This is a genomic window from Fibrobacter sp. UWB12 (genome assembly GCF_900142485.1).
In the GTDB taxonomy this organism is placed as follows: domain Bacteria; phylum Fibrobacterota; class Fibrobacteria; order Fibrobacterales; family Fibrobacteraceae; genus Fibrobacter.
Genome location: NZ_FRAZ01000002.1, coordinates 461,374 through 576,716, shown reverse-complemented (window position 1 = coordinate 576,716; position 115,343 = coordinate 461,374). Strand labels below are relative to the sequence as shown.

Genomic DNA, 115,343 nt, shown 5'->3' with positions numbered 1-115,343 from the left:
ATTCTGGTTCCGCCCGAACGCAGATTTCTTTGACAAGAATGCAAGAACGCTTCTTGGCAACGATGGCGCCAGAATCCATTTCTTCTACAAGGGAGGGGAGCTATTCTTCCAGAAGAATCATCACAACCAGCATTACTATGTAAACGGTAAGGCTGCGTTGAAGGATGACTGGAACTTGATCGCTGGTCAGTGGGGAGACGGCTACATGAGCTTGTGGCTGAACGGCGAACTTGTCGGTTACTGGGAGCACGATAAGGGTTATGTGCCTGCCCAGCGCGCCATTCCGTTCGAAAACCTCGTGGTGATTGGTTACAAGTCCAGTTGCTGCATGGAAGGTCCGGGCCAGTACGAATCTATGACGACATCGGGTTCTTTCGACCAGTTCCGTATTTCGAATATCGCTCGTTACGCCTTGCCGGATTCTTTGATTGCTAAGGATACTACGGAGGAAAAGAAGGAGACTCCGGAAGTAGTACCAGAGAAGAAGGAAGAAGAAAGAACCTGCAAGGCGTCAGCTCTTAAGATGGACGACAATACCCTCTATTTGGACGAACTTGAATCCGATTATGAATCAGGAACGTTGGTAGATGGTGTTTGCGGCAAGGCGGTTTCCTTGAAAGATGGCGAAAACATCCAGACGGGTATCAACTTGATTGATGAAATGGCTGCTGGTACCGTAGAATTCTGGTTCCGCCCGAGTGACGAATTCGACCTGAATACTGCACGTACTCTTCTTGGTAACGATGGCGCCCGTCTCCATTTCTTTGTGAAGAACGGCGAACTCATTTTCCAGAAGAATCATCCGGACATCCATTACTATGTTAAGGGTGCTGTTACGCTCAAGAAGGATTGGAACCTGATTGCCGGCCAGTGGGGCGATGGCTACATGAGCCTCTGGGTCAACGGCGAAATGGTTGCAAGTAAGGTTCATGCTGAAGGTTATGCTCCGTCTACCCGTTCGTATGAATTCGAAAATCTCATTGTGATCGGTTATAAGTCTTGGTGCTGCATGGAAGGCCCGGGTCAACATTCTTCGATGACGACTTCCGGTGATTTCGACCAGCTCAGAATTTCTAACATCCCGCGTTACGAAGTGAAGGTTGAAGAACAAAAGCAAGAAGAAAAGGACTCGGTTAAGATTCTTGTCCCTATCGATGTTGATACTACTGTTGTGAAGACTGACTCTATTGCTGGTAATGATACTACCATAGTAGTGGTTGACTCTCCTGTGGTTGATACTACGGAATCTAAGTAGTCTTTAAATAAATCTTGCAAAGGTCCCGGCTTTCGAGCCGGGATTTTTCATTTTACTAAATTGCTAGCATGGCGTTCGTTCATTTACAGACTCATTCTGAATTTTCGATTTTGCAGGCTTCGGCCCGACTTGATGATATTTTGGCGGCTGCCGCAGCAGAAAATGCACCTGCCGTTGCGTTGACGGACCATGGTGCCATGTTTGGGATTTTGGAAATCCAGACACGCGGAAAAGATTTGAACAAAAAGCGCAAGGAACAAGGCCTCCCGCCGGTCAAGACCGTTTATGGTTGCCATATTTACGTGGATACGCCGAGTGCAAGCCAGAAAGACCCTACGACGTTTGAACGTTTGACGCTCCTTGTCGAAAACGAAAAGGGCTATTACAATCTGCTCCGTATCGTGAGTTACCGTTACGAAGATGGGGACCGCTGGGCAGAAATTCCGTCTGTGCCGCTGGATACGATTGAGCAGTTTAAGGAAGGCATTATCGCCATTGCTGGCGATTTCTTTAGCCGTTATGGTCAGAATGTGGCGGCAGGGCGCGATTCTCTGGCGCTTGAATACATGGACCGACTGAATCAGATTTTTGACCACGACCATCTGTACATTTCTGTTTGCGATAACGGGATTCCGCAGCAAAAGCGCGTCAATGAATTTAACGTGGAACTCGCAAAGAAGTATGGGCGAGAAGTGGTTGCGGTGGGCGATGTCCATTACATCAAGCCCGAAGATGCCACTGCGCACAAGATTTTGCGTTGCATTTCGCTCAAGGTCACGCTGAACGGCTTTGAAGACAAGCGTTTCCCGACGGAAAAGTTCTATTTCCGCACCGAAAAAGAAATGGTGGAACTGTTCGGGCATATCCCGGGCGCTATCGAAAATACGGTCAAGATTGCCGAACGCTGTAACTTTACCGTGAAAACCGGTATCGGTGACGAGTTCTGGCCGCGTTTCAAGATTCCCGATGAGTTCCTTTCTTCGGACGAATACCAGAATATCAAATCCATCATGAAGGCGGAATACGATGCGGAATATCCGGTCGTTTACGAGCGTGAAATCAAGGGTGTCATCAAGGACCGCAAAAAGAAGGTCAAGGCAAATTACTGTACCGAGAAGGGTATTGCCGAAGATGCGTTGAATGACGCAGACAATGCCGAAATCGACCGCTTGTCGCAGCCGGAATTCTTTGATGAAGACGACCAGAAAGCATTGAAGAAAAATGTGCACCGTTGGTGCAAACCGGGTGGCGATGCCGACATTTACATCACGCATCTTTGCAATGAACGCTTAAAGTGGCGATTCCCCGACGAAGATTTCAAGTTCCCGGCTCACGAAACGAACGTGGGCAAGCGCATGTACAAGGAACTCAACTGTATCCGCAACATGAACGTGGCGGGCTACTTGCTTATTGTGTGGGACTTCATCAACTGGTCTCGTGAACACGGCATTCCCGTGGGCCCGGGACGTGGTTCTGCTGCTGGTTCCTTGGTCACTTACATCATCGGTATTACCGACATCGACCCGCTTACTTTTGACCTCCTTTTTGAACGATTCCTGAACCCGGAACGTGTGTCCATGCCGGATATCGATACGGACTTTGCGGACCGTGACCGCGGTCGCGTGATCCAGTACGTGACGGACAAGTATGGCAAGGAGTGCGTGGGCCAGATTATTACCTACGGTATGCTCAAGTCGAAGGCGGTGATTACAGACGTTGCGCGCGTGCTCGGGATTCCGCCTGCCGAAGCGAAGGGCATTACAAAGCTCTTCCCGCAGCGTACGTTGAACTTTAGCTTAAAGCAGGCCTGGACGGGTAAGGACAAGAAAGGCAATAACCTCGAAGATGGTTACAGCCCGGAACCGTTGCAGGCGATGATTGGCAGCCGTGCAAGCTACCAGAACCTTTGGGACGTTGCCAAAAGACTTGAAGATTTGCCGCGCCAGACGGGCGTGCATGCTTGCGGTGTGGTGATTACGCCAACCCCGATTTATAACCTTGCTCCTTTGTACCGTGCCGCTCCGGAAGATACGCCGGTGGTGATGTACGATAAGCACTACGCCGAAGACATCGGGCTTTTGAAGATGGACTTCCTTGGGCTTATCAACTTGTCCATCATTCAGGACACGGTGAAGATGGTCGAACAGAACCGCAACATCAAGCTTGTGATGAACAAGATTCCGATTGATGACAAGGCTACGTTCGAACTCTTGGGCAAGGGCCTTACGACGACGGTGTTCCAGTTCGAATCTCCGGGTATGCAGAAGTACCTGCGCGAACTGAAGCCGACCCGAATCTTTGACCTTATCGCTATGAACGCCCTGTACCGACCGGGGCCGATTGACCAGATTCCGCACTTCATTGCCCGTAAGAACGGCAAGGAAGAGATTGACTGCTACCATCCGGACTTGGAACAGGTGCTTGGCGAAACGTACGGCGTTATCGTGTACCAGGAACAGGTGATGAAGCTTGCCCAGATTTTGGGTGGCTATTCGCTGGGTGGCGCTGACAACATTCGCCGTATCATGGCTAAGAAGATGCCGGAAAAGATGGCAAAGCTCGAGCCGGAATTCTTCCAGAAGTGCTTGGACAAGGGCTACGACAAGGCGATGATCCAGAAGGTCTGGGACGCCGTGCTCCCGTTCTGCGGATACGCATTTAACAAGAGCCATGCTGCTGCTTATGCTTACGTGGCTTACCAAACGGCGTACCTCAAGACGCATTACGGTCCGGAATACATGGCCGCATCCATGACTTCCAAGATGGGCAAGACCGAAGATACGGTGACCATCATTTTGGAATGTAAGCGCCTCGGCATCGAAGTCTTGTCGCCGAACATCAATACGTCTTTGGGAGTGTTCTCGGCGAACACGAAGGGCCAGATTCTTTACGGTCTTGCGGGTATCCGCAACGTGGGTATCGCTGTCGTCGAAGACGTTGTAGCGGAACGCGAACGCCGTGGTATCTACAAGGACATCTTTGATTTCTGCAAGCGTGTGACGGAATACCAGGCCGCGCAGCCGGAAAAACGTCCGCCGCTCAACAAGAAGGTCTTGGAATGTTTGATCATGGCGGGTGCATTGGATGACCTGCCGGGAAGCCGTGCCGTGCAATGCGCAACGGTGGACCGTGCTTTGGAAGTCGCCATGCGCAGCCAGGAAGACAAGGTGAAGGGGCAGGTATCGCTCTTTGACTTGGGCGGAGCTGCCGCCATGCCGAATACGGCCGAAGTCTTGGAAGAAGCCGAAGAATGGACGGCTATGGAAATGCTCAACAAGGAACGCAGCGTGCTTGGGCTATTCCTTTCGGGCCATCCGCTTGATGAGTTCCGTCCCGAACTGATGGGCTTTACGAGTTGCTCGCTTTCGGAAGACGAAATCGTGCGCCATGTGGGCGAAACGGTTGTTGCCGGTGGCGTGGTCATCCGCATGCGTTCCATCGAAACAAAGCGCGGCGATACGATTGGCTCGGGCGCTATCCAGGACTTCCATGGTGAAGTCGAAATGTTCTTCAAGAAGGATGTGTGGGAACGTTTGCGCGATACGGTCTCGATTGATGACCGTGTGCTTGTGAAGGGCGTGCTTGAACAACAGCGTGACCGCGATGGTTACCAAATTATCGTTGAAGAAGTTATCCAGCTTGACCGCGTCCGCTGCGATATGGTAAGCCATATTCACGTATCGCTTTACTCGGGAATGCTTACAGACGAGTTCTTGGACAAGCTTGAAGTCGAAATGAAGGCCAATTTGGCCGATGAATACACCCGAGGATGCGAATTTGTGTTCCATTTGGAGACAGAATCGGGTTACGAACATGTCGTTCTCTTAAAAAAATATAAAGTTGTATATACTCAGGAATTGTTGCAGTGGCTCAGGACCGATTTGGGCGCACTGAAGGTTTGGGTATCGAATCGTGCAAAACGTTAACGAAGATAATTCTCCTTATATCCTCTTCTGTGCAGGAGAGGATTCCGGCGACATGATTGGCGCCGAGATGGTCGCGACCGCGGTTGACCTTGGTTTTAAGGTTATTGGTGTCGGCGGACCGTTGATGCAGGAGAAAGGGCTTCTTCCCTTGTGGGATTACAACGATCTCCCGGTTTCGGGAATGGGCGATGTGGTTCCAAAGTATTTTTCGTTAAAGAATATTTTTGAAGTTTTGAGTGATGCCGCGGAATCGAAAAAGTGCTTGGGCATTATCGCTATCGATTATCCGGGTTTTAACATGCGACTTGCTTCCCTTGCTAAAAAGTGGGGGAAACCCATGCTTTATGTGGCGCCTCCGCAAGTGTGGGCATGGAAATCCAAGCGGGCTAGTGTGTTCAAACAGGCAAGCAATATTCGTTTGGCCGTGTTCTTTGACATCGAGGCTCTTGCCTATAAGCGGATGGGGTGTGAAACGATTCGACTCAAGCATCCGATAACGAGCTGGAAGTTCGATTGTGTGGAACCTAAATCCGACATGTTACTTTTGCCGGGAAGCCGCCGTGCGAGTGCTTTGCGCAATTTGCCCTCTTTTGTTACGGTTGCCGAAAAGTACCGTAACGTGTGGGCTGAAAATAACATGGGCCCGATTCCAGATGTTGTTGTTGTGGCTTCTAGAGAACATTTGGAAGTTCCGCTATTGGTGGCGCTCGAAAAACTTTATGACGGACGTTTGCCGAGTTGGTTAAAAGTTGTGGTGGCTCCGAAACGTTTAAGTGACCGATTGAATTTTTATTCGGCATATTCGGCCGCGCTCACTTCATTTGGAACGAGTACGCTTGAAATGGCGTGTGCCGGAATTCCGTTTGCTGCATGCGTTGTGCCGGACTTCTTGACATATGCGATGGGAAAAATCCTGGTCAAGTCCGAATTCCTGTCGCTTCCGAATGCTATTTTCGGCTGCGGCGTGACTCCGGAATTTATCATTCGCCATAAGATGAACGATCGAATGGCAGAATCTATTGTCGATGCGTTGTTCCAGCAAGATATCGGAACCGTAGACGAAATTGCAATCCGTCTCCGTAAAATTCTGGATGTCGGTAAGACCTCTAGCGAACTAGTGTCTGAATTTCTTGCTCAGTTCCTCAAGCGTTAAGCGCATCAGAGTGGGGCTTCCGAAGGGGGACTTGAGCGGGTCCTGCGTAATCATCAGCTGGCTTACGAGTGCCGTAATTTCTTCGGGCTTGAGCTTATCGCCTGCCTGGTATGCGTTTGTTTTTGCCCAAGATTTTGCAATTGCTTCCTGGAACTTGACCATATCATTCTTGGTATCGTTTTCGTCGACATCGTTCAAGAAATCGTGAACGGCTTTGGCGGCACGCGAAAGCGGAAGCGCACTTGGGATGGAACGAATCTGGAAGGTGTCACCGCCAAACGGCTCGACAAAGAAGCCGAGCTTGCGCAGTTGATCATCGACGTTTCGGAAGATTTCTTTTTCTTGTTTAGAAAGGTCGATGAGCTCGGGGAACAAGAGTTCCTGACTGTCTTGAGCGATGTTGTTCTGGAGAGATTCCATAGCCTGTTCGAAGAGCACGCGTGTATGGGCCGCGTGCTGGTCGATAATCAAGAGACCGTTGGAATCTTCGCCAGCGATATACGTGTTTGCAATCTGGAAGAACGAAGGCGGGGCCCACGGCGTTTCACGCGGTGGCGTGGGCTTGGTGTGATCGGGTTCCAGCGAAATAATCTTGCCGTATTCGGGGAGCGAAAACAGGTCTTGAACGTCATCGCTTACGTCGTATTTAGACTTCTTGTCCGAAAGCGTGTTCGCAGCACTTGCGGACTTTGCGTATGGCTTATTAGCAGATGTGTTTGCAGGGGTAATGCCTGCATAATTTGTTTTCGCGAATGGATTTTCCCACGGCAAGTCGTTTTGTGGCTGTGTCGGTGCGGCTGGTGATGCAAACGAAGGCTGCGCGGGCGTTTCAGCCGTTGTGGAGCGCATAGGCGTTGTTTGCGGGGCCGCTGCCGGGCCTCCCATAAGTTCATCGCTCAAGTCAATAAATGGCGAATTTGCTTCCAAATCCCGAGTGAACGTATCGCGGATGGCATGCGTCACGACGAGGAAAACCAAGTTGCCGTTCGCAAAACGGACTTCGCGTTTTGCCGGGTGCACGTTGATATCGAATTCCATGTCCGGCATGTCGAGGAAGAGCACCGTCACAGGCTTGCACTGCGCTCCGTATGGCTCGTATGCTTGAGAAACGGCCTTGCTTACCATCTTGTTTTCGATGGGACGGTTCCTCATGAAGAGAAATTGGTGGTTGCGCTTGCCGTTAGTCTCTGTCGTGGGCGAGATGTAGCCTGTCACATGGACGCCTGCTTCGGTGTAATCGACGGGGAGCAAACCCTTCGCGACCTTGGAACCGATGGCTTCGGCGATGCGGCTGCGGAGTTCTCCGGGAACGCCTGTAAAGACCGTTCTATCGCCCACTTTATAGTCAAAACGGATTTCCGGGTGCGAAATGGCTGTTTTTAAGACAATGTCTAAAATGCGGGAGCACTCGGAAGTTTCACTGCCGAGGAATGTGCGGCGTACGGGCGTGTTGTAGAACAGGTCTTCGACAAGGAATGTCGTGCCTCGGCTTGCCTGGATATCTTCTCTTTCGATAACTTCGCCACCCTTTACGACGATACGGCCACTTTCGCCATCTTGTGTGGCGCTTGTAATCGTTAATTTGGATACAGCGGCAATGGAGGCGACAGCTTCACCGCGAAAACCATTTGTCTGGAGGTGAAATAAGTCGTCTGCACTTGTTAGTTTGGATGTAGTGTGGCGCAAAAAACAGAGTTCCAGGTCGGCACTACCCATGCCTTTACCGTTGTCTGTAACTTGGATTTTTTTCTTTCCACCTTGTTCAATTTGGACTTGAATTCGGGTTGCTCCGGCGTCAATTGCATTCTCAATAAGTTCCTTAACAGCCGATGCTGGACGTTCTATGACCTCGCCAGCAGCAATTTTATTGATGATTTCGTCGGATAAAAGGTGAATTTCAGCCATTTTCGCTTTTATATGTAGCTAATTACGTATGCTATTTGTTATTTGATTGCTATATTATAAATATAGCTAATGAATTTTTATGAACAAGTGAGGTGAGTGAAATGGTTTCAAATCTATTCCTTCAGCTAGCACACATTGAATTACTGATGTCTTACCCGGTCAAGGACATATTGACCTTGGTCAAACGAGATTCGCGATTCAACGTGAAACTTCTAAATGATTTGTACTTCGAAGATTCATACGTAGATGAAAGCGCTTACCGATTCATAATGGACAACATCGTCGCGTGGTTGTACGAACGCGGTGAAAATCCAGATGAATTCATCGAACGCATTGTTAAGCGTTGCGCTGCATTTGAAGCCGTTCCCGCTCGTAGCGTGCTTCGCTCCTACTTGCCGTTCGTCTCTTCGTTCTACTCTGCTGAAGATGCTCGTGAACTTTGCCTTGAAATCATTCCGAAACGTTATCCGTTCCTGACGAAGTCTAATATCCTTCGCAACGAAGTTATCGATGGAAACCGCAGGGTGGACTTCACGTTCCAGTTCGAGACTCCGGGTGTCCTTGCTGCAAACCCGATGCGCTGGATCCGCAGCATGATCAACATTGGACCTCTCCTCTTGAACACGCCTGCATACGAACACATTAGCTACCTCGCTACACAAACCTCGTTTATCGAAGCTCTTGAAAACAGAGTCCCCGCCGAAATGAAGGAAGACGGCGGTGTGTACATCAAGGGTGAACTTGTTGGCCGTCATGCAACGTTTAACGATTGCATCAAGGAACACAACCTCGAATGGAAGAACGACGTCGAAAAGAGCATTGGCTGCGTCCGTTCTTTGGTCGATATCCGCGACCCGAAGACCGGTGCCGTTCTTATCGAAAAGGATTGCTACTACGGCGCTCCGGCTTACGTTCTTGAGTTCAACTTCAAGGCTAACGTAAATGCTTCCGAACCGTTCCTCAAGCTCATGAGCTCTGTGGTGAAGCAGGAATTTGCTGCTTGGGCTCCGATCCAGAAGGCTCACGAACAGTTGCTCGATGCGATGAACGATTCTGTCACGATCGTGTACTACAAGAGCGATGACTCAATCTCTGTGAACAGCAAGCACCTCATGCGTAACGTTCCGGCACGTATCCTCCGCAACCTCCTCCGTGAATACACTGTGACTGGTCGTGAAGAATACGAGAACCGCGAATTCAAACGTGACCCGGCTATTTGCATGGACCCGCTCCGCCCGAACTTCGAGAGCAGGTTGAACCGCGTTATTGCCCATATCAATGGCTCTGACGATCCGGAACATCCGAGCGAAGGCGTCAAGAAGTACTTCGAAATTGAACGTCATCGTCGCGGTGGCTTCCGTTTCGTTCCGAAGTGCAAGATTGTCTTCAGAGAAGAATAAGATTACTTTGTTCTAACTTTTGCAATGCTGATTTAAAGATTAAAAATTTAATATCAGGTGCAAAAGTTAAAAAGGTAAATTTTATTGAGTGAAGAAATAAGAAAAAGGAAAGAACCAGACCGCCTACGAATTGGTATATTTAGAGCGTTGAGAATGGTTAGAAAGGTAAATCCTGAAACGACTTTATCATTGCTCCCCTCCTGATAGGTTCAAGGTTCTGGAAACCGCTCAATATTTTCTCCTTCTTAGGAAAGGGCTCTTCTAGAGCCCTTTCTCTTTTTTTATGCATTGACATTCCGCATATTTTTCGCGTTGTCATCCCGCACTCTGATGCGGGATCGCCTTCTTGAGATTGCAAAAAAGCTCGCCGATGGGCGAGCTTTTGAAATGGAGATGCCCGCTCGGTGGCGGGCATGACAAGTGTCTATTAGCGGCGGCTTAGGGCCATTGACTAATGCTGGCGCATTAGCGACGGCGGGCGGCCATCTCTTTCTTCAAGATGTCCATGACAGCGCCGATTTCGGCAGGAGCCTTGAACACCGGGTTTGCGTACTTGCTTGCGATGTTTTCGAGCTTCTGTTCGTGGTAAGCAACCTTGAATTCCGTGAACTTGAGGCCGTGTGCCGTGCTGATGACGACGACGTTTTCGTCCTTCGCGATCTTGCCTGCGGCAACGAGCTTTTCGAGAGCGCCGAGAGCGACACCCGTGTGCGGGCAGCAGTAGAGACCGATGCGGTCGCCGCGGTGTGCTGCGTTGGCGAGTTCTTCTTCGCTGACGCTTACGACCATGCCGTTTGTCTTCTGGATGGCGCGAACTGCCTTCGGGTAGCTGACCGGGTTACCGATCTGGATGGCAGATGCGAGTGTCTTCTTGGCCTGAACCGGAACGAGCTTGTCGAAGCCACGTTCGTATGCCTGGTAGAACGGGTTTGCGTTTTCTGCCTGAGCAACGATGATACGAGGAATGCGGTCGATGAGACCCATGGCCTTGCAGTCTTCGAAACCCTTGGCAAGTGCGCTCACGTTACCGAGATTACCGCCCGGGATAATCACGGTGTCCGGAACGGTCCAACCGAGTTCCTGGCAGATTTCCGGAGAAATTGTCTTCTGGCCTTCGACGCGGAGGCTGTTCATGGAGTTGGCGAGGTAAATGCGGTTGTCCTTCGTGACTTCCTGAACAATCTTCATGCAACCGTCAAAGTCGGTGTCGAGAGCAAGCACGATGCTGCCGTTAGAAATCGGCTGGATGAGCTGTGCGGTGCTGGTCTTGCCGGCCGGGAGGAACACGATAGACGGAATGCCAGCCTTGGCGCAGTAGGCGCTGAGAGCTGCAGAAGTGTCGCCGGTAGAAGCGCAAGCGACGGCGTCGATCGGGTGAATGTTCTTTTTGATGATGTGGTTCACTTGGCTTACGAGAACCGTCATGCCGAGGTCTTTGAAGGAACCCGTGTGAGAGTTGCCGCAGAGCTTTACCTTGAGGCTTCCGATGCCGAGATCTTTTGCGAGCGGAGCTGCGTCAAAAAGCGGGCTCCAGCCTTCGCGCATGGTGACGATGTCTTCGACCGGAATATCCGGGAGCACCATTTCGCGCTTGCTCCAGATACCGCTCATGTCTTCGGGCTTAAAGCTCATGCGGCGTTCGGCAAAGAGCTTCTTCCATTCTTCCGGGCTGCGGCTTGCGAGCGCTGCGCGGTCGTGTTCGACTTCGAGCAGGCTACCGTCCACCTTGCTGCGGTAAATGACGTCGGTCAGCGGGTAGGTATCGTCGCCGTTGATGTTTCTAAAATGAGCGTTAAACTGAGACATAATTTCCTCTTTGTTTTTCGACCGCAAATATAGCATTTTGGATTGGAGTTCCAAGTTTTGAGTTCCTAGTTACTAGAGAATTTTAAATCGGGATTTTCTAATGACTATTAACTAGTATCTAGTAACTACGAACTAGCAACTTTAATTTCCCTACAGCGATTTTGCTATATTATGGGCGAAATTTATTACAAGTAAATACTCGGAGTTCTGAGTGAATAAGAAAAAATTTATCCTATTCCCGCTTTTGGCGTTCGTTTTGTCGTCCTGCTTGTTCGATTCGGATGACGATGGCTTGTCTAACTGGCTTTCTGACCAGGGAATGCCTAGCAGCTATAAAGTTCAGACTGTAACAGTTGGTGACTTGAATCCCTTGTCTGCCGAAGTTTATCGCGATACGCTCCCCAAGAGTGCTTGGAGACGTGGCGTGTTCGGTACCGCCAATGGCATTTCTTACGACGCTGTTTTTGATTTTGCATTGGACAGCGCATTCCTCGATACTCTGAATAGTGCTGATTCTGCGATTTCCTATTTGCATTTGAGACTTTGGGATTCGTATTACAATGACTATTATCTGCCCTCGAACTTTTTCCCCATCAAGGAAGACTTGAAGCTCAACGTGAGCTGGATTCTTTCGGAAAAGTTGAAAAAGAATGAGTTCGATAAAATCGGCGATGCTGCCGATGACTCCGTTTGGTCTAAAGAACTAGAAACGTGGAAGGCAAAAAATTCTGCCGATACGACGCTTTCTATCTCGATTGTCAAAAAGGATTCCCTCTTGACGCTTGATATGCCGAAGGCTCTTGTAGATGACCTCCACAAAAATAAGGGCTATCGTCGTTTGCAGTTGCGCTTGTCTGCTCCGGAAGCAAAGCATATTTACCGATTCTATGGCGCAGGTTCTGTAAATTACTATCCGCAATTGATTTTGGTGGCCAAGAGCAAGAAAGACTCTCCGAAAAGCTTTGGACCGAAGCGTGCCGTGAATATTTACTCTAATCTCGAAGATTGCTCGGATTGCCTTGTATTGCATGGCGGTGGTATCGATTCCCTGTTGGTCGAATTCCCGTCCAAGCCGATTTTGAAAGCCTTGGCTGATTTTTACGGTGATGAATTCCCTTATACCGTGGGCGACAGTAACGATGTGCGCCAGGCAGTCGTGATGGCTGTTGTGACGTTCTTTAGGGACGATTCCAAGGGTAGCCAAGAAATGAATTTGCCAATCTTGGTTCAGGCCGGTTCCTTCTTGGATAGCGCCGATACCTCTGTCATCAACTGGGAAGAATACAAGAAGAATAAGGCTAGAGTCGATTCTATTGGACACCCCAATGTGGTGTTCTATCCTGGCGATTCCTTGTCGTTGCAAGTGACTTATGGCATGCGTGATTTCATCAACAGGGCTAGCGATGGCCGTACGTTCAAGATGCTGATGCGCTTTAGTAATACGCTTATCTTTGATAAGGACACGTATTTCTACGACCATACTACGGATAACGCAGGCACGATTCGATTGGCCAATGGGGATACAATCAAGGTTGCAAGCGGAGATACTCTCCAGGTATTTACATCTGATAGAGATTACGCCCGTTACGATTTTAGCACTATCAAGAGCAAACCCGCTACGCTTAAGCTCTGGCTTGCTTCTAAGCGTGGGGAGGAATAATGAAAAAGTTTATTAGCGCATTGCTTTGTGTTTCTAGTTTTTCCTTTGCGTCGATGATTGGCCTTGAGGCTCTTGGCCAGGAACAGATTGCTGGCGGTTCTGCCGCTATGGCTGGTCGTGGCTTTGCGGGTAATGCAAAGACGGGTGATATCGAAGGTGTTTCTGTTGTGAACCCGGCTCGTCAGGCTTTTGATTCCAAGGTCACGTTTAACTTGAACTTCTTGCTCGATGTGACAACGGCGGATCGCTCTAATTCGCATTTCACAAAGACGAACCTCACGATGCCTTCGATGAACTTGACGTTCCCGATGAATGACTTTGGAACGCTTGGTTTCTCGTTGTGGCAACATTATTCTTCTACGATGCGCGAAGACATCGATAACGAAGAAGAAAACTGGAATGCACAAATCGAATACCAGAGCAGCGTTTATGAACTGGTGCCGACTTATGCCATTAGACTTCCGTTTTTCCGTGCGGTTTCGCTCGGTGCCTCGGCGCACTTTGTGATGGGTAGTTTTACTCGTGACCTTACGCTTGGACCGGACAATAGCGAAATTGACCGTGATGATGCTTGGGCAACAAGCAATTCCGAAGTGACGGACCATGTGAGTGGCGACTGGAAACTCAAGAATTCGGCTTACTTTACTGTTGCCGCCCAGTTCCGCGGTCGTATGGCTTCGTATTTCTTCTCGTTCACGACGCCCTATACGCTCAAGAATGAACTTGAATACAACTTAAGATTCAGCGAATTGGATACGCTTGCTCCAACACATTATACTCGCTCCATCAAGGTGCCTGCAATGCTTGCGACTGGCGTCAGTTATCGTTTGAACAAACGTCACAATGTGATGGCTGATGTTGCCTGGCGTGCATGGTCCCGCGATATAGACAATGTTGCAGGAAGTTGGAGCATGTCGCAGGTGACAAAAACGCAAAATGATTTTAATATATCCATTGGATATCAGCGCGATGGAAGTGATGTCTTTTATGATTCCTATTGGGATCGCATTGCTTATCGAGCTGGTCTCTGGTACAAAAGCTGGTATGTAGAAGATGTATCTGAAATAGGTGGATCTATTGGTGCTGGTTTCCCGCTTGGGAGAAAGGGCACAATGTTGGATCTCGCCATTCAAGGTGGGGTGCGCCTGACGGACGACGACCGCAACTGGAGTGAATCGTTTATTGGTATTCGCTTGGGCTTGGTGGGTGTCGGAAATTGGGGCAAGACCCGTGGTCAGTAAGATTCAACTAGAAGGAGATCGAGATGACTACTAAGAAAAAAGAAGAGATTGTAAAGGCTGCTGCTACGAAGGCAGCTCCTGCAAAGAAGGCTACGAAGACTACGGCAAAGACTGCCGCAAAGGCTGCTGAAACTTCAGCAAGTGATGCAACCGAAGTAAAGGCCGCAAAGAAGACTGCTGTAAAGGCCGAAAAGAAAACGGCTACAAAGGCCACCGAACAGAAGATTGTTGCAAAGGTCGCTAAGAAGCCTGCTACAGTTGAAAAGGTTGCCGCAAAGGCTGCTCCTGCAAAGAAAACCGTGAAGAAGGCCGACAAGGCTGCTGCGACAAGCACCGCAGCCAAGACTACTGCAAAGGCTACAAAGGTTTCTGAAAAGACCACAAAGTCCGTTACCGCAGCAAAGAAAGTTGTAAAGGCTGCAACAAAGGCAAAGAAGGTTGATGTAGAAGTTGTCGAAACTGCGGCTGCAAAGGCTGCTGCTCCAGAAGCTATTCCGCAAACATTCGATGCTGAATACTTGGTCCTCATGCAAAAGGACCCGAACTGGATGCAGGCCTTCTGGGAAGTTTCTGAAGAACGCATCAAGGCTGCTAAGAAAGGCAAGGGCAAGCTCGTTTTGCGCTTGTTCGATATTTCGAACGACCTCACGGTAAAGCGCAACAAGAAGCTCAAGTTCCACGATATCGAAGTTCCGGCAGATGCCCGTACTTGGTACGTGGAAAATAAGGCTACGCAGAACTGTGCTGCAGCTCTTGGCGTTGTTTCTGCTGGCAAGTTTGAACCGCTCGTAGAAGCTGGTCCGATGCAGACGTTTAAGTTTGAAGGCTCCGAAGTGAATACGGAAAATGTTTTTGTCCGTGCTTCGCTTGGTGGTGCTTCCATTGGCGGTTTTGGCAGCTCGGGACTTTCCTCGATGTCTGCAAAGAACTGGCTTGAATCGCTTTCGAGTTCTTCGGGCTCCATGTTCTCGGGCGCACTTTCCAGTGCCGCTCTCAAGAGCAATAAGCTTGAACTCCCGAAGGATTCCGTGAACTACGGCAAGGACTTCTTCTTGTGGGTAAAGACTCGCTTGATCGTTTACGGTGGCACGCGTCCGGATGCGCATTTGCAGGTGCGTGGCGAACCGTTCCCGCTCAACCCGGATGGCACCTTCAGCTTTGAAGAAGACCTCCCGGACGTGACGAAGATTATTCCGGTCTTTGCTACTGATAAGGACGGCGATTTCCCGACTACAATCGTTCCGATCGTTGTTAAGCGCACGGAATAATGCCGAAGCCCGGTAAAGTACACCTTTTGCTTCACGCGCATTTACCTTTTGTGCGTGAACCCTCTTATGACCGGTTCTTGGAAGAGAACTGGTTTTTTGAGGCTATGGCGGAGACGTACTTGCCGATTATCCAGATGTTAAATCGTCTGGAAGAAAAGGGCGTGCCGGGCACTTTGAATTTTAGTGTATCGTCAGCGCTTTTGGCGATGCTTACAGATCGTTCGCTTTTGGACAAATTCTCGCGCCATTTGCATAAACAACTTGAGTTGTTGGAGCGCGAAAAAGTCCGCTTGCAGAATGATTCCGAAAAAATGGAGGTAGTGAATTTTTACTACCGCCGTCAAATTGCTTTAATCAATACGTGGGAACACGATTGCGGTTGCGAAATTATCCCTTCTTTGAAACGCTTGGAGCAGATTGGTAAAATCAACTTGCTCACGTGTGTGGGAACGCATCCGTTTTTGCCTGCGTATCAAGGCGATGTCGATGCCATTCATCTTCAGTTAAAAATTACCGTTCGAGCATTCGAAGATGCTTTTGGTAAAAAGCCTCGTGGCTTGTGGCTCCCGGAATGTGGCTATTTTGAAGGCCTGGATGCAATCCTTGCTGAATACGGATTTAAGTATTTCTTCTTGGAAACGCATGGGGTGCTGCTTGCAAAACCGGCACCGAAGTATGGCGTGTTTGCACCGATTAAGACGCCTGCGGGGCTTTATTGCTTTGGACGCGAACAGAGCAGTTCCATGGAAGTATGGAGCCGCAAAACGGGGTATCCGGGGCATCCTGAATATCGCGAGTTTTTCAAGGATATTGCGCACGAACGCGAAGATGAATATTTAGGCGATTACTTCCTTGCTGCTGGAACGCACATCGAAACGGGCCTCAAGTATTATCGCATTACTGGTAGCGAAGACAAGAAAATTTATCGTCCGTGGAATGCGCTACGTCTCGTAGAAGACCATGCGCGTTTGTTTATCGCAAACCGCGAAGAGACTGTTTCGAATTTGCTCCCGAATATGGATGGCAATAAGATTTCGATTCTTTGCCCGTACGATGCGGAACTTTTTGGACATTGGTGGTTCGAAGGTCCGCTGTTTATCGAAAAGATGTTTGAACGTGCGGCTAGTTCGAATGTTGTCGAAATGGCATCGCTCGAAGATTCTGTACCGTCATTGAATGTCACGGGAACTGTAGCGGATGCCGAAGTCCATGCGCCGATTTTCTCGTCGTGGGGCGAAGGCGGCTTTGGCGAAGTATGGATGAATGATGCTGTGGCGTTCCAGTATCCGCTGTTCTTTAGAATGCGCGGAATGATGAATGATTTGAAAAAACGTGGATCAAAGACAACCAAGCGATTCCTGGCGCAGATGGCGCGAGAACTTGTACTGTTCCAGGCTTCGGACTGGGCGTTTATGATTCACAATAATTCGGCTGCGGATTATGCTCGCGCCCGTTTGAATGGTCATTACGAAAATGTCCGTGTGCTTTATGCAGAGGCTGTTAAAGCAAAGCCGAATTTGCAGTTGCTCAAAACGTTAGAACAAAAGAATAATTTGTTCCCATGGATCGGTGAGTGCCTGTGATTGACGCACTCGACTAATAAACAATTATAAAGCTTTTTGTTTTGCCTTTGTTGCCAACGCGGAATCGGTGGATTCCCGGAGCCATCATCGATTTAACTTGTTCTTCTTGCAGACAATAAGACGAACCTTCGTATTTTTCTTGTGAAATGAGGTCACCGCGCCTGTTGCGGATTTCGATGAATTTCTTGTCTTTGGGGAGTGGGGCAAAGCAGAGAGGCCCCTGTTTCCATGGAACCGGAAATGCGTGCGGCTCAGCGGTGCTGTTTGAAATCGGGATGCTTTCGGATTTTCCCAATCTGCTGAAAATCCATGCCGAAGAATCGCTTGTCGCTAGTATCGTTGTTAGACTGTCAAGCGTCTTGTTGCTTGAAACTTTGTAAATGGATGCTTTGCCGTTATTGTATACGATTACTGATGCTTTACCGATAAAGTCTGTGAAATCTGTAGTGTAGGGAGCCGAGTAAAATTGCGGGATGGTGTAGAATTCGAATGCAAGGCTTTCGATATTCGGCTTGATGGAATCTTGATTGAGGAATGGAGCATCAGGCCATTTGGGCTGATCTTCGATAATCCAATTTTTTTTGTTTATGTATTCGGTGTGGTTTCCTGAAAATGAAAGTTTAAGTGCATAGTCGTGGAAAATGCTATCAGCGTTAAGATTGCGTTTTTTTAGTGCGGATTCAAGTTGGTATTCGAAATCCTGTGTTGGATTTGCGTAGTAGTTTTCCCAAATAAGCCTGTCTAATTCTTTAGAAACGTTTAGATACAGATAAAGGAATAACGTTGATGCTCCGTAGTTGCTTGTGTCTTCTGAGAGCGAATGACCCATATTTGCAAATAGTTTGGGGATGTAACGGAGATAGTCATCAATTTCTGGGTTTGTGATTTCTTCAAATCCTGTGGCAGATGCTTCGAACCAGAATGAAAAATTTACGCTTGTGTTGAGATAAGTGAGCTGTATCGAGTGATAGAATTCGTGGAAGATGGTTACGCGGAGCCCTTTGACCCATTCGTCTGTATAACTGTAATTATAAGTGTTGTTACGTAATGGATTTTTTGTTTTGGGATAAGTGCAAGTATCTCCATGAACAAAGATTGTATCATTGTCGTTATAGCGGTTGCATGTAGAGTAAAAATCGTTCTCCATGAAAATTTCGGAATTACCGTTTAAGCCAAATGGGTAGGTGACTGCGAAGTTTGCTGTACAGCCATTGCCTTCGATAATGTTGTCCCTAACTTGATTAACGTCGATGATTTCAACCGGATACAAGCCATCTTTTATGGGTTTTCGGAAATGATGGCTGATGGTTGGGCTCTTGGGAGCGTGCATTTTATGTTGGTTGATGTAAAAGTCCCACGCCCTTTCTAAAATGGCGGCGGTGCTATCGGCAAACTGTTTTGTGGTTGCATGCGGCCCTGCCAAAACATACATCACTTGAAAGTGCTGCGTTTCAATGGTGTAGACGGAGTCGTAATAATCTTCGGCCTTGCATTTTTCTTCGGCTTTGACGTTGGGCTCGTGCTTGATACTTGTTTGGTTTTGCGATTGCTTGTGTCTTTTGATAATATTTTCCCAAACATGCATCGAGCCACATTCATCTTCGTAGGCGTGCGTGTAAGAAACGGCAACGAAAAAATACAAAGCAACAAGAGCGATTACTTTTAAAAGCGAAAAAGAATGAGAATGTTCGTAATACATTGTTAGACTCCGGCGTCTTTCAGAATTTGTTTGGCTCTTGCTGTAATTTCGGCAGAAATCTCCAATTGCTTTTGGTGTTGCGGCTTGATGCGGGCATCGACAATCAATGGAGCCTTGCATTTCCAATGCTTGTTTTCGACAACTTCATCGAGACCGTAAATGTCTTGTGCCGGGTCAGAGCGCGTAAATGTAAGCCACAGAAAATCGCTTAATATGTTGTTTGTGCTAGCGGTGTTGTTTGCATTAATGGCGCCTTCGTCGACAATAGAAATCCAAGGATAGTTCTCGCGGAATTCCCAGTGGGCGAGGGTTGCTTTGAGCTCTCGGAAATTCTCGGCTTTGTCGAGAGTCGCGGGCGTCTCGTTGAATACCGGGCCTTCGATTATGAGCACACCGGGCATCACGATGGTCGCGTTCTTGAATCCTTGCGGGAGTGCAAGCGTTTGTAAATCGCTTGGATTGTTGCGGAGTTCGCGGCACTTGGCGCCTGCAGCTGCAATGACGATTTTTGAACCGTGGTTAAGGCTAGTGCCGGTGTAGTCGAGCGTGTCTATCGTTGTTGCAGTTTGGAAATGCAAATCGCGGTCGAAGTGGACACGTTCGAGAACGTGTCCGAAGAACGCAGGTACGTTGTTTACATCGAGGCGAGTATCATCTTCTTTTGCGGCGATTAGCAAATATTTGGTGAGGCTCGCCTGATTGAATCCGAGTAACGCATTCGCCGTTTTTAAAAGTTCCATCGGCTCGCGTTCTTCGGGGCTGGCGTACGGCCGGAACGCTTCTGAACCGAGCGCTAGGCAAAGCGGGTGTACGCCAGCGTCATCGACCGCGTGAATGCCGTAAACGCCAGGGAGCGAAGCGGGAACCATTGGCTTCGTGATTTCATGAATAAACTTGCCAAAGAGCGTATCTTCTTGAGGCGGGCGCCCGACGACCGTGAACGGGAAAATAGCATTCTTTTTGCAGAGGACTTTCTTGACTCTCATACATGGGAAATCGTGCTTGCCGGAGTAGTAGCCGATGTGGTCTCCAAATGGGCCTTCGGGCTTTAAACCAGGTTCGAGTTCTCCCAAAATACAAAAATCAGCATCGCTAGAGACAAGGTAACCATCAAGTTCAAAGTAACGGAAACGGCGGTTGCCAAGCATGCCTGCAAAGAGCAATTCCGAAAGGTTTTCGGGCATGGGCATTACAGCTGCAAACGTGTGCGATGGGGGCCCGCCGATAAAAATGCTCACCTTGAGCGGTCGGCCTTCTTCAATTGCTTTCTGGTGGTGCCTTGCAATATCGCGTTTGATTTGGTAATGCAGTCCGCACTCTTCGTTCGGAATGTATTCATTCCCTGAAATCTGGATGCGGTACATGCCCACATTCGTCTGCATGATGCTTGCATTTTCGCTCGGGCGTGTGGCGACTTGCGGGAGCGTGATGAACGCTCCGCCGTCTAGCGGCCAGCTGACCAGCTGTGGCAAGTCGCTCAGACTACATTCTTCAAAATCCTTGATGCTCCCGGAGCGCTTGGGCAAAGAATTTATCCCTGCAAATCCCGCCTTGAAAAGCGATCCTGGATGCTTTAATGCGTTTTTGAAAAAATCTACAGGATTAGCCTTGAAGTTGACGGCGGCTTTTGTCTGCTCAAAGCCGTTACGGAACAAAAAATTGAACCTTTCGTCGCTTCCGAAAATGTTACATGCGACGCGGAACTTGCTCCCTTTGACATGTTCAAAAAGCAGTGCAGGGCCACCCTGCCTAAAATTCTCCCTCGCGATTTCGGCCATTTCTAAATGCGGATCGACCTCGGCGTGAATACGTTTGAGCATTCCCGCTTTTTCCAAATCCAGCAGGGCCTGTTCGAGGGTCTTGTACATGATTTTATCCGGCTGTTGCGGATTGATCCAAAGCTTCGAAAGCTTGCGTCTTCTTCTTTGCTTCTACAAATGCGATTTGTTCACGAGCCATTTCTCTTGCGGAAATAGCGTAAACCATGCTTGCGCTTGCCATGACTATCGAGAATGTGTCTTCGGCAAAGTCTTTGCAACCCTGGAATGAGAGGTCATCAAAGCAAGTGGTAATTCCCTTGACGGAATCGAACTTGTGCTTTGCTGTAAAACCGCGGAACGGGCCTTCTCCAAGGCGTGCTGCAATTTCAATGACGTTGTTGGTCTTGCCTGCGTTGACCGCTCCAATGATGCCGGTCCAACTTAATTTTCTAAAGCCGGCAACAATCGTGTAGCGGATAAATTCGCCCGGTTCAATGCTCTTTGGCAATGTGTAATAGAGAACGGCGTTTTTCCCAACGGACAAGGACATTGGCGCGTAGCGCATGATATCAAGCGTATCCGAGAGCGTACCGTATTGCCAAGAAGTTTGACTGAATTGAACCATGACGTATAATGTAGTAAATTTTTTTGTTTTTATTTGCATTTCTGTAAATTTTAGGGTTTAATCTATTTTACCATTTTTTTAAATTGCGTTGAGCATGAATGAGTTAGATGTTGACAAAAGTTTTTTGAAGAAAAGTACCCTCTTTAATATTTTGGGTACGGTCCTGAAAATATGTGGCCCTCTTTTGACCATTATGTTAGCCCGAATCTTTGGAACGGGCGAGTTTGGGATATTCGTTTCGACTCAGGGCTTGTTGCTTACGATTGCGCGTGCATCGACTCTTGGCCTAGATATCGGGCTTCGTTGGTATTTGCCGCAAAATAAACTCCACAAAAGACCCGTTTATAATGGCATCATGGAATCGTTCTGGATTTCTGTTGCCGTATCATTGTTTGTTACGGTTGTCATTATTCTTGGCTCGTTCACATCGCTTATTTCGGATGAACTCCCGTATTACGCGATTTCCTTGGTGTTCTATTCGGGCATGTATGTGCTGAGTAGTTCTTCGGAAGGGAACCGTAAGCCGTGGATCTCTATTTTTATCAATGATTTTGTGATTGCAGTGATGGCGCCGCTCGTGTCGATTGTGCTCCATTACTTTGATATTCCGCATGCGCTCCCGTTTGGTCTCTTGTTCGGACAGGTCATTGGCTTTACTTTACATGCAAAAGCGGTACGCAAGCAGTTTAAAAATATGCCGATTGTCCCGCCGGGACTTGCTTCAAAAGAGCTGGTGTTGTACTCTGCGCCGCTTGGATTAACAGTCCTTGTCGGAAACTTGCTCCAGCGTTCGACTTTGTGGATGGTGCTGTTTTTCTTGGGCGCCGAGGCGTCTGGCGTTTATGCCTTGATGATGACTCTTGCAAATGGCTTGCAAACGATTCGAAATGGTTTCAATCCGATTATCACGCCTGTTGTTTCGGGCATGGATGAATCCCGCTTAAAGACGGATTTGAAACCCGTTTATTCTTATTGCGTGTCGATGGCAACGATGATTCAGGTGATTATCGGCTTTTTCATCGTACTTTTCCCCGAAGAAATCATGTCTATTGCGGGCAAGAGTTATGTGGTGCAGCCAATGGCGCTTGGTATTTTGCTGTTTTTCCAACTTGTGGTGACGTTCTTTGGCATGGTGAATACGGTGATTGACGGCATCGGCAAGAGCGTTGTCAATTTGAAGGCGAGCATTATCCAGCTTGTGACTTCTGTGGTGGCAGGCTTCGTTTTGATTCCGCATTTGGGACTTTTGGGCGCAGCACTTTCGATGCTTCTTTACGGAATCGTCTCGTCTGTTTATTGCAATGTTTATTTGCTCAAGAGAAAACTCCAGCCGTATTCAAGCAAGCTGTGGGCCGAAATCGTTTGGATGGTTTTATTGCTCGCACTCTACGTCTTGATTAACGCGCAAGTTGTAACACTTACGATGGTCGGAAAGATTGTCGTTTATGTGTGCGTGCTGCTTGCACTTGGTGCGCAGTTCTTGTTCTACAAGAGAAAATTCTAATTACAGCGAAGCGGTGAACAAGTAACCGAGAACGGTTTTGAGTGTTCCGGTGAAGTTTCGCCCGTAAATCGTCTTGGATGTTCTCCACACGTGGCACAAGTTCTTGATGCGGTAAGAAATTCTCGAATTTGTATGGAATTCGATAGCCTTGTGCAGAATTTCCTTAATAGTAGGATCTTTGCGGAGAATATCGTTGTGCGCCCACATGTACGATGCAAACTGGGCAAGACGATTCTTGCGGACTTCTCTAGAATGTCTTTTGTGCGTGACCTGAGAAGAGTGCTTGCGCCATTTTGTCACGACGGTATCGGTGTAGACAAATCGGTTTTCGCCAATGGCGTTTGCGGCAAGTGACCAGTCGTGGGCATATTCGTCGTTTTCGATAGGGAAGAATCGCTCGACTGCTTCACGGCTGATGAGTTGCGATGCGCCCTGATAAAGATTGAAGGCGTAGCACTGGTAAATAAAACGGTCTTTTTGCGAAGTTAGTCCATTGGACTGGTACGGCGTCGGAGAAAATTCATTGAGTGTGGAACCGTCTTCGCGGCAACGTACTGTGCGGCCTCCGCAAACGAGGTTGTTGCCGATAGCTTTGTGCAAAGTTTCGAGATGGTTCGGAAGCCACAAATCGTCTTGATCGCTGAATGCGACAAAATCGCCCTTGCAAAGCGATACGGCCTTATTGAAGTTCTCGCGATAACCTAAGTTCTTCTCGTTCCTGTAAACGCGGATTCTAGAATCCTTGCGGGCGTACTCGTCAAGGATTTGGGGCGTAGAGTCGGTTGATGCGTCATCGCAAATTACGATTTCGAAATCTTGCTCGGTTTGAGCCAAGATGGAATCTAGCTGTTCACGGATAAAAGTCTTGCCGTTATATGTTGCCATTGCTATAGAAATCATGATATAAATATAGATATTTGGAGTGTCTGCTAAGTAGTATTTTTTCTACATTAATTGCATGATTCCTAAGAAGCTACACTATATATGGCTTTCCAATGATCCGCTGCCGCAATTGCCGCAGTTGTGTATCGGCAGCTGGAAGCGTCATTGCCCCGATTACGAAATTGTCCATTGGGATATGGCAAAATGCCAAAAGATTATAGACTCGGTCCCGTTTGTGCGCGAGGCTGTTTCGCTTTCTAAGTGGGCGTTCGCGAGCGATTACATTCGCCTTTATGCCGTCTATAGCGAGGGCGGAATCTATTTGGATAGCGATGTTTACATGTACCAGAGCTTTGATCCGTTCCTGGACAATCGCTATTTCACGAATATTGAGTTTACATCGCACTTCAAGAAAAACAAGTCTTGGCAATACTTGAACGAGGACGGAACCAAGAAGGACCCGAACCAGATTGCGCTCCCGGGGCTTGCTTTGCAGGCGGCTATTTTCGGTGGCGAGGCCGGGCACCCGTTCCTTAAAAAGTGCATGGAATACTACGAAAACCAGAAGTTCATTTTGCCGAACGGTGAAATGAATATCCAGAATATTTCTCCGTTTGTTTACGCGCATACGGCACAGCAATTTGGTTTTGTTTATAAAAATGAATTGCAAAGAATTTCTGAAGGAATGACGATTTATCCGGGCGACGTGTTCTTGCCGAGCTTGAACGAATCGAAGACGAAACCTTTTGCGATTCACGTGACGAACGGTAGCTGGCGCCCGCTTTGGCAACGCATCAAGAACTTCCTCCGAAACGCACCGCGTGGCACGATGGAAAGCCGCCTTGCCGCATACGAAAACAAGAAACCGATTGAGCTTTAAGGATGACTATGCCTTCTGTGAAATATCTTTTTGTGTTGACGAGTTCCCCGAAGGACTTTTTCTGCGAACAGACGCTTGTGGCGATTGCTTCGTTGCGTGTCCATAACCCGAATGCGTTCGTGACGCTTTTGACGGACGACAAGACAGCTGAAACTCTGACGGGTCCGCGTGCGGTCTTGAAGGATGCTGTCGATGAACTCAAGGTATTGACGCTTGATGAAAAGTTCACACCGATGCTTCGTTCTCGTTACCTCAAGACGGTGATGCGCAACGTGGTCGATGGCGATTTCTTGTACATGGATTCGGACATCGCGATTGTCGATGACCTCTCGATTCCGGACGAATGGCGCGGTGGCATTTATGCCGTGCTCGACTTCCACACGAATCTCTCGAAGGCGATTAATCGCAAGAAGGTTTTGAACAACGCGAAGATGATGGGCTTTTCGCCGATTTTGAACGACGAGATTTTCAATGGGGGCGTGATGTTTGCCGCCGATACGCCGGAAGCCCGCGAGTTCTTCAAGACTTGGCACGAACTTTGGCTTTATTGCGTTTCCAAGAACTTCCCGTATGACATGGCTTCGCTTGCTGAAACCAATTACAAGTTTGGATACGTGACGAAGAAGATGGATGGTGGCTGGAACTGCCAGCTGGCTTATGGCAACCGATTCTTGCCGACGGCGAAGGTGTTGCACTTCTTTGGTTCGCGTATTATCGATACGCGTGGCCGCAAGGTGCCGGAATCGATGAACATCTTTTTGCCGAAGATTTTGCGCAAGGACTTTTATACGAACTTGAAGAACCTCCCTGTGACGGTGAATGCGGACAAGTCCATTCACATCAACGAGTATTACGATGACGTGATTGCACATGCGAAGGATGCGTTCATGTACCAGACGAATAAGGTGGGTGCTGCGGGAGCTTACATCATCCGCTCTTATGCGTTTGCAAAATCGCTTGCTTGGCTGTACAAGAAAACGCCATTCCTCGTAAAGCCTTTGGAAATCCTGGGCAAGCTTTTCTAGGGGGCGTTTATGAATTTGCTTTTTAATCTCGTGGCGGTGCAGCCGATTCACAGTGCAAAGTTTCACGGTGGCGGCTCTTATGGCGAAGTGATTTTCTGGGCGCTTGTGAAACGTAGCGCAAAGTTCAGTTGCGTTTACGATAGCCGCAAATACTTGTCGCCGGATATTCTTGAAGCTTGCGAAAAGTGCGATATTCCGCTTTTTGACATTGCCGAAAAAACGCCGCAACAGATTATCGACGAAAATGCGATTGACGCGTTCTACACGCCGCTTTATTCGCTCGAAGGCAAATGGCAAATTCAGGTAAAGCGTTTTGTATTCACGTGGCATGGCGTACGCGCTCTCGAAATGCAGTACAGCTGGCAAGGCGTTGGCTTTGCGAAAAAGTTTGCGCAAAAGATGGAAGCGCTTGTGCGTTACCGCGACAGTTGGAAAAAGTATTTCTATGCGCCTAAGTACCGCGATTTGGCGGCCCGCATTGCTGACGGTCGTGCCGAATGCATTACGGTGAGCGAACATAGCCGCGCTTCTATCAAGTCGTTCTTTCCGGAACTTCTGGACAAGGAAATCCCGGTTTTCTATAGCCCGATGCTGGATTACGAACCCGAAGGATTCTTGCCGCCGGGCGTAAAGTCAAAAAAATTCTTTTTGCTCACGAGCGGTGCTCGCTGGGAAAAAAACAACCTACGTGCGGTCAAGGCGTTCGATGAACTTGTAACAATGATGCGTTCGACAAATCACTTGTTCGACATGAAACTTGTGATTACAGGGGCAACGAACGTGAAGGTTTACCGCAAGCATATCCGCAACAAGGATGCGTTTGTGTTCCTCGGCTATGTAGAATCTAAGGAACTTGAATTCTTGCACAAGAACGCGTATGCGTTTATTTTCCCGAGCTTGAACGAAGGCTTTGGCTATCCGCCGGTGCAGTCGATGCGCTATGGCGTTCCTGTTGCGGCAAGCGGTACGACGTCTGTGCCCGAAGTCTGCGAAAATGCTGCACTTTATTTTGACCCTTATTCCGTGAGCGAAATCAAGAACCGCATGATTCAATTGCTGGACTCGGAAATTTATACGATGTACGCGGCTCGCGGTGTTGTACGTTACGGCGAAGTGCATAAACGCCAACAAGAAGACCTCGAAAAAGCCGTCGCGTTTGTCCTTGGTGAATAATTTTCGAGGATTGTCCCGCTTACATGTCATCCCGGATTAAGGTTGGTGAGCCTGTCGAACCATTCTGGGATTTCCATATACGTTTTGTCATCCTGGAGGGGTGAAACCCCGATAGGATCCATGCTTGCCCCATTCATACATTTTGTATGAGCATTTTTTGTAATTTATTCATATGATAAAGAAAATTTGTTTCTTGGTTGTTGTGTTTGCGTGTGCCGCTTGCGCTATATTTGTGACTGTTCCGAAACGAGCTTATCTTGAAGGCGGAACGGACCATTTCTATTTCAATGGCGAACAATGCCGAGTTTTAGCACATCCGCTTAACGAATATATCGCCAAACATTACGTGGAATGGCCTTTTAGACCGTGGATTCAAGAATGGTATTTCGCTCCGATGTATATGTATTATAGTCCTGAAAAAGGCGGTGGCTATTCTGCGTATTGGAGTATTCACGATTCTTCGCTTTATTTGGATAGTGTGCTCATAAAGTCGTATTCGCGTTCAATAGAACTTCCAAGAAAATTTTTCGAAGGAAAGGGAACGGACACTAGAATTGTTTCGGTAAGTATTCCTCCGCAAGAAATTGTTTTGAATACATCTGCCGAAAAACGGATTTTTAAACAGAAGAGCGAACCATTATTTGCAGATTTTGTCAGTGACACAATAGGTTTTGCGTGTGGTCCTAAAAAATTGTATGAAATTGTTGTCGATAAAGGGCGTGTTTCGTTGATTCGAGATACTTTGTTTTGGAAACGTTATTATGGCAATAATCTTCTTTATGGAGCCTTTGATCTTCAAGATTATGATGGAAAAACTCGATATGAAAAATTGCCCAAGATTTATCGAGAAAATGCAACTCCGTTTGCCGCTTATTACAAAGTTTTAGATAGCCTTCGTCAAGAGCTAGACGATAAAGGAAGTGAAAAAATTTTAAAAACATTCCGTGAAGATTCAAGATTTAAACGCTTTGAGGATTTCTTTGATATCAAAGCTGTAGTCGGTCGAACTCATTCTGAAGATGATGTTGAATATTCCGTTTATGTATCGCTGAAAGGAGAAACGCCTTTTAATGAACTTGTTTTGCGGCTCATCAAGTATGAAAATTTCTATGAAGATCCGATTGAATCAGTCAAGCTTTTCTTAAGAACTTTGATTGCGATTCGTAAAAATCCGACTTTTGAAAAATGGTTGCGATATAAAAATTCTTTGATGAATTACACAGAGCTTACTTTGGTTAATCATGATTCTTTGGGCTTCTTCCATCCTATTCCAAGAGATTCTGCTTGGAAAGATGTGGGGATGAGGGGTGAATATGTGAGTTCGCTGCAATATGGAGACCGCTATTATGAATTTGCTTTGAGCGATAGTGGTGATGTCCTTGTGACTAATGCTTGGGTGTCGGAAGGTGAAAATTTTTTCAATATAGAAGATGATAGGCCTTTTGTTAGAGGCTACAAACGTCAGGCGGAAATGTCTCAACGGAAAAATCATTTCTTCAATTACATTATCATCCGCAACGATGGGGCTGTAGAAATCGGGCCGGGATCGGAATGGTGGTAATATTTGGCGAGGGTGTTTTTGATGATAAAGAAAATTTGTTTTGTCGTTTGCTTATTACTTTTTTTGGATGTTTATGCTTGTAAAGCCCCTCAGCGTGGTAGTTCTTGTGCGGGTGTGAGGGTTAAGACTTGTTTAGGCATTCATGATAATATAGCTTGTGCTCGGCTTGATCCGAAATTTAAGGATTTTGAAAATTTTTTTGATATTGAAAAAGTAAGAACAGATAGACGGTTAGATGGTCATTGTGAAGATATTGGGAAAAGTTTTACTTTTGATGTAACGCCTAAAGCTAAAATACCGCTTGAAAGTATAATTTTTAGATTCTATATGGCATTTGCGGATAGCTCGTTTAGGGAATCTCCAATAGATGTAGTAGAATCTTTTAAGAAAATGGTGGCTACGATCCATAAAAATCCATCTTTCGAAAAATGGTTGGAAAGAAATGCTAGGGAGCGTGCTGAGAAAAAAGAGCCTGGTCAATCATTAGTTTATGAAAATATTGCAGTGATAAACAATCAAAAAGATATATATGTTCAGGATTATGGTTGGGAACCTATCGAAAATATTTGGAATAAAATAGGAATGTCTAGTAAATATATTGGTGCGTTAGCATTTTGTAAAACTCCAGATTTTTGTTCTAGAGTTGTACGTTGTGGATTTCCTAAATTTTTGTTGGGGGATAATGGGGACGTTTTCTTTCCCAAAAAATGGAATTTAAAAAAAGAAAATATATTAGATGTTTCTCAAAATGAAATTGCCAGTTACGCTAGCTTGAAACAATACGAGGATCCAAAAACTTCTAAAGGAATTTTATCATATATTGAAGATTTTCTGTGCAATCATTCTCTAGTCTCAGAAGACCGTTGTAAAGAATGGCGCTCAAAATATTATAAGTATTGTAACTACCTCATCATCCGCCACGACGGTTCAATTGAATACGGCCCGAAATCGAGGGATTTGTAAAACCCACATTTTCGTAAGCAAAAAATATGGCTGTTTGCGGGCTTGCCTGGCGGCTGAAATAAAAAATTTTCAGGTTTAGTCTTTGCAGATGGCGCAAGATTTCTATTTTTGTATGTGGAAAATCCTTTTCTATCCAGGAGTCTTATATGGGCGGCTTTTGTGGTGTTATTTCCAAAGAAGATTGCGTTTGCGATCTCTTTTACGGAACCGACTACCATTCTCACCTTGGCACTCACCGCGGCGGTATGGCTGTTTTGAAATCGGATGGTGTTTTCCATCGCTCGATTCACAACATCCAGAACACTCCGTTCCGCAGTAAGTTTGAACACGATTTAACACATTTTTCCGGCAAGATTGGCTTAGGCGTCATCTCTGACACAGACCCGCAGCCGCTCGTCATGACCTCCAAGCTGGGAACGTTCGCGATTGTGACTGTTGGCCTCATCACGAACATCGAAGATATTAAGAACGAACTTTTCCGCAACAACTGCATGCAGCTCCAGTTCTCAACGACGAGTGGCATGGTCGGTCCGACCGAAGTTGTCTCAGCGCTTATTGCTACGCAGGATTCAATTATTGACGGTCTCAAGTACGTTCAGGATAAGGTAAAGGGAAGTTGCTCCGTGCTGATTATGGATAGCGCGGGGCGTTTTTATGCGTGCCGCGACAAGTGGGGCCGTACAGCAATCATCCTTGGTAAGAAGGATGGCGCTATGATTGCCTTGCAAGAAAGCTGTGCACTCCCGAACCTTGGTTACGAATACGTCCGTGATCTTGGTCCGGGCGAAGTGGTTGAGCTCACGCCGGATGGCGAAACTGTGCTTGTCCCGCCGCGCAAGAAGATGGCAATTTGTTCGTTCCTCTGGGTGTATTACGGTTACCCGGCATCGAGCTACGAAGGACGTAATGTTGAAATGACTCGCTATCGTTGCGGTTCCGCTCTTGCGAAGCGCACCCCGACTGAAGCCGATGCCGCTTGCGGTATTCCGGATTCCGGCACGTCTCACGCTTTGGGCTATGCTCATGAAGCAGGCATCAAGTTTGCACGCCCGTTCGTGAAGTACACTCCGACTTGGGCACGTTCCTTTATGCCGCAGGACCAGCGCCAGCGTGAACATGTCGCCTCGATGAAGCTCATCCCGATTCCGGGTCTCATCAAGGACCGTCGCCTCGTTTTCTGCGATGACTCCATCGTTCGCGGAACGCAGCTCGGTAAGCAAGCCCAGAAACTTTATTCGATGGGTTGCAAGGAAACGCACATGCGTATCGCTTGCCCGCCGCTCGTTTATCCTTGCAAGTTCATCAACTTCTCTCGATCCAAGAATGAATACGACCTCATCACGCGCCGTTACATTCGCGACCAGGAAGGTGAAAACGCCGATCTCGACAAGTACACCGATCCGAATGGCCAGCCGTACAAGGACATGGTCGAATACATCCGCAAGAAGCTGAACCTCACGTCGCTTGCGTTCCAGCGCATTGACGACTTGATCCAGGCTATCGGCCTCCCGGAAGAAGACCTTTGCACCTACTGCTGGACTGGCAAGGACTACGCCGAAACGGGTGACTGCTATCATTGCCCGTGCCATTGCCACGACAAGGAAAAGGATAAGGAATAATCCTTCGTTTCGTCATGGGGCTTGCCCCATCCAGTAACATTATTACATTAACTGGATTCTTCAAGGCTTCGCCTTTCAGAATGACTGTAGAAAATTGAAAATCCGACCTCATGCGAGGCCGGATTTCTTTTTCTACATAAGGAGCTATCTATGAATTTTGTTACGGAAGAACATTAGCGTTTGGTGCGCATGTTCCGCCATTGAACGGACCGACGGCTTGAATGTTGAAGTCGTATTCACCCGGATGAGCCTGAATCTTGAATTTGATATTTGCAAGATGCTTGGCGGCTTGTTCACCGGTCAGTTGCAAATCACCCTTGTACCAAGACGGCTGCTTGAAGTTTGACCACGGAATAAACTTCGTAACGCCCACTGTGCTCTTGGGGAGAGCTACTGCAGGTTGTGCGTAACCAATTGCTGCGTCCAAAGCTTCGCCAAGGCCCATTTCGAGAGTCGGGGCTGCGGTGGACGTGTAGGAGATGCAGATGCCGCCAATAGAAGATGCGTCGACGATATCGGCTTCGCCGTTTTTGGTTTCACCGGCCAAGTTAAAGCCTACACCTACATACGGATTGTAAGTCAGGACGCCCTTGTCGAGAACAGCTGTTCCGCAAAGACCATTGCAATGTTCAATGATGGGATCCAGTGCGTCATCGCTGTATTCGTTACCTTGGGGAACTGGCCAAACGATGCGGGATTGTCCGCCATCAACGTCATCGCCATAGCTAAACCAATAACCCGAAGTCAATGAGCCATTGTCGTATCCGGTGTTTATTTGTGCGTAACCTTGATATCCGAACCATGTTTCAAAGTTGTTTTCCGGAGCAGGTCCCGGCGGAATTGTATCAGGCGGGTCGATGACAATTGGATCTACAGGGCCAATAATATCGAGATTGGCCGGAACGCCTGTGCAAGCTCCATTCTTGCCAATTTCCGTAATGTTGAATCGGTAATCGCCCATAGAAGCTTGAAGCTTGAAGCGGAGTGCAACGAGTCTCTTTGCGCCTTCTGTGCCAGAAATCTTATAGTCGCCTTTGTACCAGCTGGGCTGCTTGAAGTTTGACCAAGAGAAGGTCTTTGTCGTACCTGCAAGACTCTTCGGTATTGTTACGGCCGGATTTGCATAGCCGATTCGGCTGTTTGTTGCATCATCGAAAATCATTTCGATTGACATGATGGCTTCTGATGCGTACGATATGCAGACGCCGTCCATGTCAGAAACATCTGCAGCGACGATATTGCCTCTTGAGTCTTCACCTGCTAAGTTGAAGGCTACACCGGCAAACGGATTGTATGTCATTGTTCCTTTGTTCAACGATGCTGTACCGCAAAGACCCTTACAGTAATCGACAATGGGCTGCAATGAACCGGAATCGTATTCATCTCCTTCAGGAACCGGCCAAACGACTCTGGACATTCCGCCATCGACATCGTCAGCGAATGAATACCAGTAACCGGCAGTTTCTGTGTCGGTGCTATGGCCTGTTTCGATTCTTTGATAACCATCTGGTCCGCGCCAGGTTTGGAATGCGGATGGCTGGTTGAAAGAAGATGTCGGCAAAATGGCGCTGGATGATGCCGGTACAAAATGACTGGATGAACTTATCTGTACGTGCGGATCGCCTGGATTGGGGTCTGCCGGAATGAGGTCGTGGATGAGATCGCATGCCGTGAACAGCGTTGAAACTGCGGCTACGCCCAAAATCGAAGCTTTAGGGAATTTCTTGGCTCTTTTCATCAGATTATCCTCCTGTTTGATCGTCTGATGCAAAGAATATATATAACCTAGAACATGAGTGTTATAGGCTGTTAGTTTGTATGATTATTTTGTATGAAATTTGCGCTTCTTTATTATACTACACTTTGTTTCATATAATACAAAATTTTGATAAAAGTGCTTTATAATACACATATGGGGTGTATAAAATACGATTATTATATTTTTGTGTTAAAAATATTACGACACTAATGACGTGAGGTCTGTTTTTTGTACTTTTCGTAATCCGAAACGTTATCGTCGTTGGTGTAATTGCTTGGCTGTTGGCTGCTTGAACTAAATGTTTTCTTGCTGCTTGAGCTAGAGGCAAATGGCGAGATATCCCATCGTGCGGCGTTCTTTTTGCGTTGGATTCTCTTATCTCGTGCGCTAAGGTATTCGTTGATAGGCACAATTACATCGGCTTCTAGGAAGGATTCTGGACATTTCTTGTATTTTTCGTCGTTGTCTTTGTCAAGAACCGAAAGAATGAATGGAACTTCTCTATAGCCATATTCTTTTGAACCATAAATTACAGAATCTCGCCTTGCAGAGATGACCATCAAATTGCATCTGTGGTCCAGATTATGCTTGAATGTGCATTTATCCGTGAAAGAACATACAATGCCTTCGTTTACGTAAAAATCGTATTTTTCGCCATCGGATGCTTCAATCGTTATAGTTTGCTCGTGATCGGTAAGCATGATTGCAAGCATTGTTACGCAACCTGTTAAGGGTGCGGTCAACGCAATTACGAATAAAAGGCATAGTATTCTTTTGATGGAACTCATATCATCCGCAATATACTAAATCACTATTATGAAAAAATAAAACCGACCCAGTTTGCTGACGGGATCGGCTTTTTTTCTGATGAATGGTTGTATATTACGGATAGCAATAGCCTCTGTTGTACGGGCCGATAGACATGATGTTGAATTTGCCTGCAGAACCACTTTTACCGTGCGCTAGGAAATGAACTGCGGCTAGTGATTTTGCGGCTTCTGCTCCTGTAATCTTTTTGTCTCCATCATACCATGAGGGCTGCTGGAATTGCGACCATTTCACGTACACCGTGTTGACTTCTTTGCTTGCGGGAATCGAAACGATTGGCAATGCGTAATTCAGTTCTTCGTCTTTTTTATCGCCGAGTCCCATTTGTATATACATGTCATTGTCGGATGTGTACGAAACGCAAACCCCGCCCATGTTTGTTGCATCTACTGTTGTCAGGTAAGCTTTGTTGTTTGCGGGGTCGGTTGCTTCTCCCGCTATAATGATGCCTATTCCTGCAAATGGGTCTTTTTCATCGGGGAATTGGAATTTATCAAGATTGTATTCCGCGCAAATTCCCTTACATTCTTCTATAAGCTCCATTCTCCAACTGTCAAAGGAGTCCTCGCTGAAGTTGTCATAAGGTGGGTCTATCGGCCAGGTTATTGATGAAGCGCCATTTTGCTGGTCATCGAAAATGCTGAACCATATACCCGATGTTTTACTCCCGTTGTCGTAACCGGTTTTGATTTCGAAATCTCTAGAACCATGCCAAGTTTGGAATGGACTTTTAGAGAGCTGTGCAACGGAATCTACGTTGGCGACTGTTCTGCATGTTCCGTAACGACCTATGGACATGATGTTGAAGTGATTGGATGCATCTTGACTGCCCTTTAATGTGAACATGAGCGAGACTAGACTCTTTGCGGCGTCTTCACCGGATATCCTCATGTTGCCCGTTCCGTCTTGCTTGAAATCCTTCCAAGTGAAATCTTTCATGACGGGGGTGGATGCTTGGGGAAGCGTGGCGCGAGGAAAATCGGGGGCGAGATATTTATTCGAAACATCGTCTATGTGCATTTCGAGATAAACCTCTGTGTCGGAGGTGTATACAACGCAGAGTCCTTCTAGTTCAGAAATGTCGGTGACGATACGTTTATTTTGTTCGTCAACACCGGCAACGTTAAATCCGATACCCGCGTATAGATTGTTTACTTGGTCTCGCTTTACGAGCGTTTGTGTTACGCAAATGCCGCCGCATTGCTCAATCATATCTGCAAAGCAATCGTCAGCGAAGGTGCAATCTCTGTTGTCGAAGCCTTCCCAAGTGATCTTGGAGCATTCCGTTTGATATTCCGTGTCGGATTCATCAAACCAATAACCGGATGTCTCGAAACCTGCATCGAAACCGGTGTTGACTCGTGATTCTCTGTCTCTGCGTGCGCACCACATGTCTCCGCAAATGGCCTCTTTGGACTGTGTGATGGGCGATTGCTCGCTAGAGCTCGATTGCGTAGAGCTTGATCGCGGAATTTGCGAACTAGAGAGAGCATCGCTGCTTGACGAAACCGTAATGTTGCTAGAAGAACCTGTTGTAGCATCGGAACTGGAAGATGCTAAAATGTCGCTGCTGGACGAACTTGATTCAAATGAGGGCGGTGGGGCAACCGTATCGGAGTCACCGCAAGCGACAAAAGTTGCGGATGCAGCGATGACTGCTAATACATACAGTTTGAGAATTTTTTTCGTGTAATGCATAACTATCCTCCAATAACATTTAGATAATATATGTAATTTGGGGCGGAAAAGTGAAGTGTTTTTGCTTCAGGAAAATTATTTTGTCTATATAATACGTTCGGAGCTTTTATAATACGGAATGCATGGGCGAGGGGGGGGGCAAAAAAACAGGCGCTCCATGCGGAGTGCCTGTTTTGAAATGGATTGCCGCGGTTCCTTGCGGAACCTCGCAACGACGTGAACTACTTCAGCTCTTTAAGTGCTGCTTCGTTTTTGGCGATGATGGGCACTTTCGCTTCGCTCAAGTGCCAAATGCTGGCCTCGGTCATGTGCAAATGAATTTGCACGCGACTCTCGGCCTACGCATTTGTCTTGCTGAGAAATTATCGCAGATCCTTCAGGGCTGCTTCGTCCTTGGCGATAATTTCTCTTTGAGTAGCGAGCTTGGTGCGTTCGGCGTTCACGACAGCTTCCGGAGCTCCGTTGACGAACTTCTCATTAGAGAGCTTCTTTTCGATGCTGGCAGCGAATGCCTTTGCCTTTTCGATTTCCTTTTCGAGGCGTGCGATTTCTGCGGCCGGGTCAAGGATACCTTCGAGCGGGATGTAGAGTTCGCCTCCCGGCACCACGGAGCTTGCGCTGAACTTCGGCTTTGCGGCCTTCACGGCTACAGAGAACGATTCAAGTCCACCGAGTTCGGTGATGATGGCCTGGCAGTCCTTCACGCTTGCTTCGGTTTCTGCGGTATCGACGCTCACGACAGCCTTGAGCTTGGTAGCCGGGCTTACGTTGTAGCGACCGCGCACGCCACGCACGCTTTCCACGACGGCGAATGCCTGGTTGAAAGCGGCTTCGATCTTGGCGTCGATGAGGCTTGTGTCAGCCTTCGGCCATGCGCTGTTGATCACGCGTTCAGAACCAGGGAAGAGCGTTGCGTTCAGTTCTTCCGTGATGAACGGCATCACCGGATGCAACAGGTCAATCACGCCACGGAGCACGTGGCTGAGGATTGCCATAGCGTTCTTCTTTTCGGCGGTGAGCGTTTCGCTGTTGATCACGGCCTTCTTGATTTCCAAGTAGCTAGAGCAGACATCGTCCCAGACAAAGCGGTAGAGGAAGCCGGCGAGTTCAGCAAAGTGGAACTCTTCGAGCATCTTCGTTGCGTCCTGGATGGTGGAGTTCAAGCGAGAGAGAATCCAGCGGTCTTCGAGAGCGAAGATCGAAGAATCCATCGGGAGCATGTCCTTGGAAAGAGCGCCAGCCTGTTCCAAGTGCGGGAACAAGAAGCGGCAAGCGTTCCAGAGCTTGTTCGAGAAATTACGACCAATTTCGAACTTTTCGCTCGTGTTGATGACAGAACCATCTTCCTGCTTTTCCTTCTTCACCGGGAGACGAACGTCCTGGTTGTCGGTGCAGAGGCTTGCCATCACGAAGCGGAGAGCGTCCGTGCCGTACTTCTTTTCGATATCCATCGGGTCCACGCCATTGCCCTTGGACTTGCTCATGGTCATGCCATTGCCGTCCAAAATCTTCGGGTGGATGTACACCGTGTGGAACGGAACCGTGCCCATGTTTTCCTGGCTGAAGAGCACCATGCGGGCGACCCAGAGCGTAATGATGTCGCGGCTCGTCACGAGCACAGAAGTCGGGTAGTACTTCTTGAGCGTGTCCGTCTGTTCCGGCCAGCCCATCGTGGAGTGCGGCCAGAGACCACTGGAGAACCACGTGTCGAGCACGTCTTCTTCCTGCACAATCTTGTGACCGGCAACAGCGTCTTCGGAGAGGTTTTCTTCTTCGGAGCAGATGAGCCAGATGCCGTTCTGAGCCTTGTAATAGTAAATGTCGTTACGGCCTGCGAAAGCCTTGCTCAAGTCCTCTTCGGTCGTCGTTTCGTCGGCGTGCCAAATAGGAATGCGGTGGCCCCACCAGAGCTGACGGCTGATGCACCAGTCGCGCTTTTCCTTGAGCCAGTCGAGGTACTTGTTTGCATAGCGTTCCGGAATGATCTTGATTTCGCCGCTCGTGACAGCCTTCATGGCGTTGTCGGCGAGGACGTCCATCTTCACGAACCACTGGTCGCTCAAGTACGGTTCAATCACTGTCTTGGAACGGTCGGAATGACCCACCTGCATTTCGTGGTCTTCGACCTTGATGAGGAGGCCGAGATCTTCGAGACCCTTCACCACGGCGTCGCGTGCGGCCTGACCCTTCATGCCCTGGAACGGACCGGCGTTTTCGTTGAGGCTGCCGTCGTCGTTCATGATGTTGATCATCGGGAGCTTGTGGCGGAGGCCCGTAGCGTAGTCGTTCGGGTCATGTGCCGGAGTCACCTTCACGGAACCCGTACCGAATTCCATATCGACGAGGATTGCGTCTGCAATCACCGGAATTTCGCGGTTCACGAACGGAACCTTGAGCATCTTGCCGATGAACTGCTTGTAGCGTTCGTCGTTCGGGTGCACAGCGAGAGCCGTATCGCCCATGATCGTTTCCGGACGAGTCGTCGAAACCGGGATGAATCCCGAACCGTCGGCGAGAGGATACTTGAACGTCCAGAAGTGACCCTTCACAGTTTCGTAATAAATTTCATCGTCTGCCACAGCCGTCTGGAGCTTGGTGTCCCAGTTCACGAGACGCTTGCCGCGGTAGATAAGACCCTTCTTGAAAAGGTTGAAGAATGCGTGGCGGACAGCCTTTGCGCAAACCGGGTCGAGCGTGAAGCGCTGACGGCTCCAGTCGCAGCTGACGCCGAGGCTCTTGAGCTGCTTCGTGATGCGGGCTTCGTATTCGTCCTTCCACTTCCAAATGCGTTCCACGAGGGCGTCGCGGCCAATGTCGTGGCGTGTCTTGTGTTCGTCCTGGAAAAGTCTCTTTTCGACGACAGCCTGCGTGGCAATGCCGGCGTGGTCCGTGCCCGGAATCCAGAGCGTGTCGCGACCAGTCTTACGGCGATAGCGGACGAGAATGTCCTGCAACGTGTCGTTCAGAGCGTGGCCGAGGTGCAGAGCACCCGTAACGTTCGGAGGCGGAATGACGACGGAGAACGGTTCACCCTTTCCGCTCGGGGCAAAATCATTATTCTTGTTCCATTGGTCGTGCCAACGGTCTTCTACAATTTTCGGGTTGTAACGTGTTTCCATTTCCATAATGCGCCAAATTTAGAAATTTTGCGTAGGGCGAGTGAAGTGGGTTTGCTTGCAAAACCATTTTTGAGCTCAGCCAAAAGCGCTCGAAGAGCGCCAAAGGCGAATGCCGCGGCAAAAGTGTGCAAGGCGAGAATGCGCAAAAACTTGTTTTTGCATTTGCGAGCCGTAGCCACTGACGTCGTAGACGTCAAAGCAACTTGTTGATTTGACATGGCTGAGCCGTGCTAAATGCGTGCAAATCGAGTGTTGCAAAATCAAGTTAACTTGATTTTGTGACCGAGATGCCGCCGCATGAGATCGAAGTTGTCCAAACCGCTCCAAAGGAGCTGCAATTTGGTAAAATACACTGATTGTCATTCCCGACTTGATCGGGAATCTCCTGTCATTTGCGATAAGTCGGAAAATTTCTAAAAAAGTTGAAAAATGGGCAAATGGGGATTTGAAGCATCTTCTAAGAAAAACCTTGTTCAGTGAATGCGTAGGGAGCGTAAACACGCCCGCCTTTTATACCCTTAACCTGTATCGTGGTCAAAAATTATGATCTCGATAATTCTGCAAGTTTGTCATTGTTTAACTGAAAGCGGAAATCTTCGGCGAATTCTTCGATATTATTTTTGACTTGCTGATTGAATGCCTTGGTTGTGTCCCCATAAATCTCGGCCAAATCGGCATCGAGCATCACCTTGACTCCGCGAATGGTGTGAATTCGCGATTTGAGCAAGGCTTCGTCTATCAAGGAAAAATAAGACTTTTCTGCAACGTAAGATACTTTTGTGGATGATGTTTTCTGCTTATTCATTTTACCTCCGACCACCTACATGCTGAAAAGGTGGACTAAAACGTTTTTGAATTATTTTAATAAATTGTAATGTCATATTGTGACATTTGATGAAATTATGTTAAGAAGTTGGAAAAATATGATTAAGTAGGATATGCGTGGAAGTAAAAAATGTTGCTTTGTTTATAGCCCTTGGCTAGAAAAATGGGTATATTTCGTGGTGTATGAAATTGCAGGAGTTTTAAATGGCTATTCCCGAATTATCTCGAGAAAATATTAATCAGGCGTTGCTGTATATTGATGAAAATGGAGTTCCGCCTGGCTACGGAAGCAAGGCGTATGACTTGATCGTCAATGGAAAAAAGTATCCGCCTAAATATGTTGTTGCTGTTGCCAGACATCTTAAGGATGGTGCTGCTATAGACACTAGTGATTATAATGGCGTTGAGGCGAAGAATTATTTTAAAGCGCGTGGGTATGAAATATTTGTAAAAAAAGAAATTTTGCCAGAAACAAATTATTGGCTGACGGGAACATTCTTTAATAAAAAAGACATGATTGACGATTTTGTTGCCGACTCCTATTGGGAAGGTGGACAGGTTAATAGTTCTGCTATCATGACTTCGATAAAATCTGTAAAAAAAGGGGATGTTCTAATTGCCAAATCAACGACTACAAAAGGACCAAATCATTCGATACCTCTTCTAAAGGTAAAGGCTGTTGGATTGGTTATGTCTGATATGTGGCAGACGGAAGAACCTAATTGGTATAAATGTGATGTTGAATGGATTAAATTGCCGGAGTATAAGGATTATGAGGGGACCGCATATGGAAAGTATCTAGGAACAATGCATCTTTGTAAGGAACAGAATTTGATTGGATTTGCTAAAAAAGTTTTAGGAATCACCGTTATAGATGATTGCTCTTCTTATGTAAATTTGTTAAAGGCGAATCACAACATCATTCTTCATGGTGCTCCAGGAACTGGTAAAACATATCTTGCAAAGAAAATTGCTAAGGCCATGGGATGTGGGGATGATGAAATTGGTTTTGTTCAGTTTCATCAATCGTATGATTATACCGATTTTGTGGAGGGCCTGAGACCTGCAAAAAATAATGAAGATAAAGTTAGTGGCTTTGAGTTAAAAAAAGGTGTGTTTAAAAATTTCTGTGAACAGGCTGAAAAAAATTGGGTTGATAGCAAAAAGACGTCTAATGAATTACAAAGAGAAAAAAGTGTAGATGAGAGAATAGAGACGTTTTTAAATGAAGCCGTTGATTCAAAAAAAGAATTTGAAATTGCGACAGGAAATAAATTTTATGTAGAAAATCTGACGGAGAATTTTATTGAAGTTTCTGTTCCCGCAAATGAAAAGTCAAATGAATTGAACCTAAAAATATCTGAACTAAAGCAGTTGTTGCTTTCTGACAAAGAAATCATCAAAGGGAAAGATGTTCGAGAATTCTTTTCTAGGAAAAGACGACTTCAAGAGGATTCATACATTTTTGCATTATATCAGCAGTTAAAGAGCCTAGATGATAAAAATAATCAAGATGAAAAAATAAAAGTTGATTTGAAAAAATATGTTTTCATTATTGATGAAATTAATCGAGGTGAAATATCTAAGATTTTTGGAGAATTGTTTTTCTCAATTGATCCCGGATATCGAGGTGAAAAAGGACGAATCAAAACACAGTATCAAAATTTAGTGGATGAAGATGATGTCTTCGCAAAGGGTTTCTTTGTCCCCGAAAATGTCTATATCATTGGTACAATGAATGATATTGACCGTAGTGTAGAAAGTATGGATTTTGCCATGCGTCGTAGATTTGCTTTTAAAGAGATAAAGGCTGATGATCGCATTGAAATGCTTACTGATACAGAAAAAGGTCTTGGGGAAAATGCGGAAGAAGCGATTAAACGCATGCAATCGCTGAATAAGGCGATTGAAACAACAGAAGGACTTTCTTCTGCTTATGATGTTGGACCGGCATATTTCTTGAAGTTGAAAAACTATGATGGTGATTTCCAACAGCTTTGGGATTATCATATTGAAGGTGTATTGCGTGAATATTTACGCGGTATAGATGATGATGGCAAAAAGTATGAAAAATTGAAAAATGCATATTTTATAGCGGAATTGAAAGAAGAAAAGGCTGGTAAAACAGAAGAGTAATCGTGAATTTAATTTCGTTAAAAGATAATACGCTAAATCAGGAATTTTCAGTAGGAAAACCTTTCGATAGTGTTCGGAAGGCTTTGGATAGTGTTGCTGGCAAAAATCTAAAATCGTTGGCAGATAAGGATTTTAAATTCATTATTTATCCACCTTTTTTGAAAGAATTAGATGTGAAATGTAGTGATGTTATTTTTGATGTAGATTATTCAGATTTATCGAAGCCTAAAATTACAACCGGCAATATAATGGGCTTTGTTTGTCTTGATGACGATATTCGTGTCAATATAACATCACGATTTGATTCTGGTAACAAAAATTATTTTTTGCATTATATGTTGCAAAGAATATGCAATGTTGTTTATACGCCACGAACGGATGCTGGAGATGATTCTTTTTTTGATTTCTTGTATTATTTATTTCCCAATTTTTTAAATGAGGCTCTTAAACAAGGCGTCTTTCGTGCGTATGTAAATCGTGTGTATAATGAAGCGAATGTTCGTGGTCCCATAGATGTTTCTCGGCATGTTCGCTATAATATTCCGTTCAATGGGAAAATTGCTTATCACACACGTGAATATACTACAGATAACTATGTAACGCAATTGGTACGTCATACGATAGAATACATTCGTTTGCTTTCGTGTGGAAAGTCTGTTTTGGATGGGAACGTTTCTTCTAAAACATCTGACAATATAAGGGCTATTGATTTTGCAACGCCGACTTATAATAGAAAAGATCGTCAGTATGTCATATCCAAAAATCTTCGCCCGATAACACATCCTTATTATACGGCATATGAACCTCTTCGTAGAATTTGCCTTGCTATTTTGATGCACAATAAATTGAGCTACGGAGAGAATTCAACTAGCCAAATAAACGGAATATTATTTGATGGCGCGTGTTTGTGGGAAGAATATTTGAATACAGTGCTTGTGAATAAATTTAAAGATAGCTTGATTCATCCTAATAATCGAACAGGATTTGGTGTTCAATATTTATTTAAGGATGATGGTTGTCAAAAAATCCGCAGAATTTATCCGGATTTCCTGATTGATGGTAATGTAAAAGACGGAATGATTGATTCTGCGACTGCTATAATTGATGCTAAGTACAAGCGTCTTGATGAAAAAATTGATCGAGATGATGTTTTTCAGATTCTTGCTTATTTATTTCGATTTAAATCGAAACAAGGGTTCTTGATTCATCCAGTTGAATGTTGCAAAGCATGTGAGCCTAAAAATATGACTCTCTATAATGATGATTCCGTCAAGCTTACGATAGTTCCCTTTGTTGTGCCAAAAACTTCAGGCTCGTTTGAAGAATTTTGTGTGGCGATGAAGAATGCTGAAGAAAAAATGCAAGAAAAATTGAAATTGATTTAGATTTTCTTTTTTGCTTTATTTTCTTTATGGTAATTCTTTATGGCGTCAGATAATAAGAAATTATCTATATCACGCGGAGATAAGGTAATCTGTAGATTTTCTTCAAGCAATGTTTTTAATTCTAGAACTCTGCAAACGAAATCCCCATATTCCTTATCAAATTTATCAGGTTGCAATTTGTTTAGGATGCTTTTGTCTGGTCGTTCAACAAATTTATGAATTCCATCCCTTGCTCGGCTGTCGTAAATAAAAACCTTTTCAGGACAATGAAAATGTAGGTATTTTGAAGCTAAAGACCTTTTTTCTAAATGAGAGATTTTGTTGAATGTCTTTGTTAAAAATTTGTGTGTGTATAATAAATTGGTAAAATTTTCTGATGCAGACAGGGACAACTCTTCTATTTTTTTATCGAGTTCTTTGCTTATCCTTTTCATTTCAGGAGCTACTATATCAAAATAAAAGTCTCCTGTCTTTCTTCCATCTTTTCGTCGTTCTATTGCAGCAGCGTAGCTTCGGCCAATAAGCCAAATTTTTCCGACAACAATATTTGAATTGTTGTGTTTAGGATTTTCTTTGCACATTTTGTAGAGGATGCTGTTGCCAAATTCCCAATCTTTTTTCTTTGTGGCTACAAAATGTTTATACAAATCAAGAACTTTACTTTCATCTTTTATCATATTTCGAGCCTCTTTGGACAATGCTGAATGCTATATGAATATATATAATGTTTTTGACTTAATTCGTTATTTAAGTTAATTGGTCGTTGTATTTTAAGTAGTTTAGCTGTTTCGGGGTGATGTTAGAATATGCTTGTAATGGAATTGAAAACCACCCAATCGCTACCCAATAAAGTGAAAAAAATTTTAAGGGCTATCAAAAAAAACGCCAGCCACTTCAAGGTTATCTAATTATCTTCTAGTACATCGTCTTCCTGTTTTTTCAATTCCTCATCTAATTGTTTTTGATACCATTCAGCTTCCTTCGAATTTATGCATTTGATGTATTGAATGTAGTTGCGATAGTCTTCTTCGGCAAAGTCACCACCAAAACCAAAAATTCCGTCAAAGATAGTATCAGCGTAATGATCTAAAATATTTAGGTCTTTTTCATGGCGAAACATTAACCGATAAAGCATTGCTGCGGCTTGGTCGTGCTGCGTGGCAACAAGTTCATTTTGATTTTTGATAGACTCGATAAAGTCTACAGGTAATTCCATAATTTGTGTCCTTTTTGCTTAAAATCTATATCCATGTATTTTATGCATCAAGGTCTTGAACTGCGGACGTTTTTTGTGGAAAGTTATATTCCTTGACGTCGCTATCCCGTTTATATATATTACTCCTGTAATTCGATAATCCCTGTGACAGTCGGCATAGACCTAATGGTCCGTACGTGCATCCGCGATGGGGCCCATCAACCTTCTTGTTGATGTTGTTGGATAGCTGGTAGGAACACGACCTACTCATGTGCACTCGCAAAAGTGCCTAGTAATGCCGAGGAAAACCCTCGCCAATAGCATTGCAAGATTATCCGATTTTCTACGCGGGAAGTAGAAAATTTCTCAAAAAAGTAATGTTGCAACAAATGGAACTGAGTCCTTTGTTGTATTGTAATATGTATTGACAATAGTATATACATTTTCTATAATAGTGAAGGTAATAAATGAATATTACAAGACACGCTTTTGAGCGGATGCTTGAAAGGAATTTTACCGTAGAAATGCTTGGAAAATTTTTACGGCAAAAAAGGTTAAGATGGAGTCCTACAGAAAAAGACGGTGTGTCAAAAATTACTGCTGAAGTTGATAATCAATTTTGGACATTAATTGTAACTGACGATTTGAAAACTTTAATCACCGTAAGGAGAGCTCATGAAGACGAGGTGCAAGATGCAAAAGAAGGTTAAGTTGCCCAAGGGCTTTAAGCTGGTGAAGGATATTTATCCTAGGGCGGTTATTGAGGAACTGGAAAATGATACCAGTGTGAAAAATTCGATGACGATTACCGGAGGCCATGAGTCGGAAACTCTTGAAGAATCCATAGCGCGAGTTAAGCGTGCGATTGCAGAATCCAAGGAAGAAAAGAAAATGTATTCCATAAGGCTCAAGGTGAAAACTGTAGAGGCTATTAAGCGTAAGGCTGCCGAGGCAGGCATCCCGTATCAGACTTATGTGAATGTTTTATTGGACAATGCGGCTTTGGCCTAAAAATTCCCCATAAAAAATGCCCCGCTTAGGCGGGGCGCTTTTGCATAGGCTTCTCTTTAAATCTTTATCCTAATCTTCTTCTGCTTGTAAATCGATTGCCCGCCGTTGCACATGTATGCCATGGTGCAGACGATGAAGAATGCGGGGAGGCAATCGAATCCGAAGATTTCGCCGGCGATGAGGATGGGGGCCCAGAGCGTGTTGCTTGCGCTTGCGAACACGGCGGCAAAGCCGAGTGCTGCGGCGAGGGCGACTGGCATCCCGAACATGCTTGCGATGAAAATTCCGAAGGTAGCGCCGATGGCGAAAAGCGGGGTGACGACACCGCCGATGAATCCGGCGGAGAGCGTGAGTATCGTGAGCGCGAATTTTATAATCCAATCATACCCGGCGACGTTCCCAATCAAGTCGGCGTTCCCGGCGGCAGTTCCAACAACATTCGCGGCATCACCGGCAGCATTCGCGGCATCTCCGGCGGCATTCCCAATCAAGTCGGCATTTACGCCGAAACACATGTCCAGCAAGTTTGTTCCAAGTCCAGCGTAACGGCCCTGGAAAAATACGAGCAGCAAAGCGCTTATTCCAACGCCCATAATGGCGATTCGCTTGATGTTGTTCGGGAACTTCTTAGCAAAAAAGTTTTGCGAGAGTCCAAGCAACTTTGCAAATCCGCCGCCGACAATCCCGAAGAGCACTCCCATCAGCGCAAGTTTCAAAAGCAGATTGCCGTCGAGCGTTCCTTCGTTCGTGAAAATGCTTGCCGAGAATCCGCTTGCATCAAGGAGCGAATTCAAATCAACGCTGAACTTGTGGAATCCGAGCATGCTCGAAACTTTGCATGCGGTGAATGCTGCGGCTGCAGCGGGCAACAAGGCCGTAAGTTCCAAATGTCCGACGAGCAAGACTTCCAAGGCGAATGCGGTTGCTGCCATGGGTGCCTGGAAAATTCCGGCGAAGCCAGCGGCCATGCCTGTGACGAGCATGATGTGCGCTGCGTTTTCAAATGGTAACTTCTTGCTTATGTTGTACGAAAGTGCGGAGCCGATTTGCATGGCGGCGCCTTCGCGGCCTGCGCTTCCGCCGAAGAGTTGCGTAATCCAGGTGCTAACGGCTGCCATAGGAATTGCGACCAGCGGAAAGTCTGTTTCTTTGTTGAGCCCGATGGCAAAGACTTGGTCCATGCCGCGTTCTGTCCAACGTCCCCAATTCTTGTACGCAAAAGCAATTGCTGCTCCGCCGAGAGCGAGTGCCGGGATAAAGTACAGCGGGTTTGCTTCGCGGATTGCCGTAAGCTTGTCGCTGATGTCTCCGAAGCATGCTGTGAGCGCACCGATGATTGCTCCGAGTGTGATTCCAATCACCACAAATGTTGGAGTTGCGAGCCACTTTGTAATTTTTTCTTTAATACGAGCCTTTGCCATCTTCATCATCTGTTCTTTCATCTCGGGACTGAACTGATTGAACTGTTGACTCGCCTTGCTGAAGTCGCTGAAATTCATGTAAAATCCTGCTTTTGTTAAAATTTTTTCACGACAAAAATAGTAAAATGGAACGTCTTGTTCCGCTTTTTCCCGTGTTGTCAAATGCTCAATTCTTTTACAACGCGTATCCAAAAAAAGAATGACTTGCTTTGCTCTTCAATGTATAATTAAGCAAAGGGTTGGCTTGTGGTGTATCGCTAAAAATATAAGGGAATCGAAATGAATCATTTTTCGAAAGCAGCGCTTTGTGGGATCGGTTTTGGTTTGATGTTCTCCGCTTGCGGTGACTCGAACGATACTAATTTTAGTCCGATGGGACCTGGCAATGGTGAAGTCAGCTCCGATTCTAATGTAGGCTATCAAGCAGGATTTTCTAGCTCGTCGGCTGGATATTTGCCGGGATTGTCTTCGGCGGTAATTCCAGGAAGTTCTGCAGGAATTCCTGTTGGTTCTTCGGGATCGTCTCCTGTGATTCCGACTTCTTCGGGCAACGTGATTGTTGGCTCTTCGAGCTCTTTTGCGCTTCCGCAGAGTTCTAGCGTTCAAGAGGTGATTCCTCAATACCAGGGCAACAGCCCGGTGTTCTTCTCTGAAATTTCTCCAACGAATGCGAACTTCAAGGACAATGATGGCAATGATCCGGGATGGGTTGAATTTTACAACTCGTCAGATGCTCCTGTAAGTTTGAAGGGCTTTTCTCTTACGGATGATTTGACAAATCCGCGTCGCTGGGTCTTTGGAAACGTAACGGTCCCGGCCAAGAGTTACATGATTGTGTTCCTTTCGGGCAAGGATTATGCCGATTACGTTTTGCCTTCTGATTCGCTCAACTTGATGGGCTCCGATTGCAGTTCTGAATCTGCTGCTGGTAGCACGGGTGGCTTCAACTTCCCGGGAATGGGCGGTGATTGGGGCGGTGGTATGCCTGGCATGGGAGGCAATCCTGGTGGGAATCCTGGTGCTGGCGGAAATACTTCTGGCAACAATGTTCAGAATCTCCAAGGCAAGTCATCTCTTTGCTTTAGCGAAGGCGGAGCTCAGCAAATTGGTGCCGTAATGAAGGTGGCTCAGGGCGGTTCTTATTCCCGCGTTGTGGTCAAGTCTAATAATGCATCGAAACTCAGCAAGGCCAATCAGATTGTTGTTCGCGGATTCATCACCAAGAATCACAAGATTCGCGTGAACTTTAAAGAAGGCGAAGAACTCAGCAATTGGACTGGCAAGAATCTTCGCGGTACGGGCGATTTGTCGTCGGTGTATTACGTTCGTTTAGACGACAATGCAAAGGACTTGAATCGCAATAAAATATCGGCAATGACTTTTGCCACTGAAACCCAGGGCAGCGAATCAACAACTATTCAGATTACATCGGTGGTTGCTCGCAACCGTGGACACGAACCGCATGCGTCGTTCAAGATTGATAAGGATGGAGGCTCGTTGTACTTTGTGAATGCCGAAAATGCAATTCTTGATTCTGTGCGCTTTGGTGCTGTTCCGACGAATGCTTCTTGGTCTCGTGATGGCGCAGGCAAGTGGGGCTTTGCTTTGCCGTCGCCTTATGGCAATACGCTTGGCGAAGTTTATGCAGAACAAGTGCAAGTGGCCGAAGTAAATATTCCACCTTCTGGATTCTATTCTTCTGCAGTGACGGCTACGTTCCCAGCTGGCACGCGTTGTGAACAGGGCGGTGCAGAACCGACTGCAAATTCTCCGGTGGTACAGACAACGTTGTCGATTAACGCTACAACAGTTTTGCGTTGCCGTACTTATGCCACGGGCTCTTACCCGAGCGAAGAAATCAATCGTACGTATGTTTTTGAACAGCAACCGTCGCTTGCTACAATCTTTGTGACGACTGATCCGCTTTCGATGTTCAGCCCCGATTCTGGCCTTTACATGACGGGTAATGGTGCTGCAATGATGGACCCGAAGAAGGGTGCAAATTTCTGGAGCAACCGTGAACTCCCCGTGTATATCGAGATGTTTGAACCGGGTAAGCCGAAAACGCCTGCGTTTGGCATCAAGGGCGATTACAAGATTACAGGGCAGTATAGCCGTGCAAAAGAAAAGAAGTCGTTCGCAATTACCTTGCGCGAAGAATATGGCGACAAACGCCTGAAATACACCTTGTTCCCGGATTATCCGGAACTCAAGAAGTTCAAGGCTATCTCGTTCAGAAACTTCGGTAACAACAGCGGTGACGATTATTTGCGCGATCGCTTGGGCACTTCGATGACGGAAGGTCTCGGCGTGGATTACCAGCGTGGCCGTTATGTTATCGTGTATTACAATGGCAAGTATTATGGCATCCATGACATGCGCGAACGCAACAATGAATACTATTACGAAACCAAGTACGGCTATGACCCGAACGATATAGACCTTGTCGCTACCACGTCGAGTGGCACCAATGAAGCTGCTGCAGGTTCTGCCGCTGATTACAAGGCTATGATTGATTGGCTGCAAAGTAATAGCTTGACATCTGATGCGAACTATAAAAAGATTGCAGACCAGGTTGATGTTGATAACTTCATGAACTATATGCAGGCCGAAATGTTCCTGAATAACAGTGACTGGCCGCATAACAACTTGAAAAAGTGGCGTGTCGCAAGCCAGAAAACCAAGTGGAAATGGTTCATGTACGATGTGGACTTTGGCTTTGGCGTGTCTTACAATACCCAGAATGGCAATGTGTTCAGCTATGTGACAAACGCTAGCGGTACGCAGGGCATGGGTGGCATGAACTTCCCTGGCATGGGCGGCGATTTCCCTGGCATGGGTGGTGGCAACTGGGGCGGTGGCTTTGGTGGCCAGCAACCGCAAATGGCTGCAGCAAACGGCGGTATTTCGGAACATACAATTCTTATCAGTCGCTTGCTTGAAAATGCAAACTTCAAGAATGCATTTATCAACCGCTTTAGCGTGCTCCTCTCGATGAACTTCTCTGCTGAAAGACTCCTCAAGCGCATTAACGATTTGCAGTCTCAGGTGGAATCCGAAATGGCTCGTGATCAGCAATTCTGGAGCTATAACGCATCTTCGATGAGCAACAATTTGCAGACTATAAAGAGTTTCGCCCAGTCGCGTCAGGCTACGGTTCGTGAGCAGATGGTATCGTACTTCTCGCTGGGCTCGCCTGTCGAAATGACACTTGCCTCGCAGGGCTCGGGAACAATTCTTGTGGACGGCCTCGCATTGGATCAGTCTTCGATGAAGTTGACGTTCTACACGGGCGTACCTGTAACGCTTACGGCTCAAGCATCTTCTGGTGGCGTGTTCACCGGCTGGAGCGATGGCGTGACCGATGTGACCCGCAAGGTGAACCCAGGCGAAGTGACATCGCTGAGCGCTGTGTTTAGATAAAATTGATTGACGATTGAATATGCCCGGCTTATCGCCGGGCATTTTGTCTGAAAACAAAAACGGCTAAACGGTTATTCCGTTTAGCTGTTTTTGATTTCCTGGATATTTCGTGGCGTAGCCACAAAGTATGACGTGTCGCGGGCAATCCTCCCGCGACGAAATCGCTTATCCCAGCATTTCCTGCGTGCTGAGAGTCTTGAAGTTCTTTTCTGCCAAGACCTTGAGCGCTTTTTCGGTATCGCTGAAACGCAGAATCATGATGTTCGTTGCTGTTGCACATTCAGACGGATATGCATACATGTAGTCAATCTGCAAATCGCCAAGAACATCGAGAAGGTCGGCAAGGCCGCCCACCTTGTCTGCAACAGGGCATGCGACAACGTCGGTAACGGTTGCGCTGAGGCCTGCCTTGGCAAGAACATCAACAGCCTTTTCTGCTTCGTTCACAATCAGGCGGATAAGGCCGAATTCACCGGAGTCGGCGAGCGTGAGCGAGAGAAGGTTGATGCCTGCGTCGGCGAGCGAACGGCAAACTGCCTGGAGACGACCCGGACGGTTCTGGACAAAAACTGAAACCTGTGGTATCTTCATTTTTTTTCTCCTTTCTTCTTCTTAAATCTTCTTTCTGTTATCGATAACGCGCTTGGCCTTGCCTTCGCTACGCGGCAGAGAATCCGGTTCGCAGAGCGTGACAATCACAGAAATGCCGAGAATCTGTTCGATGGAATGCTTGAACTTCTTGGAGAGCTGTTCCATATCGCTCATGGAGTCGCTCACCATGTCGCGAGAAACTTCCACCTTGACTTCAAGCGTGTCCATGTTGTTCTTGGTGTCAAGCACAATCTGGTAGTGCGGCAAAGCCTTTTCGGCGCGGAGGAGGGCCGTTTCGATCTGGCTCGGGAACACGTTCACGCCACGCATGATGATCATGTCGTCACTGCGGCGGCCGATGCGGCGGATACGGCGGATGGTACGGCCGCAGGCGCACTTGGTCTTTTCAATGGCGGTGATGTCGCGGGTACGGTAGCGGAGGATCGGCATGGCGCGCTTGCTCAGCGTGCTGATGACGAGTTCGCCTTCTTCGCCGTCCGGAAGCGGTTCGAGCGTTTCCGGGTCCACGATTTCGGGGTAGAAGTGGTCTTCGAAAATGTGAATACCGTCGCGGCATTCGCATTCGCAACCCACGCCCGGGCCAACAATTTCAGAAAGGCCGTAAATGTCGTAAGCCTTGATGCCCGTCTTTTCTTCGATGTAGTCGCGCATGCCATCGCTCCACGGTTCTGCACCGAAGATGCCGCGCTTCACATTGAGCTTGGAAATGTCGACGCCCATCTTTTCGGCAACGTCGATGATGCGGACAAAATAACTCGGGGTGCCGCCCACGGCCGTAACGCCGAAGTCCTTCATGAGCATCACCTGGCGTTCGGTATTGCCACCGCTAATCGGCACGACTGTGGCGCCGAGGGCTTCGAAACCGCCGTGAATGCCAAGGCCGCCCGTAAAGAGGCCATAGCCGTAGAAGTTCTGTACAATGTCTGTACTGCGGAATCCGCAAGCCAAAAGACCGCGCTTCACGACCTGAGCCCAGACTTCCATATCTTCCTTGGTGTAACCGACGACAATCGGCTTACCGGTGGTGCCGGAGCTTGCATGCAGGCGCACGACTTCGCTCATGTCGACTGCGAAAAGGCCATACGGATAAGTGTCGCGCAAGTCCTTCTTCATGGAGAATGGAATCTTTACGATATCCTTCAATGTCTTGATGTCTTCGGGCTTGACACCTTTTTCGACCATGCGTTCGTGGAACAGCGGAACCTTTTCGTAGGCGAGCTTCACGGTTGCACGCAAACGCTGCAACTGCAATTCGCGCAATTTTTCTTCGGGCATAAAGTCAAGAGCCATTTCGGGCAAGACTTTGTTTTCTTCGTCGTTCCAAGCTGTAGATCGCATAGTATCCTTCAATAGAGGGTGTAGGTTAAAATTTTTCGCCTTAAATATATATAATGCTCATGCAGCGTGTTTCAATAAGGTGCGTTTCTTTTTCTTTGCGGAAAGCGGCGCAATCTTTGTCCATATATATGGATAACGATGTCATCCTAATGTAACACTTTCAAAAAGTGTAAAAACCGGGACGAAATAACTCTTATTCCAACATTGTCGTTTAATCGTCGGTCGTTTGGCCCTTTTTAAAAATCTCGTGTGGGCGGGGGAGTGTAATTTTTGTATTTTTGGGCAGAAAATTTAAATAAACTGCTTTTATAGGTAGGTCTATTCTGCGTTCTCGTTCGCTTTTATTTGTTCTTGCTTTGGTCGGTATGTCGAATGCCCAATTGTTGGACATGTCGCAGATTTCCGACAAATATATGGTTGAGAATAAGATCAACAAGATTCATGTTGAAGGTACTCATCACATGGATGAACGCTCGGTTCTTGGGCGTATTGGAATCCGTACGGGGCAGAGTTTTTCTCCGTCTACGCTTTCTGAAAAGGTCCAGAACTCGGTGAGTACGCTTTATGCTTCCGGTTTGTTTGACGATGTGACTGCATGGGTGGACTACGTTAACGAAGACGATTCCTATGTGGACTTAGTGTTCAAGGTCAAGGAACTCCCGGCTCTTGATACGGCTATTTTGGATGGTTGCGATGAAGTTTCCGAAGACGACCTCCGTCTGAAAATTCACATGATTCCGGGGCAGGTCTACAGCAAGGCTCAATTGGAACGTACGCGCCAGGCTTTGCTTGAACATTACCGCTCGGAAGGATTCCTCCTTGCAGAAGTGGGTATCCGCGAAGAACCGATTGATGAATACCAGAACAAGGTGACTTTTGTCATTCGCGAAGGCTCCAAGGTGCGTATCCGTGGTGTCGAAGTGAAGGGCAATGACCATGTGCCGGTCGAGGAAATCACGGAACACATGCTCTCGAAGGAAAACCAATGGTGGGGCGGTGGCGAATTTAAAGAAAACATCTTTGAAGCCGACCGTGATACCGTGCTGAACGTATTCCGCCATTTCGGTTTCTTGGATGCAGAACTGAACGATTACCATGCAGAGTACCTCCCGGATTCTACGTGCTTGTTCTACCTTGGACGCATGGTGCCGGTTGGGGAACGCCTCGCTCCGCTCTACTCGCAGTTGAACGAAGCTTTGGCTGATTCGTCGAGCGCGCTTTACAAGATTGCCGGCAAGCCGACGATGGAAGTAACGCACTATTATAGGAACATGCGCAAGGCTAGCGACAAGTATCCGCTTGCAAGGCGTTTGTCGCAGGTCAAGGACGAAGAAGGTGCCTGGAAGATTCTGAACGACATTATCCGCTACGAATCGGCGCGTAATGAATGGCTTGGCTTGGTGAAAAACCAGAAGTGGAATAACCCGAAGATTGATTCCCTCCTGAACATCAAGAAGCGTTCCGCTTACGAAAGCAAGCTCCTTGTGCGCTACATGCTCGAAGACATGATTCCGGCACTCAACAAGTACGATAACATCAAGACTTCTAGCGATATTCTTGTGCATATCGACGTGACCGAAGGTCGTCGCTATTACATGGGCGGTCTCCACTTTACAGGTAACGAAGTCCAGAGCGATGCTATGCTTGGCTACGTGTTCCGTTTGGATAGTGGTGCCGTGTTTGACCAGTATCTTTACGAAGCATCCCGTAAGGCCTTGCTTGACTCCTACCGCGAAGACGGTTACCTCTTTGCTCAGTTCGACGAAGAAAGAACGTTCGAAAACGATTCTGTCGTGAACCTCACCTATAAGATGAATGAAGGTTTGCCGGCCCAGATCCATAAGGTTCATGTGCGTGGCAATACCAAGACAAACGAAAAGGTGATTCGCCGCGAAGTGCGTTTGTATCCGGGCGATACTTACCGCCAGTCGGCTTTGGAACGTAGCTTCCGCGATATCATGCAGCTCAACTACTTTGACATGGTCGTTCCCGACATCAAGGTCGTTGGCGAACAGGAAGTGGATTTGGACTTTGCTGTTCAGGAAAAGCAGGCCGGTACGGGTCAGTTCAGCTTGGGCGTTTCTTATAGCGAAAGCGATGGCTTTGTCGGTACGGCAAGTATTTCCATCCCGAACTGCTGTATGGGCGATGGCCAGCAGGCAGCCCTTAACCTTGAATATGGTGCTGACAAGAAGAGCGCAACGCTTAGCTTTACGGAACCGTGGTTCCTCGACAAGCCGATTACGCTTGGTGCAAGCCTCAGCTATTCTTGGTGGAATATGGAAGACTATGACGACCATGACATTACTCGTTATGGTGGTAACATCTTCGTGGGTAAGCGCCTCAAGTGGCCGGATGACTACTTCTACGGCCAGATTGGTTACGGCTGGCTCATGAACGATCAGGGTCCGAATATCCCCAATAGCTATGTGGTCTATACGGGTAAGGAATCTGCGTTCAACTTCCGCATCCAGCGTGACGACAAGAACTTGCCGCAGTTCCCGACTGAAGGTTCTCGCTACGTGCTTGACGTGCAGTGGGCCAACAAGTACTTTGGCAGTGACTTTGAATTTATAAAGGCCGACCTCTCTATCAAGTGGTGGTTCCCGCTCTTCCGCGACCGCCTGTCGATTGCCCTTACAAACGAATACGGCGTAATCTTTGGCGACAAGCTGCAACATCGCACCTTGTATAGAATGGGTGGTGTGCTTGGCTACGACGGTATGCTCCGTGGTTATAGCTCAGGTTCTATCGGTAATAGCCGTTTGGGCCGCAGCTACCAGTACGTTGGTGCTGAACTCCAGCTTGCCCTTGTGCCGCAGACATTCTACCTCTTGCCGTTCTTCTTTGATGCCGGTAACGTGTTCGGTGATCGCATTGATACGGACCAGAGAATCGATAAGCCGAAGAAGAACCCGCTCAGTGAATGGGATCCGACGAAACTCAAGAAGGATATTGGCTTTGGTTTCCGCGTTGTGGTGCCGATGCTCGGTATTATCGGTTTCGACTTTGCTTGGCCGCTTGATCCGGGTGAAATTTATAACACGGGTACGCAGTACGGCAAGGTGGGCGATATGGAATTCAACTTTGTCATTGGTCAGGCTTTCTAACCTGGCTGGAGGAGCGCTATGATTCGTAAGTTGATAGTTTTACTTTCGGTTGTGTTTGCATGTGCAAGCTTTGCCGAAGACGGCCTTCGCATTGCTCATGTGGACTCAAAGATTATCTTTGACGGATACAAGGGCACCAAGAAGGCTCAAGAAGAATACGACCGCCAAGTGGCAAAGTGGGAGCAGCAGGCCAACCTTTTGCAGAAGGAACTTGCTGCTATCAAGGAACGTTTGGACAAACAGGTCTTGATGCTTTCTGATGAAAAGAAGCGCGAACTTGAAGCCGAATACAACAAGAAGGATACGGAACTCAAGTCGTTCATCGACCGCGTCTACGGACGTAACGGCGAACTTATCACCGAAAACGAAAAGGTGAGCGCTCCGATTATCCAGCTTATCCGCAAGGCTGTGAACGAAATCGCACTCCAGGAAGGCTATGACATGGTTGTCGACCGCGCTACCGGTGCCGTGCTCTTCTGGAAAAAAGAAAACGATCTTACGAATAAAGTGCTGAATTACTTGAATAATAGATAGTTGTTGGAAACGTCGTTGCGTTCGCCTTTCACGTCATTGCGGGCCCCGGAACAAAGTCCGGGATAAACTCCGCGAAGTCGAAGGATCTAGTTAAGTTTTGAAAAAGAACATCCCGCAGTTAAGAAAACTGCGGGAATTTTTTTATTGCCTCATGTAATCGCAGATGGCGTCCACGAATTGCTGCCCGAACTTTCGGATTTTCATTTCGCCGAAACCGAACACGTCTTGCAGTTCATCGATGGTGATTGGCGCCTTGTAGGCGAGGTCCTTTAACGTGCGGTCGGAAAGTACAACGTAGGCGGGCCAGTTGTTTTCTTCGGCGATTTGCCTACGGACTTTTCGCAATGCTTCGAATAGGGAAGTGTCTTCGTCGGAGTCTGAGCTCGTAAATGTCGAGCGCGTGTTGCTGGCAGATGCGCGCGAAAATGCGCCGCGACTGCTTCTCGGTTTTGCGCTTTCCTTTGCTTCTGCTTTTGCGGCGATGGCAAGTTCTGCGGTTTTCTTCCCGAAGAGGACTTCGTTACCGCTTTCGGTAATTTTAAGGTGGTTGTTTTCGTTGTAGGCAATTTCGATGTAGCCGAGTTGCAACATTTGCAAAAGGTAATCGTGCCAATGCTTGAGCGTTGTCTTGGCCCCCACACCGAATGTCTTGAGTTTGTCGTAACCCTTCTGGACAATCTCGTCGCTGAGCGTTCCCTTGAGAATGTCGGCGGTCATTGAAAAGCCGATATGCTCGCCAGTGCGTTTGATGGCCGAGAGTGCTTTCTGCACGAGTATTGTGCCGTTGAATCGCTGTGGCGGGTGCTTGCAAATGTCGCAATTCCCGCAGTTGCTGCTGTTGTTTTCGCCGAAGTAGTTGAGCAAAATACGACGACGGCAAACCTGCGATTCGGCGTATTCCTGCATGCGGTCGAGCTTCTCGGAGTTGATATCTCGTTGGCCGCTTTCGATTACAAATTTGCGGAGCGTGATGATGTCCTGGAAATTGTAGAACAGCACCGTTTCAGAGGGGAGACCGTCGCGGCCCGCGCGACCAATCTCTTGGTAAAAGCTCTCGATGCTCTTGGGGAGATTGTAATGGATGACATAACGGACATTGCTCTTGTCAATGCCCATGCCGAATGCGATTGTCGCACACACGATATCGATATTGTCGTTGATGAAATCCTCTTGCACATTGTTGCGTTCTTCGTCGGTTAGCCCCGCATGGTAAGCTTTCGCGTAAACGCCAGCGTTGATGAGGTCGGCAGCGACTTTCTCGGTGCTCTTGCGCGAAAGGCAATAGATGATTCCCGATTCGTGCTTGTGCTTTGAAATGATGGACAAAATCGCCTTCAGCTTTTCAGAAGCGGAATAACCGCGCCGCACATCGAGACCCAAATTCGGACGGTCGAACGAACTCACGAAAAGTCTAAAGTCTCGCAAGTTCAGCTGCCTGACAATATCTTCTTTTGTGAGTTTATCTGCCGTAGCTGTCAGCGCCATGATTGTTGCGCTTGGGAACGCTTGATGCAACATGCCGAGCTGCGTGTATTCCGGGCGAAAATCGTGACCCCATTGCGAAATGCAATGCGCCTCGTCAATAGCGAACAGCGAAACGCTCAAGTGCTGTTGCATCCACGGAATTTCTCGTTGCAAACGCTCCGGCGAGATGTAGAGAATCTTGGTCTGGCCAGCTTTGCAACGCTGCCGGATGGCCGCATTTTCGCCTTCTTCGTTGTTGCTGTTCAGTGCATCTGCGCCAATGCCGTTTGCATTTAGCGCGTCCACCTGGTCTTTCATCAGTGAAATCAACGGTGAAATAACGACCGTGATGCCCTTGAACATCAAGGCCGGAATCTGGTAGCAAATGGACTTGCCGCCGCCAGTTGGCATCAGCACGAGCGCATCTTTCCGCGATACGACATGCTCGATGATTTCCTGTTGCATGGGGCGGAACGCATCATAGCCGAAAACAGATTTTAAAATTTCGTGAGCGGTGGGCATTATTTTGAAATAGGTCTATGAAATGTTTTATCCAAGCAATACATTTTTCATTTTTTCATAATGGTCCTGAATTTCATTTACTCCATTTTTGTCCATTAACTGTTTGCCTTCGTCCCATTCGGTATAAGCCATCATGATTCTTTGCTTGATGCTGTCAAGATTTTCACTTTGCTCATAATGTTCTTTTTTGGCGAGTGGCATATAATTGCTCAATCGAGAATTCTTTGAATTGCTGATTAGGCAAAGGTTGCCAAAGCAATCAAGATTCTCTTTACTGATTTTGTAATCGCTACCTTCAATGGGGTTTTGTGGATAATAGTGTTCCACAGAACTTCTGAATGTGAATTCAAATGACGCTATTCTTGAATCATTTCTTAATTTTTCATTGTCACCGATAACGTCAAATGCTGATTTTGTGGTCCTGAAATTTTGCCAAAGCAAATAGTCAAGATAGTTGAAAATGAAGTTTTCTACGGCTGTTCCTGCGTTTAATGCGCCTTCGTTCAATTTGCTGTTGCCGATATTTTGAACATTGCAGGAATTTTTATAAATAATTTCAAAGTAATCCAGTGGTGATTTGGACAGGAAACGATCTCGTAAGAACGCTTCTGCCATCTTTTCCAAATATTCTTTGTAGGCTTTTGCTGTAATCGGTTCAGACTGCTCAAAACACCATTTTAAAGCGCCGTTTAGCCAGTGCTTATACACAAGCGTTGGCGTTGATACGTGGAACATCGAAAGTAACATTATGATTTCGCGATTTTCTTCGCTTTCAATATCGGGATTTGATGTATCGCTAAATGTTCCGACATATGAATAAGAACGCTTTTTACCTTCGTAAATGCGAACGCGCTTTAAGCTCCATCGATCACTTCCACCGACAAATTCACGTTTGATAATGTATTTGTCATATAGAAATTTCATTTTCAGAAGGTTATAGCCAAACTCTTTGATAAACTGTCGATTCATCTCAGGGTTATCTGATTTTACGTAAGGCTTGAATAAATCGAGCAAACGCTTGTCGTCAAGAGGAATATCTGTTTTTGTTTGAATACGTAAAACATGAAGCAGAAAATTTGAGAAGTTGATGACGGTGTTGAAACGGATGTTTGTATCTTCGTTATCTTCTTCTTTTACGCTGATATTGGCGTCATTTTTTGCAATGGCTTCGAGACTTTCTTCGCTTTCACTTTCTTCATTTGAGTTGTGAAGATTCTCGTAAACATGCTCAGGGTTGTTGTCAAGAACATCCCATAGGTTTCCGTCTTTTTCATTGCCTCCGAAAATAGCGTTGCGCTCGTTTTTAGAAAACCCATATTGAATATAGCGTTCCATATTGGCCGCTGCTTCCCAAATTTTATTGAAGGCCACACGGTCTTTCACATCGAGGCATTTTAAACATTGAGCCTTGAGAACTTCGTGCTTTTCAAGCTGTTCTCCACGGCTGTTCATGATTTCAAAATAATGGTTCAAGTCAGTATCGCGTGGAACTGGAACTCGTAAAATGTAGACTTGATTTGCTAAGTATTTAACAAAGTCCTTTTCTTTAAGATTCTTTTCTTTTAGAATTTGCGATAAGGCTTTTTCTGCATCACGATAACCTTGTATGATGTTCATGTTTGGGTTATCGTATGATTGCTTATCCAAATTAGAAAGAAGCTTTAGCGATTCTGTGGATCTTGGGCGACTTGCAAAAGACAATATATTTCCGCGGAACCAACCTAATTCATTATGGAACCAATCTAATTCTTTATTTTTATTGTATAAGAGATTTAGAATGATGCTTAATGTGGTTAGTCTTTGCTGGCCGTCTATTGTTTCATAAATGGTTTCGTAATCGTCCTTACGTTCGTAGACAATTAGTGTACCGATGTAATAATTGCAATTACTTTTATCTTTTGCATAGTCCGCAATGTCTAAAATTAGCTGACGGATTTGAGGCTCTGTCCAAGCATAGTCTCGTTGATAAATTGGAATCTCGTAACGGATTTTTTCTTCTTCAAAAAGGGTCTTGATTGACAATGGTGTGAGATTGTTAGCCATTATAATAACCTAATGTTTTAAATTTCGCAATAATTTTTTCTTCTTTGGTTGCTTTGGTATCAGAAAGAGTGTCCAATTCTACATTTAAAATATCCTGTGGCTTATTTGCGTCTCGGATTATTTTAAACATCGCAATCTGTGAATGTCCCAAATTTAATGCGTAGTTGTCCATTGATTCAATGTCGACACTATGCAACTTTAATCGTAGTGTATAAGCCCAAATAAACAGTTTCTCTACAATGCGATCGATGTTTTTTTGACCGAATTTATCGATATAGTCAATTAGGGCGCAATAGAATAGATTGCGTACATAACGGTCTCCAGTCCTGTTATATCCATCATAATTATGTATAATGTCTAGAATTTCATGTGATCTGTTGCTTTCTATTTCTTCACGCATTTGGGCGTAATGGGATACATATTCGAAGAAACGTTTCCCATTGATGATTACCTGATCAATCTGAAATGGAAAATCGAATGATTCATGCAAAATTTTGGAATGGCAAGATGAATTGAATTCGTCAACGTAATAATGGGCGATACGATAAAGTTTTGTGTATGGGAAGTCTTCTTCAAGATTTGGGCTGATACCTTTGAATGTGTCTACATCGTCTTTCGTAAAGTACCGCGCCGATAGATCGCGACCCCAGTTTTTGATGCGATAAAGGTATTGTGAGAATAAACTGGACAACTCGTTGGGCTCCATATTTTCCCATTTCTTTACCGCATTTAGACGTTCTTGCTCTGTAGAGGAATTGTTCATTTCACGAAGGTGATACGCTTTCAACAAATCGTGCGGTTCCAAGTCCTTGCCGCGAGCGTTTTGAGAATCGAAAAACTGGAATGCTTCTGAAACGTCGTCAATTACAATTTTCACGAATTGGCATTGATTAAAGAAGAATTTTAAGAAATCTGCTTTTTCTAAATCAGATTTTCTACGTTCCATAGCCTTGAAATTCTTCTGGACATTTTGCTTGGTAATAACGTTGGAAAACTTGAGTGTTGATTGAGGCTTGAAACTATTGATGGAATCGCCTCGTAAGAAAACGTGTCTTTGTAGGTCGTTGTTTTCTTCGATAAGAGGAAGAATTTTAATAGCAAGAAGAAATAATGTTATTGTTCGTTGCTGCCCATCGACAATATCAAGTTTTCCTTCTTCCTTGTTATTGTGGATGACGAGTGTTCCGATGCGGTAGGCTGATTTGTCAAGGTTGTCGCGAATGTCGTCAATAAGTTGATTGACATTTTTTTCCGTCCATTTGTACGGACGCTGGTATTCAGGAATTCGCAAATTTGGAATGGCTAGTAATTGCTTGACTGAAATAATTTCTGGTTTTAAAATAGTTTCACTCATCGGGCGCCTGTATAAAAATCAGTTTTTCGTGTATTTTTCCCAAATATACATCATGTTGATGTCATAAAATTTCAAAATGCAAAAAATCTTCTATAGCTTCAGTTTCTTTTCAATATCAACCATTAAATCAATACGAAATACGCTGAAACCTGCAAAATATTGCGGTTTTTATATTAAAATGTATGACCTGATATGATTTGTCAATGAAAATCTGCAATATGTTGCGGATTCTTTTGCTTTTGAGGTCATGGAGAATCAAAAGCTCTTTTTCGCTATATTGGGTAGTGATTGGGTAGGATTGGGTAGTTTCTTGATCCTCAAAATCAGTTTTAAATTTTTGCTTATATTTGTTAATAGAGGTCCCTATGCTAAACTCACTCCCTGATCCGATGACCGTCCATCCGATCGCGGGTTATGACAAGGAAATTTATGTGAAGTCGACGCTCAAGAATCCGCAGATTGTCGTGGGCGATTTTACTTACATTGCCGATAGCGATTTCGAGAGCCATGTGACGCATCTGTATCCGTGGAATGACGATAAGTTAATTATCGGGAAGTTCTGCCAGATTGCCTCAGGGGTGGAGTTCGTGATGAATGGCGCGAACCATCAGATGAATGCGGTTTCGACGTTCCCGTTTTACACATTGCAGGGGTGGAATATGGCGCCTCCTGCCAAAGAAAATTTGCCGCTCAAGGGCGATACGGTGATTGGAAACGATGTGTGGATTGGGCAGAACGCGGTGATTTTGCCGGGTGTGCATATTGGCGATGGGGCAATCATCGGCGCAAATGCAGTCGTCGGGAGCGATGTGGAACCTTATACGGTTGTGGTGGGGAACCCGGCGCTGTTTATACGAAATCGTTTCGACGAGGAATTGACGGCACTGATGCTCGAGTGGAAATGGTGGGATAAGCCTGTTGAAGAGATCAATGCGCTGATTCCGATTCTTACAAATCCGGATTTGGAATTTGTCAAGCGGAAAATCAGGGAATTCCTTGCGAATCGTGCCTAAAAATATTTCTATATTGAATACAACGAAAAAAAGGAAAAATAACTGGATCCTTCACATTCGTTCAGGATGACTTCGTCCTGAAAAACTTTTAACCTTATACCTCAATGGACCGAAGGTCCGCGCATCCTCGAAGCGAAGAGAGTAAAATATGGCCGAACAAAACAAAGCAGAAAAATTCGTTTTCTACATGTACAAAATGACCAAGTCCTATCCGCCTAACAAAGAGGTGCTGAAGGACATTTCTTTGAGCTTCTACTATGGCGCAAAGATTGGTATTATCGGCCAGAACGGTGCCGGTAAGTCGACGCTCCTCCGCATTATGGCGGGCATTGACAAGGAATTCCAGGGCGAAGCTTGGATTGAACCGGGCCGCACTGCAGGCTACTTGCCGCAGGAACCGCAGCTTGACCCGAACTTGACTGTCAAGGAAAACGTGATGCAGGCCGTCGCCAAGAAGCAGGCCGTGCTCGATCGCTTCAACGAAATTTCCATGAAGTTTGCTGAACCGATGGAAGACGACGAGATGAACAAGCTTCTCGACGAACAGGCAAAGCTTCAAGACATCATCGATGCTCAGGATTTGTGGAGCCTCGACCGCAACATTGAAATTGCAATGGATGCTCTCCGCTGCCCGCCGGGCGATTGGCCAGTGACAAACCTCTCCGGCGGTGAAAAGCGCCGCGTGGCTCTTTGCCGCTTGCTCCTCGAAGAACCGGATTTGTTGCTCTTGGACGAACCGACGAACCACCTGGATGCCGAAACGGTTGCATGGCTCGAACGCCACCTCCGTGAATACAAGGGCTCCGTGATTCTCGTGACGCATGACCGTTACTTCCTTGACAACGTAACGAACTGGATTTTGGAAATTGACCGCGGTCGTGGCATTCCTTGGGAAGGCAATTACGCCCAGTGGCTTGACCAGAAGCTTGAACGCATGAAGAACGAAGAAAAGGGTGAATCTGACCGTCAGAAGCGCCTCGCTCGTGAACAGGAATGGGTCAAGCAGAGTCCGAAGGCGCGCCAGGCAAAGAGCAAGGCCCGTCTTAAGGCTTACGAAGAACTCTTGGCTGAAGATTCCAAGGAACAGATCAAGGTGGCTCAGATCCACATTGCAAACGGCAAGCGCTTGGGCGATGTCGTTATTCAGGCGGAACATTTGCAGAAGGCCTTTGGCGAAAAGGTGCTGTTCGACGATTTGAACTTCAGCTTGCCGCGCTCGGGTATCGTGGGCATTATCGGTCCGAACGGTGCTGGTAAGACGACTTTGTTCAAGATGATTATGGGCCAGGAAAAACCCGATGGCGGTACGCTCAAGATTGGCGAAACTGTCGAAATCATCAGTATGGAACAGGGCCGCGAAAGCTTGGACGATTCCAAGACGGTTTGGGAATCCATCACGGGTGGCAACGACGAAATCTTGGTGGGCGACCGCAAGATGAATGGCCGTGCTTACTGCGGTCTCTTTAACTTCACGGGTGCAGCTCAGCAGAAGAAGCTCTCGCAGCTCTCTGGTGGTGAACGCAACCGCGTGCTCATGGCAAAGAACTTGCAGAAGCCGGGCAACCTCTTGTTCCTTGACGAACCGACGAACGACTTGGACATTGAAACGTTGCAGGCTTTGGAACAAGCTATCCTCAAGTTCGCAGGCTGCGCTGTGATTATCTCGCATGACCGCTGGTTCCTCGACCGTATCGCAACGCACATCCTCGCTTACGAAGGCGATTCGAAGGTGGTGTGGTTCGAAGGCAACTGGAGCGAATACGAAGCTGATCGTCGCAAGCGCCTCGGTGAAGATGCCGACAATCCGAAGCCCATCAAGTACAAGACGCTCACGAGACAGTAATTGTTCTTATGTGTCACCCCGGCCTCTGTGCCGGGGTCGCCATTTAAAAAAAACGGGACTCGAAAGAGTCCCTTTTTAATTATTTGCTGCTGAGGATGGAATGGGGAACTTCGTATCCGTGTTTGCGTAACAGTGCTACATAATCTTTGTCTTGCAAACGAACTTCAGACTTTTTGATAAAGTCAGGCTTTTTCTTCAGTTTACTCTCAATCGTTATTATCACGCTTGATACGAAAATCGTTGCTGTATAAACAAGTAGGAGGCCGAAAAATTCACCAGTTGAATTTGGGTTGATTAACATTAGGATCAGAAAAATCACTGAAATAACAAATGAAATAACATTTACTTTCATAGAAATACGCCCTACATTCCAATTACCAAAACTTCGATTCAAAGCGGGTTCCAAACGCCCGTAATCGTATTGCTCCATTCCGCATTTGGGGCAGATAAATAACGGGCTCCCGTACATCGGCGAATTCCTTTCGTAAGGATATTTGTGGGGCGTTCCGCATTTTCTGCATCGCCAGTCTTTCTCGATGATTTCTATGGCAAGTTCACTAGGAGTGTCGTACGTACTTGCTTTTTGGTGGACTTCCTGGACATACGACTTGATGGCGTTGCGTTTTAGGATTGCATAAGCTAGCATGCCTCCAAAAAAAGCTAGCGAGCTCCATAACCAGTTGTTTCCATGGTTGAGACTCTCGAAAAAGAATATTAGATACAATGGCAGCCAATAAGCGCAAGCTATTGTCAACACCAAAAGACAAGTACTAAAAAAATTGATGACTGACCCAAACGGTAGAGATTTGGTGTTTTCAACCCATTTTTTAAGGGTGTTGGATATCGGGAAAATCGTCAGTCCCCAAAGAAAGTTTACTACACACAAAATCGCAATCATATTTTCTCTCGGTTCATAAATGGCTGCGACATAACTTATTCTTTCTTCCTTGCGGCGATGAGTTCGTCAAAGGATTCTTCTTTTTCTCTTAAACCCATGATTTCGTCGAACTCGTCTGTTCCGTCACCGTGGTTGTAATTTTCTGAAAAATAATCATCGATGGATTGCAGATTCCCGTTTAGGGGCTTTTTTTCCGGAAATACTCCAAATACAAAAATGCAGATTGCAGAAATAAGTGAATATGTAAGGAATGCGTAAAACGCTGTTTCAAATCCGAAAATAGGAATTAGAAAAGCTCCAAATATAAGCCCACCGGCACTATATACCGCCCACACGTAGAGTTTATTTTTCAAATTATCGCTCATGACAAACTTGAAAATATAAAAGTATGCTACAAAAAATACGAAATTTTTAGTTTAGTAGCACAAAATGACTGAAATCGCACTTTGCGTGCATTTAAATCGTTCTTGCTAGAGCTCTTTTTTACTAAGTTCTAGGCAGGATTGCCGCGTCCCCTTACAGGGAACTCGCAATGACGTTGTACAGCCGACTTCTAACTTCCTACTGATATGCTCCACGTTTTTAAACACGAACTTCGCCTGATATTCCGGGACCCGAAATTCTGGATTCCGTTCATCATCCCGCCGGTGATACTTGCGGCGAGCCAAGCGATTGCCGTGTCGCGTTACGGTGGCGAGATTATGCAGGGCATGGGAAGCTACATGATGCTGTTGCTCGGTTGCCTGATGGCCCCGATGGGCGCGCCTTTGGCAGGTGATTCTTTTGCTGGCGAGCGCGAGCGTAATTCGCTTGAACTTTTGCAGCTTTCTCCGATTGCGCCTGCGAAACTTTTCTGGGGAAAACTTTTGGCGATTATTCCGTTTCCGATTGTGTTTGCTCTTTTGGCGCAGCTTGGCTATTGGTTTTCTCATTCCGAAATTACGGTGACGGCGGCTGTCGCTTCGATGCTTGGGGCGCTCTCGGCTGTGCTTTTGACGACTGCGTTTTCATTGATGGTATCACTTCGCGTTAAGACAGTCCGCGCGGCGACTCACATGACGTTGTTCTTTATCGTTCCGCTTCTTTTGCTTGTACAAATGGGGCATGAAGCCTTTTTGAGTAATTTGTTTATTCCGCTAGTGATTTTGGCTTTATCTGTAGTCATAAGCATTGGAGTCACTTTTGCCGGCATGAAAAAATTTGTAAGTTTATAAAGAAAATTTCAAAAAGGAGAAATGGAATGAAAAAGTTTTTGCTGGCTTTGGGCTCGATTGCGCTTGCATTTACTCTTGCTGCATGTGATGATTCTGCTTCGGGTGGCTCCGGTTCTAATGAAACGAGCGAAGTAAAGGGAAGTTTCCCGCCGAATGGGGATGAAGGTTTCTATTGTGTCGTTACGGATGGTACAAATGAAGATGGTTCGTATTGGAAACAGATTAAGGTGAATATTCCGAAATACAAGGGACATGTGGAAAAGTTTACGTTTGACGAAAACGGTACCGGAACGCAGTACTATGAAGATTCTCATTTTTATATAACGCCTCATGAAAAGGCGGCCATGTGCTTGGAATTCGAAGATGGAATAAAAGAAAGTTCTCATAAGAGAAATTATACAGAAACCTATTGCAAAAACGGAGTTTCCTACTTTGTTATTAGTTTCCAAAACATGAGTTTGGGATCGCTTAATTCGGCAATTGTAGAATACGAAGAGGATTGCAAGGATTACGAGCAAAAGTGGAAAGACGGTGATTATGACGAAGCTATAAAAAGAAGACTTTCGAAATAAAAAAACTTCGAGATAATTTATAAGGAGAAGGCTTCCGTTTGTCGCGGAAGCCTTCAAAGTCGAGTAGTTATAAGCCGGGTTCTGTACTCCTTGCGGAGCGATGACCATCTCTCTGGACGAATCGTTACCGATCGCCTCAAGCGACCTACCCGGATATCCAGCTGGCACGGGCCGCACCAGGTTCTTGCGAACGGAATCCTGCTTGGTCTTGCACCGGATGAGGTTTACCATGCCACTCCTGTCACCAGTCGTGCGGTGAGCTCTTACCTCGCCGTTTCACCCTTACTCGCATTGCTGCGGGCGGTCTATTCTCTGCTGCACTTTCTGTCGCGTTACCGCGCCTGGACGTTATCCAGCATCTTGCCCTGCGGTGCCCGGACTTTCCTCCAGCCGTGAAGCCGGCGGCCATCCGCTACCCACCATGAAATTTAGAAAAAGCGGTGGAAACGTGCAAGATTCCAAACTCTAAATTTGTATATTATCTCCGTGAAAAATTTGATATTTAGTTTGTTGTGCCTTGCGTCCGCATCGTTTGCTGCTGCGGATGCTGATTCTATTGATTCTGTAAAACCTGTCGCGACTGAAATGGGGTCGGATTCTTCGGTGGCCGAAGCGGTGGATTCCAATGCCGTATTCCGTGTCGATAAAATTCGCTATCACATTGGCGATGCGTTTGACGATTCGAAGGCTCACACGAAGTATGACCGCTGGGCGTATGATATTTTGAATTGGGTGCATATCGAAACCCGCGAAATCACGGTCCGCAAGCTTTTGCTTTTTGATAAAGGCGACTTGGTCAACTTGAACTTGCTCCTTGAATCGGAACGTTTCTTGCGCAACCAGAAGTTCCTCTCGGATGCCAATATTACCGTTTCTAACGAAGATGGTAAAAACATTGTGGACGTTCAGACGAGCGATAACTGGACGTTGACGATTCCCATTGCTTTCGGTTTTTCGGGAAGCGAGTGGAGCTACGACAATCTCGTTTGGGGCGTGGGTATTCAGGAAAGTAATTTCCTTGGCTTGGGGCAAAAGCTCGGCTTTTACTTTGGCCATGACGAGTTCCGCGACATGTGGCAGGTTGAATATGGCGACCCGCATTTCCTTTTCCGCTACAACCATTTGGATTTCTTGTACAGCTACAATACGGACGGCTACCTTGCTAGTTGGAAAATGTATGTGCCGTTCCTCAGCCGTAGCGTGAACCAATGGGCATACGCTCTCGAAGGTCTAAAGAATAAGCGTAATGCATTCTATTATGGTCGCGGAGAACTTCCGACGGGCGCAAAAATTTATGATTATACAAAAAATCAGTTTTTCCTCAAACAGTTAGAAATCGCCCGTAAGGATCCGGATAACAAGAAAAAGAGCGAACGTGAAATAGATTCGATTGCAACGAATAAATACCTTAATACTTTATCGCGTTACAATGGGAAAAAATCAGTGAAGCTTATGGCAATTGAGGATTTTATTACCGATTCCTTGAGCTTCCGATTCAGCCGCTCGTTCGGTGGAACCCAGCGCAAACTTTACTTGGGTGCGACTTATGATTACTTGCGTGAAACAGCAAATGAAGGTCTAGTATTACGTTATCCGTTTATATATGGTGATAAAGTATATGCCATTGATTCTGCTAGTGCAGTAAATGATTGGACTCAGGAACGCAAGGATTCCCGCCTTGGCTTGTATGTCATGTACTCGAACCTGCGTTATGAAAAAATCAAGAATTTCCATAACGTCAGATGGACTGAAGATATAGATAAAGGATTTTCAATTAAGGCTCAACTTTCGAAAAATTACGAACAACTTGGTGCAAATAATAACGATATCCGTTTAGATTTCTGGACAGACCTTTATCTCGGCCGTCAAAATCATCATTTGACTTTGAAGTCGTACATGTATTTTTATTTGGACCATGGGAAACGTCATGATTTTTATGGCCGTTTAAATGGCGAATACATTTTCCATCCGAGTACGCGCTTTTCAACTGCGTTGTCGGGACTTGTGGATTTGTATGATGATGCTAAACTGGGCTATCAGTTGACTCTTGGCGGTTCTGATGGCTTTGTCGGCTTCCCGACGGGGTTCTATGCAGGGCAAGCTCGCGTTTACGGCAATTTGGAACAGCGCTGGTTCCCGGATTTTGAAATTTTGACGCTGGCTCCCGTTGTTGTTGCTTTTGGTAGTGTTGGCGAAACTGCGGCTTCTATCAAGGATATCAGGCGAAAGAATTTGATTTATGTGGCTGGCTTTGGCATCCGCTTGGCTCAGACAAAGTCTATCACTCGTTTGATTAACAAGATTGACGTGAGCTTCCCGCTGAATGGTGCACGTAAAGGCGATGCCCATTACTCTGTGACAACCTCGTATTCTTTGTGATATTGTAGATAAATTTTTTAAGAAGAGAAAATATGGCAACGGACGAAGAAAAAAATCAAGACGAAAAGGCCCGCAGGAGAGAAAATGCGCGGGCGGTAAAATGCATTTTTATGCGTGTCGAAATTATTATCGGCATTATCGCCATGATTGCAGGTGCATGGCTTTCGATTCTCGTCTGGAATGAAGGCTATTTTGCTGGCGCCTTGATGCTTGTGATGACTGGGGGCATCAACGTGTTCCTGGCTGCAAAAGAACTGATCAATCCAACGGACCATATTTTCCATTGGCAGGCGATATTCTTCTTGATTGTGCGCCGTGCGATGTTTTTCTTGAACGTTGTCTTGATTGCGCTTGTTGTCGGGACGATGACGCGCTTGCTTTAAGCTAGTGGACTCCGTCCTCGTTTGCGGAGGGCTTCTCGTTATACCAAGCTTGGATTTTTTCACGGGCGGTTTCGCTGAATGCGGAACCGTCTTTTAATATGTGGTCGGCGCGTTCGAGCGTTTGCGAGATGAGCTCTTGGTCGTGAATCCAGTCGAACCAGCGGAATACCCAGGCCCCGCTTTGCTCGTTGCCTTCGAGGTTTCCGGCACCGCGAGTTTTCAGGTCGAGTTCTGCAATTTCAAAACCGTCTTCGGTGGCGGCAAATTGCGAAAGACGTTCCATGCTCGTTTCGGCGGCTTCGCCTTCGGGAATCATCAAGAAGCACCAGGCTTCTTGATTGCCGCGGCCCACGCGCCCGCGCAGCTGGTGAAGCTGCGCCAGACCGAATCGGTCTGGCTGGTCGATGACCATGAGGTTTGCTGCAGGAACGTTCACGCCGACTTCGATGACGGTCGTTGCAACTAGAATTTGAATTTCGCCGGCGGCAAATTGCTTGATGATTTCGTCTCTTTGCGTGTCGTCCATTTGTCCGTGGACGCCGGCGACTTTGAGCTTTGCGATGTTTTCGTCGGCGTTTCCGTGTGTTGCGATAAAGGAACGCATTTCGTTCACGATGTCATCGACGCTGCGGGCGCTTGAATCGCTTGTTGCTGAATCTGCGGAACTGCCTGCGGAATAGCCTGAAGCACCGGTTGGTGAGCTTGTCGAACTATCTGCATTCACGCGGCTTGCGATCCAGTAGCAAAGATTTCCGCCTGCGGCTTCCTTGCAAATAAACTGCTTCATCGATTCGCGTTTTGCTGCGTTCACGAGACGTGTCTTGATGGGCTTGCGGCCTGCGGGCTTTTCCTTGATGCTGATGACTTTCAAATCGCCGTATAGCGTCATCGCGAGACTTCTCGGAATAGGTGTTGCACTCATCACGAGCATGTCGGGGTAATCGCCTTTGGCGAGCAGCGCTTCGCGCTGGCTCACGCCGAAACGGTGCTGTTCGTCGATGATGACAAAACCGAGCTTTGCAAAGAATACGTCCTTGCTAAAGAGCGCATGCGTTCCGATGACGATGTTGCAAAGCCCCATTTGGAGTTCGCCGAGAATGACTTTTCTTTCGGCGGCGGGAGTTGCCCCGACAAGCAAATGCGCTCGGATTCCGGCTGCATCAAAGAACGGCTTGAGCGACTTGAAATGCTGACGTGCGAGAATATCTGTCGGGACCATCAAGGCGCACTGTTCGTTTGCTCCGCAAACCGCCATCATGGCGAGCATGGCGACGACGGTCTTTCCGCAGCCCACGTCGCCCTGCAACAGTGCGTGGAACTGCTTTTTGCCATTGAGCCCGTCGATAATGGTGCTCAGCGCCGCGTCCTGACCTGCGGTCAGTTGGAACGGCAGGCGGGCCTTGGCCGCCATGACGTTCCCCAAATCAATCTGCCTTTCGTGACCGCGAATCTTTTGATTTTCGCGGCGCTTCACCATGCGCAGGCAGAACGGTAACAGCTCCAAAATCTTGAGTTCGCGCTTTGCTTTGTAGATTGTATCGAAATCTTTCGGCATGTGGAGCGCACGGAGGTTGTCCATCACGGGTGCAAAGTGCAAATAGTCCGTGAGTTCGTGCGGGCAAGCGTTCGGGAGCGTGAGTCCTGGAAAGTTGAAAATCGTCTTGTAAAGATTGCGGAAAAACCTCTGCTCCATCTTTGCTTCACGGCAAATTTCGCTGATGGGGTAGACGGGGAGAATTTGTCCGTTAAAGGCTTCGCCTTCGTCGAACGGCTGCATGTCCGGGTGCACCAGCTGGAGTCCTCGGTATGAACCGACAACGCCAGAAACAAGCCAACGCGTTCCGGGCTTGACGCGGTTTGCGATGAATCGTGTGCCGCGGAAAAATAAAAGCTGGATTTCGCTTGTACCATCCGTAAGAACAGCCATGAATCGCGACGTGCGCCCTTTGACAATTCCTGCTCGCGTGATAATCCCAATCACGACTGCGCGCTCGCCATCGTGCAAATCCGCAATCTTAGAAACCTTTGTCTGGTCTAAGTACGTACGCGGAATGTTGTATAAAAGATCGGCGACAGAACACAGGCCCGACTTGTTGAGTTTTTCAAGTCTCTTGGGGCCAAGTCCGGGCAGGCTCGATAAATCCATTTACTTGCCTGCTTTCTTTTGTTCTTGTTGGGCTTTGGCTTCTTCCAAACGCTTGCGGGCTTTATCCCTTGCATTGTCGCCAACGATATTCATGTTTTTCCACGTAATCAACTTGAGTTCGTTGCCGTTTTCGTCTTTGAACCCAAGATTCTTCGTGTCGATGGCCATGATGGCCTTGTTGAGCCCGTTAATGAAACTGTTGATATTTTCGACAAGTTCCTTAGATTGCAAAAGCGTTTCGGAGTCAATACCTTTTTCGATATTCGTGATAATCTCGTTTGTCTTCTGAGCGTTTTCCTTAAGAGAATAAATGACGGAATCGACGAGTGAAATTTTTTCGTTTGCGGCTGCCGTAACAGTCTTGATGGCGGTATCTGCTTGAAGCGCTGTTTTAGAAAGCGCCTTGGTCGACGTGTTCATTTGCTTAAAGAGCTTGTTCAACTTAGGACTGAACGAGCCTACCGTTTTTTCGGTGTGCGCAAAAATATCTTCGATGGAATGCATTGCGTCTTCGTAGATTTCTGTGGCGGACTTGTGCGAAGAGTCTCCTTTGGAAATCAGCAAAACCGTTTTTTGTACGGCATCGAGCTGTTCGTTGACATTTTCGATAAGTCGGAGCGTTTCTGCAATGCCCGGTTCAAAGTGGCCTTTGAACACATGGTTCTCTGGCATGACTTCGCCTGTTTTGGAAGGTATGATTTCGAGGCGGCGTTGCCCCATGAGGGCGTAGTTGACGTTATTGAATTGAGTGCCAGCACGGAGCGTGAGCGGTTCGGTGAAATGAATCTTTACGCGAGAACGGTCTTTAAGCCAAATGACCTGTCCGATTGTTCCGACGCGGTAACCACGCAACACAACTGGGTCTTCGGGTTGCAAAGAACCAAGTTCCTCAAAATCTACAATTGCTGTTTGGTGCACGTTTTGGTGTGCTTTCCACATACCAAAAGCAATGCCGCCAAAAATACAGGCAAAAACAAGAAGTGAAATGTAACCAAGCGCTCTGTCGGAAAGTTTCATGGCTTTGAAAATAGTAAAAAAAAGACGGTGTATCGCCAAACTCCTTTTGCACAATCGATAAATCAAGAAAGGATGTTTATATTTACAGAGTAATCGAAGGTTGCCGGATGAAATTGAAAATGAAAGTAATTTGGGGTTTGGTTTTATTTTCTGTAGTGTCTTTTGCCGAAGAGCCTACGGATGTTTTTGGATTTCAAAAATTTTTTGAAACAAAACCGGGTTCTGTTTCGTGGACATCGGAGCATTGGGCGAACGGGCATGCGCGTACTTTTGCAGACTGGTCGGATGACCCTGATGATCCGTTGCAGTGGTCGGATAGTCGTGGCGTCGATGGGGAAGGCTACAAAGTCGATGGCGAAGGCGTAATGCAGATGCTTGGTGTTGGGCCTCGCTTCCATATCAACGGACAACGCGAATGGGCTCCCCAAAAGCAGTTTTTCTTGAATACGGAATATACTGCTTATTTTATGCGAAATGAAACTGTTGGAAAAAATTATGGCGGTATGGTGGTCGGAGTCCGCAGTGGCGCTTTAGGGCATGGCTCTAGCGGTGGCAACAATTGCGATGCCAATACGTATTACGCAAGGTTCCGCAACGATGGCCGTTGGGATTTCGAAAAGGAATGGAAGCACCCGGCGAGCTATTACCGCAGTGGTTCGGGAATCGGCAAGCAAGACCCGCTTTGGGGTGGTGAACCCTTGCCATTGAACAAGTGGATTGGAATGAAGTACATTGTCTACAATAAGGATGAATCGACAGTCCGCTTGGAACTTTATATCGACTCTACAAGCAATGCGACCCCTCCTGGCAAATGGGAACTTGTGGGCTCTGCCGAAGATTCGGGCAAGGACTGGTCTGGTGCTGAAGCGGGAGCTGCTAAAATCGATGGCTGCAAGGATTATAATGGTCTTGAAAATGCTTTCGATGCAATCTTGAAGGGTGGGGGAGTCATCATCATGCGTACTGATGAGGATCATCCGTTTTACAAGTTCGTCTCGGTTCGCGAGATTGATCCCTCTTTGCCGATAAAGGCGGATTCTACGATTGCGATTCGGCCTGCGTCTCGCCACGCCGCAAAAAGCGTTCATGAGAAGTTGAACATCAAGTTCTTCGACCTCCTTGGCCGCCGTGCATCGAAACGCTAATTTTTTTGTTGTCTTTTCTAAAAAAATGCAATTACTAGTAATTAATAGCTAGTAACTAGTAATTCAAATGACTATATTTATCCCGTCTAAAAAATTTTCTCAAAGGACATTCAAAATGGCTAAAACAGAATCCAAGAAGAAAGTCGTCCTCGCTTACAGCGGTGGACTTGATACTTCCATCATCATTCCTTGGCTCAAGGAAACCTACGACGTCGAAGTGATTGCATTCGCAGCCGACCTCGGCCAGAATGACTTCCCGAACGCAAAGGCTCTCGAAGAAAAGGCTCTCAAGACCGGTGCTTCCAAGTGCTACGTTCTCGACCTCAAGAAGGAATTCCTTGAAGAATACGTTTGGCCGACCGTTCGCGCCGGTGCTAAGTACGAAGGTACTTACCTCCTCGGTACGTCTTTCGCTCGTCCGCTCATCGCTAAGTACCAGGTAAAGATCGCTGAAAAGGAAGGCGCTTACGCTGTTGCTCACGGTGCTACCGGTAAGGGTAACGACCAGGTTCGTTTCGAACTCACCTACGCTGCCTTGAACCCGAAGCTCGAAGTCATCGCTCCGTGGAAGGACCCGCGCTGGACATTCCACAGCCGCGAAGACGCTATCGACTACGCCGCTGCACACAAGATTCCGCTCAACGGCATCAGCAAGAAGAAGATTTACTCCGAAGACGGCAACCTCTGGCACCTCTCTCACGAAGGTGGCGTCTTGGAATTCCCGGAACAGGAACACAAGTACGAATTCCTCAAGCACACCAACACGTATGAAAAGGCTCCGAACAAGGCCGATCACGTGACGATTTCCTTCGAAAAGGGCAATCCGGTTGCTATCAACGGCAAGAAAATGGGCGCTGTTGAACTTCTCGAATTCTTGAACGAAATCGGTGGCAAGAACGCTTGCGGTCTTTTGGACATCGTTGAAAACCGCCTCGTCGGCCTCAAGAGCCGCGGTGTTTATGAAACTCCGGGTGGCACGCTCCTTTACAAGGCTCACGAATGCTTGCAACAGCTCGTGCTCGACAAGGAAACTTTGTTCGAAGCCCAGAAGATGTCTATGACCTATGCAAACCTTGTCTACAATGGCCAGTGGTTCACTCCGCTCCGCCAGGCTATGGACGCCTTCTTCAATGAAGTGAACAAGGTTGTTACTGGTGACGTTACCCTCAAGCTTTACAAGGGCAACATCATCCCGGCTGGCATCAAGAGCCCGTACAGCTTGTACGACATGGGCCTCGGTGGCTTCACGGACGTTGACATGTACGACCAGAAGGATGCTACTGGCTTCATCCGTTGCTATGGCCTCCCGCTCAAGACTCGCGCTCTCTTGCTCGGCAAGAAGACGAACGTCGACTTCGGTGGCGTTCCGAGCCTCAAGAAGTAATTAGTACTTCTAAAAGCATTCAAAAATCCCGACTCATCCGAGCCGGGATTTTTTTCATCAATTTGTTTTTCTTTAAAAAAATACGATAGAGCAACCAATATAAGAATCGTACACGGAACAACGAATAAAAGCTCATCTCTAGACATTGGCTTTTGGGGAATGTTGCCAATTCCATATTGATTGCAAAAAGTTATAATACCTACAATAAATGAAACAATAAATAACCGGCATAAAAAAGATTTCATATATCATTCCTAATCTCTTTATATATTCGACTTTTATTTAAAAATATTTTCGTAACAAATCACTCCAATTATGTAATATATAGTAACAAGAGTGAATGCACTGATAAAATGTTTTTTTGATCGAAAACCACATAGAATAAAATACCTAAAGAGATAGGCCACAAGTAAAAGAAACCATAAGAATATATACAGTAGAATACTATTGCTTGTCATTGGCAAACTCGGCTTGCTTTGAATGGCTTTCAGAAAATATAATTCTAAAATTTATAAATTTACATATAAAAAATATCCAATCATGACTAAATTGTTGTTTGTTTTTGTTTTGTTGTTCTTTTCCTCATGTGGATTGCTGTGGGGAACATTTCTGGGTATTGGATATATTCCTTTCTTTCAATTTTCTTCGAAAAACATGAAAACTACAATATGCAATATAGAGGGAAAAAGAATCTTCTTATTTGGTGAAGACACAAATGTTCCTTATTTTAGTTTTAAAGAAGAATATCGCGTTTATCATATTTTATCTGAAGACAGCACTAATAAAGAATATATTGCAACATATAAATTTCCTTTGACAACTGGGATTGGTGCTATAGTAGAAAATACAGATATCGCCATTGTCGAAACTCAAGAAGATATCACAATCTATTACAATCGCGAACCTGCAGGTGGATTTGTTATTGAACAAAATCCATTCTCAAAAAAATTAAGAGCAGAATTCCGCGATCGGTTATTTTATATAAAGAGTGTAGATGGAGCGTGCTATTATAAAAAATAGCACAAAGGAATAATATGTTTCATAAAAGAATTTTTCTACTCATGTTTTTTGTTTTTACCGCAACTTTTATTTTTGCGGCAAAACCAATGCCTTCTGAATCTGCATTTGTCAGAATAGAGTATGTAATTGATTCTTTTGACAATGAAGAAATTGATACGATTATGCCTCGCGCCACGTTAGAATCAATCCTTCAAGATGTTGACAGTGTGTATTTGGCCCCCTATGGGTCTTGTCTGTGCGATTGTGCTGGAGGAGACTTGTTCTTTTATCTTTTTGAAAAAGGTAAAAAGAAACTGAAATTTCACGCTAATAAAGGAATGCCTGAAATTTGTAATTATTTTACTGACAGCTTGGACCTAGTTTTTAAATTAAAGGACGCAAGCAAAATTAATGCGCTGGCAGATTCATTAATGAATAAATGGAAAACTCAACTTAAAAAGCGATGAAAAATAATTAGATTCAAAGAGGTGATTTGTCCAATGACTTATTTTATCCGTTGTTCCTTAATAACGGTACTCTTTAGTGGCGCTTTTTTTCTTGCTCATTCAGCTTCTTCTCAAAATGGAGTTTGTAAATGGGACGCACAGCTTAGTCAAGCAATGTTTAAATATGAAAAATACTTAAACGGACAATATGAAGCAGACGATGCAGACATTCTTCTTCCGTTAGGGTATCGAAAAATGAACTGCCTTCTTGATTCAATTATAAAAAAGGAAAAATATGACTTCAATCCATATACTTTGCTTTGGCTGACTGAAATTCCGGATTCTGTTTTTTATTTGTCTCCCGCTAGTGTGAAGTATTTGGTTGAAAATAAAAACAAACTTGTAAAAAATGCAGGTCGTTTGTTAGTCAATGAGAAAATGAAAAAGAATTACTCAATAGACAATAATGTTATAGAAAAAAACACAACGCTAAAGACTTTTGATTGGTATGTTTTTTTTAACCTTACCTAGAACCCGTACGCATAGCCGACTTGCCATATTACAGTCGGTTCATTGTGCTTCATAAAGCAGTGTACCGGAATGGCAATGTACGAAAATACTCCGTAGATGTTTGCACGAACTTCTGCCGAAATGTCGAGCGATTCTTTGTAGTTGTACGAACGTACGTATTTTACTTTGTTTGCTCTATTCAGTGCTTTGTGGTATCCGTTCGGGGCCTTTGCAAATGCGTATCCGCTGCCGAATCCAGCGTCAATTGAAAAAGGCAGTTCGCGGAAAAACTTCCATGCAAAACTTCCTCGGAAACCGACCCAGTATTCATCCGGTTGCAAATGGAGTCCGCCTCCCATTGCCCTGAAAAAGAAGTTGTTGTATCCAACGCCTGCGTTTAACATGATAGGTGTCGGTCTGCCGGCCGAAATGCCGGCCTCGAACTGCCAGGGCGAACCTTGCGTGCTTTGGGCGGCGAACGCAATTCCTGCGAAAAAAGTAAAAATGAGGGCGAGGACTAGGCTTCTAGGTAACATGTTTATAATAATAGTAATCGAAAATTGACATGAACCCTTTTTTTTCCTAAAAAAATGTTATCTTTAAAGCAAACAACAGGTCTATGGGAAAGAAGGACCATAAACAAGGAAGGAATATGAAAAAATCGTTATTCGCAATCGTGAGCGCTGCTCTCATTTCCGCATCGACAGCTTTTGCAAATGGGGGTATGTTCGACAAGTGGCTTCCGGAAAACACGACCGCAGATGTGGTCGCAGCCATCAAGTTTACCCGTATGCAGTTCAGCAACTGGAAATTCGAAGACGGTACGTCCTCTTACACATGGCTCTTCACCTATGATGCTGACCTCAAGTCTCACTGGAAGGTCGCTGATTGGCGCAACAAGCTGAACCTTGCTCTTGGCTACACTTGGACGGACGGCCTTGGCAAGCGCAAGTCTTCAGATAAGATTTTCTACGAAACCATGGGTGACTTCAACGCTTCCGAAAAGATCAAGCCGTATGTCGGCGCTCGTTTCGAATCGCAGTTCACGAGAGGCTATGACTATAGCGAAGACGCTGATGGCAACGAAATCAAGACTACCGTTTCTCACTTCATGGCTCCGGGCTATGTGACGCAGATGGCCGGTGTGGGCTACTTCCCGAACGACAACTTCTCTACGCGTCTTGCTTTTGCAAACCGCATGACGATTACTGCCGATGGTTCCGATACTTATCTCTACTCTGACGATACGGATACGAGAAAGATTGAAAAGTTCAAAAACGAACCGGGTCTTGAAAGCATCACGGAATTCAAGTACGATTTTTCTGAAATCGTAACTTTCAAGAGCCGCTTGTGGGCTTTCATCAACTTCAAGGGTTTTGATGAAATCGATGGCAAGTGGGAAAACCTTCTCGCATTGTCGCTTTCTCCGCTTTTCGAATTCCAGGTCAGCTACGATATCGCTTACGACAAGGACTTGGACAAGGATTCTCAGCACAAGAACGTGATTCTCGTCGGCGTGACTTGGCGTTGGTTCTAATTTAGAATCAAATTCAAATTAATTATGAGAACCGCTTCGGCGGTTCTTTTTTCTATCTTTGCACGTGTAAAATTAAAGAGGTTTCTATGGCTATTACTGTTGTGGATTACAATGCGGGCAACTTGACTTCTGTGATGAATGCGCTCAAGTACATTGGTGTTGATGCCAAGGTGAGTCGCGATCCTGATGAAATCGCAAAGGCTACGCGTTTGATTTTCCCGGGTGTCGGTGCTGCCGCGTCTGCCATGGAAACGCTCACGAAGACTGGTATCGGTGAAGCAATCAAGGCTGTGGTGAAGGCTGGGAATCCGGTGCTTGGCATTTGCATCGGCTGCCAGATTATTCTTGAAGAAAGCGAAGAAGATGGCGGCGTAAAGACGCTTGGTCTTATTCCGGGTCGCGCCGTGCGTTTCAAGGATGAACCGGGTCTCAAGATTCCGCACATGGGCTGGAACCAGGTGAACTTCACTCGCGAACACCCGATTATGAAGGGTATCCGCAGCGGTTGCGATTTTTATTACGTGCACTCCTACTACCCGCAGGTGCCGGCTGAATACGCTTTTGCCGAAACGACTTACGGCACACAAACGTTCACCGGACTTATCGGTAAGGATAACTTAATTGCAAGCCAGTTCCATCAGGAAAAGAGCGGCGAGGTTGGACTTGCCATGCTCAAGAACTTCTGCGACTGGAACGTTTAAACAAATTCGCGGCAGTTCTGCAAGTTGCCGGTTTCGTTCTAAGTTGTTTCGAAAAAAAATAGTATCATAAAAATACGATTTTTGCGAAATTTGCTAAAAATGGCGTTATTTTGCGTGTAAATGGCGCTGGAGTATCATGGCCTATTGTTTTTCGGAATGAATTAATATATATTTACGGCCATGAAGCCGGTTACGGAATACGAAGATTATCGCGTTTATATGCAGGATTATTATACTGAGCGAAAAAGAGTCTCGTCTTTTTCGTGGCGTGAATTTACTCGTGCTTCGGGCTTCACTTCTCCGACTTATCTAAAATTGGTGTGTGAATGTAAGACCCGCCTTTCGCCTCAAGGGGCCGAAAAGGTGGGGATGGCAATGGAACTGGCCGGTTTTGAACTTGAGTATTTCAAGTCGATGGTCACTTATTGCCATGCCAAGACCGATCAGGAACGCAAGAGCGCTTACGAAACAATGCTCGAACTCGCGTCGAACAACAAGGTTAAAGTTGTCGATGGCGATGCGTTTAAGTATTTTGAATCGTGGGTGCATCCGGTTGTGCGTGAACTTGCGCCGGTGATGTCTGGGGCAACTCCTGGCGATATCGCCAAGCGCTGTTGTCAAGTTGTTTCTGCTGCCGAAATTCGTGAATCGCTTGATTTTATGGTCCGGATTGGGCTTTTGAAAAAGAATGGCGATAACTATGTGCAGGCGGACAAGCATTTGAAAGGTATGACTTCAGCCGTGTCTGTTGCTTTGCGCTATATGCACAGGGAAATGGCTCATTTCGCAGAAGAGGCAATTATCCGGTTTACGCCATCGGAACGAAACTTTACCGGGCTTACCATGGGAATTTCTGCAGAAGACTATAAAAAGATTTTGCAGGAACTCGATGTTTGCCGAAAGAAAGTCGCCCAAATTGCGCTGAACAGTCGTGGCACAGAAAGAGTTTATAGATTGAATTTACAGTTATTCCCATTGACGTGGAAAGAGGATAATTCCGATGTTAGGTAAAATTATTAATTTGTCTGCCTTTGCTCTTTTGCTAGGCGTCGTGGCATGTGACAAAAAAACATCCGGAATTACCGAAGAAGGCAATTCTGTCACCGCGTATGACTTGTGGAACGGCGCCGATGGTGCTGGCGGTTTTAAGTATGCTAACGTAGCTGCTCGCTGGTATAGCGTTGACGATGAAAACGATGGCGGAACGTCGTCAATTGTATTCCCGACCATCGAGGGTAACAACCTTACGTCCGAAAATATGGAATCGCTGGTCTCGTATTGCGGCGGCCTCTGCGGAACGGTTGAACTGGGCGAATCGTCTGCCCCGAGTGCTGGCGTGGGTATCGCACTTACAGAAAATGATTCTGCTATCGATATTTCTGAATGGGACGGCCTTTGCGTATCTTATGAATCTGCTCTGCAAATGAAGGGCGTGCTCGGCTACAAGGATGGCAGTACGCTGTCTGCAAACGATATGCCGACTGTTGAATTTGACAAGACCGAGAATGGGACTTATGCATCTCGTTGTGCAAAGTGGGCTGATTTTAGACAAAGTTCTCCGAACAACAATTCTGGTGTCGAAGCATCCAAGAAAGCAACGTCGCTTATTTTCAAGTTTGTCGGTAAAGCGAAGGAATCTGGGTTCTTCAATATCAAGGGAGTTAGCTCCTATAAGCATGGTGTTCAAAACTTGGATTCTATTGAATATGTAGAACCCATGAAAGTAGATACGAGTGCTTGCTTGTGGAACGGAACCTTAGATAATCCGGGTTCTATGGTGATGAACGATTTGGATGGAACTCGTGGCGGACTTTGGTATTCCTACAATGACCGTAACGATGGCGGTGCGTCTCTGTTGTATTGGTCTGCAGAAGCCCCGAATTACAAGAACGCATTTGAATGGTTGGCGGATGATGAACTCTTTAAAGGCGGGCTTTCGGCAAGTGTTTCTTTGGACAAAGGAAACGCACCTCAAGCTTATGCCGGTATAGGTTTTAGAATGGCTGTTCGCGATTCTGCAAATGCTGATTATTCTGCTAAGGCTACTGATATTAGCGGCTGGGGTGGAATTTGTGTGTACTACATGGCCGAAAAAGATATGCGCATGGTGCTTGCCTCTGATTCTCTTGAAAAAGATTATACTCTGGCGGCTTCTACGACTCCTGTTGAAAAATGCATCACTTGGGATGAAATGTCTACTGCAGGTTTAGAAAAATCCGCTAGCGATATTAAGTTCGAAGTTCGTTCGAGTGAAAATGTATTTAATCAAATCCGGTTCAATATCATTGCTGTAGGAAAGTACAAGGAAGGCGGTGCGTGCATTGCCGATGAATCTAAAGTAAATCCCTTCTCGTAAATTGTTGACTTCTTATTGTCTATAATTTATATTAAGCGGTAAAGTGTAGGAGGATACTTTCGTGTTCAGAAGGTTATTGAAGATTGCGGTGTTGCCCGCCGTATTGGGCATTTGTGCTTGTTCCGATGACAAAACAAGCGGAGTCTCTGTAGAAGATAACGTCATTACTGCAGGTGATGTTTATTCTTCTAGCGAAATGCTTTCTAGTTCAAGCATAGAAAGTTCTAGCCATGGTGTGCAATCGTCTTCGGACCGAGAAGTTGTCGAAGTTTGTAAAAACGACCTCTGGGATGGTGCTGCTGGAATTACCAAGGTAAAAACGGAAAGTGAAATTACCGGGTACTGGTACACTTGGGGGGATGATGGAGGCGCATCAAGGATTGTGTTCCCTGTTGAAATGGGGAATAGCTATTCGGATGATGCTTTAGATGCCGTTGTTGAACATTGCGGAGGCTTTTGCGGAACGATTAAGTTTGATTATTCCGATTCTTCGCCTGCAGTCGGTATTGGATTTTTAGTTGCGGAAGAAGGCAAAAGTACCGATATTTCGTCATGGGGTGGTATTTGCGTGACATACTCATCCGATGTGAGTTTCTGGCTTGGCATTGCATCGGAATATAGTGATGCGTCGAATGTTTTTTCGATGGTGGGAATTCGGTTCCCTAGTGTAGTGTCGGGTGATACTTCTTTGTGTGCCCGCTGGGAAAACTTCTCTCGTAATTCGCCTGCTGTAGCTCCTGAAGATCGACGTGGTGACGTGGATGCGAAAAAGGCTAAAGCAATTCTCTTTAGATTTTTAGGTGATGGTTCAGAATCGAGAGATTTCAATATCAAGGCCGTGGGCACATACGACGGAGATATGCCACAGGTGAGCCTGCGGTCAGAAGATGTGCAAAACGGAGAAAACGAAGCGAATGAAGATTCGGCGACTTGCGTGTGGAAGGGCTCGGCACATTGGGAGTATGAATCTCAAAACGGCGCTGGAACTTGGTTTGTTTATGCTGATGACAATGCATCGAAGTTGTATTTCCCGATTGATAATGGGGTTAATTATTCTTTCTGGAAATATGATCCAACACTGGATTACTGTGGTGGCTTCTGCGGAACGATGGTGTTGGACCGTCAAGATGGCGGTGAATCGTTCGTAGGTATTGGCTTAGCCATTGCTGGGTATAATATGACTTCGGATGTCTGTGATAGTGATGTGTGTTTTTTTGATGGTATTAAAACGAAAGACATTGAAGATTGGGGCGGAATTTGTATAACGTATCAGTCGCAAAAAGATGCCTATTTAAAGTTGGGTATTGGCTCGGCCGATGACGATTTGGAGTCTATGGATTTTCCAAATTTGCATCTCCCCAAATCGACGACAATAATCGAAAAATGTTATAAGTGGGATGAGTTTGACAAGTTGACTTCTGACCAATTAAAGAGTGTATCTGTGATTGCGTTTGAGGCTCGTAGCCAAACTCCACCGGAAAACGTTGAGTTCGGTGTGTATGCTGTTGGGAAATATTCTGCTCAGGGTGCATGTCGCCTAAAACCATACAATTAAGAAATTTGCTCCATTCATACTACGAATGGGGCTTCTTTTTTGCTTTGATTGTATCATGAAAATACATTGTATTTTTAAGATTTTAAATAAAAACTGCTTAAATTGCTAAAAATTGAATAAAAAGTATCATGAAATATTGCGGTTTTTAAAATAGAAGTGTATATTTGTTATTATGAAGCCGATTACGGAGTATCAGGATTATCGCTGCTACATGCAGGACTATTACGATGAACGGAAGCGTGTATCATCGTTTTCCTGGCGTGAATTTGCGCGTGCGGCCGGCTTTACATCGCCGACTTACCTGAAACTTGTCTGTGAAGGCAAAACGCGCCTTTCGTCTGTTGGGGCGGAAAAAGTCGGTGCCGCGATGCACTTGGCAGGTTACGAACTTGACTATTTCAAGTTGATGGTGGAATGTTGCCATGCTAAAACGGATGCCGATCGCAAAACCGTTTTTGAAGCGATGCTTAAACTTGCAAAAGAGAATGCGGTAAAAGTTGTCGATGGCGATGCGTATAAGTATTTTGAAACTTGGATACATCCGGTGGTGAGAGAGCTAGCGCCGGTGATGCCAGGAGCGACTCCGGGTGAAATTGCGAGGCGTTGTTGTTTGGAGGCCTCTGCGGGGGAGGTCCGCGAGTCGCTCGATTTTATGGTAGATGCAGGACTGTTGAAGAAAAACGGGGACGCCTACGAACAGGTCGATAGGCATCTGACGGGGTCTCCTGAAATTATGTCGGTGGCGATGCGTTCTTTGCATCATGAGATGATCCATTTTGCAGATGAAGCTCTTGAAAAATTCTCGTCGACGGAACGCAATTATTCTGGACTTACCATGGGAATTTCGGACGAGGATTACGAGAAAATTGTGCAAGAGATTAATGCTTGCCGCAAGCGTATTGCTCAAATTGCGTTGAACGGCCGTGGCGTCGGTCGTGTCTACAGGTTGAATTTACAGTTGTTCCCGCTGACGTGGGAGGAGGGGAAAAATCATGCTTAAGAATCTTCTTAACATATTGGCATGTGTTTCTGCATGTGCGTTCGCGTTCGGCTTTATGGCGTGCTCGGACGACAATACGGCGGGAGTCACGGAAGATGGCAATCCGATTGCCTATGGTGAAAGTAGCTCGTCTGTTTATGGCGAAAGCAGTTCGTCTGTTGTGAGCAGCTCCTCTGCTATCGAAAGTTCTTCTGCCGTCCAGTCCTCTAGCAGTGTAGAGGCGGTTCCGAAGTTTGACTTGTGGAATGGTAAAACGGACAACAAGATCAATACGTATAACGAAAATACGGGGTATTGGTTCAGCTTTAGCGATGATTATTATTCTCGTATAACTTGGCCTGTGGAAATGGGTAATGAATATACTGCAGATTTCTTGGATCCTGTTTTTGAATATTGTGAAGGCGTGTGTGGTACAGTTGAGTTGCATGGCTCGGAGACGATGCCTTGGGCGGGTATTGGCTTTACGCTTGCCGAAGAAGGTTCAACGGTGGATATCTCTGCATGGGGCGGTATCTGTGTAACGTATGCCTCTGAATACCCGGTGAGTGTCTATCTCAATGTGGATGTCGGTGGCATAGATACGATTAGCAATGTGTCTCCGTTTATGGCTTATCCGATGATAACACTTCCGAAAACGGTGACAAATGCACCGACGCTTAAGAATATGCTTGGTTCTGATGTCGCCATTACGCGTTGTGCCAAATGGAGCGACTTTAAAACGTCCAGTTGGGCGGAATACAATAAGGCAAAATTGAGCAAGATCTATTCAGGCGAAGAGGCTGCTAAAGAAGTCAAGGCAATCAACTTTGTATTTATGGGTAATTCCGATGGCTCGGGAGAATTCAATATCTTAGGTATCAGTACTTACGATGAAAATCTTCCGCAATGGAATCGCGATGGCGGTACGAATGAACGGGATTTAGGCCTGGTTACTACAAACGACGATTCCTTGACTTGCCTGTGGAAAGGTTTGGATGGGTCTGGCATTGTAAATACGGGCTATAATGATCGGGATGAATTTGTCGGGATGCTGTATGATTTCGATGTTTCTCCCGAGGGGGCGTATTCTAAAATAGAATTCCCTGCGTATAGGGAAATGGAGTATGAACCCTATATGTATGAGCCGATTATCGTTGAATGTAAAGGCTTTTGTGGAACGATGGAGTTTACTTTGGAAAACGCCGATTATGCCGCGTCTGGTGTAGGCTTCAATATTGCTGAAGATACATTGACTTCTTGTGAAGGCAATACTTGCTATGGAGAAGCTAAATTTGCCGATATCAAGGATTGGGGTGGCATTTGCATCACTTACTATTCCGAAAAGGATGCTTACCTAAATGTTGTTGTAAAAAACGTGCCGTATGAAAATTCACCGAAAGCGTCTCTCCCTGCTTCGGGGGCGCTTGTAGAAAAATGCTTTACTTGGAATGACCTTGCCCCGAATGATCCTAACATGGGGTCTGCGGTAAGTACGGTCCAGTTTATTGTGAAAAGTTCTGAAGACGGCGATAGAAATCAGTTTAATATAGCGGGTATCGGAAAGTATTCTGCTAATGGGGCTTGTTCTATCCCCAAAACCTCTTACACGCCGATAAGTTCTTCGAGCCGAACTCCGCGCAGTTCCAGCAGTAGCAAGGTGTATAAAGATGAGTGCTCTTTCAAGAATCTCAGTCCGGTTTGGTATGGTCCGGATGGTTATTTGGGTGTAAAAACGGGGTATTCGACAGCGACAAGCGAAGGCGGCCATTGGTATGCATTCAAGGATAATGACGAAGTCAATATGACTTATCCTGTACTAGCGAATAGCGAGTTAGGTCAGGATTCGTTGCAACCTGTTCTAAATTACTGTCAGGGACTTTGTGTAACGCATAAAGGCGCAGGGAATGCTGGCTTCGGATTTAACATTGCTGATAAAGATGGAAATGGCAAGTTGCAGGCGAAAAGTCTCAAATATTGGGGCGGCATGTGTGTTGTTTATGCATCGGAATATGATTTGCATATTGCTATAAATGATGCAGAGCAAAATGATTTTGCAAACGTATCTAAATTGCCGGGCGTGACGTTGCCACAGACTGATGGTTATGCCAAGATTGAATGTAAATCCTGGAATGAATTTGTTGACAGCGAAACAAGGGCACCTATCGATCCTTCCAAGATATCGTCAATTTTATTCTATGATTATGCCAAGAATAATGCCAGTAGTTCGTTCAATATCTTGGGAATTGCCCCGTATCAAGAACTGGATGGTACATCCTATTTAAAATGCCAGGAACCTGCCTACTTGAAATAATATATATTACTGGTTACAGATAAAATGAAGGATTGTTGTATGTTTAGGAGAATTCTTGGAGGCGTGATTTCTGCCTTGCTGCTTGGCGTTATCGCCTGTTCAGATGACAATCCTTCGGTTCCGTTTGTTGAACCTATCGCAGGTGAAAACAGCTCCTCTGCAGGAACGCATTTTAGTGATGACCGCGTAATAGGATCATCCTCGAGTGACGGCGGCGTAATAGAATCTTCTTCAAACGGAGCGTTGTCTTCAAGTGGTGCGGTAAAGGCCCGCCGCTATAATTTGTGGGACCCAGCTGTAGACTACAAGGTCAATACAGGAGACGATAGCACAGGCTTTTGGCGAACCTTTGGCGATGACTTGTTTGGCCAACAGGGTAAATCGAAGGTTGTTTTCCCTGTCGAACTTGAAAATTCATTGACTCCTTTGGCTTCTGTTTTTAAACATTGCGATGGTCTATGCGGATCGGTTGAATTCGATACTTCAATGTTTAAACCTTGGGCGGGTTTTGAAATCCAACTTGCCAGGGATGGCGCTACGGCGGATGTCTCGTCTTGGGATGGTATCTGTGTCACTTACGAATCTGATTATTGGATGTACGTCTATTTGAAGGTTAATATTGATGGAATTGATTCCAATAGCGAAATATTGCCGTTCGAAGCATATCCTGTGGGCATTCTAAATATAACGGCGAACGGAGGTTCTTTTGATCCTACACTTCGTGATTTGTATTGGATTAACGAGCCTAAAACTGTATGTGCAAAATGGAGCAATTTCGATATAACACATTGGAAATATTCCCAATATTCAATCAATCGCCAGGTATATACGGGAGAAGAGGCAGCAAAGGAAATCGTGTCCATCATGTTTAAGATTGATAGCCGTGGTGATGTTGATAAGAGAACTTTCAATATTAGGGGAATCAGTACTTACGAGCCGGACGAATCTTCGTATGATTGGGGTTTTGCTAATGATGGCGTCAATGTAGAATTTCCTTATGATGATTCCTTGACTTGCATGTGGAAAGGGGTTGACGGAACCCATGTGAAAACAGGCTATAACGACCGTAGCAGATACGCGGGATGGTTGGAACAATTTGATGAGTCTCCTGGTGACGCTTATGCTCATGTTGAATATCCGGTGGAACTGTCGGGGGAGTTTGAATATGAAGTGTATGGAGGTCTTATTGAGACATGTCTCGGTTTTTGTGGAACGATGGATTTTATCTTGAAAGGGGCCGAATACGCTATTGGCGGAGTCTCGTTTAATATTGCGGGCTTTAATGATGGCGATTACGTTTTTGAAGATATCCAAGACTGGGGTGGTGTTTGCGTCACTTACTATTCCGAAAAGGAGGCTTACCTGAACTTTGTTGTAAAAGATGTTCCTTACGAGAACTCACCTAAGGTCGCTTTGCCAAAGTCCAAAGGTCTTGTCGAAAAATGCTTTACCTGGAATGAAATTGCGCCGAATGATCCTGATATGGGGCGTGCGGTGGGTGCAATCCAGTTTGCTATAAAGGGTACTGCAGGTTATGAAAAATGCAGATTTAATTTGGCGGGTATAGGGAAATATTCCGTTAATGGCGCGTGCTCTTTTGAAACTCCAGCCATTTCTGGAAACTAGAATTTATAATTAAAAAATAAAGGAGTGCGTTATGTTTAGGAGAATTTCTGGTATTGCGGCAAGTGCCTTGTTGCTAGGCTTTGTCGCCTGTTCAGATGACAATCCATCGGGTGGCTTTGATGTTCCCGCTTACGGCGATAGCAGTTCGTCAGTGGAACCTGCTCCCAAAAGTAGTGACGATGTTGGCGGGAGTGCTGCGAATGTCGCATCGAGCAGTAGTCAAAATGTTGCAGAGTCATCAAGTAGCGTGATTGCGAATTCTTCAAGTAGCGCAAAAACGCCGAAGAATACGACTGCTTGTTTGTGGAATGCTAGCAAAGGTGACTATCTGGTGAATACGGGATTTGATCCTGATAGTACACGTGGTGCTGGGCTTTGGTATAATATTAGCGATGATCCTGATGGCGGTGTTACTGAGGTTTATAGCCCGGATGTGTGCGGTTTTGAAGCTCCCGAGTATGAATGTGCGGAAGCGCTTGTAGAATATTGTGGTAGTTATTGCGCTGAATATCGTTTTAGAAAAGGAACCTCTGCTGAAATTTTTGGGGGAATGGGATTCAATGTTGCGGGCATTGAAGATCCCCATGCCTCGCACGCCCTAAGGTATGGTGACATCAGCGATTGGGGCGGCGTCTGTGTGACGTACGCTGCGGATAGGGATGTGCTCTTGAGGCTTTATACAGACGATACCTTTTATCAGGCTGAATTTGGCAAATCAACTGAATTTGTAGAAAAATGTGTTACATGGGATGCTTTGAATGCGGCCGAGGCTTCAAAACATGTGTCTAGCATTCGTTTCATTATGCCGGGTACCGATGGAACAAAGGAACACCTCTCTATTGCCGCTGTCGGTAAATACGATGCGAATGGAGCTTGCGATGTCGATGGCTATGCCTATGTTTTGCCAAAGAGTAGTGTTGACGAAGGGATTATTGTATTGCGCAGTTCAAGTTCTAAACAAAGTAGTTTTGAACAAAGCTCTTCTAGCGGTATCACTGGGCCTTGTACGACTCCTGAGAGTGTCAGTGATTTATGGTATGGTCCGAGAAACGCCCGTAATGGTAACGACTTTGTAAATACTGGGCTCGATAACGGTTCTGAAACATCCGGATATTGGTTCAGTTTCAGTGATGAAAAGGGCGATGCATTTGTCTCGTGGCCCGTAATGCAATATGAATATGAAAATGTAATGAATTTGCTTATAGAAGTATGTGAGGGTATTTGCGGGACGTTCAAGTATAGAAGTGAGGGCGTTGTGGGTATCGGTTTTAATGTTGCCGGGGAAGCTTTGTCTGGAAAAAATGGAGCCCCGGACATAGCCGATGTTTCTGCTTGGGGCGGTTTGTGTGTGACTTATACCTCGGAATCGGACATGGATGTGGTAATGTCTAACGATACGGCATTTACCTATATCGAGAAAATTGCGTTATTGCCTAAGGTTACGTTGCCCAAGAGTGTTGAAGTCAAGACAGTGTGCTCGAAGTGGAGTGATTTTGTTTCCTATGCAGAAACCCCTAGTGACCCGACTCATGTCGCGTCAATTTTATTTGTAGTCTACGGAAATGCGGGCTCTGAGAGCAAGTTCAATGTGATTGGCATTGGTAAGTATGCCGATGTGCAAAACATCTGCAAATAGGGTGCAGAACCGTTTGTTGCCGGTACAAAATAGCCCGCGATCTTTGAATCGCGAGCTTATCCTTTCAACTTGTCATCCCGACCTTGTGCCGGGATCTAGAATGTAAAAGATGGCGGATCGAGTCCGCTATGACGTTGTCAAACGACAGTTGTGATGTTGTCATGCCCGACTTGATCGGGCATCTCCTTTTTACGGCAGTTCGCCGCCAATCAATTCCATCTGCTTCTTGTAGATTTCCTTGCAGGCATTTTCGCCGAGGTCGAGGAGCTTGTTGAGCATGGCGCGGTCAAAGCTGGCGTGTTCGCCCGTGCCCTGCACTTCAATGAAATTCTTGGCATCTTGCATGACGACGTTCATATCGACGTCGGCGGCAGAATCTTCGACGTAGCAGAGGTCGCAAAGCGGATTGCCATTCACTACGCCTACAGAAATAGCGGTGATGCCGTGTTTTAAAATCTGCTGCGTGATGCCAAGGCGTTCCTTGATTTTCTTCACTGCAATCGCAAGGGCCACGAAGCCGCCGATAATGCTTGCGGTACGTGTACCACCGTCGGCTTCGATCACGTCGCAGTCGACCACGATAGCGTTCTCGCCGAGGGCTGCAAGGTCGGCTGCGCCGCGCAGCGAGCGGCCTACCAAGCGCTGGATTTCTTGCGTACGGCCGCTCGCGCCCTTGCGCTCGCGTTCCACGCGCTTGCCCGTACTTTGCGGAAGCAAGCTGTATTCAGCCGTAATCCAGCCCGTGCCGCGACCGGCGAGCCAGTCCGGAACTTTCGGGAGGAGCGTTGCATTGCAGATGACGCGGGTGCGTCCCATTTCGATAAGGACGGAACCGTCGGCGCTAGAGATAAAGCCCGTGGTCATCTTGAGATTGCGATATTCTTCAGGTTTTCTATCAGTACGTTCGTATGCCATATAATCTCCTTGCGTTGTCTCCCCGGCCTCATCATTCTGATTTTGTCATCCTGGAGCCGAAGGCGATAGGATCAATTAATTTTTGTAATCACGTTTTTCGCATGTGGTGACCCCGGTACAGCGGCCGGGGTGACAATTGTGCTTAATAACTTAATTTCTCTGTTGTTCCTTCGCGGAAACTTCCGAGACGGTAGATAAAGTCTGTGTATTGCTGTAGTTCCTTGAGCGCTTCGACGACGTTCGGGTCCTTCGGGTTCCCTTCGAACGAAAGGTGGAAAATGTATTCCCACGGACGGTCTGGATGCGGGCGGCTCTCGATGCGTGTGAGGTTCAACTTGCGCTTGGCAAAGCAACCGAGCGCTTCGTACAAAGCACCAGATTTGCTAGAATCGCTCAACATGAACAAAAGCGTTGTTTTGATGGGAGGCTTGCTTGCATCGTTTGCCGAAAAATCCGGCAATTCAATCGCTGTCTTTTGGATTGCGTAAAAGCGCGTGAAGTTCACGCCCGGCAAGTTTTCGAGCCCTTGCTTTAAAATGTCAAGACCGTAGAACTTGGCGGCGTATGCGCTTGCGATTGCACCGATGTGCTTGTCGCCGCGCTTTGCGATTTCTTCGGCGCTGCCTGCGGTATCATAGAATGCCGTGCTCTTGATGTTCGGATGCTGTCCGAAAAAGCGGCTGCACTGGGCGAGACCCTGCGGGTGGCTCAACACTTCGGTAAGGTCTTCGAGCTTTGTGCCCGGCAATGCGCAAAGCGTATGTTCAATCTGCAACTTGACTTCGGCGACAATCGGATGACGCCACTTGTAAAGCAAGTCGTAGTTGTCGTAAATGGAACCCGCGGTCGAGTTTTCTATAGGGATGGCGCCTCCGTCAACGACACCTGTTTCAATGCCCTGGAAAATTTGTTCGAACGTGTCCATCGGCACGACTTCGATATCGTTTCCGAACAGGTGGTAGGCGGCACTTTCACTATAGGCCCCGCGACGGCCCTGGAATGCAATTTTCTTCATGATATGAAATATAAAAAGTAGGAAGTTAGAAGTAGGAAGTAGGAGGAAAAAAGAATATGGAATTTAGTAGTTGGTCATTAGTCAATAGTCATTGGTTGTTGGTTAATTGTTTCTAGTTATTGTAATCGCGCCATCGGCGCCTCATTTAAAACTAATGACTAAGAGCCATTGACTAAAAACTAACTCCTACTTAAACCGTCTTGCGCCTTTGTATTTGGACGACCAATAGTTATCGTCCATGGAAGTAATCACCACACCCTTACTCGTACTGGCGTGGATGAATCGGTTCCCTTTTAGGTAAATACCGACGTGACTGATTTTCCAGAAGTTCCCGAAAAATACGAGATCGCCTTCTTGCAATTTCGTACGCTTGATGGAATAGCCGCGACCGTCGTCATAAATGTGTTGAGCGTTGTGGTCGAGCGATATCCCGTAAAAACCTTTGTAGACTTGCATCACGTAGCCGGAGCAGTCTGTCTTCTTTTTGCTTGCCGCACCGTAAACGTATTTTGCACCAAGCCATTCCTTTGCGTACTTTTCAAGATTTGTGGGCTTGGCGGCTGGCTTTGTCTGTTTCTTCGCTGCCTTATCTGTCTTTTTTGCGCTCGCTTTGTCTGTAGTTTTTTCAGTTTGTTTTTCTACCGTTTTTGCGGTGGCGTTAACGGCAACTTTTGTAGTATCGCTATTTCGAACTTGTGTGCTGTCTTGCTTTTGCTTTTTGGCGACAGTTCCTTTGTTTGCGCTGGAATCGCTCAAGGCCAAACTGTCTGTTTGCGGGGTTACGTTTTTACCCGTAGAATCAAGCGTACTCGAGCCAACGGAATCAGATGCATTCGCTTGATTGTTCCCGGTGTTTTTAGAGGCCGCTGCAAGAATTTCTTCTTGCACCAATTCTTCTTGCGAGTCTATTGTTGTGGTGTCAGCTTCTACGACTTCTTTTTTGGGGACTCTGTAGCGCTTGTAGGAACCGCTTTTTCGATCGTATCCGGGGCGCACAGGAAAAGCGCAGTTTGATAGAACCAAACTGCACGCAATTGCAATTCCCATGATGAGGCGATTTCTAAAAGCCATCAAGTAAAATTTACATAATTACGGCTTTCAAGAAAAGTTTTAGTGTCTTTTAGCCAATAAATCCGTGCGGCTTGTATCCGAGTTCTTTCACGAGCTCGAAATCCTTGCTGCTGTTGGTGCCTGCGGTGGTGAGCATATCGTCAGTGATGGCTGCGTTTGCGCCGCTCTTGAATGCGCGCTTGCCGTCATCGCCCAAAACGCCACGGCCACCTGCGAGGCGGATGAATGCCTTCGGGTTGATGAATCGGTAAATCGCCACGATGCGGCAGAATTCATCGTTTGTGAGCTTCGGGAGATTTTCGTACGGCGTTCCAGGAATCGCGTTCAGCACGTTCACCGGAGTCGACTTGACGCCGAGTTTGCGCAAATCCAGACACATGTCGATGCGGTCTTCCATCGTTTCGCCAAGACCCATGATTCCGCCGCTGCAAATTTCGAGGCCAGCGGCAAGAGCGTTCTGGAGCGCGCCAATCTTATCGTCGTAAGTGTGCGTCGTGCAAACGTCCGGGAAATGACGGCGGTATGTTTCAAGATTGTTGTGGAAGCGGGTGAGGCCTGCTTCCTTGAGCTTGTCGAATTGTTCTTTGTTCAAAAGACCTGCCGAAAGGCAAATCGAAAGCTTAGTCTCTTTTTTCAGGCGACGGAGTGCTTCGCTAATTTGTTCTACATCGCAGTTCGAAAGTGTGCGGCCCGAAGTTACAATGGAATAACGTGGAATGCCTGCTGCTTCTTTCTTCTTTGCGTCTGCGACAATTTCGTCGGCGCTGAGCAACTTGTATTCGGGAGCGCCGGTGTGGTAGTAGCTGCTCTGGGCGCAGTACTTGCAGTTCTCGGAGCAGCGACCGCTGCGCGCGTTTACGATGGAACAAAAATCAAAGTCGTCGCCGTGGAACTTTTCGCGGATTTCGTCGGCGGCTTTCGTGAGTTCGTCGAGGTCTTCGCTTAAAAGTTTGATTGCCTCTTCGCGTGTAATTTCATAACCGTCATTTAAAATCTTGTTTTTCAATTCTTGAACGAAAGACATTTCTCTACTCCAGGTTGGGCTTTTTCGCGCGCAAATATAGAATATCTTGTTTTAATGAGAGAAGGGTGTTAATCATTGCAATGGAATTGATCGTTTTATCGTGGCGAGTTTTCTATCGCAAGGAGAACAATAAGGTTGTTGTTGTTGCCGTTGTTGATTCTAGGCGAGATTTAGAAGATGCTGTTTGGAATCGTATGATGTATCCGTTTATGTAAACATTTGCGTGATTGGGGGGGGGCGTTGCGGGGTGTCCCCCCCCTTTGGGTGGTAAAAAATTTTGACCACCTTTAAAGAATGCGGAATCAATATATATTTGCTTAGGGAAGTTTAAATGGCCTTGAATCGTTTTTTTATGAATATGTTTGCAAAAATATTGATTAGCGTTTTTAGTGCTTTCTCGCTTTCGGCTGCGTGCGATGCCGGGCTTTGGTTAAATGCTGCTGATTTGAGGAGAGACTCGACGATTGCCTCTCTTTTTAAAGCGGTTGATGATTCTTTATACGAAATAAGCAAAACGACTGAATGGAATGAATTGTCCGGTTTGTGCGGATGCGCCGGTGGTGGTATTTTCCTGCAATCGAGGCATGTTGATTTGATGGGTGCTGGTTGGCATTTGAATTGGTGCGGCAATCCTGATTCCGTTGTTTTTTATGCGGAAAAAGTACAATACGATACGAAGAATCTGATTTTAAAAACAAGTTCTGTTTTGTTTGGTCAGGTTCAATCATTGAAAAAGCTCATTGTGGAGAAGGGATGTGAAACTGATTCAGTCTATGAGTTTTCAAATAAAGAGCTGATTCCCGAAAATGTTAAAAAAGGAATTTATGTTGTAGATATTCCTGTTCCGAGCGAAAATGTCCTTGTGCCGCAGTCTGTCCGCCTTTTGAAAGCTTATTATCCTAACGGAAAGCTAGCTCGCGAAATTCAATTTTCGCAAGGGCTTAGGAATGGATATGACAAACGCTATTTCCCTTCGGGAAAAAAGTACATTGTTAATCATTACAAAAATGGTTTGATGGAAGGAATGCAAATTAAACATTTCCGTTCTGGGAAGAAGTCTCTTGAAGTGAAATACAAAAATGGAAAACATGTAGGAATTGTAAAATACTATTCAGAAGAAGATGGCTCGGTGACTATAAAAGAAATTGACGAATTAACAGGATTCGGGTGGTAATACCCAATATTTCTTTATTTTTTCACGATAAATTGAGCCAAAAACGCGTTTATAATTGTATTTTTCACGTGGTACCGAATGATACCTTTAAAAATGCACAATTGCAAAAAAGGTTAATACTATGCAAGTTGATTTGAATACTGTCGATTGGAAGACGCTCCCCTTCGGTTATTATGACACCGATTACAATGTTCGCTGCTACTACCGCAATGGTCAGTGGGGCAAGATCGAACTTTCTTCTTCCAAGGACATTAGCATCCACATGGCCGCTACTTGCTTGCATTACGGCCAGGAAGGTTTTGAAGGCCTCAAGGCTTACACGGGCAAGGACGGCAAGGTCCGTATTTTCCGCGTCGACGAAAACGCCAAGCGCATGCAGAACACGGCTAACCGCGTACTCATGGCTGTTCCGCCTATTGAATTGTTCCGCGAAATGGTCCACACTGTGGTGAAGGCCAACGCCCGCTTTGTGCCGCCGTATGGTTACGGAGCAACGCTTTACATCCGTCCGCTCCTCATCGGTATGAGCCCGGAAGTGGGTGTGAAGCCTGCTGATGAATATTTGCTCATGATGTTTGTGACTCCGGTGGGTCCGTACTTCAAGGATGGGTTCAAGCCGGTGGACATGATGATCAGCCGCAACTACGACCGCGCTGCTCCGCAGGGTACGGGTACGGTGAAGGTCGGCGGTAACTACGCTGCTAGCCTCCAGTCCCTCGCAGAAGCCAAGAAGCTCGGTTACTCCAGCACGATTTACCTCGATGCTAAGGAAAAGAAGTATATCGACGAATGCGGTCCGGCAAACTTCTTCGGCATCAAGGGCAAGACCTACGTGACCCCGAAGTCCGAATCCATCTTGCCGTCTATTACGAACAAGAGCTTGCAGCAGTTGGCTGAATACCTCGGCTACACCGTGGAACGTCGCCAGGTCCCGTTCGAAGAACTTGCTGAATTCAGCGAAACGGCTGAATGCGGTACCGCTGCCGTGATTACCCCGATCAAGAAGATTGTGGATCCGGTCGCTGGCAAGGAATTCACCTACGGTGACGGCAAGAATCCGGGCCCGGTTTGCACGGAACTTTTCAACAAGTACACTGCAATCCAGTTCGGTGAAGCTGAAGATCCGTTCGGCTGGACTGAAGTGGTCGACGTGTAATTAGGCCCTATCGCATTCGCTCCAGGGTGACATTTAATTGTTGTCATTCTGGAGGCCGAAGGCCGATAGAATCCAAAGATTTTCCCGTGGCGTGCGCTGCGGGATTTTTTGTTTTGTTAAATTATATGCTCCATTTTTAAAGGAGAAAATTATGCGTTTGTTCAGGTCAAAGAATGTCTTGCTTCTGTTGCTTTCGGTTCTGTTGTTTGTGTCTACTGCAAATGCCGGTAAGAAAGGTCTTGGTACTCTTATCGGTGCAGGCGTTGGTGCTGTTACGGGTGCTGTTGCCGAAAAGAAAATTAAAGAGGCTATGGAAAAGGATACCTATGCCGGAGAAGGTTTTGTTCTTACAGAACAGGGAATTCTTTTAAAGTATAAAGAAGGCGACGTTTTCTTGAATATAAAGAAAATGACGGATTTGGACATTCTGAAAGAAGTCGTTAAAACAACAAACCGTGTTGACGTGACCAAAAAAGCCGAATGGGGCAATCTTAAAGGTCGTGTCCCTGTTTGTGCCGATGATACGTCTTGCGCAACGATTATAGTTGATATTACTAAAGAAAAGATTCTTTCTGTTCAATTGGCATTTAGCGATGATCCTTCTGATACGTTTGACTTGATTGCCTATCAGGCTACAGAGCCGGGCTTTGGAACTTATGCTTGGAACTTTATCATAAATAACCCGATTCTTTTTGGTGTCATCTTGTTTGGCTTGATTGGCTTTATTTGGGATCATAGACCGAGTAAAAAGAAGAAAGCGGCTGAACAAAACGAAGCCGTTGCAGAAACTTCTGCTGAGGTGGAAAATAAGGACAATAACGAACAGGTCTAAAATCGTTTTTAGAATAACAACAAAGCCCGAGTTTATCTCGGGCTTTTTGCTTAGATGCTTGCGCGGACTACTTGAATTTCAAGAACTTGTAGAGCATTTTCGCGGAGGAAAGCGGTGTTTGCAAGAAGGCGCGCTTTTTGCAGCCGTGCTTTGCGAAGTTTTGGAGAACCTTGTAGAGCTCTGTCTGTTCGCTTTTGTTGACGTTCAGGAGGAACCTGCGGAACTTGTATTCAAAGTCGTGCATGCGACCAAAGTAATCGTAGCAGCGCTTTTCGTAAGTCTTGAGGAAAGCCTTGCTCAAGTTGCCACATTCGAGGCCCTCGTGGACGGTCTGTGCACAGAACCGTCCGGCGCGCATAGCGGCCGCGATGCCGCCTCCGGTAAGCGGGTTCGTATGATGCGCGGCATCGCCAACGAGGGCAAAACGGTCGAGCGTGTAATCTTTCAAAACGCTTGAAACCGGAATGGCTCCGCCCACAACGTGATTGATTTTTGCACCCGGGAACAGCTTGTAAAGCCATTCCATTGTGGTGTCCAAAACGTTTTGGCTGTGCTTGCCAGAAATCAGGAATCCTGCGCCGAAATTTGTGACGTTGGATTTGACTTTCGGGAAGCTCCAGATGTATCCGTCATTGATAAAGTCGTGGCCTTGCCAGAATGTAAGATAATCCGGCTTGGTCAGAAGTCCTTGAACCTGGATGTCGACGCCTGTGCAAGTGAATGCGGGCTTTTGTAAGCAATCGAGCCCGAGTTGCCTTCCGATGCGGCTTTCGACGCCATCTGCGGCGATGACCATCTTGGCGCGGACTTCTTCGGTCGTGGTACCGGCGCCTTCGCCGAGCTTTACGCGAACAAGGCGCATTCCATTTTCTACATCACCGACAAATTCTGCGCGGGCGAGCTTGACGAGTTCTACACCGTCGTTTTCGGCGAGGTGGGCTAGCCACGGGTCAAACTTTTCGCGGTTGAGCATGATGCCCGTGCCTTTTTGCGCGAGATCAATGTCCACACCGTTCGGACCGTAAATATAAAGTCCGTTGATAATAGTTTCGATACAGCTGTCGTCAATAGGGCCGTATGTCTGCAAGTCTGCAAGCTTGGTGCTCGCTTCTCCACAGCGCACCGGAATACCGACCTTCTCACGCTTTTCGAGGAGAAGAACCTTGTGCCCTGCGCGGGAAAGGTTCCTGGCTGCTACACTTCCGCCAGGGCCTGCGCCAATAACGACAACATCGTATTCTTTGTTACAGAACATCGTTCAACTCCTGGACCTTGAGGGCGCCTACGGGACATGCTTTTGCACAGAGTCCGCATTTGACACATTTATCCTGATCAATTTGCAAGTCGAGCCCATACATGTCGAGTGCCATCTTGGGGCACACGCCGACACAGCCGGCACATTCCAGGCATAAGCCTCTATTGTGAACGAGAACTTTCATGAACGAGAATATATAAAAATTGTTGTTAGTTATTAGTTACTAGTTACTAGAAAAAATCGTATTTCGATAAAAAAGGAGATGCCCGCGCGGAGGCGGGCATGACATAATGGGTCCTTCACGGCTTTCGCCGCTCAGGATGACGAAACACTAATTACTTCTGCAATAAGTAGTATGCGGAGAGCCAGGCTTGCAGGCGTTCCCAGCCTTCGTCGTCAGCTTGGGCAATCGCGGATTGCTTGAGCGAGAACACGGTCAAGTTTGTGAGCTTGTGGTTACCGATGGCGAAGCCTGGGAACATGATGAAGGCGTTTTTCATCTTGGTGTCTTCGACGGTCTTTCCGTCTATGGCGATAACAATATGGTTTGCCTTGATGTACATGACGTAGTGATGGCGGGTTCCATCCAAGACGTCATGGCAGTAAGAGTTTACGAGCACCGTGTCCGAATCCCGATACGTCGTGTCTTTTGAGACTCTTCTGTAGAAGTTGGCGCAGAGCTGTTCTGGGTTTTTGCCTGTTTCCAGACGGTATGTGACGTCGTTCTCCTTGGAATCAAGGATTGAAGAGTCTTTTTCGGCGATTTTGCTGCCGTCTTCTTCAATCCAGAAGCTGATGCCGAGGCTATTGCTTGTCGTATCCGTGATGAATGTATTCATGAAATCACCTTCGGTGACGGACAAACCTGATTTGGATTCGGCAAACACTCTGGAAATTTCCGAAGTCTTGTAAACGGATTCGCTTGATGTGACTGTGAATTTGTATGTGCCTGCGTCAATGCTTGGAATTGCCGTGAAGTAAAGCGACGAGTCCGCATCGTTTTCGGCTTTAAAGACTGCGAGCGAGTCTCCGTTGTTGTCAATGAGAACCGGGTTCTTGACCTTCGTGGGGATCGTTACCGGAACAATCATGGATTCGAGAGTCTTGTTGCCGTTCAGCTTCTTTGCGGCGCTCAAGGCTTCTTCCGGAACGGTGACCGTTACGAATTCTGAAGAGACTTCGAGCTTTTCGCCAGGGGTGAAGTCCCACTTGACGTTGCGCGTCGAGGTGTCGCGGCCGGCGCCTCGGATGAGGATGATGTTCGTGAATTCTGCAGGCGGAATTTCACTGAGCTTGACGGTTCCCGACTTGAGGTCGCTTTCGCTGACTGCGGTGCAGTTGAGCGTACCTGTGATGCAGAGCGTGTCGCCCTTGTCAAGATCGTACGTGCCGAGGTCAAGTTCGAGGCTTGCATTCTCTTCGAGCTTTGCTTCGGGGACGTTGAGCGTCTGCAGGTCGGTCTTGGAGTCTTTGACTGTGAGCATCTGGTATGCGGACTGCGTGTGATCCGTGTTGCTGATCTGCAAGGCGTAGTCACCGGCAGAAATACTGTCGATAGAATATTTACCGTCTTCGTCTGTGGTGGTCGTCTTGATAGGCGCCATGCGTGCGGCAATGTGAGTTGCCGAGATAAGGTTCACCTTTGCGCTTGCGACGGGTTCACCTTGTTCGTCTCTGACGATACTTGCAATTGTGGTTCCAGATTCGGTTTCCGTGAGGACACCGGCATGGTTTTCTTCGGTGCAAGCCGTAAAGAGCGATGTCGCAATTGCTGCGATTCCCGCAAATTTTAAAGTCTTAAACTGCATCATGCTTTAACCTCCGGATCGAGGTTAGAGAACAAGTGAAGGTTCATCTGGTAAACTCCGTTTGCCTTTTCGTTGTCCTCGCTGATGATTCGCCTTGCCTTCGCCTTGAATTCCTGGAGTTCAGATTCGAGTTTCTTGTAGGCATTATTAGAGATGCTGAACGTGAGAGTGCTCATGACGGTCGGCATCTTGGGGCGCGTGATAAGCGCCTGCTTGGAAAGTTCAAAACACTGCAACTGGTATTGCTTGATCAGTTCAGCGTTGTTGTACGGACCACTGGAGATGGATTCCTTGGTCGGCTTCCAAAAACCCGCTTCGTTCTTGCGTGCGAGTCCGAGTTTTTCCAAAAGAGACAACGAGTCCTTAATCTTTCCGAGTGGAATTTTCGGGAAGATTCTCTTTTGCACGGGTGTCAAGTCGTCAGTAACGTCCATAGCATCAAGAATAGCAAACATTGCGCTATGGTACCAATGATTATAGTATTCGTAGGTGTTAGAATCGAGGATATGCTGCGGATTGGGGTGCAAGTGCAACAGCTCTTCCATGGCTGCGCTGCGGGCCGTCTCTGTTTTGGCCTGGTCGAGCTGGACCATGGTCTCGAAGTATTTTGCGGCTTTTTTGTTGAGGCCCAGGACTTCGATGAATTTTGCCGTCATGCGGGGGCTAACTTTTTTTCCTCTGAGAACATCGGCAAAGTAACTGCGCGTCTTGGGCAGTCCGAGCATATTGCAAATCCCGGTACGTGTGAACTCAGGGTCGGACTGGACTCGTGCCGCCTGATATTCTTCCAGGTACTTGCGGAAGTGCGTAAATTGATAAATATCGATATAATTTTCCACGAACTTAATATAATATTTATGAGAACTATGGTGAGAACATTTTTTGAGAAAATACCCGAAATGTGATATTTGACAGAATCGTCCGGTGATTACATTTTTCTTACGCTGTTTTTGGCGTTGCGCATTGCCCATACCTTCACTGGATTCCCGCAGTCTTTCCGCTGCTTACTTTTTTATTGCATTTGAAAAATGGGCGAGGATTGGCGTTTTTCCTGCGTGTTGGCTTTGCGATTTTTGAGCGTCCGGTCACGAAAGTTTCTATCTTTTGGCCCGAAATTTATGAGGTAACTCCTATGGGTAATGAGGCAGAAAAGCCGAATATCATTACGTCCTCGCTTGACTTTTTGGTCAATTGGGGGCGATCTAACTCCTTGTGGCCGTTCCCTTACGGTACGGCTTGTTGTGCAATCGAATTCATGAGTACGGAAGTAGGTCGTTATGACCTTTCTCGTATCGGTTCTGAATACGTGCGTTTTACGCCGCGTCAGTCCGATGTGCTGCTTGTTGCAGGTACGATTACTTACAAACAGGCTCCGATTTTAAAGCGCATCTACGAACAGATGGCTGAACCCCGTTGGGTGATTGCTATGGGCGCATGCGCAAGCTCTGGCGGTTTCTATGACTGCTACTGCACGGTTCCCGGTATCGACCACATTATCCCGGTGGATGTCTATATCGGCGGATGCCCTCCGCGTCCGGAAGCCTTCTTCGATGCCATGTTTGACTTGCAGAAGAAGGTCAAGGATGAATCCTTCATGAAACAGCGCGCCGAAAGCGTCAAGGATCAGCTCGAAATGATCAAGGCCAAGACTGCCGAAGCGAAGTGCGAAGCCAAGACTGCTATTCACGAAAAGGTCGTGGATATCAAGGACTTCATGAAAGAGAAAGAACAGAATCTTGTAAAGAAAGCCCAATTCTGGAAGGAGTAGAAGAATGACTGTTGAAGAAATCTTCGCCGTCCTTGAAGAAAGGTATGGCGCAACGCGCGAAAAACAGGACAAGTGGGGCGTGACCGCTGTTATTTCTGCCTCCTATCTGCACAATGCAGTCCAGTTCCTCAAGAGCGAAGCCGGCATCAAGTTCGAAATGCTCGTGGACATTGCCGGTATCGACTATCTGACTTACCCGAACCACGAAGGTCCGCGCTTTGCTGTCGCTTATGCATTCAAGAGCATGTCCAAGCCGGGTAGCCGCATCCGTCTGAAGGTGCTGGTTTCCGAAGAAGACTTGAATGTTCCGACAATTACCGACCTTTATGCTAACGCTAACTGGTACGAACGCGAAGTTTACGACCAGTTCGGTATTGTGTTCAAGGGCCATCCGGACCTCCGCCGCCTGTTGAACCATGTCGAATTTGTTGGCCATCCGCTCCGCAAGGATTACCCTGCACAGAAGCGCCAGTGGCTCTCTACGAACGATTACTTGCTTCCGCAGCTTGAACAGCGCCTCGAAGAACTTGGCTACAAGGTCGTCCAGCGCTCTAAGGAAGTGGAAACGAACGACAACGAATTTTTGGAAGGGAGTATCAAAGAATGATCGTACTTGATCCGAATGGCGAAAAGCTGAATTTGATGCCTCTGAACGTAGGTCCTAGCCACCCGGCGACTCACGGATGCTTGCGCTTCTTGGCTGCAATGGATGGCGAAACCATCGTCGCTTCTGTCGAAGAAATCGGCTACCTCCACCGCGGGTTCGAAAAGATGGTCGAACGCGGCACATGGCAGCAAGTGGTTCCTTATACCGACCGTCTCAACTACTGCTCCGCAATCATGAACAACATTGCGTTCTGCCGTACCGTTGAAAACATGTTCGGTGTTGAAATTCCGGAACGTACCAAGGTTCTCCGCGTGATTGTGAACGAACTTAGCCGTATCAACGACCACTTTGTGTGCGTTGCTGCTGCGTTCCAGGACTTGGGCGGTACGACTCCGTTCATGTACGCTTTTAACCCGCGTGAAGAAATCATGTGCATCTGGGAAAAGCTCACAGGTGCTCGCCTTACGAACAGCTTTGCTCGCATTGGCGGCCTTTCTCGCGATAGCTATGAAGGCTTTGAACAAGATGTTCTTGCTGCCCTCAATTCTACCGAAAAGGCCTTGAAGGACTTGCACGCTTGCTTAGACCGTAACCGCATCTTCCTTGACCGTACGGTGGGCGTTGGCAAGATTTCTGCCGAAAAGGCTATCAGCTACGGCTGGACTGGCCCGTGCCTCCGTGCATCCGGTGTTGCTTCTGACCTCCGCAAGGATGAACCGTACTACGATTACGAAACCTATGACTGGGAAGTCGTGGTTGGCACTCAGGGCGACTGCAACGACCGTTTGCAGGTTCGTTTGGCCGAAATTGAAGAATCCGTGAAGATTGTGCGCCAGGCTTTGAAGCGCCTTGCTCCGGGCCCGGTCGATATCGTCGACCCGCGTATCCGCGTGCCGGCTCACAAGCTCGCTTACCAGGATATGGAAGGCCTTATCGGTCGCTTCAAGAGCGTTTACGAAGGCATTCGCGTACCGGAAGGCGAATACTACTCTGGTTCTGAATGTGCTAACGGTGAACTTGGTTTCACGATTATTTCTGACGGCTCTGGCCATCCGTACCGCATCAAGGTGCGTCCGCCTTGCCTTACGCAGTTTGCTGCATTCCATGAACTCGTCGAAGGCGGTCTCTTGGCTGACTCCATGGCCGTGCTTTCGGGTCTCAACATTATTGCTGGAGAACTTGACCGATGAGAGAACATATTACTGGCGCTGTCCAATTTGTCTCGAACAATCATTTGAAGTTCGACCGTCCGGCGCAGCCGATTGATGCTTTGCCGGATCCGGGCCAGAAGTTTGGCTATGTGAACAAGCCTGTGCCGCAGCCTCCTACGGCTGAAGTGCTCGCCAAGCTCAATACGCCTGAAATCAAGGAACGTTGTGCAGACCTCCTCAGCCGTTATCCGGTGGGGCAGGGCGCTCTCCTCGAAGTGCTTTGGCTTGTGCAGGGCGTGTTCGGTTGGGTGCCGCGCGAAGGTATCCGCTGGGCAGCAGGCGTTTGCGGTTGCGCTCCGGCTCATGCTCTTGGCGTTGCTACGTTCTATACGATGTACAACCACGCTCCGAAGGGCAAGTTCCTCTTGCAGTTCTGCCGTAACATCAGCTGCACCATCAAGGGCGCTCCGAGTTTAATCGCTTATGTGGAACATGCTTTGAACATCAAGACGGGCGAAACGACACCGGATGGTCTCTTTACGATCCTCCAGGTGGAATGCCTCGGTTCTTGCGGCAACGGCCCGATGATGCTCGTGAACGATGACTTTGCTACGGATGCCGATGGCGACGTGCTCACGATGAAGCCGGGTACAAAGCTTACGACTGACAGCATCGACCGCATTCTCAAGTGGTGCTATGCTCATGAAGACAACATCCCGAAGCACGACGTGCTCGGTGGTGTCGTGAAGGGCCATTGCGGTCATCCGGGTGCTCCGGGTGCAATTGCAAAGCCGCAGGTGGCTGACTATGCTCCTCCTTCTCCGGTCTTGAACGTCAAGGCTGAAGCTGACGAAACGGGTGCAACCCTCACTTGGAAGGGCGCTCCGGAATTCACGAAGCTTGTCGTTGAAAAGAAGAACGGTAACGACTGGGTCGCCGTGGGCGAGCCGGGCGTGAAGGACAAGAGCTTTGTTGATGCTAGTGGTAAGGTCGGCGACGAATACCGTATGATTGCGACCTCCGGTGAACGTGTTGCTAAACCCTCGGCTATTGCTGTTACGACGCAAAAGCCTGCACCGGAACAAAAGGCGGTTTAATTATGGCTGAATGTGTAAAAGTTTGTACGCAAAACTTTGGCAAGGGCGCCCAGGACATCGAAGTCTACAAGAAGCTGGGTGGCTACGCAAACATTTCGGAACGCTTGTTCAACATGAGCCAGTTCGAGCTCATCGATTACGTGCAACGTTCTAACCTCCGCGGTCGTGGTGGTGCAGGCTTCCCGACTGGCATGAAGTGGAGCTTTGTCCCGCGCAATTCCGGCAAGCCGGTTTACATTGTCGTAAACGCTGACGAAGGCGAAGGCGGTACGTTCAAGGACCACTTCCTCATGCTCGAAGATCCGCACCGCTTGATCGAAGGCCTTATTATTGCAGCTTGGGCTTTGGGCTCTCGCGCGGCCTACATCTACTGCCGTGGCGAATTCCTCCCGTGCATCGAAGCCTTGAACAAGGCTTTGAACCAAGCTTATGCCGCAGGTTACCTCGGCGAAAACATTTGCGGCACGAAGTTCAGCTTTGATATCTTTGTGCATCGCGGTGCTGGCGCCTACATTTGCGGTGAAGAAACTGCTCTTATTAACTCTCTCGAAGGCCAGAAGGGCCAGCCGCGCCTTAAGCCGCCGTTCCCGGCTGTTTGCGGTGCTTGGAAGTCTCCGACCTGCGTGAACAACGTCGAAACGATCATGTCGCTTCCGTGGATCTTGCAGCACGAACCGAGCGAATATGCCAAGATGGGTACACCGCGCGCCGGTGGTACGAAGGTGTTCTGCATTTCCGGTGACGTGAAGAATCCGGGCGTGTACGAAGCTCCTCTCGGAACTCCGATGATGACTATGATTAACGATTATGCTGGTGGCGTTGTCGGTGGCAAGCTCAAGGCTGTGCTTCCGGGCGGTTCCTCTTGCGCTCCCTTGACTGCAGAAGAAGCCGCTGTCGCTACGATGGACTACGAATGTCTCGCTTCGATGAAGACGATGTTCGGTTCTGGCGCCATGATCATTATCAATGATACGCACAACATGGTTGACCTCTTGAATTGCCTAGGCAACTTCTACAGCCATGAATCTTGCGGCCAGTGCACTCCGTGCCGTGAAGGTACAGGCCTCTTGCACCGCATCTTGAACCAGATGGTGGCCGGCAATGGTCATGATGGCGATGTGGAACTCATGCAGAGCCTTTCTAGCGGATTTGGTGGCGTGACGATTTGCCCGCTCTCCATTTCTTTGGGTGGCCCGGTCTCGAGCTACACTGCAAAGTTCCGTGCGGACTTTGACGAATATATCGCTAAGAACCCCGAACACGCAAAACCGCGTATTCAAGAAACAAGTCGTCCTGGAATTTTCTGGTAATAATATGAGTAACTACTACAATATGCCGAAACTCCCGACCGAAGCAAGCCCGAAGGTAGAAATCTTCGTGGATGACAAGGCCGTGATGGTTCCTGGCGATACCAACCTCCTCGAAGCCCTGAAGGCTGTCGGGATTGAAACTCCTCACGTATGTTATCATCCGTATTTGCCGGTGTCGGGTAACTGCCGTCAGTGCCTGGTAGAGCAGGAAGGCCCGCGCGGTCGCATGCTCGTGATTTCGTGCTATACTCCTGTGACTCCGGGTATGAAGATTTATACTCCGGCATCTAGCGCCCGCGTGAAGAACGCCCGCAAGGCCACACAGGAATTCATGCTGGTGAACCACCCGCTCGATTGCCCGATTTGCGACAAGGCTGGTGAATGCACCTTGCAGGAAAACTACATGGAAGCAGGCCAGAATGAAGGCCGCCTCCGTCCGGAATACGGCAAGAATTACCACGGCAATCCGGAACATCAGTTCATTGATGCGAAGGGTCAGCTCCGTGGCGGTAAGCATGTGGACATCGGTCCGCGCATTTTGCTCGACGAAGAACGTTGCGTGCAGTGCGACCGTTGCGTACGCTTTATGCGTAGCATCGCTAAGGACGAACAGCTCCAGCTTGCTGGCCGTGCCGACCATACTTACATTACTACCTTCCCGGGCGAAAAGCTCGACCACGAATACGACCTCTGTGTCACGGATGTATGCCCGACGGGCGCCATGACGGCAAAGTACTTCCGCTTCCAGAAGCGCGTTTGGCTCTTGAGCCACACGCCGACGATTTCGATGGACGACTCCCTCGGTGCAAACATTTGGCTTGATCACGCCGATGGCCGCATCTATCGCGTGATGCCGCGTTGCAACCCGGAAGTGAACCGTAGCTGGCTCTCCAATACGAGCCGTCTCGCTTTCCAGCAGTTTGACAAGAACCGCTTGCCGGCAATTGACGCTTCCGCTATCCAGATTAGCGGTGGCAAGGTCGCTCTCGTTGCAGGTGGCGCTTGCACGAACGAAGACCTCGCAGCCCTCAAGTTGCTCAAGGATGCTCTCGGTGACCGCGCTGAACTCTTCGGCGGCTCCCTCCTGAAGGTGGGTGCTCCGGATGGTATCGCAAAGAGCGGTGACCCGGTGGCAAATCGCGCAGGCATGCAGCTCATGGGCTTTGCAGACGTTGCAGAACTCCTCAAGCGCGCAGGCGAATTCAGCAACCTCATCACGGTGAACGCTGACCTCTACGGCGAAGACGCTTCTGCTGCTAAGGCTCTCGACAAGATTTCGAACCGCATTGCTCTTTCCGCTTTCGATGACGCTACCGCCAAGAAGGCCAAGGTTGCATTCGGTATCCGCCACTGGAGTGAAGTCCAGGGCACGATGGTCAACAGCCTCAACATCTTGCAGAAACTCTCTGCTGCTCCGACTTGCCCGGATGAAAAACTTGCCCCGGCTTACGAAGTGATTTCTGCACTCGCCGGAAACAAGTTCAATTCGGCTTGCGAAGCTTTCAAGAAGGCTCGTGAATTCGTGCCGGCCTTTGCCGACATTACCTATGATGCCATCAAGAGCACAGGAAAGCTCCTGGGAGGTAACACATAATGGATATTATTGAATCCAAAACCTGGATTGAATGGGCAATTACGATTGCAAAGTTCGCTTTCTGCTTCGTGCCTGTCCTTTACATCCTTCTTTTAATCCCGATGGAACGTCGTGGCGCTGGCTTTATGCAAGACCGTCAGGGCCCGAACCGCTCCTACATCAAGATTCCGTACTTCGGAAAGCTCCGTGCATTCGGCTATGTGCAGAACATGTGCGACGGTACAAAGCTCTTCTTCAAGGAAATGTTTGCTCCTGCTGGCGTAAACAAGCTCTTGTACTATGTGGCGCCTGCAATCCCGTTCGCTATCGTGTTCCTCTCTCCGTGTGTGATTCCGTGGTTTGGACCGATGATCTTTGACTGGGGTGGCGAAACGGTCAGCATTGCTGGTTCCATCATCGATTCCGATGTGGGCGTGCTCTTGCTCTTCGGCTTCTCCTCTATCTCGGCTTACGGTGCAATGCTCGCTGGTTGGGCTTCCAAGTCCAAGTACAGCTTCTTGGGCGCTCTCCGTACGAGCTCCATGACCATCAGCTATGAAGTCTGCCTTGGTCTTTCGCTCATGGGCATTTTGCTCCTCGCCGGTTCTTTCAACCTCACGGACATTGTGCAGTGGCAGGAAAATCACGTGTGGGGTATCGTTGCCCAGCCGGTCGCATTCTTCTGCTTCCTCATTGCAAGCATTGCTGAAACGGGTCGTGCTCCGTTCGACGTTGCTGAAGGTGAACCTGAACTCGTTGCCGGTTACCATACGGAATATGGCGCTATGCAGTTCGGTCTCTTCTACATGGGCGAATACTCGCACATCTGCATCAACAGCTTCCTTATTGCGACGCTGTTCCTCGGCGGTTATGCAGTTCCGTTCGTGACGACCGAAACGTTGCAGGAACACATGGGTGGCTCCCTTGCAGTTCTCTGCGGCGTGCTCGCATTCATCGCTCTTGCTTTCCTCCACATGATTTACCGCTATTCCCGCAAGCTCAAGGCGACGAACTTGACACACCGCTTTGAAGTTCTCCAGGAATACAAGCTTTACAAGATTGTGGCATGGGTTGCAACCGCAGCATTCATCGCTCTCGGTGTTGCTGCCTGGTTCTTCTACAATCCTGAAAACTTCGTGGTGAATGGCCTCGCTGTCGGTAGCTTTGCAACCGCAGTCGGTACGGCACTCATCCACTTGCTCGTTCTTGTGGCAAAGAGCCTCATCTTCTGCTGGGTCTGGATTTGGGTCCGCTGGACGCTCCCGCGCTTCCGCTATGACCACGTGATGCACCTCGGCTGGAAGATTATCTTGAACATCGCCCTCATCAACCTCGTTGTGACCGCAGTTGTCGCAAAACTCTTAGGGGGTAACTAATGCGCGTTATTAAGCAAAAACCGATGACCGTCATCGAACGCCTTTACATTTTCGAGGCGATTCGCGGTCTGTGGACAACTCTTAAGCATGCGGCTCGCGGTTTGTTCCGCTATGAAGAACTTCCGACGATTTCTTACCCGGAAGGTCAGCCCGAAGTTCGCAATACCTACCGTGCCAAGCATCGTTTGATGTTGCGCCCGGATGGTACGCCTCGCTGTGTCGCCTGCGGCATGTGCGCTGCGGCTTGCCCTGCTCACTGCATCTTCATCGAAGCAACGCAGAGCGATGACCCGCGTATCGAAAAGCGCGTGATGCGCTTTGACATCGACCACCTGACTTGCGTGTTCTGCGGCCTTTGCGCAGAAGCTTGCCCGGTCGATGCCCTCCGCATGGATACGAAGCAAATCATTTTCGAACACCGTTCCCGCGAAGACTTCGTGGCACATCTTTACGATCTCACCAACTGGGATCCGAAGGATTACCCGAATGACGAACAGAGCCAGATGGCTCCGGGCGGTACAAAGAATGCCGAGGCCCGCAAGGTCTGGGGCATGGAGGTCAAATAATGCTCGCATTGATTTATTTCATTGTCCTCGCAGTGATCGCAGTCGGCAGTGCCGTTTGCGTGCTCCTCTCTAGACACCCGCTTTATGGCGCCCTCTCGCTGGTTGCCTCGATGGTGTCTCTTGCCGGGATCTACGGCCTTCTCGGAAGCCCGTTCCTCGGCGTTGTGCAGATCATGGTCTACGCAGGAGCAATCATGATGCTCCTTACGTTCGTGATTATGGTGTTGAATGGTGCTCGCGACTCCCATACGCCGATGTTTGACAAGGTTTCGCTCTTTGTGATTCCTGCAGTCATCGTGCTTGCCGGTCTCGTGGGCTTTGCCCTTGTCCGCTCTCCGATTGCTTTCGATGCAGCAACGATTCGCGGTTCTGTGGCAATCACTTCCAAGACTCTTTTTGATGTAGCTCAGACGGGCCCGGGTTACTTCGTGCTTTTCGAAGTTCTCGGTGTTCTTCTGCTTTCTGCCATGGGTGCCGCAGTGCTTCTTGCCAAGAAGCGTCTGGGTTCTGTGGTTTCCGAAAAAAAGGAGGGTAATCACTAATGGAACTCCAAGCTATATATGTACAGATTTTGGCCTTGGTCATTTTTGCCATTGGCCTCATGGTCGCGGTTTCCCGCCGCAATGTGTTCTTTGTGCTGATGGGCGTTGAACTTGCCCTGAACGCCGTGAACCTTTCGTTCGTGGGCTTTGCTAAGACTCTGCCTGCGGATGCAAGCATTGTGGGCCAGATTGTTCCGCTGTTCTCCATCGCAGTCGCCGCTGCCGAAGCTTGCGTCGGCCTTGCAATGGTCATCCTCATTTTCCGCAACCGTGAAAGCATTGATGCCGACACGTATTCTAACATGAAGGGGTAATAAGCAATGATTTCTCTTGGTTTGATACCTCTTTTTCCGCTGTTGGGATGCATTATCCTCGGTGCTATTGCTGTTATTTCTTCGGGTAGCCGTAGAGGCCCTGCAGAAGGTTTCGTTGGAACGCTCGCAGTTCTTTTCCCGGCTCTCTCGTTTGCGGGTGTTGCTTTGCTCGCGCTCAACATGCCGGAAGCTGGCATTCGCGAAACGCTCTGCAACTGGATTGACATCCCGATGTTCCGCGTGGATATCGGATTCCTCTACGATGGTCTTTCCCGCATTATGCTCTTGTTCGTGACGGGCATCGGTACGCTCATCACGCTTTACTCGATTGGTTACATGCACGGCGACCGCGGCTTTGCCCGTTACTTCGCCTACATCAACCTCTTCTTGTTCAGCATGATCGTGCTTGTGCTTTCGGATAACTTGCTCCTTACATTCCTCGGTTGGGAAGGCGTGGGCCTCTGCTCTTACCTCCTCATCGGTTTCTGGAACAAGGATATCAAGAACTGCAAGGCTGCAAACAAGGCTTTCATCGTGAACCGCGTGGGCGATATCGGATTTTTGCTCGGTATGCTCTGCCTCGTGACGATTGGTGGTTCTGCTATCCTCAACTACGATGTGCTTTCGAACTTCATTAGCATGGTCATCAGTGGTAACCACGTTGAATTGGTTATTCCGGCTCTTTCTATCGCTGGCATTCTGTTCTTCGTCGGTTGCACGGGTAAGTCCGCTCAGATTCCGCTCCTCACTTGGCTCCCGGATGCTATGGCGGGTCCGACTCCGGTTTCTGCTTTGATCCATGCCGCAACGATGGTGACTTCTGGCGTTTATTTGCTCGCTCGTCTCGGTAGCATGTTTGCCCTCCTCCCGGTGGTGCTCGACATTATCGTGGTGGTCGGTATGCTCACTGCTTTCTGGGCTGCTGTTGCTGGACTTTTCCAGAACGATATCAAGAAGGTGCTTGCTTATTCTACCATCAGCCAGCTCGGTTACATGTTCATGGCTTCTGGTGTTTGCGCCTTTGACGCTTCTATCTTCCACGTGTTTACGCACGCCTTCTTCAAGGCAGCGCTCTTCCTCGGTGCAGGTGCCGTGATTCACGCCCTCGCCGGTGAACAGGACATGCGCAAGATGGGTGGCCTCTTGAAGAAGACTCCGGTGACCGCCTGCGTGATGATTTTTGCATTCCTCGCCATTGTCGGTTTCCCGGGCTTTGCCGGTTTCTGGTCCAAGGACTTGATTCTTGAACGCTTGTTCATGAACTGCTCGATGGTAATTCCGGGCTTTACGGTCTTCGGTCATGAAATCCCGACAATTCCGCTGAACGGTGTTGTTTATGCCATTGGCCTTGCAACTGCAGTGATTACTGCTGTGTACATGGGTCGCCTCATTATCCTTACGTTCTTCGGTAGCTACCGCGGTTCTAAGGAAAGTGAAGAGCACATCCACGAAGCTCCGGCTGTCATGCTTATTCCGATGGTGATTCTCGCTTTCGGTGCCGTATTTGCCGGTTACTTCTGGGCCGATTCTATTGGCATCAAGTTCTTTGCCGAAACGCTTGCTCCAGTTGTGGGTGCCGCTCAGGCTTACAACACTCCGGCTGTAATTGCTCATGTGAATCCGGTTATCTTTGCTGCTCTCGGTACGTTTGCGGCTCTTGCCGGTATGTTCATTGCATACAAGATTTATGCTAATGCTCGTATCCCGGCTGCCAAGGGCTCTTCTGCTCCGGAAGGTGGCAAGGCTACTTGGACGTTCCTGTTCGATTCCATTCACAAGTACGTTGGCATTATTCCGGTCAATGTGCTCGCATGGATTTGCGATGTGGTCGTCGACAAGATTCTTGCCGCAGCCCAGTGGACTGTCGGTGCGATTGCATCGATTATCGGTGACGGTGCTGCATCGTTCCAGGTTCGCAAGGTGCGTCTCCAGATTGCGCTTAGCATTTTGGGCTTGGCTGTGCTATTAATTGTAGTTCAAAGCGACGATCTTGCTCCTGTGCTTTCGAACTTGATTGAAAAGTACATAGAGCCTGTGTTCAATTTTGTGAAAAAAATTGTAGTGTTTATCGTAAAATATACTGTTTGGAGGGTAATCTAATGCTTTTACATCTCCTTGTCATCGCTCCTTTTGTTGCCGCCATCCTCATGGTGATGACATCCAAGGAAGATTCCAAGTCTTCTTCCCGCCTTGCAATTTTGATGGGAATCATCTTTGCTGCGATGTCTGTCGCTCTCGTTGCTAACGGTAGCATTACAACGGAACCTGTTGAATGGTTCCATATCCCTGGTTGCAAGGGACCTGTTTACTACTACTTGACGAGTCACGGACTTGCCTCATGGATGGTTTTCCTTTCTTGTGGCCTTTCGCTCGTGGCTTTGATTTCTGCACGCAAGATTACTTGCAGAAGTTATCGCAACTTTGCAATCGGCATCTTCTCGTTGATGGGCGCCATGAACGGCACCTTCCTTGCTGCAGATGCTGTGCTCTTCTTCTTCTTCTTTGAAGCCATGGTGATTCCGGCTGCAATTTTGATTGCCGGTTACGGTGGCAAGGATAGAATGAAGGCTGCGATGACGTTTGCAATTTACACGTTGGTGGGCTCTGCTCCGATGATGGTTGCTCTTTGGTACATCTTGACGGTTGCAGAAAACTCGACGCTCATTTCTCTTGCTGTTGCTGTCCAGAGCCTTCCGGAAGGAACTCAGTTCAAGCTTCTCTTGTGCTTCTTGCTCGCTTTCCTCGTGAAGACTCCGATTTTCCCGTTCCACGGCTGGCAGGCGATTACATACGCTGAAGCTCCGGCTCCGCTTTCTGCAATCCTCACGGGTGCAATGAGTAAGGCTGGCGTGTTTGGCTTTATCGTCTGGATTCTCCCGATTTTCCCGCTTTCGATGGATAGGGTTGCATGCTTGATGTGGCTTGGCCTTTTCACGGCTGTTTATGGCGCTCTCATGGCTCTCCGCGCAACGGATGGCAAAAAGCTCCTCGCTTTCAGCTCCATGGGTCACCTTGGCCTTGCTGTGGCTGGTGTGTTTAGCCTTTCCGAAGCAATGCTTCCGGCTGTGCTTGTGTTGCTCGTCGCTCACGGCATTTCTGCTGGCGCTCAGTTCTTCCTCATGGGAATTGCAGAACGCATGGCCGGTACGCGCGAACTCGACAAGCTCGGTGGCCTTTCTTCTACGAATCCGGTATTCGGTACGTTGTTTGGCTTTGCTGGTGTGATGGCTCTCGCTGTTCCTGGAACGGCAGGCTTTGTCGGTGAATTCTCCGTGCTCCTTGCCCTTTGGGACATGGGCCCGCTCCCGGCTCTCGTGGCAGGCTTCACGCTGATTCTTTCCGCTGCTTACATGCTCCGCTTTATCCAGAAGGTTATCTTCGGTAAGGCCTCTAGCGAATACGATAATGAACGTCGCACGACTCTTCTCGAAGGTACTTCGATTGGCGTTATGCTTTTGCTCCTCCTCGTGTTCGGTTTCCATCCGGCATTTGTGTCTGATTCTCTTAATGAAACGGAATCGACCGAAGATCCGGCTGCAGTACAGGTGCTTAACGATGCCGCTCTCAATAATGGCGAAGCTCCGATGACCGCCGAAGAAATCCATCAGCTGGATTCGACTCTTGCAGCCGCCGGCTTCAAGGACGATGAACGCGCATCTATCATCGCCCAGATGAAGGGTGAAAACGGCTCTGAAGCTGCTGCAAAATCTGAAAATTCTGTAAAGGAGGCTTCCGATGCTGAATAATCTTGTTTACCTCTTGCCGGTTATCTTTGTGGTTCTGGGCGGCATGGTTGCTCTCGCTGCCGAACCGTTCTTTGATGACGAAAACAAGCACAAGGTGCTTCCGTGGGTTTCTGCGTTCTTCATTGCTTTGGGCGTTGTCGCTTTGTATTACGCCAAGACTGAAACGCTCTTGAGCCTCTACGCTATGGACCCGGTCCGCCGCGTGCTTTGCATGGCAATTCTCCTTTGCGCTTTCCTCGGCATTTCCGGGCTCCAGTGGACGCTTGGCCGTGAAAAGTTCAAGGGTGGTGAAGCTTATGGCCTCATGTTGCTTGCCACAAGCGGTGCCTTGCTTATGACGCAGGCAATTGACTTTGTCGCTCTCTTCATTGCTATGGAACTCACGAGTTTCCCGATTTACGCTCTCGTGGGCATTCGCCGCAAGGACATCAATGCAAATGAAGGTGTGTTCAAGTACTTTGTCTCGGGTGCTGTTTTCAGTGCAATTTTCCTCTACGGTGTTTCGCTGATTTACGGTGCAACCGGTTCTACGCATTTCTGCGGTCACGTGCTTAGCGGTCGTGAAGCTATCTATGGCGTGGGCATGCTCTTTGTGATTGCAGGCCTTCTTTTCAAAGCTGGCGCAGCTCCGCTCCACTTCTGGGTGGCTGACGTCTATACGGGCGCCTCTGTGGCTGTGACTGGCTTTATGGCCGCTGTCGTGAAGGTCGGTGCTCTTGCCGCTCTCGGTACAGTCTGGGTCAGCGTTCTCGTGACGCGCTCCGGTGCTGAAGCTGTTTGGAACCTCGCTGAAAAGGTGACTATCGCAAATCCGTCCAAGCCGCTTTTCTACGTGATTGTGGTTGTGGCGCTCCTTTCCATGGTGATTGGCGCCTTTAGCGGCCTTGCTCAAAAGTCTGTACGTCGCATCTTGGCATTCTCTGCTGTGATGAACGCTGGCTTTATCGTGATTGGTCTCTTGGTTCCGAATTACCTCGGCAAGGGCGAAATCCAGATGGGCCCGATGTTCTACTTCCTCATCACATACGCTATTGCTTCTGCAGGCGCATTGACAGGTATCGCTTACATGTCCGGTAGGGAAGATCACAAGGAAAATCTTGATGAACTCCAAGGTGCTGGTCGCCGCCGTCCGTTCGTGGCGCTTGGCGTTGCTGTGTGCTTGGCTTCTCTCGCTGGCCTTCCGCCGGTTGCTGGTTTCCTTGCCAAGTTCACGTTGTTCACCGAAGCATTCAATGCTGACCTCGGCTGGCTTGCCGCTATTGGCTTTGGCCTCTCCTTGGTGGCTGCGGTTTATTACCTCCGCATTGCCTATGTGCTCTTTGCTCCGAAGAAGGATGAAGGTGAATCGAAGTGCTGCTGCGGCGAAGGTAAGTGCTGTGGCCAGTTCGAAGCAACCTATGTTTATCTGCTCCGCTTTGCCGTGGCTGTTGCCGCAATCTCGCTCCTCGTGATTAGCGTCCGTCCGGCACTTGCTTTGATCGGATAGTGAAATTTGTCATTCCCGCTACCGAGCGGGAATCGCCTTTTGAAAAACGTCCCGGCTGAAAAAGTCGGGATGTTTTTTGTATTTTGTTTTTGAAAGGGAAGTAAAATGATTTGTCCGAAGTGTGGAGAAAAGTTCGATTATTACGAGCCTTGTTGCCCGTGGTGCGGGGCTTCGAAACCGGTTGAAGAACCGAAATCGGCTGGCAATGTTTCGCTCATGGAGGAATCTCAGGAAAAAGAGGA

91 protein-coding genes and 1 other RNA gene (2 of these 92 only partly in view) are annotated in these 115,343 nt (G+C 47.2%); 59 read left to right on the top strand and 33 right to left on the bottom strand.

The window, feature by feature from the left end; genetic code table 11:
- The 3 genes from BUA34_RS04940 to BUA34_RS04930 form a co-directional block, all read left to right on the top strand.
- On the top strand, nucleotides 1-1,255 hold the 3' portion of the coding sequence (locus BUA34_RS04940; RefSeq protein WP_072827617.1) for a LamG-like jellyroll fold domain-containing protein. It extends 431 nt beyond the left edge of the window; the window shows 1,255 of its 1,686 coding nt (coding positions 432-1,686); the start codon falls outside the window, past its left edge; its stop codon occupies nucleotides 1,253-1,255.
- A 68-nt stretch (nucleotides 1,256-1,323) separates the two neighbouring features.
- Entirely contained in the window at nucleotides 1,324-5,181 is a 3,858-nt protein-coding gene (gene dnaE, locus BUA34_RS04935) for a DNA polymerase III subunit alpha (protein ID WP_072827616.1), read from the top strand.
- The gene (locus BUA34_RS04930; protein WP_072827615.1) at nucleotides 5,168-6,334 is read left to right on the top strand and encodes a glycosyltransferase family protein; all 1,167 of its coding nucleotides are present in this window, start codon (nucleotides 5,168-5,170) and stop codon (nucleotides 6,332-6,334) included. Before dnaE ends, BUA34_RS04930 begins: the two co-directional genes overlap by 14 nt.
- Here BUA34_RS04930 and mutL read toward each other — a convergent pair.
- Nucleotides 6,296-8,239 (bottom strand): DNA mismatch repair endonuclease MutL, encoded by a 1,944-nt coding sequence (gene mutL, locus BUA34_RS04925; RefSeq protein ID WP_072827614.1) that lies wholly within the window; start codon nucleotides 8,237-8,239, stop codon nucleotides 6,296-6,298. The genes BUA34_RS04930 and mutL overlap by 39 nt on opposite strands.
- A gap of 101 nt (nucleotides 8,240-8,340) precedes the next feature.
- Between mutL and BUA34_RS04920 the strand changes: the two genes are divergently transcribed.
- Nucleotides 8,341-9,639, top strand: a complete 1,299-nt coding sequence (locus tag BUA34_RS04920; RefSeq protein WP_072827613.1) for a hypothetical protein — start codon at nucleotides 8,341-8,343, stop codon at nucleotides 9,637-9,639.
- A 465-nt stretch (nucleotides 9,640-10,104) separates the two neighbouring features.
- Here the strand turns inward: BUA34_RS04920 and thrC are convergent, their stop codons facing one another.
- Complete coding sequence (gene thrC / locus BUA34_RS04910; RefSeq protein WP_072827611.1) at nucleotides 10,105-11,445, bottom strand: threonine synthase; 1,341 nt, start codon at nucleotides 11,443-11,445, stop codon at nucleotides 10,105-10,107.
- A gap of 211 nt (nucleotides 11,446-11,656) precedes the next feature.
- On the opposite strand from thrC, the gene BUA34_RS04905 reads away from it, so the two are divergent.
- The 4 genes from BUA34_RS04905 to BUA34_RS04890 are packed head-to-tail and all read left to right on the top strand — an operon-like array spanning nucleotide 11,657 to nucleotide 17,197.
- On the top strand, nucleotides 11,657-13,105 hold the full coding sequence (locus BUA34_RS04905; protein ID WP_072827610.1) for a hypothetical protein: 1,449 nt from the start codon (nucleotides 11,657-11,659) through the stop codon (nucleotides 13,103-13,105).
- A complete protein-coding gene (locus tag BUA34_RS04900) occupies nucleotides 13,105-14,346 on the top strand; it encodes an OmpP1/FadL family transporter (RefSeq protein ID WP_072827609.1) in 1,242 nt (413 codons plus the stop codon). The genes BUA34_RS04905 and BUA34_RS04900 overlap by 1 nt, the downstream gene beginning before the upstream one ends.
- A gap of 23 nt (nucleotides 14,347-14,369) precedes the next feature.
- Entirely contained in the window at nucleotides 14,370-15,614 is a 1,245-nt protein-coding gene (locus tag BUA34_RS04895; protein WP_072827608.1) for a DUF4912 domain-containing protein, read from the top strand.
- Nucleotides 15,614-17,197: a glycoside hydrolase family 57 protein gene (locus tag BUA34_RS04890; RefSeq protein WP_072827607.1), complete on the top strand. Its 1,584-nt coding sequence runs from the start codon at nucleotides 15,614-15,616 to the stop codon at nucleotides 17,195-17,197. The genes BUA34_RS04895 and BUA34_RS04890 overlap by 1 nt, the downstream gene beginning before the upstream one ends.
- Nucleotides 17,198-17,210: 13 nt before the next feature.
- On the opposite strand, the gene BUA34_RS04885 is transcribed toward BUA34_RS04890, so the two are convergent.
- From BUA34_RS04885 to BUA34_RS04875, 3 genes are read right to left on the bottom strand one after another with little or no spacing between them, the layout of a single operon-like run.
- On the bottom strand, nucleotides 17,211-18,896 hold the full coding sequence (locus BUA34_RS04885) for a hypothetical protein (RefSeq protein WP_254794332.1): 1,686 nt from the start codon (nucleotides 18,894-18,896) through the stop codon (nucleotides 17,211-17,213).
- A gap of 2 nt (nucleotides 18,897-18,898) precedes the next feature.
- Nucleotides 18,899-20,764, bottom strand: a complete 1,866-nt coding sequence (locus BUA34_RS04880; protein ID WP_072827606.1) for a UbiD family decarboxylase — start codon at nucleotides 20,762-20,764, stop codon at nucleotides 18,899-18,901.
- A gap of 4 nt (nucleotides 20,765-20,768) precedes the next feature.
- Nucleotides 20,769-21,281: a hypothetical protein gene (locus tag BUA34_RS04875; RefSeq protein ID WP_072827605.1), complete on the bottom strand. Its 513-nt coding sequence runs from the start codon at nucleotides 21,279-21,281 to the stop codon at nucleotides 20,769-20,771.
- A 193-nt stretch (nucleotides 21,282-21,474) separates the two neighbouring features.
- Between BUA34_RS04875 and BUA34_RS04870 the strand changes: the two genes are divergently transcribed.
- A complete protein-coding gene (locus BUA34_RS04870; RefSeq protein WP_254794331.1) occupies nucleotides 21,475-22,785 on the top strand; it encodes an oligosaccharide flippase family protein in 1,311 nt (436 codons plus the stop codon).
- On the opposite strand, the gene BUA34_RS04865 is transcribed toward BUA34_RS04870, so the two are convergent.
- Nucleotides 22,786-23,685: a glycosyltransferase gene (locus BUA34_RS04865; RefSeq protein WP_072827603.1), complete on the bottom strand. Its 900-nt coding sequence runs from the start codon at nucleotides 23,683-23,685 to the stop codon at nucleotides 22,786-22,788.
- A gap of 58 nt (nucleotides 23,686-23,743) precedes the next feature.
- On the opposite strand from BUA34_RS04865, the gene BUA34_RS04860 reads away from it, so the two are divergent.
- The 6 genes from BUA34_RS04860 (at nucleotide 23,744) to BUA34_RS04835 (ending at nucleotide 30,888) form a co-directional block, all read left to right on the top strand.
- Nucleotides 23,744-24,547 (top strand): glycosyltransferase family 32 protein, encoded by an 804-nt coding sequence (locus BUA34_RS04860; protein ID WP_072827602.1) that lies wholly within the window; start codon nucleotides 23,744-23,746, stop codon nucleotides 24,545-24,547.
- Nucleotides 24,548-24,555: 8 nt separating this feature from the next.
- Nucleotides 24,556-25,572: a glycosyltransferase family protein gene (locus BUA34_RS04855; RefSeq protein WP_254794330.1), complete on the top strand. Its 1,017-nt coding sequence runs from the start codon at nucleotides 24,556-24,558 to the stop codon at nucleotides 25,570-25,572.
- Nucleotides 25,573-25,581: 9 nt separating this feature from the next.
- Nucleotides 25,582-26,745, top strand: a complete 1,164-nt coding sequence (locus BUA34_RS04850; protein WP_072827600.1) for a glycosyltransferase — start codon at nucleotides 25,582-25,584, stop codon at nucleotides 26,743-26,745.
- A gap of 172 nt (nucleotides 26,746-26,917) precedes the next feature.
- Complete coding sequence (locus BUA34_RS04845; RefSeq protein ID WP_072827599.1) at nucleotides 26,918-28,306, top strand: hypothetical protein; 1,389 nt, start codon at nucleotides 26,918-26,920, stop codon at nucleotides 28,304-28,306.
- 21 nt (nucleotides 28,307-28,327) lie between these two features.
- Nucleotides 28,328-29,269 carry a hypothetical protein gene (locus BUA34_RS04840; RefSeq protein ID WP_072827598.1) on the top strand — a complete coding sequence of 314 codons (942 nt, stop codon included), beginning with the start codon at nucleotides 28,328-28,330 and terminating at the stop codon, nucleotides 29,267-29,269.
- A 146-nt stretch (nucleotides 29,270-29,415) separates the two neighbouring features.
- Nucleotides 29,416-30,888: an amidophosphoribosyltransferase gene (locus BUA34_RS04835; protein WP_072827597.1), complete on the top strand. Its 1,473-nt coding sequence runs from the start codon at nucleotides 29,416-29,418 to the stop codon at nucleotides 30,886-30,888.
- Between the two features lie 160 nt (nucleotides 30,889-31,048).
- On the opposite strand, the gene BUA34_RS04830 is transcribed toward BUA34_RS04835, so the two are convergent.
- The 5 genes from BUA34_RS04830 to BUA34_RS15585 form a co-directional block, all read right to left on the bottom strand.
- Nucleotides 31,049-32,626, bottom strand: coding sequence for a hypothetical protein (locus BUA34_RS04830; RefSeq protein ID WP_072827596.1), 1,578 nt, complete (start codon nucleotides 32,624-32,626; stop codon nucleotides 31,049-31,051).
- Nucleotides 32,627-32,853: 227 nt separating this feature from the next.
- Nucleotides 32,854-33,360, bottom strand: coding sequence for a hypothetical protein (locus BUA34_RS04825; protein WP_072827595.1), 507 nt, complete (start codon nucleotides 33,358-33,360; stop codon nucleotides 32,854-32,856).
- A 169-nt stretch (nucleotides 33,361-33,529) separates the two neighbouring features.
- Nucleotides 33,530-35,173, bottom strand: coding sequence for a hypothetical protein (locus tag BUA34_RS04820; protein ID WP_072827594.1), 1,644 nt, complete (start codon nucleotides 35,171-35,173; stop codon nucleotides 33,530-33,532).
- Nucleotides 35,174-35,535: 362 nt separating this feature from the next.
- The gene (locus BUA34_RS04815; RefSeq protein WP_254794329.1) at nucleotides 35,536-38,292 is read right to left on the bottom strand and encodes a valine--tRNA ligase; all 2,757 of its coding nucleotides are present in this window, start codon (nucleotides 38,290-38,292) and stop codon (nucleotides 35,536-35,538) included.
- Nucleotides 38,293-38,833: 541 nt separating this feature from the next.
- The gene (locus BUA34_RS15585; RefSeq protein ID WP_139255874.1) at nucleotides 38,834-39,097 is read right to left on the bottom strand and encodes an ORF6N domain-containing protein; all 264 of its coding nucleotides are present in this window, start codon (nucleotides 39,095-39,097) and stop codon (nucleotides 38,834-38,836) included.
- 224 nt (nucleotides 39,098-39,321) lie between these two features.
- Between BUA34_RS15585 and BUA34_RS04805 the strand changes: the two genes are divergently transcribed.
- On the top strand, nucleotides 39,322-41,253 hold the full coding sequence (locus BUA34_RS04805) for an McrB family protein (protein WP_072827592.1): 1,932 nt from the start codon (nucleotides 39,322-39,324) through the stop codon (nucleotides 41,251-41,253).
- A gap of 2 nt (nucleotides 41,254-41,255) precedes the next feature.
- The gene (locus tag BUA34_RS04800) at nucleotides 41,256-42,638 is read left to right on the top strand and encodes an McrC family protein (protein ID WP_072827591.1); all 1,383 of its coding nucleotides are present in this window, start codon (nucleotides 41,256-41,258) and stop codon (nucleotides 42,636-42,638) included.
- Here BUA34_RS04800 and BUA34_RS04795 read toward each other — a convergent pair.
- Both BUA34_RS04795 and BUA34_RS04790 read right to left on the bottom strand, forming a co-directional pair.
- Nucleotides 42,635-43,315: a hypothetical protein gene (locus BUA34_RS04795; RefSeq protein ID WP_072827590.1), complete on the bottom strand. Its 681-nt coding sequence runs from the start codon at nucleotides 43,313-43,315 to the stop codon at nucleotides 42,635-42,637. The genes BUA34_RS04800 and BUA34_RS04795 overlap by 4 nt on opposite strands.
- Nucleotides 43,316-43,542: 227 nt before the next feature.
- Complete coding sequence (locus BUA34_RS04790; protein ID WP_072827589.1) at nucleotides 43,543-43,854, bottom strand: YjeF N-terminal domain-containing protein; 312 nt, start codon at nucleotides 43,852-43,854, stop codon at nucleotides 43,543-43,545.
- 446 nt (nucleotides 43,855-44,300) lie between these two features.
- Here BUA34_RS04790 and BUA34_RS04785 point away from each other — a divergent pair, with 446 nt between their 5' ends.
- Together BUA34_RS04785 and BUA34_RS04780 are read left to right on the top strand one after the other, a co-directional pair.
- The gene (locus tag BUA34_RS04785) at nucleotides 44,301-44,543 is read left to right on the top strand and encodes a hypothetical protein (RefSeq protein WP_072827588.1); all 243 of its coding nucleotides are present in this window, start codon (nucleotides 44,301-44,303) and stop codon (nucleotides 44,541-44,543) included.
- On the top strand, nucleotides 44,509-44,844 hold the full coding sequence (locus BUA34_RS04780; RefSeq protein WP_072827587.1) for a CopG family antitoxin: 336 nt from the start codon (nucleotides 44,509-44,511) through the stop codon (nucleotides 44,842-44,844). Before BUA34_RS04785 ends, BUA34_RS04780 begins: the two co-directional genes overlap by 35 nt.
- A gap of 56 nt (nucleotides 44,845-44,900) precedes the next feature.
- Here the strand turns inward: BUA34_RS04780 and BUA34_RS04775 are convergent, their stop codons facing one another.
- Complete coding sequence (locus tag BUA34_RS04775; RefSeq protein WP_083579732.1) at nucleotides 44,901-46,343, bottom strand: chloride channel protein; 1,443 nt, start codon at nucleotides 46,341-46,343, stop codon at nucleotides 44,901-44,903.
- 201 nt (nucleotides 46,344-46,544) lie between these two features.
- On the opposite strand from BUA34_RS04775, the gene BUA34_RS04770 reads away from it, so the two are divergent.
- Nucleotides 46,545-49,688: a CotH kinase family protein gene (locus BUA34_RS04770; RefSeq protein ID WP_254794328.1), complete on the top strand. Its 3,144-nt coding sequence runs from the start codon at nucleotides 46,545-46,547 to the stop codon at nucleotides 49,686-49,688.
- A 165-nt stretch (nucleotides 49,689-49,853) separates the two neighbouring features.
- Here the strand turns inward: BUA34_RS04770 and BUA34_RS04765 are convergent, their stop codons facing one another.
- Both BUA34_RS04765 and BUA34_RS04760 read right to left on the bottom strand, forming a co-directional pair.
- Nucleotides 49,854-50,279, bottom strand: a complete 426-nt coding sequence (locus BUA34_RS04765; protein ID WP_072827586.1) for an ACT domain-containing protein — start codon at nucleotides 50,277-50,279, stop codon at nucleotides 49,854-49,856.
- A 21-nt stretch (nucleotides 50,280-50,300) separates the two neighbouring features.
- Nucleotides 50,301-51,638: a phenylacetate--CoA ligase family protein gene (locus BUA34_RS04760; protein WP_072827585.1), complete on the bottom strand. Its 1,338-nt coding sequence runs from the start codon at nucleotides 51,636-51,638 to the stop codon at nucleotides 50,301-50,303.
- Nucleotides 51,639-52,051: 413 nt separating this feature from the next.
- Here BUA34_RS04760 and BUA34_RS04755 point away from each other — a divergent pair, with 413 nt between their 5' ends.
- Together BUA34_RS04755 and BUA34_RS04750 are read left to right on the top strand one after the other, a co-directional pair.
- On the top strand, nucleotides 52,052-54,748 hold the full coding sequence (locus BUA34_RS04755) for a BamA/OMP85 family outer membrane protein (RefSeq protein WP_254794327.1): 2,697 nt from the start codon (nucleotides 52,052-52,054) through the stop codon (nucleotides 54,746-54,748).
- An 18-nt stretch (nucleotides 54,749-54,766) separates the two neighbouring features.
- Nucleotides 54,767-55,282 carry an OmpH/Skp family outer membrane protein gene (locus BUA34_RS04750; protein WP_072827583.1) on the top strand — a complete coding sequence of 172 codons (516 nt, stop codon included), beginning with the start codon at nucleotides 54,767-54,769 and terminating at the stop codon, nucleotides 55,280-55,282.
- Between the two features lie 141 nt (nucleotides 55,283-55,423).
- On the opposite strand, the gene recQ is transcribed toward BUA34_RS04750, so the two are convergent.
- Genes recQ through BUA34_RS04735 form a run of 3 tightly spaced genes read right to left on the bottom strand, consistent with a single transcriptional unit; the run spans nucleotide 55,424 to nucleotide 60,665 of the window.
- Nucleotides 55,424-57,268 (bottom strand): DNA helicase RecQ, encoded by a 1,845-nt coding sequence (recQ, locus tag BUA34_RS04745; protein WP_072827582.1) that lies wholly within the window; start codon nucleotides 57,266-57,268, stop codon nucleotides 55,424-55,426.
- A 27-nt stretch (nucleotides 57,269-57,295) separates the two neighbouring features.
- Nucleotides 57,296-59,311 (bottom strand): GmrSD restriction endonuclease domain-containing protein, encoded by a 2,016-nt coding sequence (locus BUA34_RS04740; protein ID WP_072827581.1) that lies wholly within the window; start codon nucleotides 59,309-59,311, stop codon nucleotides 57,296-57,298.
- Nucleotides 59,304-60,665: a DUF262 domain-containing protein gene (locus BUA34_RS04735; RefSeq protein WP_072827580.1), complete on the bottom strand. Its 1,362-nt coding sequence runs from the start codon at nucleotides 60,663-60,665 to the stop codon at nucleotides 59,304-59,306. The genes BUA34_RS04740 and BUA34_RS04735 overlap by 8 nt, the downstream gene beginning before the upstream one ends.
- A 365-nt stretch (nucleotides 60,666-61,030) precedes the next feature.
- Between BUA34_RS04735 and BUA34_RS04730 the strand changes: the two genes are divergently transcribed.
- Nucleotides 61,031-61,678: a CatB-related O-acetyltransferase gene (locus tag BUA34_RS04730; RefSeq protein WP_083579731.1), complete on the top strand. Its 648-nt coding sequence runs from the start codon at nucleotides 61,031-61,033 to the stop codon at nucleotides 61,676-61,678.
- A gap of 148 nt (nucleotides 61,679-61,826) precedes the next feature.
- Nucleotides 61,827-63,521, top strand: a complete 1,695-nt coding sequence (gene ettA, locus BUA34_RS04725; protein ID WP_072827579.1) for an energy-dependent translational throttle protein EttA — start codon at nucleotides 61,827-61,829, stop codon at nucleotides 63,519-63,521.
- Between the two features lie 79 nt (nucleotides 63,522-63,600).
- Here ettA and BUA34_RS04720 read toward each other — a convergent pair whose 3' ends face one another.
- Entirely contained in the window at nucleotides 63,601-64,419 is an 819-nt protein-coding gene (locus tag BUA34_RS04720; RefSeq protein ID WP_072827578.1) for a hypothetical protein, read from the bottom strand.
- Between the two features lie 35 nt (nucleotides 64,420-64,454).
- Nucleotides 64,455-64,784: a VIT1/CCC1 transporter family protein gene (locus tag BUA34_RS04715; RefSeq protein WP_072827577.1), complete on the bottom strand. Its 330-nt coding sequence runs from the start codon at nucleotides 64,782-64,784 to the stop codon at nucleotides 64,455-64,457.
- Nucleotides 64,785-64,988: 204 nt separating this feature from the next.
- Between BUA34_RS04715 and BUA34_RS04710 the strand changes: the two genes are divergently transcribed.
- Complete coding sequence (locus BUA34_RS04710; RefSeq protein WP_072827576.1) at nucleotides 64,989-65,633, top strand: ABC transporter permease; 645 nt, start codon at nucleotides 64,989-64,991, stop codon at nucleotides 65,631-65,633.
- Nucleotides 65,634-65,659: 26 nt separating this feature from the next.
- On the top strand, nucleotides 65,660-66,205 hold the full coding sequence (locus tag BUA34_RS04705) for a hypothetical protein (RefSeq protein ID WP_072827575.1): 546 nt from the start codon (nucleotides 65,660-65,662) through the stop codon (nucleotides 66,203-66,205).
- 54 nt (nucleotides 66,206-66,259) lie between these two features.
- On the opposite strand, the gene rnpB is transcribed toward BUA34_RS04705, so the two are convergent.
- Nucleotides 66,260-66,626: RNase P RNA component class A (gene rnpB / locus BUA34_RS04700), an RNA gene on the bottom strand.
- A 65-nt stretch (nucleotides 66,627-66,691) separates the two neighbouring features.
- Here rnpB and BUA34_RS04695 point away from each other — a divergent pair.
- Together BUA34_RS04695 and BUA34_RS04690 are read left to right on the top strand one after the other, a co-directional pair.
- Nucleotides 66,692-68,584: a hypothetical protein gene (locus BUA34_RS04695; RefSeq protein WP_254794326.1), complete on the top strand. Its 1,893-nt coding sequence runs from the start codon at nucleotides 66,692-66,694 to the stop codon at nucleotides 68,582-68,584.
- A 32-nt stretch (nucleotides 68,585-68,616) separates the two neighbouring features.
- On the top strand, nucleotides 68,617-68,967 hold the full coding sequence (locus BUA34_RS04690) for a hypothetical protein (protein WP_072827573.1): 351 nt from the start codon (nucleotides 68,617-68,619) through the stop codon (nucleotides 68,965-68,967).
- Between the two features lies 1 nt (nucleotide 68,968).
- Here the strand turns inward: BUA34_RS04690 and BUA34_RS04685 are convergent, their stop codons facing one another.
- Both BUA34_RS04685 and BUA34_RS04680 read right to left on the bottom strand, forming a co-directional pair.
- Nucleotides 68,969-71,113 (bottom strand): ATP-dependent DNA helicase RecG, encoded by a 2,145-nt coding sequence (locus BUA34_RS04685; protein ID WP_072827572.1) that lies wholly within the window; start codon nucleotides 71,111-71,113, stop codon nucleotides 68,969-68,971.
- Nucleotides 71,114-72,130 (bottom strand): MlaD family protein, encoded by a 1,017-nt coding sequence (locus tag BUA34_RS04680; RefSeq protein ID WP_072827571.1) that lies wholly within the window; start codon nucleotides 72,128-72,130, stop codon nucleotides 71,114-71,116.
- Between the two features lie 119 nt (nucleotides 72,131-72,249).
- Between BUA34_RS04680 and BUA34_RS04675 the strand changes: the two genes are divergently transcribed.
- The 5 genes from BUA34_RS04675 to BUA34_RS04655 all read left to right on the top strand — a co-directional run bounded on the left by BUA34_RS04675 (nucleotide 72,250) and on the right by BUA34_RS04655 (nucleotide 76,635).
- Nucleotides 72,250-73,275 carry a hypothetical protein gene (locus tag BUA34_RS04675; protein ID WP_139255873.1) on the top strand — a complete coding sequence of 342 codons (1,026 nt, stop codon included), beginning with the start codon at nucleotides 72,250-72,252 and terminating at the stop codon, nucleotides 73,273-73,275.
- Between the two features lie 115 nt (nucleotides 73,276-73,390).
- Entirely contained in the window at nucleotides 73,391-74,659 is a 1,269-nt protein-coding gene (locus tag BUA34_RS04670; protein WP_072827569.1) for an argininosuccinate synthase, read from the top strand.
- A gap of 540 nt (nucleotides 74,660-75,199) precedes the next feature.
- On the top strand, nucleotides 75,200-75,679 hold the full coding sequence (locus tag BUA34_RS04665; protein ID WP_139255872.1) for a hypothetical protein: 480 nt from the start codon (nucleotides 75,200-75,202) through the stop codon (nucleotides 75,677-75,679).
- 14 nt (nucleotides 75,680-75,693) lie between these two features.
- Nucleotides 75,694-76,125 carry a hypothetical protein gene (locus tag BUA34_RS04660; RefSeq protein ID WP_072827568.1) on the top strand — a complete coding sequence of 144 codons (432 nt, stop codon included), beginning with the start codon at nucleotides 75,694-75,696 and terminating at the stop codon, nucleotides 76,123-76,125.
- A 33-nt stretch (nucleotides 76,126-76,158) separates the two neighbouring features.
- Nucleotides 76,159-76,635 carry a hypothetical protein gene (locus BUA34_RS04655; protein ID WP_139255871.1) on the top strand — a complete coding sequence of 159 codons (477 nt, stop codon included), beginning with the start codon at nucleotides 76,159-76,161 and terminating at the stop codon, nucleotides 76,633-76,635.
- Here the strand turns inward: BUA34_RS04655 and BUA34_RS04650 are convergent.
- The gene (locus BUA34_RS04650; protein WP_072827566.1) at nucleotides 76,632-77,150 is read right to left on the bottom strand and encodes a hypothetical protein; all 519 of its coding nucleotides are present in this window, start codon (nucleotides 77,148-77,150) and stop codon (nucleotides 76,632-76,634) included. The two genes, BUA34_RS04655 and BUA34_RS04650, sit on opposite strands and share 4 nt — an antisense overlap.
- A gap of 116 nt (nucleotides 77,151-77,266) precedes the next feature.
- Between BUA34_RS04650 and BUA34_RS04645 the strand changes: the two genes are divergently transcribed.
- From BUA34_RS04645 to BUA34_RS04605, 9 genes are all read left to right on the top strand, one after another.
- On the top strand, nucleotides 77,267-78,151 hold the full coding sequence (locus BUA34_RS04645; RefSeq protein ID WP_072827565.1) for a DUF3078 domain-containing protein: 885 nt from the start codon (nucleotides 77,267-77,269) through the stop codon (nucleotides 78,149-78,151).
- Between the two features lie 86 nt (nucleotides 78,152-78,237).
- On the top strand, nucleotides 78,238-78,852 hold the full coding sequence (gene hisH / locus BUA34_RS04640) for an imidazole glycerol phosphate synthase subunit HisH (protein WP_072827564.1): 615 nt from the start codon (nucleotides 78,238-78,240) through the stop codon (nucleotides 78,850-78,852).
- 180 nt (nucleotides 78,853-79,032) lie between these two features.
- Nucleotides 79,033-79,863, top strand: a complete 831-nt coding sequence (locus tag BUA34_RS04635; RefSeq protein WP_072827563.1) for a TIGR02147 family protein — start codon at nucleotides 79,033-79,035, stop codon at nucleotides 79,861-79,863.
- Nucleotides 79,853-81,208 carry a hypothetical protein gene (locus BUA34_RS04630; RefSeq protein ID WP_072827562.1) on the top strand — a complete coding sequence of 452 codons (1,356 nt, stop codon included), beginning with the start codon at nucleotides 79,853-79,855 and terminating at the stop codon, nucleotides 81,206-81,208. The genes BUA34_RS04635 and BUA34_RS04630 overlap by 11 nt, the downstream gene beginning before the upstream one ends.
- Before the next feature lie 61 nt (nucleotides 81,209-81,269).
- A complete protein-coding gene (locus BUA34_RS04625) occupies nucleotides 81,270-82,763 on the top strand; it encodes a hypothetical protein (protein WP_139255870.1) in 1,494 nt (497 codons plus the stop codon).
- A gap of 172 nt (nucleotides 82,764-82,935) precedes the next feature.
- Nucleotides 82,936-83,763, top strand: a complete 828-nt coding sequence (locus BUA34_RS04620) for a TIGR02147 family protein (protein ID WP_072827560.1) — start codon at nucleotides 82,936-82,938, stop codon at nucleotides 83,761-83,763.
- Nucleotides 83,756-86,053, top strand: a complete 2,298-nt coding sequence (locus BUA34_RS04615; RefSeq protein WP_072827559.1) for a hypothetical protein — start codon at nucleotides 83,756-83,758, stop codon at nucleotides 86,051-86,053. The genes BUA34_RS04620 and BUA34_RS04615 overlap by 8 nt, the downstream gene beginning before the upstream one ends.
- Nucleotides 86,054-86,092: 39 nt before the next feature.
- Nucleotides 86,093-87,679 (top strand): hypothetical protein, encoded by a 1,587-nt coding sequence (locus BUA34_RS04610; protein WP_072827558.1) that lies wholly within the window; start codon nucleotides 86,093-86,095, stop codon nucleotides 87,677-87,679.
- A gap of 31 nt (nucleotides 87,680-87,710) precedes the next feature.
- Entirely contained in the window at nucleotides 87,711-89,315 is a 1,605-nt protein-coding gene (locus BUA34_RS04605; RefSeq protein ID WP_072827557.1) for a hypothetical protein, read from the top strand.
- 189 nt (nucleotides 89,316-89,504) lie between these two features.
- Here the strand turns inward: BUA34_RS04605 and rph are convergent, their stop codons facing one another.
- The 4 genes from rph to bioB all read right to left on the bottom strand — a co-directional run bounded on the left by rph (nucleotide 89,505) and on the right by bioB (nucleotide 93,340).
- A complete protein-coding gene (rph, locus tag BUA34_RS04600) occupies nucleotides 89,505-90,230 on the bottom strand; it encodes a ribonuclease PH (RefSeq protein WP_072827556.1) in 726 nt (241 codons plus the stop codon).
- A gap of 142 nt (nucleotides 90,231-90,372) precedes the next feature.
- Nucleotides 90,373-91,245, bottom strand: a complete 873-nt coding sequence (locus BUA34_RS04595) for a prephenate dehydratase (RefSeq protein WP_072827555.1) — start codon at nucleotides 91,243-91,245, stop codon at nucleotides 90,373-90,375.
- 186 nt (nucleotides 91,246-91,431) lie between these two features.
- Nucleotides 91,432-92,316, bottom strand: coding sequence for a C40 family peptidase (locus BUA34_RS04590; RefSeq protein WP_072827554.1), 885 nt, complete (start codon nucleotides 92,314-92,316; stop codon nucleotides 91,432-91,434).
- A 49-nt stretch (nucleotides 92,317-92,365) separates the two neighbouring features.
- Nucleotides 92,366-93,340 (bottom strand): biotin synthase BioB, encoded by a 975-nt coding sequence (gene bioB, locus BUA34_RS04585; protein ID WP_072827553.1) that lies wholly within the window; start codon nucleotides 93,338-93,340, stop codon nucleotides 92,366-92,368.
- Between the two features lie 331 nt (nucleotides 93,341-93,671).
- On the opposite strand from bioB, the gene BUA34_RS04580 reads away from it, so the two are divergent.
- The 3 genes from BUA34_RS04580 to BUA34_RS04570 all read left to right on the top strand — a co-directional run bounded on the left by BUA34_RS04580 (nucleotide 93,672) and on the right by BUA34_RS04570 (nucleotide 96,502).
- Nucleotides 93,672-94,514: a toxin-antitoxin system YwqK family antitoxin gene (locus BUA34_RS04580; protein ID WP_072827552.1), complete on the top strand. Its 843-nt coding sequence runs from the start codon at nucleotides 93,672-93,674 to the stop codon at nucleotides 94,512-94,514.
- A 100-nt stretch (nucleotides 94,515-94,614) separates the two neighbouring features.
- Nucleotides 94,615-95,670, top strand: coding sequence for a branched-chain amino acid aminotransferase (locus tag BUA34_RS04575; protein ID WP_256375014.1), 1,056 nt, complete (start codon nucleotides 94,615-94,617; stop codon nucleotides 95,668-95,670).
- Between the two features lie 151 nt (nucleotides 95,671-95,821).
- Nucleotides 95,822-96,502: a glycine zipper family protein gene (locus BUA34_RS04570; RefSeq protein WP_072827550.1), complete on the top strand. Its 681-nt coding sequence runs from the start codon at nucleotides 95,822-95,824 to the stop codon at nucleotides 96,500-96,502.
- A 67-nt stretch (nucleotides 96,503-96,569) separates the two neighbouring features.
- On the opposite strand, the gene BUA34_RS04565 is transcribed toward BUA34_RS04570, so the two are convergent.
- The 4 genes from BUA34_RS04565 to BUA34_RS04550 all read right to left on the bottom strand — a co-directional run bounded on the left by BUA34_RS04565 (nucleotide 96,570) and on the right by BUA34_RS04550 (nucleotide 100,404).
- A complete protein-coding gene (locus BUA34_RS04565) occupies nucleotides 96,570-97,757 on the bottom strand; it encodes an NAD(P)/FAD-dependent oxidoreductase (RefSeq protein WP_072827549.1) in 1,188 nt (395 codons plus the stop codon).
- Nucleotides 97,747-97,941, bottom strand: coding sequence for a 4Fe-4S binding protein (locus tag BUA34_RS04560; RefSeq protein ID WP_072827548.1), 195 nt, complete (start codon nucleotides 97,939-97,941; stop codon nucleotides 97,747-97,749). The genes BUA34_RS04565 and BUA34_RS04560 overlap by 11 nt, the downstream gene beginning before the upstream one ends.
- Nucleotides 97,942-98,092: 151 nt before the next feature.
- Nucleotides 98,093-99,568: a carboxypeptidase-like regulatory domain-containing protein gene (locus tag BUA34_RS04555; RefSeq protein WP_072827547.1), complete on the bottom strand. Its 1,476-nt coding sequence runs from the start codon at nucleotides 99,566-99,568 to the stop codon at nucleotides 98,093-98,095.
- Nucleotides 99,565-100,404 carry a TIGR02147 family protein gene (locus BUA34_RS04550; RefSeq protein ID WP_072827649.1) on the bottom strand — a complete coding sequence of 280 codons (840 nt, stop codon included), beginning with the start codon at nucleotides 100,402-100,404 and terminating at the stop codon, nucleotides 99,565-99,567. The genes BUA34_RS04555 and BUA34_RS04550 overlap by 4 nt, the downstream gene beginning before the upstream one ends.
- A gap of 293 nt (nucleotides 100,405-100,697) precedes the next feature.
- On the opposite strand from BUA34_RS04550, the gene BUA34_RS04545 reads away from it, so the two are divergent.
- The 14 genes from BUA34_RS04545 to BUA34_RS04480 all read left to right on the top strand — a co-directional run.
- The gene (locus BUA34_RS04545; protein WP_072827648.1) at nucleotides 100,698-101,333 is read left to right on the top strand and encodes an NADH-quinone oxidoreductase subunit B; all 636 of its coding nucleotides are present in this window, start codon (nucleotides 100,698-100,700) and stop codon (nucleotides 101,331-101,333) included.
- A 4-nt stretch (nucleotides 101,334-101,337) separates the two neighbouring features.
- Nucleotides 101,338-101,940, top strand: a complete 603-nt coding sequence (locus BUA34_RS15990; protein WP_072827546.1) for an NADH-quinone oxidoreductase subunit C — start codon at nucleotides 101,338-101,340, stop codon at nucleotides 101,938-101,940.
- Nucleotides 101,937-103,130: an NADH-quinone oxidoreductase subunit D gene (locus tag BUA34_RS04535; protein ID WP_072827545.1), complete on the top strand. Its 1,194-nt coding sequence runs from the start codon at nucleotides 101,937-101,939 to the stop codon at nucleotides 103,128-103,130. The genes BUA34_RS15990 and BUA34_RS04535 overlap by 4 nt, the downstream gene beginning before the upstream one ends.
- A complete protein-coding gene (locus BUA34_RS04530; protein WP_072827544.1) occupies nucleotides 103,127-104,188 on the top strand; it encodes an NADH-quinone oxidoreductase subunit NuoE family protein in 1,062 nt (353 codons plus the stop codon). Before BUA34_RS04535 ends, BUA34_RS04530 begins: the two co-directional genes overlap by 4 nt.
- A gap of 2 nt (nucleotides 104,189-104,190) precedes the next feature.
- On the top strand, nucleotides 104,191-105,498 hold the full coding sequence (gene nuoF, locus BUA34_RS04525) for an NADH-quinone oxidoreductase subunit NuoF (protein WP_072827543.1): 1,308 nt from the start codon (nucleotides 104,191-104,193) through the stop codon (nucleotides 105,496-105,498).
- A 4-nt stretch (nucleotides 105,499-105,502) separates the two neighbouring features.
- Complete coding sequence (locus BUA34_RS04520) at nucleotides 105,503-107,092, top strand: NADH-quinone oxidoreductase subunit G (RefSeq protein ID WP_072827542.1); 1,590 nt, start codon at nucleotides 105,503-105,505, stop codon at nucleotides 107,090-107,092.
- Entirely contained in the window at nucleotides 107,092-108,447 is a 1,356-nt protein-coding gene (locus BUA34_RS04515) for a complex I subunit 1/NuoH family protein (RefSeq protein WP_072827541.1), read from the top strand. Before BUA34_RS04520 ends, BUA34_RS04515 begins: the two co-directional genes overlap by 1 nt.
- A complete protein-coding gene (locus tag BUA34_RS04510) occupies nucleotides 108,447-109,013 on the top strand; it encodes a NuoI/complex I 23 kDa subunit family protein (protein ID WP_072827540.1) in 567 nt (188 codons plus the stop codon). Before BUA34_RS04515 ends, BUA34_RS04510 begins: the two co-directional genes overlap by 1 nt.
- Nucleotides 109,013-109,555, top strand: coding sequence for an NADH-quinone oxidoreductase subunit J family protein (locus BUA34_RS04505; RefSeq protein WP_072827539.1), 543 nt, complete (start codon nucleotides 109,013-109,015; stop codon nucleotides 109,553-109,555). Before BUA34_RS04510 ends, BUA34_RS04505 begins: the two co-directional genes overlap by 1 nt.
- On the top strand, nucleotides 109,555-109,869 hold the full coding sequence (gene nuoK / locus BUA34_RS04500) for an NADH-quinone oxidoreductase subunit NuoK (RefSeq protein ID WP_072827538.1): 315 nt from the start codon (nucleotides 109,555-109,557) through the stop codon (nucleotides 109,867-109,869). The genes BUA34_RS04505 and nuoK overlap by 1 nt, the downstream gene beginning before the upstream one ends.
- 6 nt (nucleotides 109,870-109,875) lie before the next feature.
- Complete coding sequence (gene nuoL, locus BUA34_RS04495) at nucleotides 109,876-111,969, top strand: NADH-quinone oxidoreductase subunit L (protein ID WP_254794325.1); 2,094 nt, start codon at nucleotides 109,876-109,878, stop codon at nucleotides 111,967-111,969.
- Nucleotides 111,969-113,615, top strand: coding sequence for a complex I subunit 4 family protein (locus BUA34_RS04490; RefSeq protein ID WP_072827537.1), 1,647 nt, complete (start codon nucleotides 111,969-111,971; stop codon nucleotides 113,613-113,615). Before nuoL ends, BUA34_RS04490 begins: the two co-directional genes overlap by 1 nt.
- Complete coding sequence (locus BUA34_RS04485) at nucleotides 113,605-115,101, top strand: NADH-quinone oxidoreductase subunit N (protein WP_072827536.1); 1,497 nt, start codon at nucleotides 113,605-113,607, stop codon at nucleotides 115,099-115,101. The genes BUA34_RS04490 and BUA34_RS04485 overlap by 11 nt, the downstream gene beginning before the upstream one ends.
- Nucleotides 115,102-115,206: 105 nt before the next feature.
- Nucleotides 115,207-115,343 carry the beginning of a hypothetical protein gene (locus BUA34_RS04480; protein ID WP_072827535.1) on the top strand. Its footprint extends 433 nt past the window's final position, so the window shows 137 of its 570 coding nt (coding positions 1-137); its start codon is at nucleotides 115,207-115,209; its stop codon lies beyond the right edge, outside the window.

Bases quoted from the DNA above. Each gene is read 5' to 3' on its own strand.
- BUA34_RS04895 (WP_072827608.1), top strand. From the start codon at position 14,370: ATGACTACTAAGAAAAAAGAAGAGATTGTAAAGGCTGCTGCTACGAAG.
- BUA34_RS04665 (WP_139255872.1), top strand. From the start codon at position 75,200: ATGACTAAATTGTTGTTTGTTTTTGTTTTGTTGTTCTTTTCCTCATGT.
- BUA34_RS04680 (WP_072827571.1), bottom strand. From the start codon at position 72,130: ATGAAACTTTCCGACAGAGCGCTTGGTTACATTTCACTTCTTGTTTTT.
- BUA34_RS04690 (WP_072827573.1), top strand. From the start codon at position 68,617: ATGGCAACGGACGAAGAAAAAAATCAAGACGAAAAGGCCCGCAGGAGA.
- BUA34_RS04720 (WP_072827578.1), bottom strand. From the start codon at position 64,419: ATGATTGCGATTTTGTGTGTAGTAAACTTTCTTTGGGGACTGACGATT.
- BUA34_RS04490 (WP_072827537.1), top strand. From the start codon at position 111,969: ATGCTTTTACATCTCCTTGTCATCGCTCCTTTTGTTGCCGCCATCCTC.
- BUA34_RS04805 (WP_072827592.1), top strand. From the start codon at position 39,322: ATGGCTATTCCCGAATTATCTCGAGAAAATATTAATCAGGCGTTGCTG.
- BUA34_RS04670 (WP_072827569.1), top strand. From the start codon at position 73,391: ATGGCTAAAACAGAATCCAAGAAGAAAGTCGTCCTCGCTTACAGCGGT.
- dnaE (WP_072827616.1), top strand. From the start codon at position 1,324: ATGGCGTTCGTTCATTTACAGACTCATTCTGAATTTTCGATTTTGCAG.
- BUA34_RS04560 (WP_072827548.1), bottom strand. From the start codon at position 97,941: ATGAAAGTTCTCGTTCACAATAGAGGCTTATGCCTGGAATGTGCCGGC.
- thrC (WP_072827611.1), bottom strand. From the start codon at position 11,445: ATGTCTCAGTTTAACGCTCATTTTAGAAACATCAACGGCGACGATACC.
- BUA34_RS04730 (WP_083579731.1), top strand. From the start codon at position 61,031: ATGCTAAACTCACTCCCTGATCCGATGACCGTCCATCCGATCGCGGGT.
- BUA34_RS04645 (WP_072827565.1), top strand. From the start codon at position 77,267: ATGAAAAAATCGTTATTCGCAATCGTGAGCGCTGCTCTCATTTCCGCA.
- BUA34_RS04855 (WP_254794330.1), top strand. From the start codon at position 24,556: ATGCCTTCTGTGAAATATCTTTTTGTGTTGACGAGTTCCCCGAAGGAC.
- BUA34_RS04785 (WP_072827588.1), top strand. From the start codon at position 44,301: ATGAATATTACAAGACACGCTTTTGAGCGGATGCTTGAAAGGAATTTT.
- BUA34_RS04735 (WP_072827580.1), bottom strand. From the start codon at position 60,665: ATGAGTGAAACTATTTTAAAACCAGAAATTATTTCAGTCAAGCAATTA.
- BUA34_RS04820 (WP_072827594.1), bottom strand. From the start codon at position 35,173: ATGCATTACACGAAAAAAATTCTCAAACTGTATGTATTAGCAGTCATC.
- BUA34_RS04615 (WP_072827559.1), top strand. From the start codon at position 83,756: ATGCTTAAGAATCTTCTTAACATATTGGCATGTGTTTCTGCATGTGCG.
- BUA34_RS04875 (WP_072827605.1), bottom strand. From the start codon at position 21,281: ATGGTTCAATTCAGTCAAACTTCTTGGCAATACGGTACGCTCTCGGAT.
- BUA34_RS04845 (WP_072827599.1), top strand. From the start codon at position 26,918: ATGATAAAGAAAATTTGTTTCTTGGTTGTTGTGTTTGCGTGTGCCGCT.
- BUA34_RS04515 (WP_072827541.1), top strand. From the start codon at position 107,092: ATGGATATTATTGAATCCAAAACCTGGATTGAATGGGCAATTACGATT.
- BUA34_RS04750 (WP_072827583.1), top strand. From the start codon at position 54,767: ATGATTCGTAAGTTGATAGTTTTACTTTCGGTTGTGTTTGCATGTGCA.
- BUA34_RS04850 (WP_072827600.1), top strand. From the start codon at position 25,582: ATGAATTTGCTTTTTAATCTCGTGGCGGTGCAGCCGATTCACAGTGCA.
- BUA34_RS04630 (WP_072827562.1), top strand. From the start codon at position 79,853: ATGTTAGGTAAAATTATTAATTTGTCTGCCTTTGCTCTTTTGCTAGGC.
- BUA34_RS04595 (WP_072827555.1), bottom strand. From the start codon at position 91,245: ATGAAGAAAATTGCATTCCAGGGCCGTCGCGGGGCCTATAGTGAAAGT.
- nuoF (WP_072827543.1), top strand. From the start codon at position 104,191: ATGGCTGAATGTGTAAAAGTTTGTACGCAAAACTTTGGCAAGGGCGCC.
- BUA34_RS04660 (WP_072827568.1), top strand. From the start codon at position 75,694: ATGTTTCATAAAAGAATTTTTCTACTCATGTTTTTTGTTTTTACCGCA.
- rph (WP_072827556.1), bottom strand. From the start codon at position 90,230: ATGGCATACGAACGTACTGATAGAAAACCTGAAGAATATCGCAATCTC.
- BUA34_RS04795 (WP_072827590.1), bottom strand. From the start codon at position 43,315: ATGATAAAAGATGAAAGTAAAGTTCTTGATTTGTATAAACATTTTGTA.
- BUA34_RS04610 (WP_072827558.1), top strand. From the start codon at position 86,093: ATGTTTAGGAGAATTCTTGGAGGCGTGATTTCTGCCTTGCTGCTTGGC.
- BUA34_RS04780 (WP_072827587.1), top strand. From the start codon at position 44,509: ATGAAGACGAGGTGCAAGATGCAAAAGAAGGTTAAGTTGCCCAAGGGC.
- BUA34_RS15585 (WP_139255874.1), bottom strand. From the start codon at position 39,097: ATGAATAAGCAGAAAACATCATCCACAAAAGTATCTTACGTTGCAGAA.
- BUA34_RS04815 (WP_254794329.1), bottom strand. From the start codon at position 38,292: ATGGAAACACGTTACAACCCGAAAATTGTAGAAGACCGTTGGCACGAC.
- BUA34_RS04870 (WP_254794331.1), top strand. From the start codon at position 21,475: ATGTTAGCCCGAATCTTTGGAACGGGCGAGTTTGGGATATTCGTTTCG.
- BUA34_RS04675 (WP_139255873.1), top strand. From the start codon at position 72,250: ATGAAAGTAATTTGGGGTTTGGTTTTATTTTCTGTAGTGTCTTTTGCC.
- BUA34_RS04555 (WP_072827547.1), bottom strand. From the start codon at position 99,568: ATGATGCAGTTTAAGACTTTAAAATTTGCGGGAATCGCAGCAATTGCG.
- BUA34_RS04790 (WP_072827589.1), bottom strand. From the start codon at position 43,854: ATGGAATTACCTGTAGACTTTATCGAGTCTATCAAAAATCAAAATGAA.
- BUA34_RS04685 (WP_072827572.1), bottom strand. From the start codon at position 71,113: ATGGATTTATCGAGCCTGCCCGGACTTGGCCCCAAGAGACTTGAAAAA.
- BUA34_RS04840 (WP_072827598.1), top strand. From the start codon at position 28,328: ATGATAAAGAAAATTTGTTTTGTCGTTTGCTTATTACTTTTTTTGGAT.
- BUA34_RS04635 (WP_072827563.1), top strand. From the start codon at position 79,033: ATGAAGCCGGTTACGGAATACGAAGATTATCGCGTTTATATGCAGGAT.
- BUA34_RS04485 (WP_072827536.1), top strand. From the start codon at position 113,605: ATGCTGAATAATCTTGTTTACCTCTTGCCGGTTATCTTTGTGGTTCTG.
- BUA34_RS04900 (WP_072827609.1), top strand. From the start codon at position 13,105: ATGAAAAAGTTTATTAGCGCATTGCTTTGTGTTTCTAGTTTTTCCTTT.
- BUA34_RS04880 (WP_072827606.1), bottom strand. From the start codon at position 20,764: ATGTACAAGACCCTCGAACAGGCCCTGCTGGATTTGGAAAAAGCGGGA.
- BUA34_RS04830 (WP_072827596.1), bottom strand. From the start codon at position 32,626: ATGAAAAGAGCCAAGAAATTCCCTAAAGCTTCGATTTTGGGCGTAGCC.
- BUA34_RS04755 (WP_254794327.1), top strand. From the start codon at position 52,052: ATGGTTGAGAATAAGATCAACAAGATTCATGTTGAAGGTACTCATCAC.
- BUA34_RS04505 (WP_072827539.1), top strand. From the start codon at position 109,013: ATGCTCGCATTGATTTATTTCATTGTCCTCGCAGTGATCGCAGTCGGC.
- BUA34_RS04770 (WP_254794328.1), top strand. From the start codon at position 46,545: ATGAATCATTTTTCGAAAGCAGCGCTTTGTGGGATCGGTTTTGGTTTG.
- BUA34_RS04740 (WP_072827581.1), bottom strand. From the start codon at position 59,311: ATGGCTAACAATCTCACACCATTGTCAATCAAGACCCTTTTTGAAGAA.
- BUA34_RS04605 (WP_072827557.1), top strand. From the start codon at position 87,711: ATGTTTAGGAGAATTTCTGGTATTGCGGCAAGTGCCTTGTTGCTAGGC.
- nuoK (WP_072827538.1), top strand. From the start codon at position 109,555: ATGGAACTCCAAGCTATATATGTACAGATTTTGGCCTTGGTCATTTTT.
- BUA34_RS04885 (WP_254794332.1), bottom strand. From the start codon at position 18,896: ATGTATTACGAACATTCTCATTCTTTTTCGCTTTTAAAAGTAATCGCT.
- BUA34_RS04710 (WP_072827576.1), top strand. From the start codon at position 64,989: ATGCTCCACGTTTTTAAACACGAACTTCGCCTGATATTCCGGGACCCG.
- BUA34_RS04565 (WP_072827549.1), bottom strand. From the start codon at position 97,757: ATGTTCTGTAACAAAGAATACGATGTTGTCGTTATTGGCGCAGGCCCT.
- BUA34_RS04655 (WP_139255871.1), top strand. From the start codon at position 76,159: ATGACTTATTTTATCCGTTGTTCCTTAATAACGGTACTCTTTAGTGGC.
- mutL (WP_072827614.1), bottom strand. From the start codon at position 8,239: ATGGCTGAAATTCACCTTTTATCCGACGAAATCATCAATAAAATTGCT.
- BUA34_RS04545 (WP_072827648.1), top strand. From the start codon at position 100,698: ATGGGTAATGAGGCAGAAAAGCCGAATATCATTACGTCCTCGCTTGAC.
- BUA34_RS04530 (WP_072827544.1), top strand. From the start codon at position 103,127: ATGAGAGAACATATTACTGGCGCTGTCCAATTTGTCTCGAACAATCAT.
- BUA34_RS04705 (WP_072827575.1), top strand. From the start codon at position 65,660: ATGAAAAAGTTTTTGCTGGCTTTGGGCTCGATTGCGCTTGCATTTACT.
- hisH (WP_072827564.1), top strand. From the start codon at position 78,238: ATGGCTATTACTGTTGTGGATTACAATGCGGGCAACTTGACTTCTGTG.
- BUA34_RS04860 (WP_072827602.1), top strand. From the start codon at position 23,744: ATGATTCCTAAGAAGCTACACTATATATGGCTTTCCAATGATCCGCTG.
- BUA34_RS04775 (WP_083579732.1), bottom strand. From the start codon at position 46,343: ATGAATTTCAGCGACTTCAGCAAGGCGAGTCAACAGTTCAATCAGTTC.
- BUA34_RS04825 (WP_072827595.1), bottom strand. From the start codon at position 33,360: ATGCTTGCAATCATGCTTACCGATCACGAGCAAACTATAACGATTGAA.
- BUA34_RS04715 (WP_072827577.1), bottom strand. From the start codon at position 64,784: ATGAGCGATAATTTGAAAAATAAACTCTACGTGTGGGCGGTATATAGT.
- BUA34_RS04865 (WP_072827603.1), bottom strand. From the start codon at position 23,685: ATGATTTCTATAGCAATGGCAACATATAACGGCAAGACTTTTATCCGT.
- bioB (WP_072827553.1), bottom strand. From the start codon at position 93,340: ATGTCTTTCGTTCAAGAATTGAAAAACAAGATTTTAAATGACGGTTAT.
- nuoL (WP_254794325.1), top strand. From the start codon at position 109,876: ATGATTTCTCTTGGTTTGATACCTCTTTTTCCGCTGTTGGGATGCATT.
- BUA34_RS04835 (WP_072827597.1), top strand. From the start codon at position 29,416: ATGGGCGGCTTTTGTGGTGTTATTTCCAAAGAAGATTGCGTTTGCGAT.
- BUA34_RS04590 (WP_072827554.1), bottom strand. From the start codon at position 92,316: ATGGCTTTTAGAAATCGCCTCATCATGGGAATTGCAATTGCGTGCAGT.
- BUA34_RS04890 (WP_072827607.1), top strand. From the start codon at position 15,614: ATGCCGAAGCCCGGTAAAGTACACCTTTTGCTTCACGCGCATTTACCT.
- BUA34_RS04510 (WP_072827540.1), top strand. From the start codon at position 108,447: ATGCGCGTTATTAAGCAAAAACCGATGACCGTCATCGAACGCCTTTAC.
- BUA34_RS04535 (WP_072827545.1), top strand. From the start codon at position 101,937: ATGATCGTACTTGATCCGAATGGCGAAAAGCTGAATTTGATGCCTCTG.
- ettA (WP_072827579.1), top strand. From the start codon at position 61,827: ATGGCCGAACAAAACAAAGCAGAAAAATTCGTTTTCTACATGTACAAA.
- BUA34_RS04765 (WP_072827586.1), bottom strand. From the start codon at position 50,279: ATGAAGATACCACAGGTTTCAGTTTTTGTCCAGAACCGTCCGGGTCGT.
- BUA34_RS04920 (WP_072827613.1), top strand. From the start codon at position 8,341: ATGGTTTCAAATCTATTCCTTCAGCTAGCACACATTGAATTACTGATG.
- recQ (WP_072827582.1), bottom strand. From the start codon at position 57,268: ATGCCCACCGCTCACGAAATTTTAAAATCTGTTTTCGGCTATGATGCG.
- BUA34_RS04570 (WP_072827550.1), top strand. From the start codon at position 95,822: ATGCGTTTGTTCAGGTCAAAGAATGTCTTGCTTCTGTTGCTTTCGGTT.
- BUA34_RS15990 (WP_072827546.1), top strand. From the start codon at position 101,338: ATGACTGTTGAAGAAATCTTCGCCGTCCTTGAAGAAAGGTATGGCGCA.
- BUA34_RS04520 (WP_072827542.1), top strand. From the start codon at position 105,503: ATGAGTAACTACTACAATATGCCGAAACTCCCGACCGAAGCAAGCCCG.
- BUA34_RS04620 (WP_072827560.1), top strand. From the start codon at position 82,936: ATGAAGCCGATTACGGAGTATCAGGATTATCGCTGCTACATGCAGGAC.
- BUA34_RS04650 (WP_072827566.1), bottom strand. From the start codon at position 77,150: ATGTTACCTAGAAGCCTAGTCCTCGCCCTCATTTTTACTTTTTTCGCA.
- BUA34_RS04760 (WP_072827585.1), bottom strand. From the start codon at position 51,638: ATGCGATCTACAGCTTGGAACGACGAAGAAAACAAAGTCTTGCCCGAA.
- BUA34_RS04580 (WP_072827552.1), top strand. From the start codon at position 93,672: ATGGCCTTGAATCGTTTTTTTATGAATATGTTTGCAAAAATATTGATT.